General features: G+C 72.2%; 111 protein-coding genes and 1 tRNA gene (2 of these 112 running past the window's edge). 46 read left to right on the top strand and 66 right to left on the bottom strand.

What is annotated here, in order from left to right; genetic code table 11:
* Positions 1–624 carry the 5' portion of an aquaporin gene (locus ACVWWH_RS05645; RefSeq protein ID WP_066494621.1) on the bottom strand. The gene continues 78 nt to the left of window position 1, outside the view, so the window shows 624 of its 702 coding nt (coding positions 1–624); the start codon lies at positions 622–624; its stop codon lies off the left edge, out of view.
* Complete coding sequence (locus tag ACVWWH_RS05640; protein WP_457315938.1) at positions 621–974, bottom strand: ArsR/SmtB family transcription factor; 354 nt, start codon at positions 972–974, stop codon at positions 621–623. Before ACVWWH_RS05640 ends, ACVWWH_RS05645 begins: the two co-directional genes overlap by 4 nt.
* A 335-nt stretch (positions 975–1,309) precedes the next feature.
* On the opposite strand from ACVWWH_RS05640, the gene ACVWWH_RS05635 reads away from it, so the two are divergent.
* Positions 1,310–2,989: an MFS transporter gene (locus ACVWWH_RS05635; RefSeq protein ID WP_457315937.1), complete on the top strand. Its 1,680-nt coding sequence runs from the start codon at positions 1,310–1,312 to the stop codon at positions 2,987–2,989.
* A gap of 6 nt (positions 2,990–2,995) precedes the next feature.
* Here ACVWWH_RS05635 and ACVWWH_RS05630 read toward each other — a convergent pair whose 3' ends face one another.
* Entirely contained in the window at positions 2,996–3,700 is a 705-nt protein-coding gene (locus ACVWWH_RS05630) for a pentapeptide repeat-containing protein (protein WP_457315936.1), read from the bottom strand.
* Positions 3,701–3,786: 86 nt separating this feature from the next.
* Here ACVWWH_RS05630 and ACVWWH_RS05625 point away from each other — a divergent pair, with 86 nt between their 5' ends.
* Positions 3,787–4,794 (top strand): D-2-hydroxyacid dehydrogenase family protein, encoded by a 1,008-nt coding sequence (locus ACVWWH_RS05625; protein WP_457315935.1) that lies wholly within the window; start codon positions 3,787–3,789, stop codon positions 4,792–4,794.
* Here ACVWWH_RS05625 and ACVWWH_RS05620 read toward each other — a convergent pair.
* From ACVWWH_RS05620 to ACVWWH_RS05610, 3 genes are all read right to left on the bottom strand, one after another.
* Complete coding sequence (locus tag ACVWWH_RS05620) at positions 4,716–5,270, bottom strand: NUDIX domain-containing protein (protein WP_457315934.1); 555 nt, start codon at positions 5,268–5,270, stop codon at positions 4,716–4,718. The two genes, ACVWWH_RS05625 and ACVWWH_RS05620, sit on opposite strands and share 79 nt — an antisense overlap.
* 276 nt (positions 5,271–5,546) lie before the next feature.
* On the bottom strand, positions 5,547–6,983 hold the full coding sequence (locus tag ACVWWH_RS05615) for a purine-cytosine permease family protein (protein WP_457315933.1): 1,437 nt from the start codon (positions 6,981–6,983) through the stop codon (positions 5,547–5,549).
* Between the two features lie 106 nt (positions 6,984–7,089).
* Complete coding sequence (locus ACVWWH_RS05610) at positions 7,090–8,034, bottom strand: flavin reductase (RefSeq protein ID WP_457315932.1); 945 nt, start codon at positions 8,032–8,034, stop codon at positions 7,090–7,092.
* 140 nt (positions 8,035–8,174) lie between these two features.
* On the opposite strand from ACVWWH_RS05610, the gene ACVWWH_RS05605 reads away from it, so the two are divergent.
* The 7 genes from ACVWWH_RS05605 (at position 8,175) to ACVWWH_RS05575 (ending at position 13,801) form a co-directional block, all read left to right on the top strand.
* Complete coding sequence (locus ACVWWH_RS05605) at positions 8,175–8,864, top strand: GntR family transcriptional regulator (RefSeq protein WP_457315931.1); 690 nt, start codon at positions 8,175–8,177, stop codon at positions 8,862–8,864.
* 47 nt (positions 8,865–8,911) lie between these two features.
* Positions 8,912–9,532, top strand: coding sequence for an amino acid synthesis family protein (locus ACVWWH_RS05600; RefSeq protein ID WP_457315930.1), 621 nt, complete (start codon positions 8,912–8,914; stop codon positions 9,530–9,532).
* Positions 9,529–10,080, top strand: coding sequence for an amino acid synthesis family protein (locus tag ACVWWH_RS05595; protein ID WP_457315929.1), 552 nt, complete (start codon positions 9,529–9,531; stop codon positions 10,078–10,080). Before ACVWWH_RS05600 ends, ACVWWH_RS05595 begins: the two co-directional genes overlap by 4 nt.
* 1 nt (position 10,081) lies before the next feature.
* The gene (locus ACVWWH_RS05590; RefSeq protein ID WP_457315928.1) at positions 10,082–10,852 is read left to right on the top strand and encodes an alpha/beta fold hydrolase; all 771 of its coding nucleotides are present in this window, start codon (positions 10,082–10,084) and stop codon (positions 10,850–10,852) included.
* A complete protein-coding gene (locus ACVWWH_RS05585) occupies positions 10,836–12,317 on the top strand; it encodes an aldehyde dehydrogenase (protein WP_457315927.1) in 1,482 nt (493 codons plus the stop codon). Before ACVWWH_RS05590 ends, ACVWWH_RS05585 begins: the two co-directional genes overlap by 17 nt.
* Positions 12,318–12,446: 129 nt before the next feature.
* Entirely contained in the window at positions 12,447–13,541 is a 1,095-nt protein-coding gene (locus tag ACVWWH_RS05580) for an LLM class flavin-dependent oxidoreductase (RefSeq protein WP_457315926.1), read from the top strand.
* Positions 13,542–13,597: 56 nt separating this feature from the next.
* Entirely contained in the window at positions 13,598–13,801 is a 204-nt protein-coding gene (locus ACVWWH_RS05575) for a tautomerase family protein (RefSeq protein ID WP_457315925.1), read from the top strand.
* Positions 13,802–13,880: 79 nt separating this feature from the next.
* Here the strand turns inward: ACVWWH_RS05575 and ACVWWH_RS05570 are convergent, their stop codons facing one another.
* From ACVWWH_RS05570 to ACVWWH_RS05560, 3 genes are read right to left on the bottom strand one after another with little or no spacing between them, the layout of a single operon-like run.
* Positions 13,881–14,639 (bottom strand): SDR family NAD(P)-dependent oxidoreductase, encoded by a 759-nt coding sequence (locus tag ACVWWH_RS05570; RefSeq protein WP_457315924.1) that lies wholly within the window; start codon positions 14,637–14,639, stop codon positions 13,881–13,883.
* 34 nt (positions 14,640–14,673) lie between these two features.
* Positions 14,674–15,582, bottom strand: a complete 909-nt coding sequence (locus tag ACVWWH_RS05565; RefSeq protein WP_066494614.1) for an NAD(P)-dependent oxidoreductase — start codon at positions 15,580–15,582, stop codon at positions 14,674–14,676.
* 26 nt (positions 15,583–15,608) lie between these two features.
* Entirely contained in the window at positions 15,609–17,072 is a 1,464-nt protein-coding gene (locus ACVWWH_RS05560; RefSeq protein WP_457315923.1) for a four-carbon acid sugar kinase family protein, read from the bottom strand.
* Between the two features lie 138 nt (positions 17,073–17,210).
* On the opposite strand from ACVWWH_RS05560, the gene ACVWWH_RS05555 reads away from it, so the two are divergent.
* Positions 17,211–17,912: a FadR/GntR family transcriptional regulator gene (locus tag ACVWWH_RS05555; protein ID WP_457315922.1), complete on the top strand. Its 702-nt coding sequence runs from the start codon at positions 17,211–17,213 to the stop codon at positions 17,910–17,912.
* Here ACVWWH_RS05555 and ACVWWH_RS05550 read toward each other — a convergent pair.
* Entirely contained in the window at positions 17,902–18,735 is an 834-nt protein-coding gene (locus tag ACVWWH_RS05550) for a putative protein N(5)-glutamine methyltransferase (protein WP_457315921.1), read from the bottom strand. The two genes, ACVWWH_RS05555 and ACVWWH_RS05550, sit on opposite strands and share 11 nt — an antisense overlap.
* Positions 18,736–18,781: 46 nt before the next feature.
* On the opposite strand from ACVWWH_RS05550, the gene ACVWWH_RS05545 reads away from it, so the two are divergent.
* Entirely contained in the window at positions 18,782–18,991 is a 210-nt protein-coding gene (locus tag ACVWWH_RS05545; RefSeq protein ID WP_066494607.1) for a dodecin, read from the top strand.
* A gap of 6 nt (positions 18,992–18,997) precedes the next feature.
* Here the strand turns inward: ACVWWH_RS05545 and ACVWWH_RS05540 are convergent, their stop codons facing one another.
* The 6 genes from ACVWWH_RS05540 to ACVWWH_RS05515 form a co-directional block, all read right to left on the bottom strand.
* Positions 18,998–20,650, bottom strand: coding sequence for a substrate-binding domain-containing protein (locus ACVWWH_RS05540; protein WP_457315920.1), 1,653 nt, complete (start codon positions 20,648–20,650; stop codon positions 18,998–19,000).
* Between the two features lie 244 nt (positions 20,651–20,894).
* On the bottom strand, positions 20,895–21,638 hold the full coding sequence (gene nagB / locus ACVWWH_RS05535; protein WP_457315919.1) for a glucosamine-6-phosphate deaminase: 744 nt from the start codon (positions 21,636–21,638) through the stop codon (positions 20,895–20,897).
* Between the two features lie 8 nt (positions 21,639–21,646).
* Positions 21,647–22,675 (bottom strand): ROK family protein, encoded by a 1,029-nt coding sequence (locus ACVWWH_RS05530; RefSeq protein ID WP_066494599.1) that lies wholly within the window; start codon positions 22,673–22,675, stop codon positions 21,647–21,649.
* The gene (locus tag ACVWWH_RS05525; protein ID WP_457315918.1) at positions 22,672–24,120 is read right to left on the bottom strand and encodes an APC family permease; all 1,449 of its coding nucleotides are present in this window, start codon (positions 24,118–24,120) and stop codon (positions 22,672–22,674) included. The genes ACVWWH_RS05530 and ACVWWH_RS05525 overlap by 4 nt, the downstream gene beginning before the upstream one ends.
* 135 nt (positions 24,121–24,255) lie before the next feature.
* Positions 24,256–25,452, bottom strand: a complete 1,197-nt coding sequence (locus ACVWWH_RS05520) for an ROK family transcriptional regulator (protein ID WP_066494598.1) — start codon at positions 25,450–25,452, stop codon at positions 24,256–24,258.
* A 313-nt stretch (positions 25,453–25,765) separates the two neighbouring features.
* Positions 25,766–25,838: transfer RNA gene (locus ACVWWH_RS05515), tRNA-Lys, on the bottom strand.
* A gap of 140 nt (positions 25,839–25,978) precedes the next feature.
* On the opposite strand from ACVWWH_RS05515, the gene ACVWWH_RS05510 reads away from it, so the two are divergent.
* From ACVWWH_RS05510 to ACVWWH_RS05500, 3 genes are all read left to right on the top strand, one after another.
* The gene (locus tag ACVWWH_RS05510) at positions 25,979–26,635 is read left to right on the top strand and encodes a hypothetical protein (protein ID WP_066494576.1); all 657 of its coding nucleotides are present in this window, start codon (positions 25,979–25,981) and stop codon (positions 26,633–26,635) included.
* Between the two features lie 341 nt (positions 26,636–26,976).
* Positions 26,977–27,594, top strand: a complete 618-nt coding sequence (locus tag ACVWWH_RS05505; protein WP_066494572.1) for a nuclease PIN — start codon at positions 26,977–26,979, stop codon at positions 27,592–27,594.
* Between the two features lies 1 nt (position 27,595).
* On the top strand, positions 27,596–28,612 hold the full coding sequence (locus ACVWWH_RS05500) for an inorganic phosphate transporter (protein WP_066494571.1): 1,017 nt from the start codon (positions 27,596–27,598) through the stop codon (positions 28,610–28,612).
* Positions 28,613–28,685: 73 nt separating this feature from the next.
* Here the strand turns inward: ACVWWH_RS05500 and pstB are convergent, their stop codons facing one another.
* The 4 genes from pstB to pstS form a co-directional block, all read right to left on the bottom strand.
* The gene (gene pstB / locus ACVWWH_RS05495) at positions 28,686–29,465 is read right to left on the bottom strand and encodes a phosphate ABC transporter ATP-binding protein PstB (protein WP_066494568.1); all 780 of its coding nucleotides are present in this window, start codon (positions 29,463–29,465) and stop codon (positions 28,686–28,688) included.
* Between the two features lie 27 nt (positions 29,466–29,492).
* The gene (pstA, locus tag ACVWWH_RS05490) at positions 29,493–30,599 is read right to left on the bottom strand and encodes a phosphate ABC transporter permease PstA (RefSeq protein WP_457315917.1); all 1,107 of its coding nucleotides are present in this window, start codon (positions 30,597–30,599) and stop codon (positions 29,493–29,495) included.
* Position 30,600: 1 nt separating this feature from the next.
* Positions 30,601–31,566: a phosphate ABC transporter permease subunit PstC gene (gene pstC, locus ACVWWH_RS05485; RefSeq protein WP_457315916.1), complete on the bottom strand. Its 966-nt coding sequence runs from the start codon at positions 31,564–31,566 to the stop codon at positions 30,601–30,603.
* Between the two features lie 129 nt (positions 31,567–31,695).
* Entirely contained in the window at positions 31,696–32,811 is a 1,116-nt protein-coding gene (gene pstS, locus ACVWWH_RS05480; RefSeq protein WP_457315915.1) for a phosphate ABC transporter substrate-binding protein PstS, read from the bottom strand.
* Positions 32,812–33,035: 224 nt separating this feature from the next.
* Here pstS and ACVWWH_RS05475 point away from each other — a divergent pair, with 224 nt between their 5' ends.
* From ACVWWH_RS05475 to disA, 3 genes are all read left to right on the top strand, one after another.
* The gene (locus ACVWWH_RS05475; RefSeq protein ID WP_457315914.1) at positions 33,036–34,181 is read left to right on the top strand and encodes an FUSC family protein; all 1,146 of its coding nucleotides are present in this window, start codon (positions 33,036–33,038) and stop codon (positions 34,179–34,181) included.
* A 64-nt stretch (positions 34,182–34,245) separates the two neighbouring features.
* Positions 34,246–35,643, top strand: a complete 1,398-nt coding sequence (gene radA, locus ACVWWH_RS05470) for a DNA repair protein RadA (protein ID WP_066494560.1) — start codon at positions 34,246–34,248, stop codon at positions 35,641–35,643.
* A gap of 122 nt (positions 35,644–35,765) precedes the next feature.
* Positions 35,766–36,842: a DNA integrity scanning diadenylate cyclase DisA gene (gene disA / locus ACVWWH_RS05465; protein ID WP_066494559.1), complete on the top strand. Its 1,077-nt coding sequence runs from the start codon at positions 35,766–35,768 to the stop codon at positions 36,840–36,842.
* Positions 36,843–36,858: 16 nt separating this feature from the next.
* On the opposite strand, the gene ACVWWH_RS05460 is transcribed toward disA, so the two are convergent.
* Positions 36,859–37,578 carry a hypothetical protein gene (locus ACVWWH_RS05460; RefSeq protein ID WP_066494558.1) on the bottom strand — a complete coding sequence of 240 codons (720 nt, stop codon included), beginning with the start codon at positions 37,576–37,578 and terminating at the stop codon, positions 36,859–36,861.
* Positions 37,579–37,698: 120 nt separating this feature from the next.
* Here ACVWWH_RS05460 and ACVWWH_RS05455 point away from each other — a divergent pair, with 120 nt between their 5' ends.
* Positions 37,699–38,700, top strand: a complete 1,002-nt coding sequence (locus ACVWWH_RS05455) for an A/G-specific adenine glycosylase (protein ID WP_457315913.1) — start codon at positions 37,699–37,701, stop codon at positions 38,698–38,700.
* Between the two features lie 85 nt (positions 38,701–38,785).
* Here the strand turns inward: ACVWWH_RS05455 and ACVWWH_RS05450 are convergent, their stop codons facing one another.
* The 10 genes from ACVWWH_RS05450 to lysS all read right to left on the bottom strand — a co-directional run bounded on the left by ACVWWH_RS05450 (position 38,786) and on the right by lysS (position 49,593).
* Complete coding sequence (locus tag ACVWWH_RS05450; protein WP_066494557.1) at positions 38,786–39,334, bottom strand: amino-acid N-acetyltransferase; 549 nt, start codon at positions 39,332–39,334, stop codon at positions 38,786–38,788.
* Between the two features lie 78 nt (positions 39,335–39,412).
* Positions 39,413–41,515 carry a prolyl oligopeptidase family serine peptidase gene (locus ACVWWH_RS05445; protein ID WP_457316008.1) on the bottom strand — a complete coding sequence of 701 codons (2,103 nt, stop codon included), beginning with the start codon at positions 41,513–41,515 and terminating at the stop codon, positions 39,413–39,415.
* Positions 41,516–41,738: 223 nt separating this feature from the next.
* Positions 41,739–42,413 (bottom strand): dihydroxyacetone kinase phosphoryl donor subunit DhaM, encoded by a 675-nt coding sequence (gene dhaM / locus ACVWWH_RS05440; RefSeq protein WP_066494555.1) that lies wholly within the window; start codon positions 42,411–42,413, stop codon positions 41,739–41,741.
* Positions 42,410–43,045, bottom strand: a complete 636-nt coding sequence (gene dhaL, locus ACVWWH_RS05435; protein WP_066494552.1) for a dihydroxyacetone kinase subunit DhaL — start codon at positions 43,043–43,045, stop codon at positions 42,410–42,412. The genes dhaM and dhaL overlap by 4 nt, the downstream gene beginning before the upstream one ends.
* Entirely contained in the window at positions 43,045–44,046 is a 1,002-nt protein-coding gene (gene dhaK / locus ACVWWH_RS05430; RefSeq protein ID WP_066494550.1) for a dihydroxyacetone kinase subunit DhaK, read from the bottom strand. The genes dhaL and dhaK overlap by 1 nt, the downstream gene beginning before the upstream one ends.
* Before the next feature lie 148 nt (positions 44,047–44,194).
* Positions 44,195–44,482 (bottom strand): hypothetical protein, encoded by a 288-nt coding sequence (locus tag ACVWWH_RS05425; RefSeq protein WP_457315912.1) that lies wholly within the window; start codon positions 44,480–44,482, stop codon positions 44,195–44,197.
* A gap of 185 nt (positions 44,483–44,667) precedes the next feature.
* A complete protein-coding gene (locus ACVWWH_RS05420) occupies positions 44,668–47,187 on the bottom strand; it encodes an ATP-dependent Clp protease ATP-binding subunit (protein WP_066494542.1) in 2,520 nt (839 codons plus the stop codon).
* A gap of 317 nt (positions 47,188–47,504) precedes the next feature.
* Positions 47,505–47,843 (bottom strand): histone-like nucleoid-structuring protein Lsr2, encoded by a 339-nt coding sequence (locus ACVWWH_RS05415; protein WP_066494541.1) that lies wholly within the window; start codon positions 47,841–47,843, stop codon positions 47,505–47,507.
* A 149-nt stretch (positions 47,844–47,992) separates the two neighbouring features.
* Positions 47,993–48,139: a hypothetical protein gene (locus tag ACVWWH_RS05410; protein ID WP_169803031.1), complete on the bottom strand. Its 147-nt coding sequence runs from the start codon at positions 48,137–48,139 to the stop codon at positions 47,993–47,995.
* Positions 48,139–49,593 (bottom strand): lysine--tRNA ligase, encoded by a 1,455-nt coding sequence (gene lysS, locus ACVWWH_RS05405; protein WP_457316007.1) that lies wholly within the window; start codon positions 49,591–49,593, stop codon positions 48,139–48,141. Before lysS ends, ACVWWH_RS05410 begins: the two co-directional genes overlap by 1 nt.
* A 164-nt stretch (positions 49,594–49,757) precedes the next feature.
* Here lysS and ACVWWH_RS05400 point away from each other — a divergent pair, with 164 nt between their 5' ends.
* Entirely contained in the window at positions 49,758–50,606 is an 849-nt protein-coding gene (locus tag ACVWWH_RS05400) for an alpha/beta fold hydrolase (RefSeq protein ID WP_447420602.1), read from the top strand.
* Positions 50,607–50,625: 19 nt separating this feature from the next.
* Here ACVWWH_RS05400 and panC read toward each other — a convergent pair whose 3' ends face one another.
* The 12 genes from panC to dacB form a co-directional block, all read right to left on the bottom strand.
* On the bottom strand, positions 50,626–51,555 hold the full coding sequence (panC, locus tag ACVWWH_RS05395; RefSeq protein ID WP_457315911.1) for a pantoate--beta-alanine ligase: 930 nt from the start codon (positions 51,553–51,555) through the stop codon (positions 50,626–50,628).
* A complete protein-coding gene (locus ACVWWH_RS05390) occupies positions 51,555–52,463 on the bottom strand; it encodes a Rossmann-like and DUF2520 domain-containing protein (RefSeq protein WP_457315910.1) in 909 nt (302 codons plus the stop codon). Before ACVWWH_RS05390 ends, panC begins: the two co-directional genes overlap by 1 nt.
* A 40-nt stretch (positions 52,464–52,503) precedes the next feature.
* A complete protein-coding gene (locus ACVWWH_RS05385; protein ID WP_457315909.1) occupies positions 52,504–53,007 on the bottom strand; it encodes a DUF3180 domain-containing protein in 504 nt (167 codons plus the stop codon).
* Complete coding sequence (gene folK, locus ACVWWH_RS05380) at positions 53,004–53,549, bottom strand: 2-amino-4-hydroxy-6-hydroxymethyldihydropteridine diphosphokinase (protein WP_066494531.1); 546 nt, start codon at positions 53,547–53,549, stop codon at positions 53,004–53,006. Before folK ends, ACVWWH_RS05385 begins: the two co-directional genes overlap by 4 nt.
* Before the next feature lies 1 nt (position 53,550).
* The gene (gene folB, locus ACVWWH_RS05375) at positions 53,551–53,949 is read right to left on the bottom strand and encodes a dihydroneopterin aldolase (RefSeq protein WP_457315908.1); all 399 of its coding nucleotides are present in this window, start codon (positions 53,947–53,949) and stop codon (positions 53,551–53,553) included.
* Positions 53,950–53,955: 6 nt separating this feature from the next.
* Positions 53,956–54,861 carry a dihydropteroate synthase gene (folP, locus tag ACVWWH_RS05370; RefSeq protein ID WP_457315907.1) on the bottom strand — a complete coding sequence of 302 codons (906 nt, stop codon included), beginning with the start codon at positions 54,859–54,861 and terminating at the stop codon, positions 53,956–53,958.
* Between the two features lie 10 nt (positions 54,862–54,871).
* The gene (gene folE, locus ACVWWH_RS05365; RefSeq protein ID WP_066494527.1) at positions 54,872–55,486 is read right to left on the bottom strand and encodes a GTP cyclohydrolase I FolE; all 615 of its coding nucleotides are present in this window, start codon (positions 55,484–55,486) and stop codon (positions 54,872–54,874) included.
* Between the two features lie 47 nt (positions 55,487–55,533).
* Positions 55,534–57,564, bottom strand: coding sequence for an ATP-dependent zinc metalloprotease FtsH (ftsH, locus tag ACVWWH_RS05360; protein WP_066494526.1), 2,031 nt, complete (start codon positions 57,562–57,564; stop codon positions 55,534–55,536).
* Between the two features lie 165 nt (positions 57,565–57,729).
* Positions 57,730–58,281 (bottom strand): hypoxanthine phosphoribosyltransferase, encoded by a 552-nt coding sequence (gene hpt, locus ACVWWH_RS05355; RefSeq protein WP_066494525.1) that lies wholly within the window; start codon positions 58,279–58,281, stop codon positions 57,730–57,732.
* Positions 58,282–58,333: 52 nt separating this feature from the next.
* Positions 58,334–59,398 (bottom strand): tRNA lysidine(34) synthetase TilS, encoded by a 1,065-nt coding sequence (gene tilS, locus ACVWWH_RS05350; RefSeq protein ID WP_457316006.1) that lies wholly within the window; start codon positions 59,396–59,398, stop codon positions 58,334–58,336.
* A gap of 107 nt (positions 59,399–59,505) precedes the next feature.
* Positions 59,506–60,612 carry a zinc-dependent metalloprotease gene (locus ACVWWH_RS05345; RefSeq protein WP_457315906.1) on the bottom strand — a complete coding sequence of 369 codons (1,107 nt, stop codon included), beginning with the start codon at positions 60,610–60,612 and terminating at the stop codon, positions 59,506–59,508.
* Between the two features lie 63 nt (positions 60,613–60,675).
* Complete coding sequence (dacB, locus tag ACVWWH_RS05340) at positions 60,676–62,193, bottom strand: D-alanyl-D-alanine carboxypeptidase/D-alanyl-D-alanine endopeptidase (RefSeq protein ID WP_066494521.1); 1,518 nt, start codon at positions 62,191–62,193, stop codon at positions 60,676–60,678.
* Positions 62,194–62,362: 169 nt separating this feature from the next.
* On the opposite strand from dacB, the gene ACVWWH_RS05335 reads away from it, so the two are divergent.
* On the top strand, positions 62,363–62,851 hold the full coding sequence (locus ACVWWH_RS05335; protein WP_066494520.1) for an inorganic diphosphatase: 489 nt from the start codon (positions 62,363–62,365) through the stop codon (positions 62,849–62,851).
* 182 nt (positions 62,852–63,033) lie between these two features.
* Positions 63,034–63,648: a hypothetical protein gene (locus ACVWWH_RS05330; protein ID WP_447420595.1), complete on the top strand. Its 615-nt coding sequence runs from the start codon at positions 63,034–63,036 to the stop codon at positions 63,646–63,648.
* On the opposite strand, the gene ACVWWH_RS05325 is transcribed toward ACVWWH_RS05330, so the two are convergent.
* The 3 genes from ACVWWH_RS05325 to serS all read right to left on the bottom strand — a co-directional run bounded on the left by ACVWWH_RS05325 (position 63,645) and on the right by serS (position 67,235).
* Positions 63,645–64,481 carry an HAD family hydrolase gene (locus ACVWWH_RS05325; protein WP_457315905.1) on the bottom strand — a complete coding sequence of 279 codons (837 nt, stop codon included), beginning with the start codon at positions 64,479–64,481 and terminating at the stop codon, positions 63,645–63,647. The genes ACVWWH_RS05330 and ACVWWH_RS05325 overlap by 4 nt on opposite strands.
* 177 nt (positions 64,482–64,658) lie before the next feature.
* A complete protein-coding gene (locus ACVWWH_RS05320) occupies positions 64,659–65,717 on the bottom strand; it encodes a hypothetical protein (RefSeq protein WP_457315904.1) in 1,059 nt (352 codons plus the stop codon).
* Positions 65,718–65,948: 231 nt separating this feature from the next.
* The gene (gene serS / locus ACVWWH_RS05315; protein WP_457315903.1) at positions 65,949–67,235 is read right to left on the bottom strand and encodes a serine--tRNA ligase; all 1,287 of its coding nucleotides are present in this window, start codon (positions 67,233–67,235) and stop codon (positions 65,949–65,951) included.
* Between the two features lie 110 nt (positions 67,236–67,345).
* On the opposite strand from serS, the gene ACVWWH_RS05310 reads away from it, so the two are divergent.
* Positions 67,346–68,392: a diacylglycerol/lipid kinase family protein gene (locus ACVWWH_RS05310; RefSeq protein WP_066494511.1), complete on the top strand. Its 1,047-nt coding sequence runs from the start codon at positions 67,346–67,348 to the stop codon at positions 68,390–68,392.
* A 40-nt stretch (positions 68,393–68,432) separates the two neighbouring features.
* Here ACVWWH_RS05310 and ACVWWH_RS05305 read toward each other — a convergent pair whose 3' ends face one another.
* From ACVWWH_RS05305 to ACVWWH_RS05295, 3 genes are read right to left on the bottom strand one after another with little or no spacing between them, the layout of a single operon-like run.
* Complete coding sequence (locus ACVWWH_RS05305; RefSeq protein ID WP_457315902.1) at positions 68,433–69,335, bottom strand: arylamine N-acetyltransferase family protein; 903 nt, start codon at positions 69,333–69,335, stop codon at positions 68,433–68,435.
* Positions 69,332–70,264 (bottom strand): prephenate dehydratase, encoded by a 933-nt coding sequence (gene pheA / locus ACVWWH_RS05300; protein WP_457315901.1) that lies wholly within the window; start codon positions 70,262–70,264, stop codon positions 69,332–69,334. Before pheA ends, ACVWWH_RS05305 begins: the two co-directional genes overlap by 4 nt.
* Positions 70,265–70,267: 3 nt before the next feature.
* Positions 70,268–70,594, bottom strand: a complete 327-nt coding sequence (locus tag ACVWWH_RS05295) for a rhodanese-like domain-containing protein (protein WP_066494506.1) — start codon at positions 70,592–70,594, stop codon at positions 70,268–70,270.
* Between the two features lie 15 nt (positions 70,595–70,609).
* Here ACVWWH_RS05295 and ACVWWH_RS05290 point away from each other — a divergent pair, with 15 nt between their 5' ends.
* Positions 70,610–72,118: an amidase gene (locus tag ACVWWH_RS05290; RefSeq protein WP_457315900.1), complete on the top strand. Its 1,509-nt coding sequence runs from the start codon at positions 70,610–70,612 to the stop codon at positions 72,116–72,118.
* Here the strand turns inward: ACVWWH_RS05290 and ACVWWH_RS05285 are convergent.
* Positions 72,112–72,813 (bottom strand): DUF4190 domain-containing protein, encoded by a 702-nt coding sequence (locus ACVWWH_RS05285; RefSeq protein ID WP_457315899.1) that lies wholly within the window; start codon positions 72,811–72,813, stop codon positions 72,112–72,114. The genes ACVWWH_RS05290 and ACVWWH_RS05285 overlap by 7 nt on opposite strands.
* Positions 72,814–72,940: 127 nt before the next feature.
* On the opposite strand from ACVWWH_RS05285, the gene ACVWWH_RS05280 reads away from it, so the two are divergent.
* The 5 genes from ACVWWH_RS05280 (at position 72,941) to ACVWWH_RS05260 (ending at position 78,302) form a co-directional block, all read left to right on the top strand.
* Complete coding sequence (locus tag ACVWWH_RS05280; RefSeq protein WP_066501794.1) at positions 72,941–74,146, top strand: M4 family metallopeptidase; 1,206 nt, start codon at positions 72,941–72,943, stop codon at positions 74,144–74,146.
* Positions 74,143–74,442: a protealysin inhibitor emfourin gene (locus tag ACVWWH_RS05275; RefSeq protein WP_066494500.1), complete on the top strand. Its 300-nt coding sequence runs from the start codon at positions 74,143–74,145 to the stop codon at positions 74,440–74,442. The genes ACVWWH_RS05280 and ACVWWH_RS05275 overlap by 4 nt, the downstream gene beginning before the upstream one ends.
* A 77-nt stretch (positions 74,443–74,519) precedes the next feature.
* Positions 74,520–76,172: a phosphoglucomutase (alpha-D-glucose-1,6-bisphosphate-dependent) gene (pgm, locus tag ACVWWH_RS05270; RefSeq protein WP_066494497.1), complete on the top strand. Its 1,653-nt coding sequence runs from the start codon at positions 74,520–74,522 to the stop codon at positions 76,170–76,172.
* 175 nt (positions 76,173–76,347) lie between these two features.
* The gene (locus tag ACVWWH_RS05265) at positions 76,348–76,815 is read left to right on the top strand and encodes a MarR family winged helix-turn-helix transcriptional regulator (RefSeq protein WP_066494495.1); all 468 of its coding nucleotides are present in this window, start codon (positions 76,348–76,350) and stop codon (positions 76,813–76,815) included.
* Positions 76,812–78,302, top strand: coding sequence for an MFS transporter (locus ACVWWH_RS05260; RefSeq protein WP_457315898.1), 1,491 nt, complete (start codon positions 76,812–76,814; stop codon positions 78,300–78,302). The genes ACVWWH_RS05265 and ACVWWH_RS05260 overlap by 4 nt, the downstream gene beginning before the upstream one ends.
* Before the next feature lie 276 nt (positions 78,303–78,578).
* Here the strand turns inward: ACVWWH_RS05260 and ACVWWH_RS05255 are convergent, their stop codons facing one another.
* Positions 78,579–79,181, bottom strand: coding sequence for a malonic semialdehyde reductase (locus ACVWWH_RS05255; protein WP_066494494.1), 603 nt, complete (start codon positions 79,179–79,181; stop codon positions 78,579–78,581).
* Between the two features lie 264 nt (positions 79,182–79,445).
* On the opposite strand from ACVWWH_RS05255, the gene ACVWWH_RS05250 reads away from it, so the two are divergent.
* Both ACVWWH_RS05250 and idi read left to right on the top strand, forming a co-directional pair.
* Complete coding sequence (locus ACVWWH_RS05250; RefSeq protein WP_457315897.1) at positions 79,446–80,747, top strand: uracil-xanthine permease family protein; 1,302 nt, start codon at positions 79,446–79,448, stop codon at positions 80,745–80,747.
* 36 nt (positions 80,748–80,783) lie between these two features.
* The gene (idi, locus tag ACVWWH_RS05245; RefSeq protein ID WP_457315896.1) at positions 80,784–81,320 is read left to right on the top strand and encodes an isopentenyl-diphosphate Delta-isomerase; all 537 of its coding nucleotides are present in this window, start codon (positions 80,784–80,786) and stop codon (positions 81,318–81,320) included.
* Positions 81,321–81,420: 100 nt separating this feature from the next.
* On the opposite strand, the gene ACVWWH_RS05240 is transcribed toward idi, so the two are convergent.
* A complete protein-coding gene (locus ACVWWH_RS05240; protein WP_066494489.1) occupies positions 81,421–82,536 on the bottom strand; it encodes a glycerate kinase in 1,116 nt (371 codons plus the stop codon).
* 38 nt (positions 82,537–82,574) lie between these two features.
* On the opposite strand from ACVWWH_RS05240, the gene ACVWWH_RS05235 reads away from it, so the two are divergent.
* Positions 82,575–83,177, top strand: a complete 603-nt coding sequence (locus tag ACVWWH_RS05235; RefSeq protein ID WP_457315895.1) for a TMEM175 family protein — start codon at positions 82,575–82,577, stop codon at positions 83,175–83,177.
* An 80-nt stretch (positions 83,178–83,257) separates the two neighbouring features.
* On the opposite strand, the gene ACVWWH_RS05230 is transcribed toward ACVWWH_RS05235, so the two are convergent.
* Entirely contained in the window at positions 83,258–84,004 is a 747-nt protein-coding gene (locus ACVWWH_RS05230; protein ID WP_084249695.1) for a glycerophosphodiester phosphodiesterase family protein, read from the bottom strand.
* A 60-nt stretch (positions 84,005–84,064) separates the two neighbouring features.
* Between ACVWWH_RS05230 and ACVWWH_RS05225 the strand changes: the two genes are divergently transcribed.
* The gene (locus ACVWWH_RS05225; protein ID WP_066494483.1) at positions 84,065–84,547 is read left to right on the top strand and encodes an NUDIX domain-containing protein; all 483 of its coding nucleotides are present in this window, start codon (positions 84,065–84,067) and stop codon (positions 84,545–84,547) included.
* Positions 84,544–85,374, top strand: coding sequence for a PhzF family phenazine biosynthesis protein (locus tag ACVWWH_RS05220; RefSeq protein ID WP_457315894.1), 831 nt, complete (start codon positions 84,544–84,546; stop codon positions 85,372–85,374). The genes ACVWWH_RS05225 and ACVWWH_RS05220 overlap by 4 nt, the downstream gene beginning before the upstream one ends.
* Here ACVWWH_RS05220 and ACVWWH_RS05215 read toward each other — a convergent pair.
* Positions 85,371–86,315: a S1C family serine protease gene (locus ACVWWH_RS05215; protein WP_457315893.1), complete on the bottom strand. Its 945-nt coding sequence runs from the start codon at positions 86,313–86,315 to the stop codon at positions 85,371–85,373. The genes ACVWWH_RS05220 and ACVWWH_RS05215 overlap by 4 nt on opposite strands.
* Before the next feature lie 163 nt (positions 86,316–86,478).
* On the opposite strand from ACVWWH_RS05215, the gene ACVWWH_RS05210 reads away from it, so the two are divergent.
* Positions 86,479–86,628 (top strand): lmo0937 family membrane protein, encoded by a 150-nt coding sequence (locus ACVWWH_RS05210; RefSeq protein ID WP_141305408.1) that lies wholly within the window; start codon positions 86,479–86,481, stop codon positions 86,626–86,628.
* 85 nt (positions 86,629–86,713) lie between these two features.
* Entirely contained in the window at positions 86,714–86,863 is a 150-nt protein-coding gene (locus ACVWWH_RS05205; RefSeq protein WP_157089098.1) for a hypothetical protein, read from the top strand.
* 132 nt (positions 86,864–86,995) lie between these two features.
* On the opposite strand, the gene ACVWWH_RS05200 is transcribed toward ACVWWH_RS05205, so the two are convergent.
* Genes ACVWWH_RS05200 through ACVWWH_RS05185 form a run of 4 tightly spaced genes read right to left on the bottom strand, consistent with a single transcriptional unit; the run spans position 86,996 to position 90,429 of the window.
* On the bottom strand, positions 86,996–87,835 hold the full coding sequence (locus ACVWWH_RS05200) for an HAD family hydrolase (RefSeq protein WP_066501792.1): 840 nt from the start codon (positions 87,833–87,835) through the stop codon (positions 86,996–86,998).
* A 43-nt stretch (positions 87,836–87,878) separates the two neighbouring features.
* Positions 87,879–88,406 (bottom strand): YbhB/YbcL family Raf kinase inhibitor-like protein, encoded by a 528-nt coding sequence (locus ACVWWH_RS05195; RefSeq protein ID WP_066494480.1) that lies wholly within the window; start codon positions 88,404–88,406, stop codon positions 87,879–87,881.
* Complete coding sequence (locus ACVWWH_RS05190) at positions 88,403–89,341, bottom strand: carbohydrate kinase family protein (protein WP_457315892.1); 939 nt, start codon at positions 89,339–89,341, stop codon at positions 88,403–88,405. The genes ACVWWH_RS05195 and ACVWWH_RS05190 overlap by 4 nt, the downstream gene beginning before the upstream one ends.
* Positions 89,342–89,391: 50 nt before the next feature.
* The gene (locus ACVWWH_RS05185) at positions 89,392–90,429 is read right to left on the bottom strand and encodes a LacI family DNA-binding transcriptional regulator (RefSeq protein ID WP_066494476.1); all 1,038 of its coding nucleotides are present in this window, start codon (positions 90,427–90,429) and stop codon (positions 89,392–89,394) included.
* 139 nt (positions 90,430–90,568) lie between these two features.
* Between ACVWWH_RS05185 and ACVWWH_RS05180 the strand changes: the two genes are divergently transcribed.
* A complete protein-coding gene (locus ACVWWH_RS05180) occupies positions 90,569–92,020 on the top strand; it encodes a sugar porter family MFS transporter (protein WP_457315891.1) in 1,452 nt (483 codons plus the stop codon).
* A gap of 167 nt (positions 92,021–92,187) precedes the next feature.
* Positions 92,188–93,294 carry a GTP pyrophosphokinase gene (locus ACVWWH_RS05175; protein ID WP_066494474.1) on the top strand — a complete coding sequence of 369 codons (1,107 nt, stop codon included), beginning with the start codon at positions 92,188–92,190 and terminating at the stop codon, positions 93,292–93,294.
* Between the two features lie 19 nt (positions 93,295–93,313).
* On the opposite strand, the gene ACVWWH_RS05170 is transcribed toward ACVWWH_RS05175, so the two are convergent.
* Positions 93,314–94,912: a S53 family peptidase gene (locus tag ACVWWH_RS05170; RefSeq protein WP_457315890.1), complete on the bottom strand. Its 1,599-nt coding sequence runs from the start codon at positions 94,910–94,912 to the stop codon at positions 93,314–93,316.
* Positions 94,913–95,085: 173 nt separating this feature from the next.
* On the opposite strand from ACVWWH_RS05170, the gene ACVWWH_RS05165 reads away from it, so the two are divergent.
* Positions 95,086–96,084 (top strand): bile acid:sodium symporter family protein, encoded by a 999-nt coding sequence (locus ACVWWH_RS05165; RefSeq protein ID WP_457316005.1) that lies wholly within the window; start codon positions 95,086–95,088, stop codon positions 96,082–96,084.
* Positions 96,085–96,154: 70 nt separating this feature from the next.
* Positions 96,155–96,613: a Dps family protein gene (locus ACVWWH_RS05160; RefSeq protein ID WP_066494468.1), complete on the top strand. Its 459-nt coding sequence runs from the start codon at positions 96,155–96,157 to the stop codon at positions 96,611–96,613.
* Between the two features lie 9 nt (positions 96,614–96,622).
* Here the strand turns inward: ACVWWH_RS05160 and ACVWWH_RS05155 are convergent, their stop codons facing one another.
* Positions 96,623–97,534: a LysR family transcriptional regulator gene (locus ACVWWH_RS05155; RefSeq protein ID WP_457315889.1), complete on the bottom strand. Its 912-nt coding sequence runs from the start codon at positions 97,532–97,534 to the stop codon at positions 96,623–96,625.
* Positions 97,535–97,622: 88 nt separating this feature from the next.
* Here ACVWWH_RS05155 and ACVWWH_RS05150 point away from each other — a divergent pair, with 88 nt between their 5' ends.
* The 4 genes from ACVWWH_RS05150 (at position 97,623) to ACVWWH_RS05135 (ending at position 103,441) form a co-directional block, all read left to right on the top strand.
* The gene (locus tag ACVWWH_RS05150) at positions 97,623–101,318 is read left to right on the top strand and encodes a proline dehydrogenase family protein (protein WP_457315888.1); all 3,696 of its coding nucleotides are present in this window, start codon (positions 97,623–97,625) and stop codon (positions 101,316–101,318) included.
* A gap of 191 nt (positions 101,319–101,509) precedes the next feature.
* Entirely contained in the window at positions 101,510–102,088 is a 579-nt protein-coding gene (locus ACVWWH_RS05145; RefSeq protein ID WP_457315887.1) for a VanZ family protein, read from the top strand.
* A 221-nt stretch (positions 102,089–102,309) separates the two neighbouring features.
* Positions 102,310–102,864, top strand: a complete 555-nt coding sequence (locus ACVWWH_RS05140; protein WP_457315886.1) for a hypothetical protein — start codon at positions 102,310–102,312, stop codon at positions 102,862–102,864.
* Positions 102,865–102,970: 106 nt separating this feature from the next.
* Positions 102,971–103,441 carry an NUDIX domain-containing protein gene (locus tag ACVWWH_RS05135; RefSeq protein ID WP_066494462.1) on the top strand — a complete coding sequence of 157 codons (471 nt, stop codon included), beginning with the start codon at positions 102,971–102,973 and terminating at the stop codon, positions 103,439–103,441.
* A 36-nt stretch (positions 103,442–103,477) separates the two neighbouring features.
* Here the strand turns inward: ACVWWH_RS05135 and ACVWWH_RS05130 are convergent, their stop codons facing one another.
* Both ACVWWH_RS05130 and ACVWWH_RS05125 read right to left on the bottom strand, forming a co-directional pair.
* Positions 103,478–104,275, bottom strand: a complete 798-nt coding sequence (locus ACVWWH_RS05130; protein WP_066494460.1) for an alpha/beta fold hydrolase — start codon at positions 104,273–104,275, stop codon at positions 103,478–103,480.
* A gap of 155 nt (positions 104,276–104,430) precedes the next feature.
* Positions 104,431–105,189: a LysR family transcriptional regulator substrate-binding protein gene (locus tag ACVWWH_RS05125; protein ID WP_457315885.1), complete on the bottom strand. Its 759-nt coding sequence runs from the start codon at positions 105,187–105,189 to the stop codon at positions 104,431–104,433.
* A 22-nt stretch (positions 105,190–105,211) separates the two neighbouring features.
* Here ACVWWH_RS05125 and ACVWWH_RS05120 point away from each other — a divergent pair, with 22 nt between their 5' ends.
* Positions 105,212–105,667, top strand: a complete 456-nt coding sequence (locus ACVWWH_RS05120) for a DUF5997 family protein (RefSeq protein ID WP_457315884.1) — start codon at positions 105,212–105,214, stop codon at positions 105,665–105,667.
* 42 nt (positions 105,668–105,709) lie between these two features.
* On the opposite strand, the gene ACVWWH_RS05115 is transcribed toward ACVWWH_RS05120, so the two are convergent.
* The gene (locus ACVWWH_RS05115; protein ID WP_457315883.1) at positions 105,710–105,928 is read right to left on the bottom strand and encodes a hypothetical protein; all 219 of its coding nucleotides are present in this window, start codon (positions 105,926–105,928) and stop codon (positions 105,710–105,712) included.
* 85 nt (positions 105,929–106,013) lie between these two features.
* On the bottom strand, positions 106,014–106,388 hold the full coding sequence (locus ACVWWH_RS05110) for a VOC family protein (RefSeq protein ID WP_066494454.1): 375 nt from the start codon (positions 106,386–106,388) through the stop codon (positions 106,014–106,016).
* A 129-nt stretch (positions 106,389–106,517) separates the two neighbouring features.
* Between ACVWWH_RS05110 and ACVWWH_RS05105 the strand changes: the two genes are divergently transcribed.
* Positions 106,518–107,612, top strand: coding sequence for an alanine racemase (locus ACVWWH_RS05105; RefSeq protein ID WP_457315882.1), 1,095 nt, complete (start codon positions 106,518–106,520; stop codon positions 107,610–107,612).
* A gap of 132 nt (positions 107,613–107,744) precedes the next feature.
* Entirely contained in the window at positions 107,745–107,990 is a 246-nt protein-coding gene (locus ACVWWH_RS05100; RefSeq protein WP_066494451.1) for a hypothetical protein, read from the top strand.
* Positions 107,991–108,024: 34 nt separating this feature from the next.
* Here ACVWWH_RS05100 and ACVWWH_RS05095 read toward each other — a convergent pair whose 3' ends face one another.
* Entirely contained in the window at positions 108,025–108,939 is a 915-nt protein-coding gene (locus ACVWWH_RS05095; RefSeq protein ID WP_457315881.1) for a PaaX family transcriptional regulator, read from the bottom strand.
* A protein-coding gene (locus ACVWWH_RS05090; RefSeq protein ID WP_457315880.1) for a kynureninase crosses the window boundary here: on the bottom strand, positions 108,936–109,816 show its 3' portion. It continues 439 nt past the right edge of the window; only the last 881 of its 1,320 coding nucleotides appear in the window; the start codon falls outside the window, past its right edge; it ends in the stop codon at positions 108,936–108,938. Before ACVWWH_RS05090 ends, ACVWWH_RS05095 begins: the two co-directional genes overlap by 4 nt.

Here is a 109,816-nt window from a genome sequence, read left to right as displayed (position 1 = left end):
CCCGAGGGCGCCACCGGCGAGCTGGGCGAGGATGAATCCGGGTGCGGAGGCGGGGGCGATTCCGGCGAACGTGTCGGTGAGGGTCCGGGCAATCGTGACGGCGGGGTTGGCGAAGCTGGTCGAGCTCGTGAACCAGTAGGCCCCCGCAATGTAGCCGCCGACCGCGAAGGCGACGCGGTCGGCGCGGCCGGAGCGGACCGTGCCGAAGACGACCAGCAGGAGCCCGAGGGTTGCGATGACCTCGCCCAGCCACAGTCCGGGGCCGTTGCGTTCATGGCCAGAGGCCGAGACGGCATCCAGGCCGAACATCAGGTTCGCGAGCACTGTCCCGAGGAGCCCTCCGAGGATCTGAGCCGCGACCAAGGAGACTGCCGTCATCGTCCCGATGACGCCCAGGGCCCGTTCGACGAGCGTCACCACAGGGTTGAAGGAGGCCGAGATGGGCTGGAGCGCGACGATCAGCGCGACCAGGGCCGCGCCGGTGGCAAGGCTGTTCTCCAGCAGGGCCAGGCCCGGGTCTGCCGGAGAGAGGCGCGAGGCCATGATCCCGGAACCCACCACGGCCACGACCAGGAAGGCCGTGCCCACGAACTCCGCAACGGCGCGGCGCAGGGGCAGGCTCACTTCCCGGTGCCCGCCAGCAGGGCGGCGAGGCTTCCCAGCGCCTCATTCCGAGCCCGGTAGTACACCCAGACTCCGCGCTTCTCGCGCTCGAGCAGCCCCGCGTCGTAGAGGATCTTCAGATGCCGGCTGATGGTGGGCTGGGAGAGGTCGAAACTCTCATTGAGGTCGCACACGCAGGCCTCCCCTCCCTCGTGCGCGGCGATGAGGGACATGAGCCGGAGGCGCACCGAATCGCCCAGGGCCTTGAGCACCGGCGCAATCCTCTCGGCCTCGGCGTGGGAGAGCGGCTTGCCGGAGACGGGCGAACAGCAGGCGGCGGCAGGCGTGGGCACAGCATCCACGATCGACATATTGAGATATTTGCATGTTTACATATCCGAGCGCAAGGACACCGTTCACACATGCCCCTACCTCATCAAAGGTCACAACTCAATAACCATCTGCCAGTGACGTTCACCACACTGCGGCGCGGTGGAGGCGTGCGGCGGCAGGACGGCGTCGTCCGCGCGGAGAACCGCGGAATCATGCGGCTGCTGCAGACCCGGGGCACCCTGGCGCGGAGAGGGCTCCCGTGGGCGGCCCCACGCGCGCGCGTGAGCCAGGACACTCCGGAAATCAACCTTTCACTCTCAGATCGAAAGGCCCTGGACTAAACTTGAATGCCATGTCACGAGACCAGCGTCAGATGACCGAGCCACAGCGCCCCCGGCGCGTGGTGTTCCGCAAACGAAAGCTCAGGGTCGACGACGTCAACGTCGTCGACCAGCCGATGCTCAAGAGGGCCATCGGCGGGACCATCGTGGGCAACACGATGGAATGGTTCGACGTGGGCGTCTTCGGATACCTCATCACCACCATGGGACCTGTGTTCCTGCCCGAGGCCGACCGCACGGTCCAGACCCTCTTCCTCCTCGGGACGTTCGCAGCGACGTTCATCGCCCGTCCGGCCGGCGGCGTGTTCTTCGGCTGGCTCGGCGACAAGATCGGGCGCCAGCGCGTGCTCGCGATGACCCTGATCACCATGGCGTCCGCGACGTTCGCCCTCGGCCTCCTGCCCGGCTACGCGCAGATCGGCATCTGGGCGGCGATCCTCCTCGTCGCCATCAAGCTCATCCAGGGCTTCTCGACCGGCGGCGAGTACGCCGGCGCCACCACGTTCGTCAGCGAGTATGCGGCGGACAAGCGCCGCGGCTTCCTCGCGAGCTTCCTCGACATGGGCTCCTACATCGGATTCGCCCTCGGCGCCGCGATCGTCTCCGTCCTCCAGCTCAGCCTGGGCCAGGACGCCATGGTCGCGTACGGCTGGCGCATCCCGTTCCTCATCGCCGGCCCGCTCGGCGCCATCGCGATCTGGTTCCGCCTCCGCATCGAGGAGAGCCCCGCCTTCCAGGCGGCCCTCGACGCCCAGGAGAACATGACCCGCGAGCTCGCCACGCATGACGAGATCGCCACCAAGGGCCCGCTGCAGATCGTGCGCAGCTACTGGCGCCAGATCATCGTGGCCATGGTCCTCGTCGCCGCGGCGAACACGGTGGGCTACGCGCTCACCTCGTACATGCCGACCTACCTGACGGAGTCCAAGGGCTACGACGAGCTCCACGGCACGATCCTGACGATCCCCGTGCTCGTGGTCATGAGCCTGTGCATCCCGCTCACCGGCAAGCTCTCCGACAAGATCGGCCGCCGCCCGGTGCTCTGGATCGGCGCCGTGAGCACGATCGTGCTCTCGATCCCCGCGTTCCTGCTCATCGGCGTGGGCTCCATCCCGGCGACCCTCGCCGGCCTCGCACTGATCGCGTTCCCCGTGACGTTCTACGTGGCCAACCTCGCCTCGGCCCTGCCCGCGCAGTTCCCCACGGCGAGCCGCTACGGCGCCATGGGCATCGCGTACAACTTCGCCGTGGCCATCTTCGGCGGGACCACGCCGTTCATCATCGACGCCCTCATCCAGTCCACCGGCAACGACATGATGCCGGCGTACTACCTCATGGCGACCTCGGTGGTCGGCGCGGTGGCCATCTGGTTCCTGCGCGAGTCCTCGCAGCGCCCGCTGCCCGGCTCGCTGCCGAGCGTTGACACCGAGGCCGAGGCGCGCGAGGTGGTCGCGCACCAGGAGGAGAACCCGCACATCGACCTCGAGCACATGCCGCTCCCCGAGGTCCCCGTCGCGCTGGCGGACGACGGCGTGGCGCTGCAGCTCCCGCTCGACCACCCGGCTGCCGTCGAGGCCGCGCAGGAGGCCGGTGTGGACCTGGAGGCCACCGCGCTCGAGGCCCAGGTGTCCGGCGAGGCGCCGGTCGCGTCGGGCCCGATCTCCGGCCCGGTGCCCGAGGTCCCGATGGCTCCCGCCTCCGTCAAGTACTGAGGGCCCTCAGCCCTCGACGGCGATCCCGAGCCGCGCTGCCATGAGCTCCGCGAGCTCGGCGGCCTGGAGGCCGCTCACGGTCGCCCCGCGGAGCCCGTCGATCCCGGACACCCGGGAGAGGCGGGCTCCTCGCATGTCCACATGCTCGAAGGATGCCCCCCTGGCGTCGAGCGCATCGATCTGGGTGCCCTCGAAGGCCACGCGCATCGCCGACGCGTGGCCGAGATCGAGCTCCTCGATCGCGCAGTCCTCGAACTTCACGTCGCGCAGCCGGGCGCCGCGCAGGTTGACGTAGCCGAGCTTGCAGCCGCGCACGAGGACGCCGTTCAGCTCGGCGTCGTACAGCTCCGCGGAGCCGATCCTGGAGGCCTCGATCTCGACGCCCCGCCAGCGGCTCCGCGGTGCCGGCAGGCTCGGGGCGTTGAGCCGCTCGAAGCGGCAGTCGAGGAAGGAGACCGAGCGGAGGTCGGCGTCGTGCGCCGTGACGTCACGGAAGGCGCACTCCGAGAAGGTGGCGGCGCCGAGCTCGCGGCCCGTGAAGTCCGCGCCGTCGAAGGCGAGCCCCTCCGTGCGGTGCCCGGCCTCCGGGTCGCCCGCGAGACCGGGCTCGAGTCCCTCGAGGAGCAGCGGTTCGAGGCGTGGGGCGCCCTGGTCCCGGGCGCGCGGGGCAGCATTCCGGGCGGGGCGGGGGGAGCGGATCGAGTCTGCCATGCGTCGAGGGTAGCCGCGCCGCCGCGAACCCGGCAGGGCCATTCCGCACGCGCCTGAATCCGGCTGGACGGAACTAGGCTGGGCGCATGGCTTCCCCCACAGGCATCCAGGGACTGAAGATCGCGGTCCTCGACGACTACCAAGGCGTGGCCCGGGAGATGGGCGGGTTCGCCCGGCTCGAGGACGCGGGCGCCGAGGTCACCGTGTTCCGCGAGCACCTGGGGCACGACGACGACGCCGTGGCCGCCGCGCTCGCCCCCTTCGACGTGCTCGTGGCCATGCGCGAGCGCACGCCCCTGACGGCGGCGCGGCTCGAGCGGCTGCCGAACGTGAAGCTCATCGTCTCGACGGGCCGGCGCAACGCGTCGATCGACCTCAAGGCGACGGCCGCCCGCGGCATCCCAGTCTGCGGCACCGGCTATCTCCCCTCCCCCGCCGCCGAGCACACGTGGGCGCTCATCCACGCGGCCGTGCGCCGGCTCGACGCCGAACTCGGGTCGGGCGGATCGGGCTGGACGGGCGACGGCGGCTGGCAGACCACCGTGGGCCGGGGCCTCGAAGGTGCGCGGCTGGGCCTGCTGGGCCTGGGCAACCTCGGCAGCCGGGTGGCGCGCGTGGGCCTCGCATTCGGGATGGACGTCATCGCGTGGAGCCAGAACCTCACCGACGAGCACGCGGCGGAGGTCGGCGTGCGCCGGGTCGGGAAGGACGAGCTCTTCGCCGAGGCGGACATCCTCTCGATCCATCTGGTCCTGTCGAAGCGGACGCGGGGCCTCGTCGGTGCCGCGGAGCTCGCCCTCATGAAGCCGGATGCCCTGCTCGTGAACAGCTCGCGCGGGCCGATTGTGGACGAGGCTGCGCTCGTGGAGGCCCTCGAGGCGGGCCGGATCGGCGGCGCGGCCCTCGACGTGTACGACGTCGAGCCCCTGCCGGCCGATCACCCGCTGCGGACGGCGCCGCGGACCTTCCTCACCCCGCACATCGGCTATGTCACGCGCGAGCAGTACGAGGTCTTCTACCGTGATGCTGTGGAGGACATCGAGGCGTGGGCCGCGGGGTCGCCGGTGCGGGTCATGGAGCTTCCGCCCAAGTAGGCCTGGTCCTCCCGCACGCGGTGCAGTGCGGCACCGAGCACTGCATCCAGCCATTCGACACGGTTGCTGAAGCGGCGGACCTTGGCGGGCTTCGCCCATCGGTACGCGTCGTGCTCTTCGTTCATGCGGAGGCGACGCCGGGTGGTGGAGGCCTTGAAGGCGTGCACGAGCCAACGGTCTCCGCCTCGGTCCGGCAGGACGAGCGGACCGCAGGGCTCGAGCACGATCTCTGCCCCGGTGAGGCCGGTCTCCTCGTAGAGCTCCAGGAGGGCCTGCTGCCGTGGAGCGGTCCCGGGATCGAGGTAGCCGGTGACGCAGTGCCAGAGCCCGCGGTCGTGGTGGACCGCCCGGCTCCTCCTGAGAAGGGCGATGCGGCCGTGGTGTTCGAGGACGATGGCCACCACTTCGCGGGCAGTTCCCACTGTCCCGCGCGCCGCCTCGGTGGCAGGGGCGGCCGTCTCGTCGGTGATCGTCATGGGTCCTCCGGGGATACCGTGCGGTGGTGCTTGGGGCAGGCGGGGCCGGGGACGCTCCACGGCTGGAGCGCCCCCGGCCCTTCGCCTCACGCGAGCAGGTCCGCCACCGTTGTCGTCTCGCACATCGGGGAGAGCATCTGCATCAGGGCCAGGGCCTGCTCATGGGCCTCGAGGACCGTCGCCCCGTGCGGGAGCGGCACGGCGAGGGCCCACTCCTCTGGAAGGCGCGCTGCATGTCGATCACCACCAGACGACCGTCCCGGTCCAATCCCCATCTCAGAACTGCCGCGCCGCGACGGTGCGGTCGAGCATGTCGTGTCCGGAGAGGCGCCTGAGGCGGTAGGTGGCGAAGTAGACCAGGGCAGCGACGAGCGCGCCGACGTAGTAGGAGAGGTCCCCGATGCCGGGGAAGGCCTTGGCGATCGGGCCGGTGTAGATCGAGGACATCCAGAAGGGCGAGGAAGCGATGACGCCGACGGCCCAGGCGACGAAGCCCCATTCGAACTTCCGCTTCTTGTCGAAGAGCTCGCGGAGCCCGCGTTCGCTGCGGCGGCCACCGAAGAGGTAGTCGCACACGAGGACGGCGACGTAGGGGGCGATGCAGTAGGCGGTGAGGTTGAGGAAGGCGGTGAAGCCCTCATTGAAGCCGTCCTGGCCCCAGAGCGCGACGATGTAGGAGATCACGCAGATGAAGATGACGCCGGTGTGGCGCTTGACGGGGATTCCCATGGTCTGGATGGAGATCGCGCCGCCGTAGACGTTGAGGAAGTTCTGGGTGAAGGAGGAAAGGGCGACGATGGCCAGGCCGATCGGAGCCCAGGGGCCCATGATCTCCTTGAGGGCGCCGATGCTGTCGCTGGCGGTCGCCGTGGAGCCGAGGACAGTGCCGAGGACGCCCATCCAGACCATGGTGACGGCGTTGCCGAGCATCGTGGCCCATCCCGCGCCGCGGCGGTTGCCGGGGGTGTTGGGCAGGTAACGGGAGTAGTCCGAGGCGAAGGGCATCCAGGCGACGATGAAGGAGAAGAACCAGCCGAAGAAGACGATCCAGCCGCCGACGCCGTCGAAGCCCTTGGCGGCGGTGTTGACCTCGTTGACGATGTGCCCGTTGACGGCGCTGACGGCGGTGATGAAGACGAAGCCGACCACGAGGACGAACGAGAGCACCCGCTGGAGGAAGTGGATGAGGTTGTAGCCGATGACCGCGACGCCGAGCTGGATTGCCATGAGGACCAGGGATGAGATCCAGAACGGGATGCCGGTGAGGAGGGCGATCGCCTTGCCGCCGAGGATAACCGTCACGGCCGCCCAGCCGATCCCGGCGAAGACGTTGACGTAGGCGACCGGGAACAGGTTGCCGATGAAGCCGAGCGGGCCTCGGCCCTGCATCTGCTGCGGCACGCCCAATCGGACGCCCATGGCTGACAGGTACCCCATGCCGGCCGACGAGGTCACGCCGGCGAGCACGATGGCCAGCACCGCGGCCCAGAAGGGCAGGCCGAAGTAGGCGGCGCTGAAGCCGAGGACGACGATGGGGAAGTTCATCCCGGCCGCGAACCAGAGGAAGAACTGGGACCGAGGGCGCCCGTGCCGTTCGACGTCGGGAATGTGCTCGATGCCGTAGGGCTCGATCTTGGTGAGGCTGTCGCGGTATCCGCGGTCCTCGGCGATGCTGTCCTCGCTTGCTGCTGCGCGGACGGTGTCTGGGCTCATGGTTAGTCCTAAAGTGGAGGTGCACACCTGTGTGCACTGCTTGTCTGAGCAGATGGGCTCGGCGCGGCTGCTGTCCTGTGCGAGGTCTCAGCCGCGCCGCTGCCTTTCAGAGTTCGACGAGCTGGCCGCCGTCGAAGAAGTGCCCGGCCTTGTAGACCATGGGCGCGGCGCCGTCGACCTCGGCGTGGCGGACGCGGCAGATGAAGACCGTGTGGGTCTTCGCCTGGAAGCGCTCCTGGATCTCGGCCTCGATGGAGGCGGCCGAGCCGTCGATGAGCGGGCTGCCGTGCGGGCCGTCGTGCCAGTCGACCTCCGCGAACTTGTCGGGCGACTTCGACGCGAAGACCCCTACCGTGGAGCGCTGGTCCGCGCCGAGGATGTTGATGCCGAGGTGGCTGGAGGAGAAGAGTGCCGGATACGTGCTGGAGCTCTTCTGGACGCAGACCAGCACGAGCGGCGGTTCGAGTGAGATGGAGCAGTAGGCGTTGGCTGCGAGGCCTTTCGGCGTGTCTCCTTCCTTGGTGGTCACCACGGTGACCCCGGTGACGAACTGGCGGTTGAAGGCCTTCATGACGTCGAGGCTTGGGTCAGTGCCCTCCTCCTCCGGTTCCGGGGCAGGAGGGGCGGCGATGCCGCGCAGCGGGCGGATGCCGAGGCCGGCGAGGAGCTCGCTGCCGTCCCAGGTCACGGTCTCCCTCAGGACGCGGCCGTGGGCGTCGAGCACGAGGATGTTCGAGCCCCGGGTCTGGACGGTGAGGCCGGTGGCGGGGACGCCCAGGTATTCGCGGGTATGCGTCCCGGTCGAGGTCCAGAACACGGCGACGGTGCCCTCGCCCTCGACGACGTCGTCGACGGTGGTGCACAGGTCCGGGAACGCCTCCCGGACGGCGACGATCTCTGCCTTGAGGCCGGCGAGGTCGATGGTCGCCCCAGTGGCCTTGCTCGTCCGGGTGTAGCCCTCGGCCATGAGCGCGTCGAGCGCGCCCAGGTCGCCCTGGTCCCACGCGGCGAGCCAAGCGGACGTGATGAGCGGTTCAAGCGTCTGTTGCATACCAATGAAGGTAAGGCAGCTCACATGGAGTGGTCAACGGTTTCCCGGAAATTGGGGAGATATCCCGAAAATTGGCGGATTGCCGCGGGGTCCACCGAACCCCTTGACGCTCCTGATGCATGCAACCTACGCTGTGATGCATGCAAGACGCTCTGGGCCTCAGCGCCACCAACGGCGAGCAGGCCGGCCTCCTCGACCGCATCCGCCAGCTCGTCCTCGGCGGCGAGTTCCCTCCGGGCGCCCTCCTGCCCGAGGCCTACCTCGCCCAGGCCTTCGACGTCAGCCGCACCCCCGTCCGCGAGGCGCTCAAGCAGCTCCAACACGAGGGCCTGGTGGAGATCCGCCCGAAGGTCGGAACGTTCGTGCGGGAGCCCACGCGCAGGGAGATCGTGGAGCTGTTCCAGCTCAAGGAGTCCCTCGAGGGCCTCGCGGCCTCCCTGATGGCACGCAGGGGCGAGGTTCCCGAGCTTGCCGTGCTGCGCCGCAACCTCTCGGACTCGGAGGAGGCGGTCCTCGCCGGCGACGCGGACGGCTACGCTCGCCTCGTGCACGAGTTCCACTGGGCGATCGTGCACGGGTCGGACAACCACAAGCTCGTCGAACACTACGAGCGGCTCATGAACCAGCTGGCCTACCAGCGGCTCGTGCTGCGCACGGTCGAGCACCCGGGGCGCATTGCAGCCTCCACCCAGGAGCACCGCTCCGTGCTCGAGATGATCGAGCACAAGGATCCCTTCGGCGCGGAATCCGCCATGAGGAACCACGTCTATGCATCCTCCCGCGAGGCACTGATGCCGGACTCGTCCTTGAGCTCCGCGGCGCGGAACTGAACCACCACAGCCTCTCGCTGTCCTCACCAGAAAGTCATGGCCCCATAGTGCGCAACTTCCCAGACCAGCCAGAGGAGCTGATCCGCAAGATCGTCTTCTCCCGGGAGGAGGTCCTGATCGAGAACGGGACCGCTCCCCTCATCCCCGCGGCCCGAGCCGCCGCGGCCGCCGTCGTCGCCAATCCCTGGGCGGGCCTCGGCCCGGACGCCGACCTCTCCGAGGCGGCCGCCTGGCTCGCGCCGGCGATCGCCGCCAGGCTGATCGACCGGCTCCTCTCCGGGCTCGGCGGCGCGGACGCCGTCGAGGCGTTCGGCAAGGGCGCCATCGTCGGGACCGCCGGCGAGATCGAGCACGGGGGCGCCCTCATCCACACGCCCTACTTCGGGAACCTGCTGCGCGAGTCCCTCGAAGGCACCTCGATCATCTGCTTCGCCGACTCCCGCGGCGACGCCGGAGAGGCCCTTGTGGTGCCCATGTGGCACAAGACGGCGGCAGCCACCCGCACCCACTACCAGACCGTCGACATCCGCATCCCGGACGCGCCGCGCCCGGACGAGATCGTCGTCGTCGCGGCTGCGTCGACCGGCCCCCGCCCCCATGCCCGAATCGGAGACCGGACCACCGATGCCCAGGTCTCATGGAGCACACTCGTAGGAGCAACCAGATGAACATCAGGAAGATCGTCACCCTCATCGACGAGACGGCACGCGAAGGCGGCCGTGCCGTGGAACCCGCAGCCCGCGTCGCCGTGGTCGCCGCGGTGATCGAGAACCCGTGGGACGGCCAGCCCTTCGTCGAGGACCTGAGCGACGGCATCCGCGAGAACGCCTCCGATCTCGGCGCGCTGCTGGCGCCCCGGGTGATCGAGGCGCTCGGCGCGCCGGTCGAGGCGTACGGCAAGGCGGCCATCGTGGGCCTCGACGGCGAGATCGAGCACGGCTCCGCACTGATCCACACCCTCCAGTTCGGCGACCACTTCCGCAAGGCGGCGGAGGCCACCACCCTCCTGCCGGCCGTCGAGAAGCGCGGCCGCGCGGGCGTCACCTTCGACATCCCGCTCAAGCACAAGACCGACGCGACGGTCCGCTCCCACCACCAGAGCATCGAGGTGCGGATCGCGGACGCGCCGCACCCGGGGGAGATCGTTGTCGCCCTCGCTGCGGCGGCCCAGGGCCGCCCGCAGCAGCGCCTCGCCCCGCTGACGAGCGAGCAGTAGCGTGGAGGAGTCCCAGGCCCCGGTCGTCCTCCTCCATGGAGTGGGGCTGGACAGCTCGATGTGGGACGCCCTCGTCGCGGACGGCGCGCTCTGGCTGGCCGGGAGGGAGGTCATGGCCCTCGACCTTCCCGGCCACGGCGGCCAGCCTCCCCTGCGCACACCCACCACGCTGGCGAAGATGGCGGACGACGTCGCGCGGCGGCTCCCGCCGCGGGCGCACCTCGTCGGCTTCTCCCTCGGCGCCCTGATCGCCCAGGAGCTGGCAGCGCGGGCGCCGGAACGGATCCTCTCGCTCGTCTCCGTCAGCTCCGTCTGCGACCGCACGGAGGCCGAGGCCGACGCCGTTGCCCGCCGGCTCGAGACGGCCCGCGGCGACTTCGCCGCGAGCGCGGAGGCCGCCGTCGAACGCTGGTTCCCCCAACCCGCCCGGGTCGCTCCCCACCTCGTCGAGCAGGTGCGGGACGTCCTGCTGTCCAACGACCGCGAGTCCTACCTCCACGCCTACGAGGTCTTCGCCACCGGCGACCGCGACGCCGCCAGGGCCCTGCCGCTCGTCACGGCGCCGACCCTGGCCGTGACCGGCAGCGATGACCCGGGCTCCACTCCCGAGATGACCCTGCGCCTGGGTCGGCTCGTGCCCGGAGCCCGTACCCTCATCGTCGACGGCGCACGCCACATGCTGCCCCTCGAGCAGCCCGAGCAGCTCGCCCGCCTCATCGCCGAATTCGCGGACGAGGCCGAAAGGAAGATGCACCATGCCCTCACGGATTGACCACTTCATCGGTGGCCGCTGGACGCCGCCGGCCGAAGGACGGTACTTCGAGAGCACCAACCCCGCGACCCTCGAGGTGCTCTATGAGGCCGCCCGAGGCACTCAGGCCGACGTCGAGGCAGCCGTCGACGCTGCAGCCAAGGCCTTCGACGGCCCCGACTGGTCCAACCTCACCGCCACCCGGCGCGGCCACCTCCTCCGCCGCCTCGCCGACCTCGTCGGAGAGCACGGCGACGAGCTCGCCCGGCTCGAGACCGAGGACAACGGCAAGCTCCTGCGGGAGATGAGGGTGCAGCTGCGCACGCTGCCGGAGTACCTGTACTACTACGCCGGGCTCGCCGACAAGGTCCAGGGAAGCCAGATCCCCGGCATGGACCCGGCCATCCTGAACTACACCGTGCGCGAGCCCCTCGGCGTCGTCGGCGCCATCACCCCCTGGAACTCGCCGCTGACGCTGACCGTCTCCAAGCTCGCCCCCGCCCTGGCTGCCGGGAACACCCTGGTCATCAAGCCGTCCGAGTACACGTCCCGCACGGTCCTGCGCCTCGCCGAGCTCGCCTCGGAGGCCGGCTTCCCCGACGGCGTCGTCAACGTCGTCACGGGCCTCGGCCGCGAGGCCGGGGCAGCGCTCGTGGAGGACCGGCGGATCGCCAAGATCAGCTTCACCGGCTCCACCGCGACCGGGCGGGCGATCGCCTCCTCCGCGGCGTCCCGCTTCATCGGCTGCACCCTCGAGCTCGGCGGCAAGAGCCCGAACATCGTCTTCGAGGATGCCGACGTCGCCAGCGCCTCCCTCGGCGTCGTCGCCGGGATTTTCGCCGCGGCCGGCCAGACCTGCATCGCCGGCAGCCGCGTGTTCGCCCACCGGTCCGTCTACGACGAGCTCGTCGAGCGCGTCGCCGAGCGAGCCAAGCGGATTGTCATCGGCAACCCGCTCGAGGACGCCACCGAGCTCGGGCCGCTCGCCTTCGGCGACCAGCTGAGCAAGGTGGAGTCCTACGTGAACCTCGGTGTCGAGGAGGGCGCCACCGTCTCCTATGGCGGCCAGCGCCCGGACACCGGCCTCCCGGGCTACTTCTACTCCCCCACGGTCCTCACGGACGTGGACAACCGCATGCGGGTGGTCCGCGAGGAGATCTTCGGGCCCGTCGCCGCGATCATGCCGTTCGACACCGAGGAGGAGGTCCTCCGCCTCGCGAACGACACCGAGTACGGGCTCGCCGCCGGCGTCTGGACCAAGAGCCTCGCGCGGGCGCACCGCATGGCCAGGCGCCTCGAGGCCGGGACCGTGTGGGTCAACACCTACCGCGCCATGTCCCCCATGTCCCCCCGCGAGGGCTTCAAGTCCAGCGGTGTCGGCATCGAGCACGGCCTCGAGTCGATGCACGAGTACACGCGGCTCAAGAGCGTGTGGATCAACACCAGCGAGGAACCCGTCGCCGACCCCTTCATCATGCGGAGCTGACCCCACCCCCCAAAGAAGGCCTGCTGCACCCGCAGAGCAGGCACTCCTCCGCCCCCCACTGTGGGCCGGCGTCAGCCCCTCCCATACCAATCTCCGCCGCGAGCGGACCGAGCGCAGTCAGGAGCACTCATGCGATTTTCCCTGTTCGTCCACATGGAGCGCTGGGACGAGTCAGTCACCCACCGCGAGCTGTTCGAGAACCTCACCGAACTCACGCTGATGGCCGAGGCCGGCGGCTTCAGCACGGTCTGGATCGGCGAGCACCACGCCATGGAATACACCATCTCGCCCAGCCCGATCCCGCTGCTGTCCTATCTTGCCGGCCAGACGTCGACGATCCGCCTCGGGGCCGGCACGATCATCGCGCCGTTCTGGAACCCGATCCGTGTCGCCGGCGAGTGCGCCCTGCTCGACGTGATCAGCAATGGGCGCATGGAGGTCGGCCTCGCGCGCGGGGCGTACCAGATCGAGTTCGACCGGATCGCCGGCGGACTTCCCGCGACCGACGGCGGCAAGCACCTGCGCGAGCTCGTGCCAGCAGTGCGCGAGCTGTGGCGCGGCGACTATGCCCATGACGGCGACATCTGGCAGTTCCCCACGTCGACCAGCGTGCCAAAGCCGGTCCAGCAGCCGAACCCGCCGATGTGGATCGCGGCCCGTGACCCCGACTCGCACAACTTCGCGGTGTCCCAGGGCTGCAATGTCATGGTGACCCCGCTGATGAAGGGTGACGAGGAGGTCGCCGACCTCAAGCGGAAGTTCGACGATGCCTGCGCCAACAACCCCGAGGTTCCCCGCCCCGATCTCATGGTGCTGCGCCACACCCACGTCCACTCCCCCGAGGACCCGGAGGGCTGGCGTCCCGCCGCGGAGGCGATCAACCGCTTCTACCGCACCTTCGACGCGTGGTTCGGCAACAAGTCCACCCCGGTGAACGGCTTCCTCGAGCCCAGCCCCGAGTCGAAGTTCGAGGCACGTCCGGAGTTCCAGCCGGAGTCCCTGCACAAGACGGCCATGATCGGCACGCCGGAGGAGGTCGTCGCCCGCCTGCGCGGCTACGAGGCGCTCGGTGTCGACGAGTACAGCTTCTGGATCGACAACAGCATGAGCCACGAGGCCAAGCGCGAGTCGCTGCGGCTCTTCATCGAGCACGTCGTGCCCGCGTTCCAGCAGCAGGCCCCGCCGGCGGGGGCCCAGGAGCCCCTCGGCGCCTCGGCACACTGACCACGATTGTCCGCGCTGCCGGGTCTCCCCCCGGCCGTGACCCTGAGGAGCAAGCCATGCCCCTGATCGACGTCTCCATCGCTCGGGGCCGCACCCCCGAGCAGCTGCGCTCACTCATCTCCGCTCTGCACAGGGCGGCGGAGGAGAGCGTGGGCGCGCTGCCGGAGAACACCACCGTGATCATCCGGGAGGTGGGCACCGAGCACTGGTCCAAGGGCAACCAGACGATTGCCGAGCGCAACGCGGCGGCCGCTGGCTAAGCACTGGAATGACCGGGCACGGCGATGGGCCGGCAGATCCTGCCGGCCCATCGCCATGCCCCGGAGGAGCCGGCGCGGCCTAGCGCTTGGGGCGCCGCGCCGGGCCGCCCAGGACGCGGTCGGGCAGCACGGCCGCGGCCGCGCGGACGGCCTTGTACCGCAGCGACGGGACGGACACGGAGCGGCCGGCCAGGTTGTCGCGGAGCCCGTCTCGGACCACCCGCTCGGCGCGGAGCCATGCCCAGCCGGGGATCCACCGCGTCTCCATGCCCATGCGGGCATGGAACTCCGTGCGCACAAACCCCGGGCACAGCGCGGTGACGAGCACCCCGGAGCGCCGATAGTGCACGTTGGCCCACCGGCTGAAGGCGAGCAGCCACGCCTTGGCCGCCGAATAGGTCCCCCTCGGCAGGAAGGCCGCGACGCTCGCCACGTTGACGATGCGGCCCTCCCCCCGCGCGAGCATGCCCGGGAGCACGGCCCGGGTGGTCTTCAGCGCGGCCTCGACGTGGAGCCGGAGGTGGAGGACCTCCTCCTCGACCGGGGTGTGGTGGAAGTCGTGGAGGAGCCCCAGGCCGGCGTTGTTGACGAGGATCCCGATAGGCCTCGACGGGTCGGCGAGCCGCGTGGTCACCGTGCCGAGGTCCACGGGGTCGGTGAGGTCAGCGGCCAGAACCTCGGTCGCGACTCCGTGACGGCTGCCGAGCTCCTTCGCCAGGGCGTCCAGGCGGTCCTGGCCACGCGCCACGAGGACGAGATCGTGCCCCTGGGCCGCGAGCTGTCGCGCGAACTCGGCCCCGAGGCCGCTGCTCGCGCCGGTGATGAGCGCCGTCGTCATGCGCCCAGCCTACCGACCCGGCTCAGTCTGCTGCTCAGGCGGTCCGCGGGGCGGGCGCGACGACCTTGATGACGGCCGAGTCGTCCGCCGCCGCGAGGCCGTGGGCCGCGCCGAGCAGGTAGAGCTGCTCGGCGGCCGCGGCGACGGGAGCCGGGAGCCCCACGGAGCGGGCGGCCTTGCCGACGATCCCCATGTCCTTGACGAAGATGTCCAGGCGCGAGAGGACCTCGGCGCCCTCCTCGGTGTAGGCCTCGAGCATGCGGGGGCCGCGGTTGGAGAGCATGAACGATCCCGCGGCGCCGGCGCCGAGGGCCTCGAGCGTCTTCGCCGGGTCGAGGCCGAGTGCATCGGCGAGGGCGAGCGCCTCGGCCGCGGCGGCGATGTGCACGCCGCACAGGAGCTGGTTCACGGTCTTGAGAGCCTGGCCGTCGCCGGGCCGGTCGCCCACCACGGTCAGGGTGGAGGCGAGGAGCCCGAGGACGGGCCGGGCCTTCTCGAGGTCGGACGGCGCGGCTCCCACCACGATGAGGAGGTCGCCCTCGCCGGCGCGGACCGGGCCGCCGGAGAGCGGGGCGTCGACGAGGCCGACGCCGAGCTCGGCGAGGCGCGCGGCCGTACCGGGGATCGCGTCGGTCCCGACCGTGCTCGTGAGGATCACGACGGCGCCCGGGGCCAGCGCGGCGGCGACGCCGTCCTCGCCGAAGAGGACCGCGTCGAGCTGCTCGCCGTTGCGGACAGCGAGCAGGAGCGCGTCGGCGCCCTGGACCGCTTCCCGGGCGGAGCCGAAGGTGCGGATGCCGGCCGCGGCGGCGAGGTCGAGACGGGGCTGGGCGATGTCGAAGCCGTGGACCGTGAGGCCAGCGGCCAGACGGGTAGCCATGGGCAGGCCCATGGCGCCGAGGCCGAGGACGGCGACGGTCGTGGCCGCAGACGTGTCAGTCATGGGTGTTCTCCTGTGGACGGAAGCTGTCAGAAGGTGGCGCTGAGAGTCTTGGTGACCTGGGCGAGGGACTCGTCGTCGCCCACGTTGCCGGCGAAGACGATGTACGGGATGCCGCGGGCCGGGCCGTCGACCGGCTCCCACAGGGAGACGATGCCCGGGAGCATGGGTCCGCGCACCATGGCGCGGCGGATCTCGAGACCGTGCGCGGCCACGTCGGAGGAGGTGATGCCGCCCTTGGCGATGACGAACCGCGGGGGCGCCGCCCTGAGCACGCGGTTGACCACGCTGACGACGGCGGCACTCACCGTGCGGGCGATCTCGAGGCTCCGCGCGGGGTCGTCGGCCTTCACGAGCGCGCGGGAGGTGTGGAGGATGACGTCGCCGTCGGCGAGGGCACGGACGACGGCGTCGACGGTCGCCTCGAGGTGGCCTTCGGCCCTGCCGGGCGCGAGCAGCTCGCTGACGTCGAGCTCGACGGTCCGCGCGGAGGAGTGCTGCGCCGTGAGCCGGTCGAGCTGCCGGGTGGTGAGGCCCACGTGGGAGCCGACCACGATGAGGCCGCCAGCAGCGAGGTCCTCTCGCTGGCCGCCCGATGCCTGGTCCCCGTACACGTCCTGCGCGGTCAGGGGCGCGCGGACCTCCTGGCCGATCCGTCCGCGCACGAACGGGGGGCCCACGCGGTACAGGAGCGAAGCGCCCCGGCGCTCGGCCTCGTCGAGGCCCAGGGCGAGGGCGCGCAGGTCGTTCTCGCCGGTGATGTCGGCGACGATGGGGGTCCCGTGGTGGGCGCGGGCGATCGCGTCGGCGATGGCCCCTGCCCCCGCGCGGATGGTCCCCAGGTCGAGCACGATCACCTCGTCTGCGGGCACGCGGCCGCCGGTCTTCTCCTCGACGTAGGAGGGGAGGTAGGAGGTGGAGAAGCCGAACGTGGCGTCCCGCGCGAACTCGGTGTCGCTGACGGGGGTGAGCGCGCCCTCGCCGCTGCGGACGTAGTGCTCGCCGCCGATCGTGACGCGCCCGGCGTCGGGGAACGCGGGGACCATCACGACGCCGTCCACTGCAGCCCCACCCTGGGCGGCGATGGCCTCGGCGAGCACGTCCGTCTCGAGCGGGAAGTGCCCGCGGAGGGTCGAGTCGCTGCGGCTGACGAAGGCGAGCGGGATGCCCGCCTCGCCGGCCGCCTCGCTCGCGGCCGCGACGACCTGGCGGTTGCGCTCGGCAGCCTCGGCGGGACCGAGGCTGCGCGTGTTGGTGAGGACGTAGACCGCCGCGGGGCGGGCGCCTCGGACGCGCACCGCGAAGGCCCAGCGGAAGTCCTCGACGTCCCAGCGGGTCAGCACGGGCAGGTCCGCCACCGACTGCGTGCCCGTGGGGTCATCGTCGAGGACCACGAGGACGCGGCCCGAACGGGCCACGGCGTCGGCGACCTCGCTGGCGGCGATCTCCCGCTCGGCGGGGTAGGCGGCGAGGGCATCGGCTTCGAGGAGCATGGCGAACACTTCCTTGTGCGGGGGGGCCTGGGGAGTATCTGTAAGATGTCTGACATCTAATGTCGGGTGCTAGAGTGGCACAGACTCCGCGGCGGCGCAAGGCGCCCCGTGGGTCCGCAGACGCGAGAAAGGGACCACGTGGCGCGCAAATCCCTCGCGGGCGAGGTGGCCGACGGGCTGCTGGACCGGATCGTGGGCGGCGAGCTGCCCCCCGGCTCCGTGGTGCCCGGCGAGCTCGAGCTGAGCTCGCGGTACGACGTGAGCCGGATGACCGTGCGCGAGGCCATCCGCACGCTCACAGCCCAGAACATCCTGCGGATCGAGCGCGGGCGGGGCACGTTCGTCAACCCGCTCGAGAGGTGGAGCTCGCTGCACGCCGTCCTCCGCGCGACGAGCGAGGGCACGGACGCCTCCGATGCCGCCGTGCAGCTCGTCGAGCTGCGCCGGATGCTCGAGGCGGGTGCCTGCGGGCTCGCCGCCGAGCGGATCTCGGACCAGGACCTCGCAGCGCTGGACGCCCTCGTGGACCGGATGCGCGAGGCGCGCGGGGCACAGGACCTCGAGCGGTTCGTCGAGGCGGACCTCGCGTTCCACGACGTGATCCTGCACGCCTCCGGGAACCCGTTCGTCGCGGTGCTGTTCGAACCGCTCAGCCGGGTCCTCGCCGAGCGCCGCTCCGAGACCTCGGCCGTGCCCGAGATCCAGGAGCACGCCATCGCGATGCACGTGGCCGTGGGCGAGGCGCTGCGTCGCCGCGACCCCGAGGCCGCCCGCGCTGCCATGGACGCGCACATGCAGCAGACCCTCGATGACCTGAGGACCTACATCCTCAACCGCTGACGGCGACGATCGCCGTGGCGTCCAGGTCCCCGTCCTCCTCCAGGTGCGCGGCGAGGCCGGCCTCCGCCAGCAGACCGAGGGCGGGCGCCACCTGCCGTCGGCCCACCTCGATCACGAGGGTGCCCCCGGGCGCGAGCCACTCGCCGGCCCCGGCGGCGATCCGGCGGTGCAGTGCGAGGCCGTCGGCCCCGCCGTCGAGGGAGGCACGCGGCTCGTGGTCCCGGGCCTCGGGGGGCATGAGGGCGATCGCCTCGGTCGGGACGTACGGGGCGTTCGCGACGATGACGTCGACGCGGCCGCGCAGCGTGCCGGGGAGCGCCGCGAAGAGGTCGCCCGTGTGCACGCGCCCGCCCCACGGGGCCAGATTGCGGCGGGCGTAGGCCGTTGCGGCCGGGTCGAGGTCCGCGGCGTGCAGCTCGAGCCGCGCGGACGTCCAGCCACGCCTCTCGCAGACCGCGGCGACTGCTGCCCCGAGCGCCGCCGACCCGCAGCACAGGTCGACGACGACGGCGGGCCGGCCGCCGCCGTCGTGCGCCAGGGCCGCCACGGCGAGCCGGACGAGCAGCTCGGAGCGGCGCCGCGGGACGAAGACGCCGGGGCCGACGGCGATCCGGAGCCCCGCGAACTCGGCCCAGCCCACGAGGTGCTCGAGCGGCTCCCCCGCAGCGCGCAGGGCGACGAGCTCCTCCAGCCGGCCCGGGTCCTCGGCGGCATCGAGGAGGAGGGCGGCCTCGTCCTCGGCGAAGACGCAGCCGGCGGCGCGCAGCCGCCCCACGACGTCCGCACGGAGCGGCCCCGCCGACTCTGGCCAACCACTGGTCACAGGGTTAGTCTGCCAGCACTGATCCCACCCCAGCCGAGGAGGAGCCATGGCAGGCAACACCTACAGCATCTCGGAGATCGTCGGCACGAGCCCGGACGGGATCGATGCGGCCATCCGCAACGGCGTCGCCGCGGCATCGCAGACCGTGCGGAACCTGGACTGGTTCGAAGTCCAGTCGGTGCGCGGCCACCTCGAGGAGGGCGAGATCAAGGACTGGCAGGTCACGCTCAAGATCGGCTTCCGCCTCGAGCGCTGACCGCCCCTACTGCGTCCGGGCCAGGAGGGCCTCGCTGAACACCTTCGAGATGTCGGCGGGGTCCTTCGCCACGTAGCTGGATCCGCCGGTGGCGGCGGCGATCTGCTTGAGCACGGGCTCGTCGGCGTCGGCGGTGATGCCGATCGTCACGAAGATGACCGGCTTGGCCGGGTCCCTCTCCCTGGCGAAGGCGGCGAGGAGCTGGTCGAGGGTCATCGAGTTCGGCTTCTCGTTGGCCCCGTCGGTGAAGAGGATCACCGAGTTCACGGCGCGGGGATCATAGTTCGCCTTCACGGTGCGGAAGGCCGCGAGCGCGGTGTCGTAGAGGCCCGTGCCGCCGCCCACGAGGCCGCCCAGCGAGGCGATGTCGCCCTGGATCCGCTCCCGCTGGGTCTTGCCGTCGGTCACGGCGTCCATCCTGCGGATCGGGTCGAGCTCCTGGTAGTCCTGCCCGGGGCCGCCGAGGCCCACCGAGAACGCCCACATGCCCAGCTGCGCCGTGTCGGGGAACATCGCAGCGCCCTTCAGCGCGGCCTCCTGGGTGAGCTGCATGCGGGTCTTCCCACCCGCGTCCATGTTCATCGAGCCGGAGACGTCCATGACAACGAGCGAGCGGAAGGGCACCGCCTGGAGGGCCCACATCTTCGTGGCCCGGGTGAGGCCGTCCGCGGAGGGGGCCAGAGTCTTGACGGTGCCGACGAACCCGGCGGCCTGGTCCGGGATGGCGCTGCCCGGGCCCCGCAGCCCGCGGGCGGCGATGGCCGTGCGGCCGGCGCTGTCCGTCAGGGCCGCCGCGAGGGCCTTGGCGGCGTCCGCGGCTCCGGCCCTGCGCGCCGGGTCCGGCGTCGTGACGGCGATCGGATAGTCCGCGAGGGCCGACCCGCTGGCCGGCGTGGACGCGGCGAGCTTCGTGCCCGGCCGGGACGAGGCGTAGTCGATCCACGAGCTCTCGGTCACCACGGCCATCGAGTCCGAGCGCTCGGCGCTGTCCAGGAGCGCCGAGTCCGCCTGCGTCGCCGACGGCTTCTGCGCTGCGCTCTGCGCGAGTGCGCCCAGCGAGCCCGCGAGCGCCTTGGGATCGGACGCCCCGGTCTCGCCCTCGGCGACGGCGCCGGCGAGCGCGGCCCCTGCACTCGCGCTCGAGAGCGGGTCGCCCAGGAGCACTCCGGGAGCGGCCAGGACGGCCGACCAGGTCGCGGGCGCCTTCGCCCCCTTGGCCTGCACGACGACGGCCGGCGAGGAGGCGACGGAGGGCACCGCGATCTCCGGCTTGGGGGTGGCGCTGACCGCCGAGACGCGCGCGGAGGTGTCGGCGAGCCAGAGGTCGGGGGCCTGCGTGCCCGCGGCGACCTTGGCGGCGATGGCCGCCTGGTCGGCCACGTCGACCCTGAACTTCGCGCACGCCGACGGACTGACCCGGCTGAGGGCGTCGTTGACCGCGGGAAGCGTGGTGGAATCGGCGAGGAGGGTGTAGGTCTGGGTCGTGGCGCAGTTCGCTGCCGTGGCCTGGACCAGGCGGGGCACGAACGCCCAGGCTGCCAGCCCCAGGGCCACGAGCGCGGAGGCGACGATGATCACCACCCTCGCGAACCGGCTCCGCCGGCGTCTCGACCGCCAGCCCTTCGTCGTCCCGACCCGGCCTGCGACCCTGCGTCCCATGCCTGCTCTCTCCTCCCACCCCCCGGATTCGCGTTGTTCCTCGGGCGCGCGGCGGCCTGCGGGGTGCTGCCCCGCCCGTGCGCGCGCCGGATTGATCCCGTCCATCATAGACGGGCCAACCACCCTCCGAGTGAGCGCACTCACAGGAGATCCGCCGCTGGGCCGCGGCGCGTCCGAGTACCTCGGAACGTCCGTCGCGGTCGGCACCGGGCAGCCTGGTCGAAGCAGATGCAGCCTGTTCCGATCAGGGCATGGTGACGGCGGACGCGGGATGGAGCAGGGCCGCAGCAGCGCTGTCTGCGATGACCGTGACATTGGGATGGCGTTGGATGATGGACGCCGGGAAGTCTTCGGTGACAGGGCCGTTGAGGGCGGCGGCGAGGGGCGCTGCCTTGCCCGGCCCTGCAGCGACGAGCAGCAGGTGGCGCGCTTCCATGATGGTGCCGAGGCCTTGGGTCAGGGCGCATTGGGGGACGTGCTCGGGTGCGTCAAAGAAGCGAGCGTTCGCGCGCCGGGTATCTTCGGCGAGGCGCACCGGGCGAGTGCGGGAGGAGAAGGCCGAGCCAGGCTCGTTGAAGGCCAGATGGCCGTTGCGGCCGATGCCCAGAATCTGGAGGTCCACTCCCCCTGCGTCGGCGATGGCCTGCTCGTAGGCGGCGCATTCGGCGTCGAGGTCCTCGGCGTCCCCGGCTGGGACGTGGACGCGCCCCGGCACGATGCCGAGGGGGCCGGTGATGCGCTCAGCGACGAACCGGCGGTAGCTCTGGGTGTGCGCAGCGGTCAGGCCCACGTACTCGTCAAGGGCGAAGCAGGTCACCCCGGCGAAGTCCGTGCGGATAGTGCGGCCAAGGTGCTCGTAGGCCGGGAGCGGTGAGGATCCGGTCGCCAGCCCGAGCACGCTGTTTCGCTGGCGATGCACCTGTTCAGCGACGAGGGTGGCCGCGGCCTCTCCCAGCTGTGAGGTGGTGTCGGTGATGATCAGCTCCATCGGGCTCCTCAGGCGATCGTGGCTTCTAGGGTCTCGGCCACCGGTTCATGAACAGCATCGGCAGTCATGTCAACGGCGGGGACTGCGCAGCCCATGCTGCGGTAGGCGAGGAGGAGGGCGCCCAGCATCGAGAGCTCGTTCGCGGATGAGGAGACGAAGACCTCGGGCGGGCAGGGCACGTATTCCTCCAGCGCAGTGCGGAGCGGGGCCAGGAAGGCCTGGGACGCGGCACGGGTGGCCACTCCCCCTCCGATGGAAATCCTCTCCGGGTCGAGGACTACGGCGAGGTTCACCACCGCATGGACGAGCTCGGCGATTGCCCCCTCCGCGAGGCGTCTCATCTCCGGACGCACCGCGTCACCGGGCCCGGAACGACCCGCGAGAGCGAGGACCTCTGAGGCGTCGATGTGGCCGACGCCGAGGGCGGCCGCACGCCGCGTGAGCGCACGGCCGGAGATCAGATCCTCCAGCGGCGCTGATCCGCTGCGGTGCCCGGCAGGGCGGGCCGGCGCCGTGGGCAGCAGGTAGCCGATTTCGAGGGCTGCCCCGTGGGCTCCCATCAACGGCCTGCCCTCGATGACGGCGCCCGCGGAGAGGCCGGTGCCGAGGTTGATGTACAGGCCACACTGGGTTCCGCGCAGCTGCCCCCACTGGTGCTCGGCCATGGCCGCGGCCTTGACGTCGTTGGCCCACGCGACCTCCTGCACGCCGAGAGCGGTGGACAGGACGTCCGCAGGAACGGAGGATTCCATGCCCGGGTTGTTCGGGACGAGGCCAATGCCCTCCTCGGTCACGACGCCCGGAGTTGCCAGGCCTACCGCCGCTGCCCGCACGGGACCGCCCGCGTGCAGCGCTGCGGAGGCCGTGGCCTCGCGGTAGCACTCGAGGACCTCGGCGAGCGTCTCCTGGGCCGGACGGCCGGACCGGGAGCGATGCGTGGCCACGGCGAGGAGGCGTCCGTCAAGGTCCGCCGCGCAGACCTTGACCTTGGTCCCCCCGATGTCCACGCCGATCGCCAGGGGGATGGGAGCGCTCACGCGCGGACCTCGTCGAGGTGGATCTCGGCGTCGACCTCGTTCGGCTCGACGGGCAGCGGGCCGAACGGCCAGGTCTTCTCGCGCTTGGCCCAGACGAGGAAGAGCACCACGCCGAGGGCGACCCAGCCGAGGGAGAGCTCGATCGGGTGCAGCCCCGGAGCGTTGGCATCGGAGTAGAGGTAGACCGCGATCCATCCCGCCCCTGCGACGATCAGGGGCAGCGGGTAGAGCCACATGCGGTAGGGCCGCACCATGTCCCGCCGGCGGCGCAGGAGCACCACGGCCGCGATCTGGCCGAGAGCCTGGACGAGGACCATCACGGCGGTCAGCAGCTGGATCAGGGCGGAGATGTCGGTGAAGCGGCCGATGAGGAAGCCTGCCATCGTGCCGACGCCCATAGTGATCAAGCCGGCGATCGGGAACTCCTTGGTGGGGTGGAGCTTGGCGAAGGCCTTGAAGAACACCCCGTCCCGGGCCGCGTCGTAGGGGACGCGCGAGCCCGCGAGTAGGCCGACCAGGAGGGAGGCGAACGCGGTGACGAGGATGAAGACGGTCACCACCGCGGCGGCCCCGGGACCCCAGGTTCGCTCGAGGAGGAGTGAGACGACCGAGGTGTAGGCCTGGGAGCCGGTGTCGAGCATCTCCTGCCACTTCACCACGCCCAGGACACCGATCTGGGTGAAGAGGTAGATCACCATGATCCCGAACACCGAGAACACGACCGAGCGGGGGATCGTCCGGCCCGGGGACTTCATCTCGGCGCCCATGTAGGCGGCGGTGTTGTAGCCGAGGTAGTCGTAGATCCCAATCGTCAGGCCGGCCACGAAGGCGACCCAGAACCCGCCCGAGGAGATGTCGAACGCCCCTGCAGGGAAGTCGAAGACCTGGGCGGCGTTGAAGTGGGTGAAGCAGGCGAGGATGACGGTCAGCACTGTCGCGACCATGATCACCCACAGCACCACCGTGAGCCGGCCGAGAGATTCGATCCGCCGCCAGAGCACCACGGTGATCACCGCGATCAGCGCCAGCCCGACCACATTCCCGGTCATGTCATCCATGCCCGGGATGAGGTATCCGAGGTACTGGACGAAGCCGATGACGCCGGTGGACATGATCAGCGGGATGAACAGCACCGCGGACCAGACGAAGAGGAACGGCATCAGGCGGCCTGTCCGGCGCTTGAACGCCTCGCGCAGGTACACGTAGGTCCCGCCCGAGCCCGGCATGGCCGCGCCGAGCTCGGCCCAGACCAGCCCGTCCGCCAGCGCGAGGACCGCGCCTGCGATCCAGCCGACCACGGCCTGCGGGCCTCCGAAGGCCACGATCATGGCCGGGATGGTGATGAACGGGCCGATCCCGACCATCTGCGACATGTTCATCGCGGTGGCCTGGAAGGAGCCGATGCGGCGCCGCAGCTGCGGCGCGCGGTCAGGGAATGACGCCATCGTGGATTCCTTGCTGGAAGAGGGAGGCCGCAGCCCGAGAGGAAGACGGGCCTTGCGGCGAAGCCCCTTGATCGTAAAAGACTTTTCCGATCAGCGTCAAGGGAGTGCGCGGCCGCTCACGCGCACACCTCTTTCTCAGAGCGCTGAGGAGAGCTTCTCCCAGGCGAGCTGGAGGGCCTTCTCGGCGCCTCCTTCCAGGATGGCGTCCTCGCCTGCCCTGCTGACCTCGACCGGAGGGGCTTCGAAGGGGAGTGCTGACTGCAGCTCAGCGCGCACCGCGCGAGCGAAGTGGTCACCGCCATGCAGCCCCACGCTGCCGGCAAGGACGATCAGCGGCGGGTCGACCGCGACGGTGAAAGCACTCAGCGCGAAGGCTGCGAGCGTGCCCTCCTGCAGCACCACGGCCTCTGCCTCAGGGCTGCCCTCTCTGGCAGCCTCCATCAGCTCGGCGACGGTGCCGAAACGAGCCCCGGCGCGTGCCGCCTGCTCGAGCATCGCGTCAGCCGAAGCGGCCTCTTCGAAGGCGCCGCGGGCGGATGGGCCGTCGTTCTCCTGCCCAGCGGCCCGCGTGGCAGCAAGCGGCAGGAACGCGATCTCGCCTGCCATGCCATGGGTCCCCGAGAGAGGCTGCCCGTCCCGGACCACGGCCGCTCCTACGCCGCGGCCTATGGAGAACAGCACAAAGTCACCCTGGCCGGCGTCCCGACGCGCGCGAGCCTCGCCGAGCGCGGCGAGATAGACGTCCTTCATCACCAACAGGCCCGACCCGAAGCGGGCCCGAAGAGCGTCCAGAGTCCTCGCGTCGCCCCAGCCCGGCAGGTTCGATGCGTGCTCGAGTACGCCCGACTCGGGGCGGACGACTCCGGGACTCCCGACCACGGTGAAGGCGATCGTCCCGGGCCTGAGGCCTGCCTCCTCCACCACGTGCTCAAGCCCCGCATCGAGCGCCGCAAGAACACCGTCCGCGGAAGGAGATGCAGGGCGCTCGCGCCACGTGGCCGCCCGCGTCCCGTCGAGACCCGTCAGAGCGAGGCGCACCCACTGGGTTCCGACATCGACGCTGAGCACTGCACCCGCCGAGTTGTCAATCCCCCACACGACGGGCGCCTGCCCGGACTGGCCGGACCGCAGGCCCCGTTCCTCCACGAGCCCGGCATTCTGCAGCGCCCTGAGCGCAGAAGCGACCGTCGGCTTGGACAGAGCAGTCCGGCGCGCCAGTTCGGGGACCGTGGCCGCACCCGAGGAGATCAGGTTCTCCAACACGACGCGCCCGTTCGCGCGCCGCAGGTCACCGGCCCGAACACCTTGCAGCAACGAAGTCAATGCCGCCACCTTTCTGCTGCGCTACCGCCCTGCACTTCTCCCCTCAGGCTACGTCGCCGTCCCGGCCGCCAAGGCCACAGGCCATGGGATGGACCCTGTTCCCTGCCCTCACCCGATGGGCCGGCGGGGTTCACAGAATCCACAGCCTTCACTCTGGACACGGCGCGCTGATAGCCTCGACCCCGCGCGGCATGCCGCCACTGCTGGGGAGTGGTGCGGAAGTCGTTGTCGCGCCAGGGCGCCCGGGCTCCGTGATCAACGGGCCCGGGCGTCTCGGTCGTCGGGATTGCCGCAGCATGCGGCGGCTGCGCGGTGACGTGGGTGGGCCCCGTGGGTCTCGAACCCACGACCCGCGGATTAAAAGTCCGCTGCTCTACCAACTGAGCTAGAGGCCCGGCGCCCGGCACGCGCCGGACGGCACAACTCTAGCGCAGGGCGACCGCGCGCCGTCGTGCGCCCGGGGCCGGGCCGCGGACCCCGCATGGGCACTCCCCCGCGAGAGGAGTACCGTACTGGGCATGAACGAGGCAGCCGCATGAGCGAGAACCCAGCATCCAGCGGGTCGGGACCGGTCAGGCACCACAAGCCGAAGCCGTTCGCGCCGGTCGACTTCGAGCCCTTCGCGGGCGGCGCCGACCCCGCCCGCGTGTCCGAGGCAGCGCACCTCGCCGCGCAGGCGCTCGTGCGCCGCGGACGCGAGAGCGACGACCCCGAGGTGACCCGCAGGCTCGTCCGCCTGGCCGACGAGCAGGGCCTCGACGCCATCGCCGAGATGTGGTCCGAGAGCCCCGCGCGGTCCCTCCCGGGCGCCCTCTGGCGACTGTATGCGCTGCGGGCGGCGACGAAGCAGGACCCGGAGCGCATCTCGGTGTACTTCACGGCGGGCAAGGACACCGCCCAGGTCTCGCACGCCGTCGCCGGCGTCGCCGAGCCTCCCGGGGCCGAAGAGCTCACCGCAATGGCGGACGCGATCCTCTCCGGCGCGTTCGACGGCGAGTTCGACGTCGCGCTCGAGCGCTCGGCGGCGTTCTGCCGGGTCGTCGCTCTCGGCCAGGCCACGGTCGCGGACAGCGCCGAGTGGGCCAATTCGCAGCATGCGACCAAGCTCACGCGCAGCGCCCACCAGCTCGTGAAGACGGCCGAGGACCTCGAGGCCTCCGCCAAGGCGTGGCGGCGCGGGCAGCTGGACTGAGCCCCCAGGCTCGCACCCCCTGCCTATGCACACGGAGCTGTCAACCGGGTTGACTCTCCCCCAACGGCCGTAGAACACTGGTGGTGGCGTCGGACCGCGGCACCCCCGGGCTCCAACTCTCAGCCGCTTCGAGCGGCCTTCCGCCGAGAGGCGGTCCCGGTTCGGCGCCTTTGCTTCCCTCGCTGGGGGCCCGCGCTGGAGCGGGCCCGGCGAGGATCCAGCCCGCGCAGGGCGTTCATCCCGGTCACGTAAGATTCGATGGGCCGGCATCCCGCTGGCACGAGGCCATCGCGCCGGGGACTGCGGCGGCCGGAAGGCCGCATCGCCCCGCTCGGAGACCCATGAAGTTCAGGCTGTTCCCCCAGGAGACGGCAGGCCTCGAGCTGCTCGCCTCCATGGCGCAGCAGTCCATGCTCGGGGTGCAGACGCTCTCCGAGATGTTCGGCGCCGAACGCGCCGACTACGAGAAGCTCGTGGACACCCTCACCGCGAACGACGCCCGCACCACCGAGTTCCGCCGCACCCTCCTCACCCGGCTCCGCACGAGCTTCGTCAACCCGCTCCCCCGGGAGGACCTGCTGATCCTCTCCGAGTGGCTCTCGCAGGCCGTGGGGCACCTCGTGGCCGTCGGCGAGCTCATCCAGCTGCACCGGATCGACAGGCTCCCGTCCGAGGCCGCGGACATGCTGGACATCGTCAACCGACAGGCCGAGCTCACCACCGCGGCCATGCGCGGCCTCACGCGGCTCGAAGACCTCGAGGACTACTGGGCGGACATCGTCCGGCTCTCCAAGCGTGCCGAGCGCACGTACCGGGTGTGGAGCGCGAACGCCCTCCGCGAGCTCTCGATCACCCAGTTCGCCCGCACCGTCGAGGTCGCCCGGTCGCTGCTCGAGGCGGTCCACGCGTTCCAGTCCGTGGCCATCCAGGTGGGGCGCATCATCGTCAGGGAGTCCTGACGTGGCCGCTGCGCTCGTCGGCGCATCGATCGTGCTGGTGTGCGCGTTCGGCTTACTCAACGGCTTCCGCGACGCCTCCAACGCGGTGGCCCTCACGGTCCGCACCCGCGCGCTCACGCCGGGGATCGCCGTCGTCCTCACGGCGGGGTTCAACGTGCTCGGCACGCTTGCCGGGGCGTGGCTGCTCAGGGCCTTCGGGACCGTGTTCGTGACCGTCCCGGCCGGCAGCGGTGGGCTGACTGCGCTGGCGGCGGCGCTCGTCGCGGCGACCCTGTGGGGCGTCTACGGCTGGTGGAAGGGCTACCCGTCCTCGTCCACCCACGCGCTCGTGGGCGGCCTCATCGGGGCGACCGTCGCCTCGGCGATCCTCGGCGGCCACCTGCCGGGCGGCCTCGACCAGGTGTTCTGGCTCGCGATCGGGCTGCCGCTCATCCTCTCGCCCCTGCTCGCCTTCGGCGCCGCGTTCGTCCTCACCCCCGCGGTGACGTGGATGGTCCGCCATACCCAGCCGAGCCAGGCGCACGCCGGCCTGCGCGCCGCCCAGTCGGTGGGCGCGGCCATCGTGGCCTTCGGGCACGGGCTCCAGGACGGCCAGCGGCTCGTGGCGCTCCTCGTCCTCTCCACGCTCGGATCCGGCGCAAGCTTCGACCACGTCCCCGTATGGGCCGCCGTGCTGGGCGCGCTTGCGCTGGGCGCGGGCACCCTCGCCGGCGGCTGGCGCATCACCTACACGCTCAGCCACCGGCTCGTCCGCATGGACCCCCTGCGGGCCTTCGTGTCCCAGCTCGTCACGAGCGCGATGCTCGCCTTCGGCTCCCTCGGCCTCCACATGCCGCTCTCGACCACGCACACGGTGGTCGCCTCCGTGCTGGGGGCCGGGGTGAACCAGGACTATTCGTCTGTGAACGGTCCGCTCGTGGTGCGCCTCATCCGCTTCTGGCTCGTCGCCCCGCTCGCGACGGCGGCCCTCGGCCTGGTCTTCGCGCTCGCCTTCGCCCCGCTCGCCGGCCTCAGGTAGGCGCCGGACGAAGACGGCGGCCCGCCGCGCCCGAGGCGCGGCAGCCCGCCGTCGTCCGCTGCAGGTCCGACGATCAGCCGAAGCGGCCGGAGACGTAGTCCTCGGTGGACTTCTGGCCCGGGTTGTTGAAGATCGTGGTCGTGTCCGCGTACTCGATGAGCTTGCCAGGCTTCCCGCTGCCGGCGATGTTGAAGAACGCCGTCTTGTCCGAGACGCGGGCCGCCTGCTGCATGTTGTGCGTGACGATGACGACCGTGTAGTTCTCCTTGAGCTCCTCGATGAGGTCCTCGATCGCGAGGGTGGAGATCGGGTCGAGGGCCGAGCACGGCTCGTCCATGAGGATCACGTCCGGCTTCACGGCGATCGCACGGGCGATGCAGAGGCGCTGCTGCTGGCCGCCCGAGAGGCCGGAGCCGGGCTTGCCCAGACGGTCCTTGACCTCGTTCCACAGGTTCGCGCCCCGCAGCGACTGCTCGACAAGCGAGTCCGCGTCCCCCTTGGAGAGCTTGCGCCCGTTGAGCTTGACGCCGGCGAGCACGTTGTCGCGGATCGACATCGTGGGGAAGGGGTTGGGGCGCTGGAAGACCATGCCCACGTGGGTCCGCACGGCCACGGGGTCCACGCCGGGGCCGTAGAGGTCGTCGCCGTCCAGGAGGACCTCGCCCTCCACGCGGGCGCCGGGGATGACCTCGTGCATGCGGTTGAGCGTGCGCAGGAACGTCGACTTGCCGCAGCCGGACGGTCCGATGAAGGCGGTCACCGACTTGGGCTCGATGTTCATGGTGACGCCCTCGACGGCGCGGAAGTCGCCGTAGTAGACGTTCAGGTCCTTGACGTCGATTCGCTTGGACATGGTTTCCTTCGTAGTCGGTGCGTGCCGTCAGCGGCCGGTCTTCGGGGCGAAGACGCGGGCGATCAGCCGGGCGATGAGGTTCAGGAGCATCACGAAGATGATGAGCACGAGGGCCGCGCCCCAGGCGCGCTGCGTGCTGGGATCCGGGTTGGACGGCGAGGTCGGGTTGAGGATCTGCGTGTAGATGAAGGTCGGCAGCGAGGACATCCAGTCGGAGAACACGTTGAGGTTGATCTTCGTCGCGAACCCCGCGGTGACGAGGATCGGTGCCGTCTCGCCGATGACGCGGGCGATCGCGAGGGTGACGCCGGAGGCGATGCCGGAGATCGCCGTCGGGATCACCACCTTGAGGATGGTGCGCCACTTCCGCACGCCGAGCGCGTACGCGGCCTCGCGCAGCTCGTTGGGCACGATCCGCAGCATCTCCTCGCTCGAGCGGACCACCACGGGGATCATGAGCACCGACAGCGCGACGGCCGCCACGAAGCCGGTCTTGGTGCCGGGGCCGAGGAGCGTGGCGAAGAAGGCCGCGGCGAACAGGCCCGCGACGATCGAGGGGATGCCGGTCATGACGTCGACGAAGAACGTGATCGCCTTCGCGAGGGGGCGGCCGTTGCCGTACTCGACGAGGTAGATCGAGGTGAGCAGGCCGATCGGCACGGAGATGATCGTCGCCCAGAGGGTGATGAGCAGCGTGCCCATGAGGGCGTGGTAGATGCCGCCGAGCACATGGGTGCCGTTGTTGACGGACTCGTTGTCCTGGATGCCGCTCACGCCGTTCATGGACGTGCCGAGGAAGCCCGGCGTCGTGAGCCCCTTGAGGCCCTCGACCACCACGGTCCACAGGACGGAGACGAGCGGGAGGAGCGCGATGAGGAACGCGCCGACCACGAGGCACGTGGCGAGCTTGTCCTTGGCCTTTCGGGGGCCCTCGACCGCGGCGCTCCAGCCGGCGTAGACCACCGTGAAGGCGATCGCGGCGAAGATGCCCCACCCGAAGAGGCTGAAGCCGACGAGGGAGGCTGCGGCTGCGCCGACCACGAGGGCGACGGCGAGCGCGGCCCAGGGCGCGAAGCGGGGCAGGCGGTTGCGGGTCAGCGCGGAGCTGCGCCGCTGGAGGACGGTCGTGGCCATGTCAGTTGGCTCCCGAGAATTCCTTGTGGCGGCTGATGACCCAGCGTGCGATGACGTTGACCAGCAGGGTGATCACGAACAGCACGAGGCCCGCCGCGATGAGCGTGCTGAGGCTGAGACCCGAGGCCTCAGGGAAGTTCAGGGCGATCTCGGCGGCGATGGTCTGGTTGCCGGACCGGATGAGGCTCGCGATGAGCGGCCCCGAGGAAAGTACGAGCGCCACGGCCATGGTCTCTCCGAGCGCGCGGCCCAGGCCGAGCATGATCGCGCTGATGACGCCGGGCCGGGCGAACGGGAAGACGGCCATGCGGACCATCTCCCAGCGGGTCGCGCCGAGGGCGAGCGCGGCCTCCTCGTGGAGCTTGGGCGTCTGGAGGAAGATCTCGCGCGAGATCGAGGTGATGATCGGGATGACCATGACGGCGAGGACGATGGACGCGGTGAGGATCGTCTTGCCGGTCGCCGAGGGCGGTCCGGCGAAGATCGGGATCCACCCGAGCGACGAGGCGAGCCAGGTGTAGCCGGGCACGACGGCGGGGGCGAGGAACAGGATGCCCCAGGCGCCGAAGATGACCGACGGGATGGCCGCGAGGAGGTCGATGATGTAGCCGAGGACCTGCGCGAGCTTGCGCGGGGCGTAGTGCGAGATGAAGAGCGCCACACCGATCGAGATGGGCGTCGCGATGACGAGGGCGATCGCCGCGGCGATCACGGTGCCGATGACGAGCGGGACGATGTAGGCCCAGAAGCCCTGGCCCCCTGCCACCTGGTCCTGCGGGGCGACGAGCGCGGGCACGGCCTGGGCGACGAGGAACGCGGCGACAGCGAACAGGACGACGAGGATCACCACGCCGGCCGCGAGGGCAGCGCCGGAGAAGATCCTGTCGCCCGAGGCACCGCTGCTGGCTCCGAAGCGGCCGCGGCCCTCGGACTGCTCGGAGTTCGTATCGGTCTGGGTGGTTGTCACGTCCGGTCCCTCGAGTGCGGCATCGAGATGCCCGCCGTCAGTTCTCGTCATCTTGTCACGTCCTCTGGTACCCAGTGCAATGCCCGCCCCGGCCGGAATCGGCCGGGGCGGGCAGGCACGGCGCGGAAATTAGGACTTGACCTTGATCGAGTCGATCGCGGTCTTGGCCTTGGCGGCGAGGTCCGAGGAGAGCGGGGCGCTCTTCGCGGCCGAGGCGGCGGCCTTCTGGCCGGCGTCGGAGACCACGTAGGTCTCCCAGGCCTTCACGAGGTCGGCCGTGGCCTGGTCCTTGTAGGCCGTGCAGACGACGTGGTACGACACGAGCACGATCGGGTAGGCCGAGGAGTCCGTGGGCGTGCGGTCCAGGTTCAGTGCCAGGTCGTTCGCGGCGCGGCCGGCAGCCGGCTTGGACAGCGCCACGGCCTTCGCGGCACCCTCGGCGGAGAGTGCCACGAACGTGTTGCCGACCTTGACCTTGGCCTTGCCCAGGCTGCTGGTCACGGCGGAGTCATCGGCGTAGGCGAACGCACCGGGGGTGTCGGTGACGGTCTTGACGACGCCGGAGGTGCCCTTGGCGTTCTCGCCCGGGAGCGAGGACGGCCAGGTCTGGGCGCCCTTGTCGGTCCACACGGACGGGGCGGCGGCCGCCAGGTACTCCGTGAAGTTCTGGGTGGTGCCCGAGTCGTCGGAGCGGTGCACGGGGGTGATCTTCAGGTCCGGGAGGCTGACACCCGAGTTGTCCGCGGCGATCGCCGGGTCATTCCACTTGGTGACCGTGCCGCGGAAGATCTTGGCGATCGTGTCCGGGGTGAGGTTGAGCTCCTTGACGCCCGGGACGTTGAAGGTCACGGCGATCGGGGAGATGTACACCGGGATGTCCATTGCGCCGTCGGGGCCGCAGACCTGCTTGGCGGAGGTGAGCTCCTCCGGCTTCATCGCCGCGTCGGAGCCGGCGAACTGGCTCGCGCCGGAGATGAAGGTCTTGCGGCCGGCGCCGGAGCCGTCCGGCGAGTACTGGACGGTCACGCCGGGGTTGGCCTGGGTGAAGCCCTGCTTCCAGGCGTCGATGGCGGAAGCCTGGGCGCTCGAACCGGTGCCGGTGAGCGTGCCGGTGACCTTGGAGCCGGAAGCGGCGGCGGTGTTCTGGGTGCCGGTCGCGTTGTCGGAGCCGCAGGCGGAGAGCGCGAGCGCGCCGGCAGCGACGACAGCGACGGCCGAGAGGCGGCCGAAACGGAGTGCCTTCACGAAGATTGCCCCTTCTTGGGTGGTGTGGGTGCGTACGAGCCGTACTGTTGTCGAAGCTAGGGCCGACAGGTAACGAGTCTGCGCGCGCATGGTTAACGAAAGATGAACTGCACGCGGATTCGCCGTGACCCTTGGCCCTAAGACTTGCCATCTTCATCACACCGCACTAATGCACCATCCCCGCGGCCCCTGCGGGCCGGGGTCGCTCCCTAGACTTGGCGTCTATGGACACGAAGGGCGCCCCGGCCGCGGCGCGGGCGTGGTCGATCGCGCGCGACTACCTCAAGGACCTCCAGTCCTCGGGCACCGTGCGGGTGCGCCGGTCCCTCATGCCCGCGGTCGGCATGACGCTCGGCGCCGTGCTGGCGTACTTCATCGCCGAGTACGTGCTGGGGCACACCGCCCCGATCTTCGCGGCCACCTCCGCGCTCGTCTCGCTCGGATTCGGCCGGGACCTCACGGTGCGCAAGGTGCTCGAGGTGGCGGTCGGCTGCACGCTCGGCATCGCCGTGGGCGACCTGCTCATGCACCTGCTGGGGGCGGGGCTCTGGCAGGCCGGGGTCATCCTGTTCATCTCGATCCTGCTCGCGCGGTTCATCGACCGCGGGGTCATCCTGGCGACCCAGCTCGGGGTCCAGTCGCTGTTCGTGGTGCTGCTGCCCCCGGCAAGCGGCGGCCCCTTCACGCGCAGCCTCGACGCCATCGTGGGCGGCCTCATGGCCCTGGCCATCACGGCCCTCTTCCCCCGCGATCCCCGGGTCCAGCCCCGGCGGGACCTGCGCGAGCTCGTCGACACGTTCTCCACGATGCTGCGCGAGTGCGCCGGCGCCCTCGCCGAGGCCGACTCGACCCAGGCGTGGCACGCCCTCGTCCGGGGCCGGGGCTCGCAGGGCAAGGTCGACGCGATCCGGGCGAGCCTCGTGGCCTCCTCGGAGGTGGCGCGGCTCGCCCCGGCGTACCGGCGCCACCGGGCGGAGCTCGAGGAGATCGAGACGGCGGTCGAGTACCTCGACCTCGCCCTGCGCAACGGGCGGGTCGTGGCGCGGCGGCTCGCCTCGGTCATCAACAACGCGGCCCTGGCCGAGGGCGCCGCGGAGAGCATCGCCCAGCTGCTCGAGGACACTGCGGATGCCCTCGAGGACGTGGCCCGGGGCCTCATCGCCGAGCGCCAGGAGGAACGCAGCGCGCAGATGCGCTCGGCCCGGCTGGCCCTGTCCGAGATCGCGGCCCGCGTGCACCCCCGCAAGCTGCGGGTCGAGCGCCTCGAGGGCGAGGCCCTCGTGATCCTGCTGCGGCCCATGGTCATCGACCTGCTCGAGGCCACCGGCTACGACCGCCAGGAGGCGGTCGCGCTCTTGCCGCGCCTCTAGGCTCGCGGGCCGGCGCCGGGTCCGCCGTGCGAGAAGTGTCGGCACCCTGCAATAGCCTTGGCGCATGGCGACCAAGACCTCTACGCGCACGGCGGCACGCTCCGGGAAGGCACCGGGCTACCGCTGCGCCGAATGCGGCTGGACCACCGCCAAATGGGTGGGCCGCTGCGGGGAGTGCCAGGCGTGGGGCACCGTGGAAGAGGTCGGCGGAGTCGTGGCCCGGACGACGGCGGCGGCGACCGTCCTCGAGGCAGCGCGCCCGATCGCTGAGGTCGACGCGACGGACGCGGCGTTCCTGCCCACCGGGGTCGGCGAGCTGGACCGGGTGCTCGGCGGCGGCCTCGTCCCGGGGGCGGTGATCCTGCTCGCCGGCGAGCCCGGGGTCGGCAAGTCCACCCTCCTGCTCGATGTCGCGGCCAAGGTGGCCGGGGGCGGGAAGGACGTCCTCTACGTCACGGGCGAGGAGTCCGCCGCCCAGGTCAAGCTGCGCGCCGAGCGGATCGACGCCGTCGCTCCGCGGCTCTTCCTCGCCTCGGAGACCGACCTGTCGCAGGCCCTCGGGCACGTCGAGAAGGTCGCCCCCCAGCTGCTCGTCGTGGACTCGGTGCAGACGCTCTCGAGCCCGGAGGTGGACGGGAGCGCGGGCGGTGTCTCCCAGGTGCGCGAGGTCGCGGCCTCGATCATCGCCGCCGCGAAGCGCCGCAACATGACCACCCTCCTCGTCGGGCACGTGACGAAGGACGGCTCGATTGCTGGCCCGCGGCTGCTCGAGCACCTCGTCGACGTGGTCTGCCAGTTCGAGGGCGAGCGCCACTCGCGGCTCAGGCTCCTGCGCGCCGTCAAGAACCGGTACGGGCCCACGGACGAGGTGGGCTGCTTCGACCTCGCCGAGACCGGGATCATGAGCGTGGCAGACCCTTCCGGGCTGTTCGTCTCCCGCACCAAGGACCCGGTCTCGGGCACGTGCATCACCGTCACCCTCGAGGGCCGCCGGCCGCTGCTGGCGGAGGTGCAGTCGCTGCTCGCGGAGTCGGCCACGTCGCAGCCTCGGCGCGCCACGAGCGGCCTGGACTCCTCGCGCGTCTCGATGCTCCTCGCAGTGCTGCAGCAGCGCGCGGGCTGCCTCCTGCACAAGGACGACACCTACGTGGCGACGGTGGGCGGGGTGCGGCTGAGCGAGCCGGCCACCGACCTCGCCGTGGCGCTCGCCGTCGCGTCCGCCAAGACCCGCACGGCGCTCCCCCAGCGGCTCATCGCCTTCGGCGAGGTGGGCCTCGCCGGCGAGGTCCGCCCGGTCCCCGGGATCGGGCGGCGCATCCAGGAGGCGCACCGCCTCGGCTTCACCCATGCGGTGGTGCCCGCGAGCCCGAACGGACCGGGCGAAGTGCCTCCGGGCTTCCGGGTCAAGGAGGTCAGCCACGTCGCCGAGGCCCTCGAGCTCCTCATCCCCGGCGCCGAGTAGGGCCCGGGTCGTGCCCGAATCGTTGCCTTCCGCGCCCTGACAACCGTCTCCGCCCGCGACACGCGCGGATACCATGGGAACCGTGCTCCGCGCCACGCGCGGCGCAGGAAAGGGAAACACTCATGGCTCGGACCCCCGAGGACGTGCTCAAAGCCACCTTGGCCCGGGTCGCACCCGGAACAGGCCTCCGCGACGGCCTCGAGCGCATCCTGCGGGGCCGGACGGGTGCGCTGATCGTCCTCGGCTATGACCGGACGGTCGAGTCGCTGTGCTCGGGCGGCTTCGAGATCGGGATCGAGTTCTCCCCCACCCGGCTGCGCGAGCTGGCGAAGATGGACGGGGCGATCGTCTGCGACCGCGACGCCCGCACCATCGTCAAGGCCGCGGTGCACCTCGTCCCCGACTCCTCGATCGAGACCCACGAGTCGGGCACCCGCCACCGCACCGCGGAGCGCGTCGCGAAGCAGACGGGCCTGCCGGTCATCTCGGTGAGCCAGTCGATGCAGATCATCGCGCTGTACGTGCAGGGCATCCGGCACGTGATCGAGAACTCCGAGCGGGTCCTCGCGCGCGCCAACCAGGCCCTCGCGACCCTCGAGCGCTACCGCGCCCGCCTCGACCAGGTCACCCACTCCCTCTCCGCGCTGGAGATCGAGGCCATGGTCACGGTCCGGGACGTCGCCCAGACGCTCCAGCGCCAGGTCATGGTCCAGCGCATCTCGGAGGAGATCGCCCAGTACGTCCTGGAACTCGGCGACGACGGCCGCCTCCTCGCGCTCCAGCTCGAGGAGCTCACCACGGGGCTCGGGCCGGGCGCCGACGTCGTAATCCGCGACTACGCCGGGGACGGGGTGCCCCTCGAGACCATCGACGCCGCCGCAGCGGCACTGACCCAGCTCTCGAGCGTGGACCTGATCGACCTCAACAAGATCGCGGGCATCCTCGGCTACGCCGGCGGCACCGAGACCCTCGATGCTGTGGTCCAGCCTCGCGGCTACCGTCTCATCTCCGGCCTCAAGTCCGTGCCCCGGGCGGTCTCGGATCGGCTCGTGGACCACTTCGGTGGACTCCAGAACCTCATGGCCGCGACGATCGAGGACCTCATGACGGTGGACGGCATCGGCGAGCAGCGTGCCCGCACCGTCCGCGAGGGCCTCTCGCGCATGGCGGAGGCCAGCCTGCTCGACCGCTTCCTCTGAGACGTGGAGCCGGGCGCTACTTGAGCTCGAACACGGCCTTGGAGCTCGTGACAGGGCCGAGCGAGGCCGTCAGCACGTAGATGCCCGGTTTCGGTTCGCCCGTCACGGCCTTGCAGCCCTCCGTGCTGCGCACGCGCTGCCACGGGAAGTTGGCCGTCTCGGAGCCGCCGGCGGGGATCGTCTTGATCAGGTCCTGCGCGTCGGCCTGGCAGTCCTTGGAGGAGAAGATGCGGTCCGCGCCGCTGACCACGAGGAACTCCATCTGCGTGGTGCCCACGTTGACCGCGCACGGGACCGTGTTCCCGTTGGTCACCTTGAGGGTGAAGACCGGCTTGTCCGCGGGCGCGTAGCTCGCCTTGTCCGTCGCCGCCGAGACAGAGATGAGGTGCGGGTCGCAGGCCGGCGTGGCGCTCGGGCTCGGGCTCGGGGCCGCGGAACTCTGGGCTGCCGAGGCGGACGGGGCGGCCGAGGACGACGCCGGCTGGCTGGCCGCCGCCGAGTCCGTCGCGGACGCGCTCGGGGCCGCCGCAGCGTCCGAGGACTGCGCCGGCCCGGGTCCCCCTGCACTCGAGCTCACGGCAGCCACTGCCGCCCAGACGCCGCCACCGAGGACGATCAGGATGAGGGCCATGAGGACGCCCACGGCGATGCGCCGGCGCCGGTACACCTCGGGGCTCTGGCGCCGCGCCCCCTTCGGTGTGCGCGTGCGTGCCCTGTCGTTGCCCTGCCCTGCCATGCTCCTAGGCTACGGAGCAATGGGCGGCCAGCTCCGCCCGGCGCGCCGCGGGCCGCTACAGTGGGACGCACCCCTCACCGTCCCGACCGCCGCGAGGCGTCCGTGTCCCGAAAGGCCCCCGTGACCGCTCCAGCCGCGACCCGCCGTCGTGCGCCAGGATCCGACGAGACCGCGTCCGGCGGGACCGGCGCGCTCGCGCACCTCCACACCGAACTCGCCGACTGGTTCTCGCGCGAGGCCCGGGACCTGCCGTGGCGTGCCGGCGACCGCACGCCCTGGGGCGTGCTCGTGAGCGAGGTCATGCTCCAGCAGACCCCCGTGGTGCGGGTCCTGCCGGTGTGGCGCGAGTGGATGGAGCGGTGGCCGAACCCGGCGGACCTCGCGGCCGAGCCGTCCGGCGAGGCGGTCCGCGCCTGGGGGCGCCTGGGCTATCCGCGACGGGCGCTGCGGCTGCACGCGGCCGCTGCCGTGATCGTGGCCGAGCACGGCGGAGAGCTGCCGGACACCGAGGAGGCGCTGCGGGCGCTGCCCGGGGTGGGCTCGTACACCGCGGCGGCCGTGGCCGCGTTCGCCTTCGGACGCCGGGCCACAGTGGTGGACACGAACATCCGCCGGGTGCACGCCAGACTCCTCGGCGGCGAGGCCCTGCCGGCCCCGGCGCTCACGGCGGCGGAGCAGCGCCGGGCGGCCGCACTGCTGCCGGGGGACACGGCCCTCTCCGTCGCGTGGAACGCGGCGGCGATGGAGCTGGGCGCCGTGGTCTGCACGGCCCGCTCCCCCCGGTGCGCGGCGTGCCCCGTCGCCGCCGAGTGCGCGTGGCGCGCCGCGGGCGAGCCGCCGCCCACGTACACGCCGCGCGGGCAGGCATGGCACGGCACGGACCGGCAGGTCCGCGGCGCGGTCATGGCCGTGCTCCGGGCCGCCGAGCATCCCGTGGCCCGGGTCCTGTTCGAGGCGCCCGTGCCCGGTGCTGCGGGGCCGCCGGCAGGGGGTGCCGTGACGGCCGCGCTGGGCAGGCTGCATGCCTTGGGGACCGGCCCCGACCAGCTTGAGCGCGCCGTTGCCGGGCTGCTCGCCGACGGACTCGCAGTCGAGGAGGCCGGCCGGCTGCGGCTGCCCTGAACGTCCCGGGCATTTCGACACAGCTCACGCCCCCTTCGGCGCATTTCTGCCCTGTACCGGCCGTGAGTTGTGTCGATATGCCCTCCTACTCGCGGGCGCGCCCGTGCAGCCAGCGGATCATGCGCGTGTTCCCGAGGGTGTTGGGCTTGACCCGGGCGAGGTCGAGGAACTCGGCGACGCCCTCGTCGTGCGAGCGCAGCAGCTCGGAGTACACCTCGGGGTCCACGCCGGACTGGTCGGCCATGACCTCGAAGCCGTGCCGCTCGAAGAAGCCCACCTCGAACGTGAGGCAGAAGACCCGCTGTACCCCAACGTCGCGCGCCTCCCGCAGCAGCTGCTCCACGAGCGCGTGCCCCACGCCGCGCCCGCGCCACGAATCCGCCGCGGCGAGGGTGCGGATCTCGGCGAGGTCCTCCCACATGACGTGGAGGGCGCCGCAGCCCACCAGCTCGCCGTCCGGCGCCTCGGCGACGCGGAACTCCTGGATGGCCTCGTAGTAGGCCACCGACTCCTTCGAGATGAGGATCCGGCGCTCGGCGAGCGGGGCCACGAGGCGCTTGATCGCCGCCACGTCTCCCGTCCGCGCCCGCCGGAGGGTAAAGGGCGGGGCAGGTGCGGCGACGGTCTCGGTCATGCGCTCCATCCTAGTTCCGGCGCATCGAGGCGCCCGGACGGCGCGGGGCGGCCCCCCGCCGGCCGGGCGCCCCCAGCGCTAGAGGCCGAGCTCCTTCGGCAGTTCCCGGGACTCGCCCAGGACGTGCTCGGCGAGGAAGGCGGACACCACGCCGTACCAGACCTTGGCGTGCTGGGGCTGGAGGATCCAGTGGTTCTCGTCCGGGAAGTACAGGAACCGGTGCGGGGTCCTGCCTTCGTCGTCCGCGGCGAGCTGCGAGGCGGAGAGGAGCTCCCACCACAGGCGCAGGCCCTCGCCGATCGGCACGCGGTAGTCCTTGTCACCGTGGATCACGAGCATGGGCGTGCGGATCTCGCCGACCGAGTGGTGCGGGGAGTTGGCCTGCATCATGGCCTCGTCCATCTCCTTGGCCCAGTACAGCGCCATGTCGGTGGTCGGGCCGAAGGCGTCGAGGGCCCACAGGCTCGCGTGCGTCACGATCGCGCGGAAGCGGTCAGTGTGCCCGGCCACCCAGTTGGCCATGTAGCCGCCGAAGGAGCCGCCCATCGCCGCCGTGCGCTCGGGATCGAGGTCGCCGCGCCGGAGCGCCGCGTCGGTGACGGCCATGAGGTCCGTGTACGGCTCGGCGCCCCACCGGCCCCAGCCGCGGTCGATGAAGTGCTGGCCGTACCCCGTGGACAGGGCCGGGTCCGGGAGCAGGACCGCGTAGCCCTGCGCCGCGAGCAGCCAGGGGTTCCACCGCCACGTCCAGGCGTTCCAGGAGCTGATCGGGCCGCCGTGGATCCACAGGAGGAGGGGGTGCTTGCCGCCGTCGGGGGACTCCGCAGGGAGGGCGAGCCACGCGCGCAGCGGGGTCCCGTCCTCGGCGGTGGCCGTGACCTCCTCGAGGCGGCCGGGGATCTCCGGCCGTTCCACCGGGTTGCCCAGACGCGTGGTCTCGCCGGTCGCGAGGTCGATCCGCACGGCCTCGGGCGGGAAGAGGTAGGAGCTGCGCAGGGCGTACGCGGTGGCCCCCTCCGGCGCGACGAGGACGTCGGTGTAGGCCGCGTCGTCGTGCGTCACCGCGGTGGCCTCCCCGCTGGCGGGGTCGAGGCGGAACACGGGCGAGCGGCCGGCCTCGTCCGCGGTGACGAGCAGCGCGGAGCCGTCCGGGAGCCACGCGGCCGGGTGCGGCATCCGGTCCCACTCGGGCGCCAGGCGCCGCAGCTGCCCGGTCTCGACATCGAGGAGGTGGAGCTCGCTGCGGTAGGCGCTGGTCGGCGTCGTGTGCGGCTCGACGACCACGGCGACGGTCCGCCCATCCGGGCTCACCGGGCCGGCGGTGTAGTCCATCCGGTCCTCGGACAGCAGCGTGCGGCGCGTGCCGGAGGCGACGTCGATCGCTATGAGCTCGCTGCGGAGGTCGCCCTTCGCGAGCGGCTTGGCGACCGAGGCGTAGATGGTGCGGCCGTCGGGGCTCGCGTGCGCCTCGCCGAAGCGGAGGGCGGGGCCGACGTCTGCGGTGAGGCTGCGGAGCTCGAGCGCCGGGGCGGCGTCCACCGTGGCGGGCTTGCCGGGCTCGGGCGCGGCCGTCGAGCGCTCGACGGCGAACAGCCGCGGCTCGGCGGGCCCGAGGTCGGAGTCCCAGAAGCGCACCGGGTAGGAGGAGTGCAGGATCGCCGCGACCTTGGCCTCCTTGCGGCCCTTGCGGCGTGCCTCGTCGTCGGCCTCGTCGGCGCTGCCGGGGAGCACGGACGCCTGAACGAAGGTCGCGTCCGCCTTCTGGGCCGTGATGACGCGGTCGACGCCGCCCGCGCGGCTGAGCACGACCCTCGCCTCCCCGCCGGCGCGCGGCAGGAGCCAGAGCGCGTTGACGGGCTCCTCGTCGGGCTTGTCCGGGTCGGGCCGGGCCGAGGTGAAGTAGAGGTCCCCGTTCGCGGCGAAGGCGGCCCCCGCCTCGCCCTTGGCGCTGCGGGTGATGCGGCGCGCGGGGGCACGGCCGGCGGGGTCGATCTCCCACAGGGCGGTCCCGTACTCGGTGCCCTTGCCGTTCAGCGTCGCGACGGTGGTGACGAGCCGGGCGCCGTCGGGGCTCAGGGCCAGCCCGGAGAGGCGGGGCATGGCCACGTAGTGGTCGAGGTCGTGGAACGGCGTCTCCGGTCGGGCGGCTGGCTCTGCGGACGCGGGCGTGGTGCCGGCCATGGTGGCGGCGGCGGTCTCGGCAGTCATGCCTCCGATTCAACCCCGCGATGTGGCGTGAAGCACAGGGGCGTTCACTGTTGGTGAAACACTCCTTTCACAACCCCGGGCCCCTTCTGGGAGTCACCTCCTGTGGGGCACCTCCTGCGGGTACCCACAGGAGGTGACCTTCAGAAGGTGACTTTCAGGAGGTGACCTTCAGGACGTGACTTTCAGAAGGTGGGGCTCAGTGTTCGCCGAAGCCCGCCTCGACCTGCTCGCGCACGAACGCGAGGGCCTGGGCGGCGTCGGGGCCGGAAGCCTCGACGACGAGCTGCTCGCCCTGGCCGGCGCCGAGGGCCATCAGCGCCATGACGGACTGGCCGTCGACACCGTTGACGGTCACCGCCGTGTCGAACGCCGAGAGGCGCCCGGCCAGGATCGCGGCGGGCCGCGCGTGCAGGCCCAGGGGATTGGTCAGCGTCAGGACGGCGGACTCCGTGGGCTCCGTGAGCTCGGGGGCCTCCTCCGCCTCGGCCCCGTGCACGGCCTCCTCGGCGGCCCGGGCCACCCCCTCCAGCCCCGCGCCCGCCTTCGACGCGACGGCGGCCGCGACCGCGCCCTCCACGAGCGCGGCGTCGGCGATCCGGACCTTGGCGCGCTGCTCGTCGTCAAGGAACTCGAGCACGGACTCGGCCGTCATGACCGCGGAACCGAGGTCTGTCAGGACCACGACCCCCTCCCCCGTGTCGGCGGCCACGATGCCTTCCATGACCTTCTCGAACGAGGTGCCCACCCCGCCGTCGTCCGTCCCTCCTGCCGCGACGAGGGGGACCCCGGCGGCCATCTGGGCGGCGACCTCGACCACGCCTTCGGCGAGGCGCGCGCTGTGGGAGACGATGAGCAGCCCGACTGGAGTCACGCCATGTCCCCGCTCGTGGCCGCGGTGACCGCGGCCCGCAGGATGTACGCGCTCGAGACGGCCCCGGGGTCGAGGTGGCCCGCGCTGCGTTCCCCGAGGTAGCTGGCCCGGCCCTTGCGGGCCACGAGCGGCTTCGTGGCCTGGGCGCCGGCCTCGGCGGCGTCCGCGGCGGCGGACAGCGCGGCCACGCCGTCCCCTGCATCCTGTGCGGCCTCGGCGGCCGGGGTCCAGGCATCCACCATGGTCTTGTCCCCCGACTCCGCCTTGCCGCGGGCCACGATCCCGTCCCTGCCGGCGGTGAGCATGGCCGCGACGGCCGATCCGTCGAGGGCGTCCGCCCCGCTGACCGCCGTGGAGGCGCGCAGGTAGGCCGTGCCGTAGAGGGGCCCCGCGGCCCCGCCCACCTTGCTCATGAGCATCATGGCGGCCAGCTTGAGCGCCGCCGCGACCGAATCCGGCGTCTCCTCGTCCAGCTTGGCCACGATGGCCCTGAAGCCCCGGTCCATGTTCTCGCCGTGGTCGCCGTCCCCGATCGCGCGATCGAGGTCGATCAGCTCCTCACGGTGCTCGGCGATGACCCGCGCACTCTCGCGCAGCCACCGCTCGGCCCAGACCGCGTCCAGTTCCGGCATCAGGCCCCCCACCGCAGGGCGGGCGTGTGCACGGGCGCGTCCCACAGCTCGGTCAGCTCGTCGTCGAGCCGCAGGACGGTCACCGAGCAGCCCTGCATCTCGAGCGAGGTGATGTAGTTGCCCACGAGGCTGCGCTCCACCGTCACGCCGCGGTCGGCGAGCAGCTGGGCGGCCCTGCGGTACACGATGTACAGCTCGGATAGCGGGGTCCCGCCCATGCCGTTGACGAACAGCAGCGCCTTCTCCCCCGAGCCGATCCCGAGGTCCTCGACCACCGGGGTGAGCAGGTGCTCCGTGAGCGCGTCCGCGGGCTCGAGGCCTACGCGGTGGCGGCCGGGCTCGCCGTGGATGCCGATGCCGATCTCGATCTCGTCCTCGGCCAGCTCGAAGCTCGGCTTGCCCGCGTGCGGCACGGTGCACGGGGTGAGGGCGAGCCCCATCGATCGGACGTTGGCCACGACCCGGTTGCCCACGGCCTCGACGGCGTCGAGCGAGTCTCCGCGCTCGGCCGCGGCACCGGCGATCTTCTCCACGAGGACCGTGCCGGCCACACCGCGCCGCCCGGCGGTGTAGAGGGAGTCCTCGACCGCGACGTCGTCGTTGACGAGCACGGTGCGCACCTCGATGCCCTCGGCCGCGCACATCTCGCCGGCGGTCTCGAAGTTGAGGACGTCCCCGGTGTAGTTCTTCACGATGTGCACCACGCCGGCCCCGCCGTCCGCGGCCTGGGTCGCCGGGATGATCGCGTCAGGGGTCGGGGAGGTGAAGACGGCCCCGGGCACCGCGGCGTCGAGCATCCCGCGGCCCACGTAGCCGCCGTGGAGCGGCTCGTGGCCGCTGCCGCCGCCGGAGACCAGCCCGACCTTGCCCTGCACGGCGCCGCCGGCCCGGCTGATGAAGATGGGGTCGGTGTGGACGGCGACGAGGTCCGCGTGGGCCAGGCCGAAGCCCTCCACCGATTCGTCGACCACCTTCTGGGGATCGTTGATGAGCTTCTTCATGGCGCGCTCCTTCGCACGGTCTCGCACGGCATCCCGGGTGTGCTTCGGAGCGTACCGCCCGTCGGCGTGCTTTGGACAGGGCGCACGACGGCGCCCTGCGCACCTTCCGTGCGGGGGCGCCGGCCGCGTGCCGCTCGGGCCTGCGGGATCAGCCCGGGCTCTCGGCCTCGCCGGGACGGAGCGTCTCGCCGGTGACGGGGTCCTGCTGCTCTCCGGCCCTGTCCTCGGCGGCCTCCTGGCCCGCGTTGCCCTGCTGGTCCGCGTTGTCCTGCCGGCCCGCGTTGTCCTGCCGGCCCGCGTTGTCCTGCCGGCCCGCGTTGTCCTGCTGGCCGGGGCCGGCCTGCTGGCCTAGCTCCTGCTCGGGGGTCGGCTCGCCGTAGCCGCCGCCCTCGCCGGTCTCGGTGGTCTCCGGGTTCTCGGAGTTCTGGCTGCTCATCGGGTCCTCCTCTGGCCGTGCGTGTGGTCTTCGGGTCGCCCGGTCACTGCCCCCTGGCGGCCGCAGCGAAACATCCGGGCACAGGTCCTCCCTGGGGCCGGAGCGTGGCCGCGACACGGAGCGGCCCCCCACCTCGAGGAGGTGGGGGGCCGCTCTTGGGATTCGACTCCGCTCGGCCGGCGCCGTCAGGCGCCGAGCTCCTTGCCGCCGCCCTTGGTCAGCGAGACGACCTCGGGGACCTCCGGGCGCGGGGTCCCGGTGAAGGTGAACTTCGCCGCGTCGCCCTCGCCCTCGACGTCGATCACCACGATGTCTCCCGCGGAGAGGTCGCCGAAGAGGATCTTCTCGGAGAGCTGGTCCTCGATCTCGGACTGGATCGTGCGGCGCAGCGGGCGGGCACCCATGGCCGGGTCGTAGCCGCGCGTGGCGAGCAGGACCTTGGCGGCCTGGGTGAGCTCGATGCCCATGTCCTTGTCCTTGAGGCGCTTCTCGAGGCGGACGACCATGAGGTCCACGATCTCGATGATCTCTTCCTGCGTCAGCTGCGGGAACACGACGACGTCGTCGACGCGGTTGAGGAACTCGGGCCGGAAGTGCTGCTTGAGCTCCTCCGTCACGCGGGCCTTCATCCGCTCGTACCCGGTCTTCGTGTCCGTCCCAGACTGGAAGCCCGTCATGACACCCTTGGAGATGTCCCGCGAGCCGAGGTTCGTGGTCATGATGATCACGGTGTTCTTGAAGTCCACCACGCGTCCCTGGGAGTCCGTGAGGCGGCCGTCCTCGAGGATCTGCAGAAGCGAGTTGAACAGGTCCGCGTGGGCCTTCTCCACCTCGTCGAACAGCACCACGGAGAACGGGCGGCGGCGGACCTTCTCGGTGAGCTGGCCGCCCTCCTCGTAGCCCACGTACCCCGGAGGGGCACCGAAGAGCCGCGAGACGGTGTGCTTCTCGGAGAACTCGGACATGTCCAGCGTGATGAGCGCGTCCTCCTCGCCGAAGAGGAACTCGGCGAGGGCCTTGGCGAGCTCGGTCTTGCCCACGCCGGTGGGGCCGGCGAAGATGAACGACCCGCCGGGACGCTTCGGATCCTTCAGGCCCGCACGGGTGCGGCGGATCGAGCGGGAGAGCGCCTTGATGGCGTCGTCCTGGCCCACCACGCGGCGGTGCAGCTCCTCCTCCATGTGGAGCAGGCGGGTCGACTCCTCCTCGGTGAGCTTGAACACCGGGATGCCGGTCGAGTTCGCGAGCACCTCGGCGATCAGGTCCTCGTCCACCTCGGCCACGCCGTCCATGTCGCCGGACTTCCAAGCGCGCTCGCGCTCGGCCCGCTCGGCGATGAGCTTCTGCTCCTTGTCGCGCAGGGAGGCGGCGCCCTCGAAGTCCTGCGCGTCGATCGCGGACTCCTTCTCGAGCTTGAGTCCGGCGATGCGCTCGTCGAGGGCCTTCAGCTCCGGCGGCGCCGTCATCCGGCGGATGCGCAGGCGCGCCCCGGCCTCGTCGATCAGGTCGATCGCCTTGTCCGGCAGGAACCGGTCGGAGATGTAGCGCTCCGCGAGGTTGGCCGCCGCGGCGAGGGCGCCGTCGGTGATGGTCACCCGGTGGTGCGCCTCGTAGCGGTCGCGCAGGCCCTTGAGGATCTCGATCGCCAGGGCCACGGACGGCTCGGAGACCTGGATCGGCTGGAAGCGGCGCTCGAGCGCGGCGTCCTTCTCGATGTGCTTGCGGTACTCGTCGAGCGTCGTCGCGCCGATGGTCTGCAGCTCGCCGCGGGCGAGCATCGGCTTGAGGATGCTCGCCGCGTCGATCGCGCCCTCCGCGGCGCCGGCCCCGACGAGGGTGTGGATCTCGTCGATGAACAGGATGATGTCGCCGCGGGTGCGGATCTCCTTGAGGACCTTCTTCAGGCGCTCCTCGAAGTCGCCGCGGTAGCGGGAGCCGGCCACGAGGGAGCCGAGGTCGAGGGTGTAGAGCTGCTTGTCCTTGATCGTCTCCGGCACGTCGCCGCGGACGATCGCCTGGGCGAGGCCCTCGACGACGGCGGTCTTGCCGACGCCGGGCTCGCCGATGAGGACGGGGTTGTTCTTGGTGCGGCGCGAGAGGACCTGCATGACGCGTTCCATCTCGTGCTCGCGCCCGATCACGGGATCGAGCTTGTTCTCGCGCGCAGCCTGGGTCAGGTTGCGGCCGAACTGGTCCAGGACCACCGAGCCCGCGGGCGTGCCCTCGGGCTGGCCCGAGCCGGAGCCGGTCGCGGCGGTCTCCTTGCCCTGGTAGCCGGACAGGAGCTGGATGACCTGCTGGCGCACGCGGTTGAGGTCAGCGCCGAGCTTGACCAGCACCTGGGCGGCGACCCCCTCGCCCTCACGGATGAGGCCGAGGAGGATGTGCTCGGTGCCGATGTAGTTGTGGCCGAGCTGGAGCGCCTCGCGCAGCGACAGCTCGAGGACCTTCTTGGCGCGCGGCGTGAACGGGATGTGCCCGCTCGGCGCCTGCTGGCCTTGGCCGATGATCTCCTGCACCTGCTCGCGGACGCCGTCGAGCGAGATGCTGAGGGACTCGAGAGCCTTGGCCGCGACCCCTTCGCCCTCGTGGATCAGCCCCAGGAGGATGTGCTCGGTCCCGATGTAGTTGTGGTTGAGCATGCGGGCCTCTTCTTGGGCCAGCACCACCACGCGGCGGGCGCGGTCTGTGAATCTCTCGAACATTGCTCGGACTCCCCGGTTTAGCTTGGGTGCACTGCGTAGTTCGATGCTACGTGCCGGGGCCGCGGCCGGTAGGGCTGTTCGCCACAGGGTGAACCGCCGCGACCGGGTCCGGCCGCCGGGCCCGACCCGGGTTGGATGCGGACGACGCCGCGCGGACGCCAGGGGCGGAAGGTGGGCCCGCGCCGTCGTCCGGAGGAAAATCAGCATTCGCCGGGCTGCGATTGTTCCGCCAGCGAAAGCACGAATTCCCGGTGCAATGCACCGGGAATTCGTGGTGGCACCCTCTGGGTGCCTTATCTGAATATTCGCAAGGAGTATCAGCCGTTGGCCTGGCGGTAGGCCTCCTGGATCTCCTGCTGAATCCGCCCGCGGGCATTCACGTTGTAGCCGTTGTCGCGGGCCCACTGCCGGATCTTCGCGGAGTCGGAATTGCGGGACCCGGAGGAGGCTGCACGGGCCTTCGGGGCGGCGCCAGTGCGTGCTGCGGCCTTGCGGCCGGCGGAAATGTACTGGGCCAGCGCGCCGCGCAGCTTCTCGGCGTTGGCCGAGGAAAGGTCGATTTCGTAATTCGACCCATCGAGGCTGAAGCGGACGGTCTCGTCAGCCTTGCCACCGTCGATGTCATCCTCGAGGATGATTTGGACCTTCTGTGCCATATCTGGGCTCTCTTCTCTGTCATCGCCGGGGGGACTCAGCAAATGTGAGTTCAAGCAATCAGCGTCCGGGGGCCCTGGGGCGCCGAACCGGCTGAGCAATTACAGTATGAAGGCACAAAAGGCTGCGAGTCAAAAGCGACTCGCGTGCATCAATTCTCGGCGCGATCCTGGGATTCGCGTTCGGCCCGGGCGAGCGCCTCCCGTTCGGACTTGTCCGCATTGAAGATTGCGCGCATGGCGAACCAGAAAATGAGCCCCACGACCACCGGCGGGAGCAGGGCAAGGACGTAATCCATCAGTTGGCCTCGGGCTTCAGAAGGGGGAAGAGGATGGTTTCGCGAATTCCGGCCTGCGTGAACAGCATGACCAGGCGGTCGATCCCGAGCCCGATCCCGCCCATGGGCGGGGCGCCGTACTCGAGGGCGCGGAGGAAGTCCTCGTCGAGGGCCATGGCCTCGTCGTCGCCCTCGGCGGCCAGGCGGGACTGCTCCGTGAGCCGCTCCCGCTGGACCACGGGGTCGATCAGCTCGGAGAACGCCGTGCCGCGCTCCATGCCGCCGATGATGAGGTCCCAGGCCTCGATGAGGCGCGGATCCTCGCGGTGGGGCCGTGCGAGCGGCTGGGCGGAGGGCGGGTAGTCGTAGACGAACGTCGGGTTGAGCAGGGTGGGCTCGACGATCTCGCCGAAGAGCTCGATGACGGCCTTCTCCTGGGTCCACAGCGGGTCCGTCTTGACGCCGTGGGCGTCGCCGATCGCCAGGAGGCGCTCGAGCGGGGTGTCAGGGGTGACCTCCTCGCCGACGGCCTCCGACAGGCCCGGGTAGACGCCGATCCACTTCCATTCGCCGTCGAGGTCGATCGTGCCCTCGGGCGTCTCGATCTGGCGCGCGCCCATGACGTCGGCAACGTTGAGGATGATCTCCTTCATCCGCTCCGCCATCGTGAACTGGTCGGCGTACGCCTCGTAGCACTCGAGCGTGGTGAACTCGGGGCTGTGGGTGGAGTCGACGCCCTCGTTGCGGAACACCCGCCCGATCTCGTAGACCCGCTCGATCCCGCCGACGACGGCCCGCTTGAGGTAGAGCTCGGTGGCGATGCGCAGGGTCATGTCCTGGTCGAACGCGTTCAGGTGGGTCGCGAACGGCCGGGCCGTCGCTCCGCCGTGGACGAGGTTGAGCATGGGCGTCTCGACCTCGACGTAGCCGTGGGAATCGAGGGTGTCGCGCACGCTCTTGGTGATCTTGGAGCGCGTGTAGACCATCTGGCGGGCCTCCTCGCGCACCAGGAGGTCCACGTAGCGCTGGCGGACGCGCGTCTCCTCATTCAGGCCCGCGTGCAGCGTGGGCAGGGGGCGCAGGGCCTTCGAGGCCATCTGCCAGGACTCGACCATGACGGAGAGCTCGCCCCGCCGGGAGGAGATGACCTCGCCGCGGACGAAGACGTGGTCGCCGAGGTCGACGAGGGCCTTCCAGTCCGCGAGGCGCTGCTCGCCCACGTTCGCCAGGCTCAGCATGGCCTGCAGGCGCGTGCCGTCGCCCTCCTGCAGGGTCGCGAAGCACAGCTTGCCGGTGTTGCGGATGAACACGACGCGACCGGCGACGCCGACCGTCTCCCCCGTAGCCGTGTCCGGCTCGAGCTCGGGGTACGTCGCCCGGACCTCGGCGAGGGAATGCGTGCGCGGCAGCTTGACCGGGTACGGCGCCTCACCGTTGGCGAGGAGCTTCTCCCGCTTGTCCCGGCGGATGTGCATCTGCTCGCTGGTGTCGGCGGGCCGGGCCTCGGGTGCGGGGTTCTGTGCAGTCACAGCATTCAATTCTAGGCCAGCTGCCTGTGAGCTCCGGAGGGGCCCTCGTGCGGGTGCGCACGCGCTGTGGTCGGTGGGGCTGCTGCGGCGATTGCGGCTAGGCTCTGTCCATGGGTGCACTGCAGCTGACCTCCTCCACCGTGGCCACCACGGACGGCGCGTCCCTCGAGCTCTTCACCGCCCCCGAAGGCGGGATGACCGCGCGGGGAGGCATCGTCGTCGTCCACGGGTCGATGGTGACCGCCGAGCTGTACAAGGACCTCGCGGTCCGGCTCGCCGAAGCCCTGCACGTTCCCGTGCACGTGTACAACAGGCGCGGGCGCGGGGCCTCCTCGCCGCAACCGGCCGACTACTCGCTCGCCACCGAGATCTCGGACCTGGCCGCCGTCCTCGCCCACACCGGCAGCGACGCGGTGTTCGGCCACAACTACGGCGGCTGCATCGCGCTGCACGCCGGCCGCGAGCTGCGGATCGGGCAGATCGCTGTCTACGACCCCATCATCTCCTTCGAGGGCAGCATCAAGGCCGCGTGGATGCCCGAGTTCGAGGAGGCCCTGCGGGCCAAGGACGAGGAGAAGGCCCTCGCCGTGCTGCTGCGCGGGCTGCAGACGGCGGGCCCGATCTCCAAGCTCCCGCTGCCCGTGCTGACCGTGCTCAACCGGATCGGCAGCCGGACGCCGCTGGGCAAGGAGCTCTCGCGCCTGCTCCCGACCGGTCCCGCCGAGATCCGGGCGGTCGTCGCCGCCGACGCCGAGGCCAAGGGCTTCGACGAGCTGCCCCTCGAGACGCTCTTCCTCGTGGGCGGCGCGAGCCCCGAGTACTTCGCCGAGGCGGCCCAGAAGCTCGACGGCGTGCTCCCGGCCTCCGACATCGCGATCCTGCCCAAGCTCGCACACGATGCCCCGACCCGGGCCGCGAAGCCGCTGGTCGACCGCCTCGCGGAGTTCTTCGCGAGCTGAGCCGGCGCGGACGGAAGACTCAGCGGGCCCGCAGCGGCATGTTGTCGATGAGGCGCACGGGGCCGACGGCGGCGGCGACGATCGCGAGCGCCTCCCCCGTGAACGGCGTCTCCCGGCAGGCGAACGCGAGCGGCTCGAGCGTGTCCGTGTCCACGACGTCCAGGTAGTCCAGCTCCACGAGCGGCTGGGACCGGATGAGCGCCTCGGCGTCGTCGGGATTGAGGGGCTCGTGCGCGCGGGCCCGGTCCTCGAGGAGCCCCAGGGCCCGCGAGAGGACGAGCGCGGCATCGCGCTCCTGCCCGGACAGGAAGCGGTTGCGGCTCGAGAGGGCCAGCCCGTCCGGGTCGCGCACGATCGGCACCGCGACGATCTCGACGGGGAAGTCCAGGTCCTGGACCATCCGCCGCACGACGGCGACCTGCTGGGCGTCCTTCTGCCCGAAGTAGGCGCGGTAGACCGCCCGTGCGCCGTCGAACCCGCCCGGCATCGCCAGGTGCAGCAGCTTCGACACCACGGTGCACACGCCGTCGAAGTGTCCCGGGCGGGAGGCGCCCTCCCACTTCTGGGCCAGGGGCCCCGCGGCCACGCGCACCTCGGGCTCGCCGCCGGGGTACATCTCCTCGACGTCCGGGGCGAAGACGAGGTCCACCCCGGCCTCGGCCAGGAGGGCTGCGTCCGCGTCGAGCGTGCGGGGGTAGCGCTCGAGGTCGGTGGCGTCGCCGAACTGGAGCGGATTGACGAACACGCTCGCCACCACGACGTCATTCTGGGCCACCGCGGCCTCCGCGAGGGCGCGGTGGCCCGCGTGCAGGGCGCCCATGGTCGGCACGAGCCCGAGGGACGGGGCCCCGGGGCCCCGGCGCTTCGCGGCGAGGTGGCGGGCAATGGCCGGCTGGAGCTCGGCGCGGGTGCGGACGATCTCGATCGCGGGAACCGACTCAGCGGGCATCAGAGGTCCTCTCGTGTCTCGTCGCCGGGCTCCGTGCTCTCGAGCGCCTTCTCGATGGCCTCGCGGGCCGAGGCGGTGAGCCGACCCCTGCGCTCGGCGCGGACGGCCGTCGCGTGGGCCATGGCCCGGTACGCCTCAAGGATATCCGCGGCGCCGCCGGCGCCATCCGGATCGGCGGCGAGCTCGGCCAGGGCACCGATGTGGGCGGCGACGGTGCCGACGTCGCCGCGGGCCACGGGCCCGGTCAGCGCGGACTCGCCGGCCGAGAGCGCGTTGTCGAGCGAAGCGCGCAGGAGGGGGCCGAGGACGGCGCCGGGGTCCGGGACGCCGATCCGGCCGAGGATCTCTGCGGCCTGGGACGCGAGGGTGACGAGGTGGTTCGATCCGTGCGCGAGGGCAGCGTGGTAGGCGGCACGGTCCCCTTCCGCGACCACCACGGGCTCGGCACCCATCTCGACCACGAGCGCCTGCGCGATCGGCAGCATTGCCGGGTCCGCGGTGACGCCGAAGCAGCAGTCGGTCAGGCGCGCGAGGTCCAGGGACATCCCGGTGAACGTCATGGCGGGGTGGATGGCGAGCGGGATCGCGCCCGCCGCCCGCACGGGGGCGAGGATGCCCACGCCGTGGCGCCCGGAGGTGTGCGCCACGAGCTGGCCTGGCTGCCAGGCGCCGAGCTTGGCGAGGCCCTCGACGAGCGGCCCCAGTGCGTCGTCGGGCACGGCCAGCAGGACGAGCTCGGAGCGTTCGACGATGTCGGGGACCTCGAGGACGGGCACGCCGGGCAGGAGCAGCTCGGCGCGCTCCCGGCTCTCCTCGGACACCGCCGAGACCCCGACGAGGGCGTGCTGGGCCGCACGCAGCGCCGCCCCGAGGACGGCGCCCACCTTGCCGGCGCCAATGACGCCCACGCCGAGCCTGCCGGGGCGGGAGGGCTGCCGGGAGGCGGAGCTAGGCAAGGCCGCCCTCGGTGTCCGGGGTCCGGCCTCCCTCGGAGAGGCCCTCGTCGTCGCCCTCCTCGGGCGGGATGCGACAGAAGCGCTCGACGATGAAGCCGATGGCGACCATGACCACGCTGCCGGCGATCAGCAGGAGGGCGGTCTGGACGGCGGGGGTGCCAGCGCGGGAGGCGAGCAGCGGGACCTGGTCCGCGATGACGCCCCCGTGCCAGCCGAGGAGGACGGCGCCCGCATAGGCGCAGGCGTGCGCGAGGACGAGGGTCCGGGCGGCGAAGATCGGGTCGAGCATGTGGGAACGGTGTCCGGTGCGCCAGCGGAGCACCCTGATCCCGAGGCCCAGCGTCACGACCGCGATCACCGCCATCGAGCCGATGGCGCTGATCGGGAGCACGGGCGTGGGCGCGGAACTGCGCATCGCGAACGCGTTCGCGGCGACGCCCAGGAGCCCCACGACGATGGCCACGAGCACGAGGACCCACGGCTTGAGCGGCTTCACTGGCTTCCCCCTCCGGTCTGGGTGCCTCCATCGGTGAGCATGTCATAGCCCTCGACACCGTCGGCATCGGCGCAGAACTCCAGCAGCTCCACGATCGGATGGCCCTCGAGCACAGCGAGCGGCTCGATCACGAGCCACGGGAACAGGACGAACGCTCGCTCGGCCGCCCGGGGGTGCGGGATCGTCAAATCCGGGTCGTCGAGCTGCAGGTCGCCGTAGGTGATGATGTCGACGTCGAGCGTGCGCGGGCCCCACCGGACCTCGCGGGTGCGGTGGTGCTTGGCCTCCACGGCGTGGCAGTGCTCGAGCAGCTCGTGGGGGCCCAGCGTGGTCTCGACGATCACGACCATGTTCAGGAAGTCCGGCTGCCCCTCGGGGCCGCCCACGGGCTTGGTCTGCACGACGGGCGAGACGTCGACGAGGCGCACCTCGGGGCGGTCGACGAGGTCGGCGACGGCCTCGGCCAAAGTCTCCGCCCGGGCCCCGAGGTTGCTGCCGAGCGCCAGGACCGACCTGACCCAGCCGTGGTGCCCCGTCTCCATCTCAGCGCTCCCTGAACACGGTCACCGACACGTCGCCGAACGGCACGGTGATCGGGGCTTGCGGCTTGTGGACGGTCAGCTCCACGGCATCGACCGGGAACTCGGCCAGGAGCGTGTCGGCGAGGCGCACGGCGAGGGTCTCGATCAGGTCGACCGGGTCGCCCTCGACGAGTCCGACGATACGCTCGGCGACCTCGGCGTAGCTGACAGTCCGGGACAGGTCGTCCGACGACGCCGCGGCGCCGAAGTCCGTGTGCAGGACGGCGTCCACCACGAAGGGCTGCCCGTCCCGCCGTTCGAAGTCCAGCACGCCGTGGTGCCCGACCGCCCTGACCCCGGTGAGAGTGATCAGGTCGGGCCTGCGGGTCCTTGCGCCACCGGCGCCCGGGTGGCTGCCCACCGCGCCCTAGGCCTTCGCCCGGGCTGCGACCTTGACGGCGTCGAGGTTCGCCACGACGTCGTGCACGCGCACGCCCCACGCGCCCGCGGCCGCCGCGAGGGCGGTGATCGCGGCGGTGGCCGCGTCCCTGTCCTTCGGCTCGGCGGCCTTGCCCGCGCTCGTGAGCAGCTCACCGAGGAACCGCTTGCGGGAGGCCGCGACCAGCACGGGGTAGCCGAGGGCCGTGAAGCGGCCGACGTGCTTGACCAGCTCCCAGTTCTGCTCGCCCTGCTTGGCGAACCCGAGGCCCGGATCGAGGATGATGCGGGCGTCGCTCACGCCGCCGGCGCGCAGCCGGTCGCGGACCTTGAGGGTCTCCGCGATCACGTCCTCCACCACGTCGCCGTAGGAGGCCAGCCCGTCCATGGACTTCGAGTCGCCGCGGTTGTGCATGAGGACGTAGTAGGCGTCGCGCTCGGCCACGAGGCGGATCATCTCGTCGCTGACCGCGAGCCCGGAGACGTCGTTGACGATCGTGGCGCCGGCATCGAGGGCCTTCGCGGCGGTGCTCGCCCTGCGGGTGTCCACGGACACGAGGGCCCCGGCCTTGGCGAGCGCCTCGATGACCGGGAGCACGCGCTCCTGCTCGACGTCCTCGGGCACCTCCTCGGCTCCGGGCCGCGTCGACTCGCCCCCGACGTCGATGATGTCTGCGCCGGCGTAGAACATGCGCAGGCCGGCGGCGATCGCGCTGTCTGCCTGGGCGTGGTCGCCGCCGTCGGAGAACGAGTCCGGGGTGACGTTGAGGATGCCCATGACCACGGCGCGGTCCCGGGGCAGGCCCTCGAAGGTGGCCTTGGGACGCGGCTTGCGGAGGACGGGGAGGGGGGAGGTGTTCGGCCCGGTTCCGGGCGCTGCTGCGAGAGAGTCCACTATCGTGTGCTCACTTTCCGAGAATGAGGCTCATGGCTTCGGCACGGGTGGCTGGGTCGTGCAGCTGACCGCGGACGGCGCTCGTGACCGTGTGGGCGCCCGGCTTGCGGACACCCCGCATGGACATGCACATGTGCTCGCAGTCGACGACCACGATCACTCCGCGGGGCTTGAGGTGGCTGACGATGGCGTCCGCCACCTGGGACGTGAGGCGCTCCTGCACCTGGGGTCGGCGCGCGTAGACGTCCACGAGGCGGGCGAGCTTGCTCAGCCCGGTGACCCGGCCGTCGTGCGAGGGGATGTACCCGACGTGCGCGACGCCGTGGAACGGCACGAGATGGTGCTCGCACGTCGAGTAGAACGGGATGTCCTTCACGAGCACGAGCTCTTCGTGGTCCATGTCGAAGGTCACCCCGAGGATCTCCTCGGCGTCGTGGTGGAGGCCGGCGAACGTCTCGGCGTAGGCCCTCGCGACGCGCTGGGGGGTGTCCTTCAGTCCGCTCCGGTCCGGGTCCTCGCCGACCGCGAGAAGGATCTCGCGCACGGCCGCCTCGATACGCGGCAGATCCATCTTCTCGGCCTCGGCGGGCAGCGCGGACACGTCGTCGTCATCGAAGTGGGTCACGTCAATGATCCTATCGGTGCGTGGCGTCCAGGTCCCTTTCGGGGCCGTCACACCCCGTCGTGACGGTCCTTGACGAACTCCTGCTCCCCGTGCGGATGGTGGGCCTGGCCGACGTCGAGGGGCTCCTCGTGGCGGGCCTTGGAGGCCTCCTCGCGGGCCCTGCGCTCGGACTCGGTCTCGACCGGCGGGATGTCCTGCACCGGCCGGGTGCCCTTCGAGAGCCAGACCTCGCGGAAGTCGCGCTTGCGCACGTCCGTGAAGATCTCGGCGATCTCGCGCTGGTTCAGGGTCTCGTGCTCGAGCAGCGCCGCGGCGAGGCGGTCGAGGACGTGCCGGTTGTCCGTGAGGATCTCGTACGCCTCGTCGTGGGCCTGGTCCATCAGGCGGCGCACCTCCTCGTCCACCACGTAGGCGACCTGGTCGGAGTAGTTACGCTCGTGGGCGGCGTCGCGGCCCAGGAAGGGCTCGCCGCCCCCCTGGCCGAGCTTCACCGCGCCGACGCGCTCGCTCATGCCGTACTGGGTGACCATCTTGCGCGCGGTGCCCGTGGCCTTCTCGATGTCGTTCGAGGCGCCGGTGGACGGGTCGTGGAAGACGATCTCCTCGGCGACGCGGCCGCCCATGGCGTATGCGAGCTGGTCGAGGAGCTCGTTGCGCGTCACCGAGTACTTGTCCTCCTCCGGCACCACCATCGTGTAGCCGAGGGCGCGGCCGCGCGGGAGGATCGTGATCTTGGTGACGGGCGCGGAGTTGCGCAGGGCGGCGGCCACGAGGGCGTGCCCGCCCTCGTGGTAGGCCGTGATCTTGCGCTCGAGGTCCTTCATGACGCGGGAGCGCTTCTGCGGGCCGGCCATGACGCGGTCGATGGCCTCGTCGAGGGCACGGTCGTCGATCAGCTGGGCGTTGGAGCGCGCCGTGAGGAGTGCGGCCTCGTTCAGGACGTTCGCGAGGTCCGCGCCCGTGTAGCCGGGGGTCTTCTTCGCGACGGCCTTGAGGTCCACGTTCTGCGCGAGCGGCTTGCCCTTGGCGTGGACGGAGAGGATGTGCTCGCGGCCCAGGAGGTCCGGAGCCTCGACGGGGATCTGCCGGTCGAAGCGGCCCGGGCGCAGAAGGGCGGGGTCGAGGACGTCGGGCCGGTTGGTGGCCGCGATGATGATGACGTTGGCCTTCGGGTCGAAGCCGTCCATCTCGACGAGGAGCTGGTTGAGGGTCTGCTCGCGCTCGTCGTTGCCGCCGCCGATTCCGGCGCCGCGGTGGCGGCCCACCGCGTCGATCTCGTCGACGAAGACGATTGCGGGGGCGTTGGCCTTGGCCTGCTCGAAGAGGTCGCGGACGCGGGAGGCGCCGACGCCGACGAACATCTCGACGAACTCCGAGCCGGAGATCGAGAAGAACGGCACCCCGGCCTCGCCGGCCACCGCGCGGGCCAGGAGGGTCTTGCCGGTTCCCGGAGGGCCGTAGAGGAGCACGCCCTTGGGGATCTTGGCGCCGACGGCCTGGAACTTGCCCGGGTCCTGGAGGAACTCCTTGATCTCGTGGAGCTCCTCGACGGCCTCGTCCGCGCCCGCGACGTCGGAGAAGGTCACCTGGGGCATGTCCTTGGTGATCATCTTGGCCCTGGACTTGCCGAACTTCATGACCTGGCTGCCGCCGCCCTGCATGCGCGAGAGGAGGAACCAGAAGAGCGCCCCGAGGAGCACGACGGGGATGAGCAGGGACAGCATGGAGCTGAACCAGTTGTTCTCGACCGGCTGGTCCGAGAAGCCCTGCGGGAGGTTGGCGGCATCGATCGCGTTGATGACGTCGTTGCCGCGCGGGGTCACGTAGTAGAACTGGACGTTCTTGCCCTTGTCCTGCCCGTCGACGACGTAGTCGTCCTTGAGGACCATGTCGACGCGCTCGTCACCGTTGAAGATCTTCGCCTGCGAGACCTTCCCGTCCTTGATGAGCTGGAGCCCCACCGAGGTGTCCACGCGCGTGCTGCCGCCCGGTGCGAGGGTCCCGAAGGCCAGCAGCAGCAGGACGATCACAACGATGATCCAGATTCCCGGACCCTTGACGAAGCTCTTGACGTTCATGAAATCGGGGCTGGGCCCCGTCCCTTCTTCTCATGCACCGGTACCGTCATGCACCAGAGTGTGGCCACCAGCATGACACCGTTCGGAAGCGTTCACGCATGGAGACGGGCAAAAGTTCCCCCCGAGCGGCGGAAGTTCCCCGCCCGTGCGCTCAGGGCGAAACGATCACTCGTACACGTGCGGCGCGAGCGTGCCCACGAAGTCGAGGTTGCGGTACTTCTCGGCGTAGTCGAGGCCGTAGCCCACCACGAACTCGTTGGGGATGTCGAACCCCACGTACTTGACATTGATCGCGACCTTCGCGGCATCCGGCTTGCGGAAGGCCGTGCAGATCTCGACCGACGCCGTCCCGCGGGACTCGAGGTTGGTCTTGAGCCACGAGAGCGTCAGGCCCGAGTCGATGATGTCCTCGACGATGAGGACGTGCTTGCCCATGAGGTCCGAGTCGAGGTCCTTGAGGATGCGGACCACTCCGGAGGACTGGGTGCCCGAGCCGTAGGAGGAGACCGCCATCCAGTCCATGGTCACGTGCGAGTGCAGCGCCCGCGCCAGGTCGGCCATGACCATGACGGCGCCCTTCAGCACGCCGACGATCAGCAGGTCGCGCCCCTCGTAGTCGCGGTCGATCTCCGCGGCAAGCTCGGCAATGCGGTTCTGGATCTCGTCTTTCGACTTGAGGACGTGCTTGAGATCTGCCTGGACGTCGGTCGATTCCACCTGCGGCTCCTGAGATTGCGAGCGTGACTGCTGGGGCGCGAGGCCGCTGGGTTCAGCGGTGCGATACCAAGACTAGCGCCCCGGGTGCGCCGGGACTGATTCCTCTGGTGCCCGGTGCAGCGCCGGACGCGCTCCGGCGGTAGGCGCTCACGTGTCCGGGCACCTCGACGGGGCCGGCCGAGCCCCGCCGGTCGAGGAGCCGCTCGACGGCGCGGAGCCGCTCGTAGGTCGCCTCCCCGCCCAGCTCGGCCACGGCGAGGGCGATGACGCGCCCCCGGATCGCCGGCGGCAGGTCACGGAGTGCGTCCCCGGGGAGCACGACGGCGCGTGGCCCGGCTCCGGCGCGTGCCGCCACTTCGGCGGTCAGCGGCTCGGCGGCCACGACCTCGGCGAGGGACTCGTAGGCCCGCTGGGCGTGGGCGTCGAGGAAGTCGGCGTCGGCGCCCAGGAGCGAGGCCGTGCGGGCGAGCGCCTCGGCCACGCCGGGCCCGAGCTCGGTCTCGAGGAAGGGCATGATCGACGCCCGCACGCGGGAACGCATGAACCTCTGGTCCTCGTTGGTGGGGTCGAACCAGGGCTCGAGGCCCTCCGCCGCGCAGATGTCGAGGGTCTCGGCACGGCGGAGTCCGAGGAACGGCCGCACGAACAGGCCCCGGACTCTCCGCATGGCGCCGAGGGCGCGCGCCCCGGAGCCGCGGGCCAGGCCCAGCAGCACCTGCTCGGCCTGGTCGTCGAGGGTGTGGCCGAGCAGCACGGCCCCGGCCACGAGCGCCCGGGCCTCCTCCTCGAGGGCGGCGTGCCGTGCGGTCCTCGCGGCCGCCTCCGGCCCCTCCCCCTCGGCCCGCACCTCGACGGGGACCACCCGCACCGGTGCGAGGCCCAGGCCGGCCAGCACGGCCGCCGTCGTGCGCGCGACCTCGCCCGAGCCCTCCTGCAGCTGATGGTCGACGACGACGGCCCCGGCCCGCAGCGGGTGGCTGCCGCCGCCGGGTGCCCGGACGCTCCCCCTGCGTGCGAAGTGCGCCACCGCAGCGGCGAGCGCGAGCGAGTCGGGGCCTCCGGAGCAGGCGACGAGGACGACGGGCGGCCAGCCGGCCTCCTCGAGGGCGGACCTCACCGCGTTGCGGGCGGCTCCCACCGCGGGGTGCAGCCGCCGCCGCGCCGGGGAGGCCGCGTCGCGGGCGGGGTCCCAGGCAGTGCCGTCTCCGCCGGGGGCCTCCGGGTTCACAGCCCCATCCGGGCGACCCACGCGGCGGGGTCGTGGATCTCCTCCTCGGTCGGAAGGTGCTCGGCGGACTCCCAGACCCGGTTGAAGCCGGCCATCCCGACGGTGTCCACCACGTGGCGGACGAACTCCTGGCCGTCCGTGTACTGGCGCATCTTCGCCTCGAGCCCCAGGAACCGGCGCACGAAGGTCTCGATCGGCCCGCGGTTCTCGTTGCGGGCCTGGAAGCGCTGGCGGATCGTGCGCACGCTGGGCACCACCGACGCGTCGACGGCGTCCATCACGACGTTGGCATGCCCCTCGAGCAGGCTCATGACCGCGGTGAGGTGGGAGATCGCCGCGCGCTCCTCGGGGTCCCGGAGGAGGTCGAGGATCGCCCCCTTGCTCGGCAGGTTCGCCGAGGTGCCGGTGCGGTCGCGCAGGGACTTCGCCGCCGCCGTCGCCCGCTCCATGATGCTGTCCACGTTGCCCACGAGGCTCTCGCTGAGCTTGCCGATCTGCTCGGTCATGTGCCCGCGCAGCCACGGCGCCGCAGCGAACTGGACACGGTGGGTCTGCTCGTGGAGGCACACCCACATCCGGAAGTCCTCCGGGTCGACCGCGAGCTCGCGCTCGACGTGGACGATGTTGGGCGCCACGAGCAGCAGCCGGCCGGCGGGCGGCACGGTGGAGCCGGGGGCGAGGGCGGCGAAGGGCTCGTACTGGCCCAGGACCCGGCTCGCGAGGTAGGCGAGGATGGCCCCCAGCTGGGCGCCGGTGATCGCGCCGCCCACCCGGGCCGCGGCCGGCGTGAGCTCGCTGGCCTTCTTCTCGACGAGGTGCGCGAGGACCGGGGCCATCATGACCTCGAAGCCCTGCGCGTTCGCCTTGGCCCACGAGGCGCGGTCCACGATCAGCAGCTGGGAGTCGCGGAGGTCCTCGGCCACGGCGAGGCCCGTGATGCGGTGGACATGGGGCACGGACGCGTCGGCCAGGCGGCGCAGGCTCTCCACCGCCTCCCTGGCCTCAGCCGCGCTCAGCGCCGGGCCCGGCGGCGTGAGCCGGGCCGCCGTCGCGGCGGCGAGGTCCCAGTTGATCAGTTGGCCGGCCATCTGCGGGGCATCCATGGCACCATTCGACCACACGCAGCTGACATTCGGCCCGGGGCGGGCGAGGTTCGCGGCGGGTGATCAGCCCCTGCAGCCGCAGCCGGCGAGCGCCGCGACCCCGTCGTCGATGGCCGCCAGGACGGACTCGCGCTTGGCAGGGTCGAGCCCGTTGGCCAGCACCGAGAACACGAGCAGGCGCCCGTCGGCGTCCACGGCGTAGCCGCTCAGCGCGGCCACGGTGTTCAGCGTCCCGGTCTTGGCCCGCACCACGCCGGCGCCGCCCGCCGCCGCCCCGCCGAACCGCCCCGCCAGGGTGCCGTCGAGCCCGGCGACGGGGAGGCCGTCGAGGGCCGCGCGCAGGCGGGGGTCGGACCCGAGCGCCATGGCGCGGACCAGGCCAGCGAGGGCGGTCGGCGCCGCCCGGTCGGCGATGGCGAGCCCGCACGCGTCGGAGAGCTGGAAGCCGTCCGCGCTGCCCAGGACCCGGGAGGCCGCGGCCTTGAGCGCGGCCACCGCGCCGTCGTTGCTGGCCGGGCCGCCCGCGGCGTGGGAGGCGAGGCGGCCGAGGGCCTCGGCGGCGTAGTTGTCCGACTCGCGCAGCGTGTAGCCCAGCTGGTCCGCGACCGTGGCGCTCTGCACGGCGGCGAGCTGGGGCGCCCCGGCGGGGGCGGCGGCGCGCTCGATCCCGTCCGCGACCTTCACGCCGGCAGCGGCGAGGTCCTTGGCGAGCTCGGTCCGGAAGGCCGCGGCGGCGTCCATCGCGGAGTCCTGGGGGCGGGGGCCGGCGGCGCCGGGGGCGCTGCGGCCGGCGTTGAGGGCGAGGGCATACAGGGGGGCGATCTCGCCGGCAGCGACGTCCTCGGGGTCCCACGCCGGATTGAGGGAGGGGCCCGTGAAGAGGGTGTCGTCGAGGCGCACCGTGACCGTGGCGGGGAGCGGCGCCGGCGGCGAGGCGGACGCGCGGGGCGCCCCCGCGGCGTCGTGCGTGGACGGCGCGGCGGCCTGGAGGAGGGCGGCGGCGGTCTGGTCCGCGAGCGTCGCCATGCCGGCCCGGCCCATCACCGCGTCCGGCTGGGAGGCCCCGGCGCCGAGCATGACGTCGCCGCCGCCCACGAGCACCACCGTGCCGGGGTCCTGTCCGCGCACGGCCTTGGTGCTGAGCGTCGTGTCCGGGCCGAGGGTGGTCAGGGCTGCGGCGGCCGTGAGGAGCTTGAGGTTGGAGGCCGGCACGTGCCCCTCGGTGCCGCCCTGCGAGTAGAGCGTCTGGCCGGTGAGGCCGTCGAGCACGGTGGCGCTGATCGTGCCCCCGGCGGGCTTGAACGCGTCCCCCAGTTCCTTGGCGAGGGCGGCGGGCGCGGGCTCCGCCGCGGCGGGCGAGAGGGTCGCGGCCCCCTCGAGCGTGGGGGCGGACGACGGCGGCGCGAGCCACGCCGGGGTCGTCGCGGCGGGCCTCGGGGCCGGGAACAGTGCCGCCCGCGCGCGGGTCGCCGCGCCCGTGGCCAGCAGGGCGGCGGCCACCGCGACCGCGAGGACGACGGCGCAGGCCACGAGCGCCCACGCACTGCCCAGGGGCGTGCGGCGGCCGCGCTCGGAAGTCATGGAGGGCTCCGTCCTCGGGTGCAGGTGTGGCCTCGATACGGGGAGCGAGGGCCCCAAGGCAGATATCCTTCATCGTAGTCGCCGCCGTGGCCGGGCCCTCACGCGCCGGGCCACGGCGGCCGCCGTGAACGATGCCGTCCGGCCCAGCAGGGCCATGCAAGGAGCACCTATGAAGCACGATGTCACGATCGAGATCCCGCGCGGCTCGCGCGTGAAGTACGAGGTGGACCACGAGACCGGCCGCGTCCGCCTGGACCGCGTCCTCTTCACCTCGATGCAGTACCCGACGCACTACGGCTACTTCGAGGACACCCTCGGCGAGGACGGCGACCCGCTCGACGCGCTCGTCTGGTACCCGGACGTCGACCTGTTCCCGGGGATCGTCATGGAGGCGCGCCCGATCGCGATCTTCAACATGGAGGACGAGTCGGGCGGCGACGCCAAGCTCGTGTGCGTCCCGGCGGACAAGCGCTTCGACCACATCCAGGAGGCGTCCGACCTGGACGAGTTCCTCATCAAGGAGATCGAGCACTTCTTCACCCGCTACAAGGACCTCGAGCCGGGCAAGTGGGTCAAGCCGGCCGGCTGGGCCGACCGCGCGGCCGCCGAGGCCGAGCTCGAGGCCTCGATCAAGCGCTTCGAGGCGCAGGGACACTAGTCCCCGGTCGCGGACGCGGCTCCTCGAGGGGCGCGGACGTGACCCCTCGAGCCTGCGGAGGTGGCTCCTCACCCACGGTGGGGAGCCACCTCCGCGTCGTTGAGGAGCCACTTCCGCATCGTTGGGGAGCCACCTCCGCCGGCTTCCGTGGCTCGCCGGGGCTCCGCCGCTACGCTCTGTGCATGTACACGGTCACGATCAACCAGCGCGAGCGCGGCCCGGGCGACCGTGTCCCGGAGCTGCTCAGGGCCCTGGCCCGGCTGCAGCCGGACGTGCCCTTCGACCGGACCGTGGGCGACGAGGCCCAGGCCGTCTTCGCAGCGCCCGGGCCGGTGGTCGACGCCGCCCTCACCGCCCTCCGGCCCGACGCGTGCGGCGGCGTGCGCTGGAACGTGGGGATCGGCGTCGGGCATCTCGACGAGCCGCTCCCGCTGGGGGTCGCGGACGTCCGCGGCGAGGCGCTCGTGCACTCGCGGCGCGCCGTCGAACGCGCGCAGGCGAGCGGCGACGCGCCCGCGATCGCGGTGGACGCGCCGGATCCGGACCTCGCACGGGACGCCGAGGGGGTCCTGCGCCTGATCGGCCTCGCCGTCGCGAAGCGCACCGCGGCGGAGTGGCGGGTCCTCGACCTGCTGACCCCCGGCGTCCGGGGGCAGCAGAAGGCCGTGGCCGAGGCACTCGGCATCACCGCGCAGGCCGTGTCCAAGGCGATCGCCCGGGCGCACTGGCCCGAGGAATGGGCTGCGCGGCCCGCGGCCGCCCGGCTCCTGGGGCTCGCGGACGCCCCGCCGCGTTAGAGGAGCGAGCGGAGGACGGCGGCGGCACCGTCCTCCTCGACGGTCGCGGTGACCTCGTTGGCGGCGGCCTTGACCTCGGCCGGCGCCTGGCCCATGGCCACGCCGCGGCCGGCCCACTGGAGCATCTCGATGTCGTTGCGGCCGTCGCCGATCGCGACCGTGTGGGCGCGGTCGACGCCGAGCAGCTCGCGCACGTTCTCGAGGCCGCTGGCCTTGGTCACGCCCTGGGCCGCGATGTCCAGCCAGGCGGTCCAGCCCACAGAGTAGGTCACGCCGTGCAGGCCGATCGACTGCACCGCGGTGCCGAACTCCTCGGCGGTCGAGTCGGTGGAGAACACGACGAGCCTGACGGCCTTGGCCTCGAGGAGCTCCTCGAAGGTCACGCCGGTGGCCTCGACGCCGAAGCTCGCGTCCTGGAAGCGCTCGGTGGAGAGGAAGTTGCCCTGGATGTCCTCAAGAGCATACTTGGCGTTCGGGAGGCGGTGGCGCAGCGCCTTGAGCGCCGGGGCGGGGTCGAAGGAGCGCCGGTCGACCACCGTGTACCCACCGTCGGCGCCCGCGTGGATCTGCACCGTCACGCCGCCGTTGCTGCAGACGGCGTACCCGTGGTCCACGCCGAGCAGCTCGACGACCGGGAGCGTTGCCCCGAGGGAGCGACCGGTGGCGATCACGACCTCGTGGCCCGCCTGGACGACCGCGGCGCCGAGCTCGCGGATGGCCGGGGACATGTGGCCGTAGTGGTCGACGAGGGTCCCGTCCACGTCGAGGCCGATGAGCTTGCGGTTGAAGGCAGTTCGCTGGTCATCGATGCCAGCATTCAGCGTTGTTGTCATGCGTACTAGTGAAGCACCCCGGCCTGTGCAGGCCGTAGGACTCATGACACACACGGCATGAAATCGGCGTGAACACACGACGGCGCGTGCCCATCCGCCGGCCCTGAATGCCCCTCCCTTTCGGTCAACGCCTCGGGAAGGGGACCGGGGCTCTGACCGAAACGCAGGGCGCGGCGTTCAACGCCAGGCCGTCCGCGCCGTCGTGCGCCGCGGCACGCCGGCGCGATGCAGGATCGCAGCGAACCGTGCCGGCTCCAGAAGGTCGGCCCACACCCAGCGCACCACGCGCTCCCCCGTCGAGCGGATCTCGTCCTCGCGCAGCTTCTCCTCGACGACCACCTGCGAGGCCGACTTCCCGCTGAGCTTCTGGGACCGGAGGTACTTCTGCAGGCCGTCGAACTCTCCCACGAGCCGGATCTGGGCCCAGCGGTAGTCGACACGGGCGATGCGCCGCCCGTCCTTGACGATCCAGACCTGGAGCTCCGGCATCTCGAATCCCAGGTCCCACATGAGAGCGCGGCTGAGGGATTCGCCCACGGACTCCGACGCACCCGACGCGAGGTCCAGAACCTGGTTCAGGCGCGCCTGCGCAGCGCGGTTGTCCATCGCGGCGCACAGCCGCCGGAGATCCTCGAGCGTCCGGGTGACCTTCAGCCCGGGACGGCGGGCGAGCACGGCATCCGCGAAGACCAGGCCCTCGGCGAAGCTGAGCCTCGGCACCGTGTCCACGAAGGCCTCGTCGAAGGGCTCGAGGGGCAACGTGAGATCGAGGTGGGGCAGATAGAGGGGAACCGCGGCTGCCGTGGGGAAGCCCAGGTGCTTCGCATCGGGAAACCCCAGCGGGACGGGCCCCGGCTGCTCACGCGTCCGCTCCTGCCACAGGCGCTCCGCCGACTCAGGGTTCCCGTAGAGCATAGGCGGAGGACCCCCGCCCACGGCTGCGCGGCGGTCTGTGCGGTAGCGGACGTGGCTGGGCATGCTCGGGAGCTCGAGCCCCCAGGCGAGCAGCGCGGTCTCGCGGCACAGCACCGGTGCGTTGCCGCCGACGGCGAGCGACGCCGTCGTCATCGCGTAGCGGCCTGCCGCCGTCGCGGCGAACCACTCGTCGATGCCGACGTAGACGCCTCGGCGCAACCGGACGAGGGCCCCCGCGGCGTACGCGCGTGCGAGTCGACGTGGGGTGCGGCCCGTGAGGGCTGAAAGAGAGCTGGCGAAGGCGGTCTGGGGAAATCTCACGGCACCAGCACAGCGTCTCCAGCCGCGCCCCTGGAGGGTCTTGGGGGTGTATGTGGACAACCCCAGCCCCCGCGTCGGCTGCAGAAGGCCCTGCGCTTCGGTCCAGGCCCGGGGAGAGAGACCGTGGCGTTGACCGAAACGCAGGGCGCTGGTGCTGGGGGCGCGCGGACCACGCCGCACGACGACGGGCGCGCACCCGCCGTCGTCCGCTGAGGGCAGCGGCGGGGGCGGCTACAGGACGGGGAGGACCTCAAGGCCGCCGAGGTACGGGCGCAGGGCCGCGGGCACGTTCACGGAGCCATCGGCATTCTGGTGGTGCTCGAGGATGGCCACGATCCAGCGCGTCGTGGCGAGGGTGCCGTTGAGCGTCGCGACGGCGCGCGTCCCCTTGGACGCGCCCTCGGCGTCGAGCACGCGCTCGCGGATGTTGAGCCGGCGGGCCTGGAAGCCGGTGCAGTTCGAGGTCGAGGTCAGCTCGCGGTAGCGGCCCTGGGTGGGGACCCAGGCCTCGCAGTCGAACTTGCGGGCCGCGCTCATGCCGAGGTCCCCGGCGGCGGTGTCGATGACCCGGTAGGGCAGCTCGACCTTGGCGAGCATCTCCTCTTCCCACGCGAGCAGGCGGGCGTGCTCCGCCTCGGCCTCCTCCTGCGGGCAGTAGATGAACATCTCGACCTTGTTGAACTGGTGCACGCGGATGATCCCGCGGGTGTCCTTGCCGTGCGAGCCCGCCTCGCGCCGGTAGCACGAGGACCAGCCGGCGTAGCGGATCGGGCCGCCGGCGAGGTCGAGGATCTCGTCGGCGTGGTAGCCGGCCAGGGCCACCTCCGAGGTGCCCACGAGGTAGAGGTCGTCCTCGGCCAGGCGGTAGATCTCGGCGTCGTGCGCGACGTCAAACCCGGTGCCCTGCATCGTCTCCGGACGCACGAGCGTGGGGGTGATCATCGGGATGAAGCCGTTCTGGACGGCCTGGTCCATGGCCATCTGCAGGAGGGCCAGCTCGAGCCGGGCCCCGACTCCGCGCAGGAAGTAGAACCGCGAGCCGGAGACCTTGGCACCGCGCTCCATGTCGATCGCGCCGAGAAGCTCGCCGAGCTCGAGGTGGTCGCGCGGCTCGAAGCCCTCGGCCGCGAAGTCGCGGGGCGTGCCGACGGTCTTGACGACCGCGTAGTCATCCTCGCCGCCGGCCGGGATGCCCTCGACGATGAGGTTCGGCACGACGCGCATGAGCTCGTCCATCTCGCCCTGCGCCTCGTCGGCAGTGGCCTGCGCGGCCTTGACCTTCTGTGCGAGGTCCTTCACCTCGGCCAGGAGCGCCTGCTTCTCCTCGCCCTTGGCGGCGGCGACCTTCTTGCCGTACACGTTCTGCTGGGCGCGCAGCGACTCGTACTCGGTCAGCGATGCGCGGCGCCGCGTGTCGGCAGCGATGATCGAGTCGACGAGCGCCTCGTCCGCCCCGCGGGCGCGCTGGCTCGCACGGTACTTGTCCGGATTCTCAGTAAGGTCCTTGACGTCGATCACGAGTCCAAGACTAACCGGAGGCGGCAGCACCGCGGGACCGAGGGGCCCGGGCCCGGCGGCCCTGGGGGGCGGATCGGTGCCCGAGCGTGGCGGGATAGAGTGAGAGCATCATGCGCGGGTGGATCATTGCGGGTGCCGTAGCCGCCGCTGGCGGCGTCGCGGTCGCCAGCTGGTGGGGCGTGCGCCGGCTCAAGGAGCAGCACGCCCGCAGCGCCATGGCGGAGCCCGCCGGGCCGCCGCCGGCGGGGCCCCAGCAGGTCGCCGTGGTGCTCAACCCCATCAAGGAGCGCGCCGACGAGGCGCGGATGCTCATCGAGGCCGCCTGCCGCGGGGCCGGCTGGCCGGAGCCGCTCGTCTTCCACACCACCAAGGCCGATCCGGGCTACACCGCCGCGCGCCGGGCGCTCGAGGCGGGGGCCGACGTCGTGATCCCCTGCGGCGGGGACGGGACGGTGCGGGTGGTCGCCGAGGTGCTGGCCGGCACGGACGCCGCCCTCGGGCTCGTTCCCCTCGGGACCGGCAACCTCCTGGCCCGCAACCTCGACCTGGACGTCACGCGGCTCGCGCAGTGCGTCCACACGGCGGTCTTCGGCCGGCAGCGGCGGATCGACACGGCCGCCCTCGTCCTCACCGCCCCGGACGGCACGCGGTCCACCCACACGTTCCTGGTGATCGCGGGCGTGGGCATGGACGCCGAGATCCTCAACGACACGAGCGAGGACCTCAAGCGGGTGGTCGGCTGGATGGCGTACACCGAGGCCGGCATCCGGCACATGCCGGGCCAGCGCCGCCGCCGCGTGGAGATCTCGCTCGACGGCGGCGACTTCCAGACCCGCCGGGTCCGCAGCGTCCTCTTCGCGAACTGCTCGAAGCTGCCCGGCGGGGTGGACTTCATCCCCGACGCGTTCATCGACGACGGCGTGCTCGACGTCGCCGTCATGAGTCCCCGCAGCCTCATCGGCTGGATCGCGATGTACGTGAAGATCATGGTCCAGCACAAGCGGCAGCTGCCCGTCATGCAGTTCTACGGCGCGCAACGGGTCGCCATCCGCGTCCCCGAGCCGATCCAGGCGCAGGTGGACGGCGACGTGGTCGGGTCCGCGACGAGGGTCGACGTCGAGGTGCGCCCCGCGAGCCTGCTCGTGCGGGTAGCCTGACGCACGACGCCGCCCTGCCGCCCGGCGCTGTCCGGCCCGCCTAGGCCTGTGCCGCCACCCGGTAGGCCCGGTCCCAGTCGAGGGTCGCGTCCTCGATGCGGAACAGCTCCCGGGCGGCCTCGCGGAGCTCGTCGGCGCTGCCGAGCGTGCTCCGCTGGACGGTGGATGCCCCGTCCGGCCTGTACGTGCGCACCGCGAGCTCGAGGTTGGCGAGGGTGATCCGCTCGGTCTCGGTGCGGATCGAGGCCATGAGCGAGCGCGTGAACGGCGGAATGTCCGAGGTCGAGACGTACCAGTTGGCGACCTCGAAGTCCGCCCGGGCGTGGGCGCCGAGGTCCACCCCGTACAGCGTGGCCCAGCCCTCCCCGAGCCGCGCCTGGACCACGAGGTCGATCCCGGGGGTGTCGCCGGCGGGCAGGCCGGCGACGGCGACGTCCACGGCGCGGAACGTCCCGAGCGGCGTGGAGACCGCGGAGTCCTCGGGGGCGAGCCCGAGCGGGAGGATGCCCGAGGGGTTAAACCCGCCGAAGCCGGCGTCAACGAGGTAGCGGCGCCCCTCGGCCTCGACGACGGTGGCCTGGTGCGTGCGGGCTGGCGCGCCGGCGCCCGGCCCGCGGCCCCAGTAGACGCGGCACAGGTGGTTCTCGACCCCGTCCACGCCCATCGCCGCGAGGGCGCGGGAGAGCAGCCCTGCACGCTGGAAGCAGTAGCCCCCGCGCCGGCGGTCCACGAGGGCGGCCTCGATGCCCTCGTCCGTGATGTCGACCGCGGACCCGGTGGCCGGGGCCAGGTTCTCGAAGGGGATGGCGCGGGTGTGGTGGGCGTGGACCGCGGCGATGGCCGCGAGCGTGGGGGCGGCGTCGCCGGTGTAGCCGATGCGGCGGAAGTAGGCGGACAGGAAGCGCGCCTCGCCCCCGCTCGTCCTCCCGGCGCCCCCAGTCATCGCGCGGGGGCGCCGAGGATCGCGTCCACCCAGCCGCGCGCGGACGCGAAGGCGTGGTCGGTCACATGGTCCCTGACGAGAGGGCGCGCGCCGTCCGCCCGCGGGTAGGAGCCGAGGAAGCGGATCTGCGGGCTGATGCGGTGCAGGCCTGCGAGCGCGTCGGCGATGCGGGCGTCCTGGATGTGCCCGTCCACGTCGATCGAGAAGAAGTAGTGCCCGAGGTACCGGCCCGTGGGCCGCGACTCGATGCGGGAGAGGTTGACACCGCGGGCGGCGAACTGCTCGAGGATCTCCATGAGCGCCCCGGCCCGGTCCTCCGGAAGGGGCACCGCCACGGACGTCTTGTCCGCCCCGGTGCGCGCCGGCAGCGTCCCCGGCCGGGACACGAGCACGAACCGGGTGACGGCTCCGGGATTGTCGCCGATGTCGGAGGCAAGGACCTCGAGCTCGGGGTGCTCCTCGGCAACGATGGGTGCGCAGATCGCGGCGTCTCCAGGCCGGGAGGCCGGGTCGAGGAGGGCCAGCGCCCCCGCCGCGGTCGAGCTCGCGGCGAGGTGGACGGCGTCGGGCGCGTTCGCCGCCGCCCAGCCGCGGCACTGCGCCCACGCATGGCCGTGCGTGGAGATGCGCCGCAGGTCCGCGGCCCGCGTACCGGGCCGGGCCACGAGCACGAAGGTGATGGGCACGACCTCCTCGCGCACGATCCGCAGCTCGGGGCCCGTGGCGATCGCGTCGAGGGTCGCGGTGACGCCGCCCTCGACCGAGTTCTCGATGGGGACCATCGCCGCGTCCGCCGTGCCGTCCCGGACGGCGTCGAGGGCAGCGTTGACGGTGGTGGCGGGCGTGCGGGCCGCGTCCCGGGCACCGGGGACCTTGAGCAGGGCGGCCTCGGTGAAGGTCCCCTCGGGACCCAGGAAGGTGTACTGCACGGCTCAGAGCACCGTGGGAGGCTGGCCGTTCTCGGCCACGAGCGGCCGGCCCGCGGTGAGCCACGCGTCCATGCCGCCGGCCACGTTGACCGCCGAGTAGCCGTTCGCGACGAGCCACTGGGTGGCCCGGGCCGAGCGGCCGCCGGTGCGGCAGATGACGAGCAGGTCGTCGTCGGGGTCGAGCTCGTCAAGGCGCGCCGGCAGCTGCTCGAGCGGGATGTGCACGGCGCCCTCGGCGTGGCCGGCCTCCCACTCGTAGTCCTCGCGCACATCGAGCAGGGTGCCGTCCGCCGGCAGCGCCTCGACACGGACAGTCTCGAAATCAGACATTCTTCGCCTCCGGAGATGCTTGTCCCTCCAGCCTATAGTGGCCCGGTGACAGTCGACGCCGGGATCGCCGCCCTGGGGGCCGTGGCCCTCCGCGGCGCCCTCCGCTCGGGCGAGCTCTCGGCCCGGGAGGTCGCGGAGCACTTCCTGTCGCGCATCGAGGCGGAGAACCGCCTCCTCGGCGCCTTCCTCACCGTCACCGCGGAGCAGGCGCACGACGCCGCTGCTGCCGCCGACGCGCTGCACGCGCGCCTCGCCCGCTCGGGCCGGCTCGGCGAGCTGCCGCCGCTGCACGGGATGCCCACCGCGTTCAAGGACCTGACCGACGTGGCCGGGGTGCCGACGACGCACGGCTCGGCGGCCCTCGAGGCCCGTCCCGCGCTCGAGGATTCCCCCGTGGTGGCCCTCCTGCGCTCCGCCGGCGCCATCTCCCTGGGCAAGACCCAGGTGCCCGAGTTCGGGCTCACGGCGTACTCGGAGAACCGGATCGCGCCGCCCTCGCGCAACCCGCACGGGCCTGCGCTCAGCTCGGGCGGGTCCTCGGGCGGCTCGGCCGCCGCCGTCGCCGCCGGCCTCGTGCCCTTCGCCCCCGGCTCCGACGGCGGCGGGTCCGTGCGCATCCCCGCCGCCGCGTGCGGGATTGTGGGGCTCAAGGCCGGCCGCGGGCTCGTTCCCGCCGGGCAGAGCGCGGGGGACGCCGCGCGCCTCGTCGTCGCCGGGCCGCTCGCGCGCTCGGCCGAGGATGCCGCGCTGCTCCTCGACGCGCTCATCGCCGGGGCCCCCGCCGCAGGGCCCGAGCGAGGCGACCACGCGCACACCGGACGGCACGCCGGAACGTTCGCGGACGCCGTCGTGCAGGAACCGGGGCGGCTGAGGGTCGCCGTGGGGCTGTCGAGTCCGTGGGACGCGCGCTACCGCATCGAGCCGGAGCCTGAGGCTCTCGAGGCGCTGCGGGCGGGCGCACAGGCGCTGGCCGCGGCCGGGCACCTCGTGGTCGAGGCCGACCCGCGGTTCGACAACCGCTACCCGGACGCGTTCACCGCCGCATGGACGGCGGGGGTCGGGACCGCGAGGATCCGCCCCGAACGCGAGCCGCTCCTAACCCCGCTCACGCGGTCGTTCCGCCGCCGGGCACAGCAGCGCTCCCCCGCGAAGCTCGAGGAGGCGCTGGCCTTCCTGCGCCAGTTCGAGCGCGACATGCTCGCCCAGCTCGCCGACTGGGACGTGCTCCTCTCACCGGCGCTGGCCCAGACCCCGCGGCCGGTGGGCTGGTTCGCAGGCCCCGAATGGCGCGGGACCGCCGACGACGACTACCGCCGCCAGTGCGAGTTCGCGCCCTGGTCCTCCTGGGTGAACGTGTGCGGGCTGCCGGCCGTGGTGGCGACGACGCACTGGACCGCGGCCGGGCTGCCGATGGGCGTCCAGGCGGTGGGGAAACCCGGCTCGGAGAGGCTGCTGCTGCAGGTGGCGCGGATGCTCCACATGCCCTCGCCGGCCCCTGGTCAGCAGCCGGAGCGGCGTCAGTAGCCGGAGCGGCTCGGGGCCATGCTGAGGACGAGGATGAAGACCGCGAGGAACGCGACGGTCAGCGCGATGCCGACGTAGCCCAGGACGAGGCCGGCGAGCGCCATGCCGCGGCCCGCGGGCTCGCGGGCGAGGCCGAGGTGCCCGAGGACCACGGCGGCGATCTGCGGGAGCACGAGGAACCCGAAGCCCACGAACACCGAGATACCGCACACCATCGCGGCGATGCTCAGGCCGCGCGGCGCCGGGGCCGCGTAGTACGGCGTCCGGCCCGGCAGGCCCGGGTAGGGCTGCTGGGCGGGATAGGGCTGCTGGCCCGGGTAGGGCTGCTGGGCGGCCCCGCCCGCGTAGGGCTGCTGGCCGGGGTACCCCTGCATCGGGTAGGCGGGGCCGCCCGGCTGCTGGCCGAACCAGGGAGGCTGCTGCCCGACGGCGGGCTGCCCGGCGGCCGGTTGTCCGCCGGCGGGCTGCTGGAACGTTCCGGGCCGAGGCGGGGCGCCCGGCGGGAGCGGCTGCGTGGGGTTGGAGGGAATCGGCTCGGTGGGGTTGCCGCGGTCCTTGTCCAAGGTGACCGGCGGGACATACGGGGGCGGGGTGTAGCGGGGCCGCTCGGTGCTCCCCGGCTCCGGGGCCTCGGTCCCCTCCGGCTGGCCCTCCTGCGGCGCGCCCTGGTCCCGGCGCTCCGACTGCTCCGACATCAGATGCCCCCTCCGCTCCATGCCTTCGACGTGCTCCCAGCCTACCCGCCGGCGCCGCCGGAAGGCTTGCGAGAACTGTCGGTACCGGGTGCCATGCTCGGCCCATCTCAGCGGAGGGGGAATGACGATGTCCAGCACGTACCCAGCAGCACCTTCCACCCGGCCGCGCCGCCACCAGGGCGCGGTGCCGCCGTACCTGCTCGAGCGCCTCGCGGGCTTGCGTGAACGGCGGGCGCGGGCGCTCTCGGGCGAGGGACCCGCCAACGGATTCGCGGCGGACACGCGCGGGATCGAGTCCGTCGCCGAGCTCGCGCGCCGGACGCTGCTCGAGGACGCCCGGCTCCGCGAGCGGCGCCGGGGGCGCCCGCTCGGGGACCAGCGCGGCCTCCGCGCGGCACCGGGAGCCCTCCACCGTGAGATCAGCGATGCGGAGACCACGGAGGAGCTGCCCGGCCGGCTCGTGCGCAAGGAGGGACAGGATCCTGTGGCGGACGCCGACGTCAACCGGGCCTACGACGGGCTCGGCGAGACCTACCGGTTCCTCGAGCAGGTCCTCCACCGCTCGAGCGTCGACGGCGCGGGGCTCGCGCTCGAGGGGACCGTGCACTACGGCGTTGGCTACGACAACGCGTTCTGGGACGGATCCCGCATGGTCTTCGGCGACGGCGACGGCACGGTGTTCTCGTCCTTCACGGGCTCGCTGAGCATCGTCGCCCATGAGCTCGGCCACGGGCTCCTGCAGCACACCACCGACCTCGCGTACGAGGGCCAGTCCGGGGCCCTCAACGAATCCTTCGCGGACGTGTTCGGCGTGCTCGTGGACCAGTTCTCACGCGGCGACACGGTGGAGACGGCGACGTGGATCGTGGGGCACGGGATCTTCCTGCCCGGCATCAAGGGGGTGGGGGTGCGGTCCCTGAAGGCGCCCGGCACCGCCTACGACGACCCTGCCCTGGGCAGGGACCCGCAGCCGGCCCACATGGACGGGTACGTGCGCACCCGCGAGGACAACGGCGGTGTGCACCTGAACTCCGGCATCCCCAACCGGGCCTTCTACCTCGCCGCCGAGGCCCTCGGGGGCCACGCGTGGGAGCGCGCCGGCCGCGTCTGGTTCGAGGCCATTGCCACGGGCAGGCTCCCCGTCGACGTCGACTTCCGCGGATTCGCGCGGGAGACTGTGCGTGTGGCCCGGGCGCTGTTCGGGCGGGAGTCGGCCGAGGAGAAGGCCGTGCGCGCCGGATGGCGCGGCGTCGGGATCACGGTGCGGCTCTCGGAGAACGGTGCCCGATCGCCGAGGAAGGGGGCCGCGCCAAGACGCCAGGAGGGGCGATGAAGGTCGAGGTCATCCGCTCCGGCGGCGTCGCCGGCATCCCGCGGCGCGGCCGGGTCGAGTTCCGGGTGCGCGGGCCACGGGAGCCCGCCGACACCGAGTGGGCCTCCCTCTACAGGGCTGCACGCAGCGAGCGGCGGCGGCTGCCCGACACCCCGGCTGCGCAGCCCGCCCCCCGCGTCCGGGACGCCTTCTGTTGGACGCTGAGGTTCGGACGCGAGCGGTTCGAGGTCCCCGACGCCACGCTGCAGGGCGCCCTCCGCGAGCTGGCGGAGAAGGTCCTCGCGGAGGGCCGGTAGCGCCCGTCGGCCGGGAGGCAGGCGAAATCTTCACCGAGTGGCCACCCTTTGTTGGCCTTCTCTGCAAAGCTAGGCACATGGCGAACCGAGCAGGCACCGTAGCCCTCCCCAGCGACCTCGTGGACATCACCGCGCTCCTCGACGCGTACTACGACGTGTCCCCGGACCTGAGCGACCCCGGCCAGCGCGTGGCCTTCGGGACCTCCGGCCACCGCGGCTCGAGCCTCAAGGCCTCCTTCAACGAGAAGCACATCGCCGCCATCACCCAGGCGATCGTGGAGTACCGTGCGGGCCAGGGCATCCGGGGCCCCCTCTTCCTCGCGAAGGACACGCACGCCCTCTCCGAGCCGGCCACCAACACCGCGCTCGAGGTCCTCGCCGCGAACGGCGTGCAGGTCCTGGTCGATGCCCGCCACGGCTACACGCCCACGCCGTCCGCGAGCCACGCGATCCTCAAGTACAACGCCGGACGCGGCGAGGACGACCCGGGCCGGGCGGACGGGATCGTGGTCACTCCGAGCCACAACCCGCCCTCGGACGGCGGCTTCAAGTACAACCCGCCGCACGGCGGCCCCGCGGACACGGATGCGACCGGGTGGATCGCCGACCGGGCCAACGAGCTCCTCGAGGCGGACCTCGCGGGCGTGCGGCGCATCCAGCTCGCCGACGCGCTCGCCGCGGACTCCACCGGCCAGTTCGACTTCCTCTCCTCCTACGTCGACGATCTGCCCCTCGTGCTCGACATCGAGGCGATCCGCAACGCCGGGGTCCGCATCGGCGCCGACCCGATGGGCGGGGCGTCGGTGGACTACTGGGGCGAGATCGGCGAGCGCCACCACCTCGACCTCACGGTCGTGAACCCGACCGTGGACCCGCAGTGGGCGTTCATGACCCTGGACTGGGACGAGAAGATCCGCATGGACTGCTCGTCGCCGTTCGCCATGGCCTCGCTCATCCAGAAGGTCTCGCAGGGCGCCGGCTACGACATCGCGACCGGCAACGACGCGGACGCCGACCGGCACGGCATCGTCACTCCCGACGCCGGCCTCATGAACCCGAACCACTACCTCTCGGTGGCGATCGACTACCTCTACCGCCACCGCACCGGCTGGCGCCCGGACACCGTGGTGGGCAAGACGCTCGTGAGCTCGTCGATGATTGACCGCGTGGCCGAGGGCCTCGGCAAGAAGCTGGTCGAGGTGCCCGTCGGCTTCAAGTGGTTCGTGCCCGGGCTGCTGTCGGGCCAGGGTGCGTTCGGCGGTGAGGAGTCCGCGGGGGCGAGCTTCGTCAAGCGGGACGGCGGCGTCTGGACCACCGACAAGGACGGCATCCTCCTGAACCTCCTGGCCTCGGAGATCAGGGCCGTGACGGGGAAGTCGCCGAGCGAGCTCTACGGCGAGCTGACCGCGAAGTACGGGTCGCCGTCGTACGCAAGGATCGACGCCGCGGCGACCCGGGAGCAGAAGGCGAAGCTCGGCAGGCTGTCCGCGAGCGACGTCACGGCGACCGAGCTCGCCGGCGAGCCCATCACCGCCAAGCTCACGGAGGCCCCCGGCAACGGCGCCAAGATCGGCGGCCTGAAGGTCACGACCGAGAACGCCTGGTTCGCCGCACGCCCGTCCGGGACCGAGGACGTGTACAAGATCTACGCCGAGTCCTTCAAGGGCGACGACCACCTCAAGCAGGTCCAGGCCGAGGCGAAGGCACTCGTCGACTCCGTCATCGCCTGACCTTCTGAAAGCCACCACCTGAAGGTCAGCTTCTGAAGGTCACCTTCTGAAGGTCACCTTCTGGGGGCCATCTCCTGCGGGTCATCGCTTGACGCGACCCACAGGAGGTGGCCCCCAGATCGTGGGTGACCGCGGTCATATCCTTAGCATGGGTAATGAGTTATGCTAAGTACCGATGACTCCCCCGAACCTCACTGACGCCGCCCCCGACACCTCTGCCTCCCCCGACATCCTCGAGCTCGCCGCGGAACTGCGCGTCGCGATCATGCGCACGTCCCGGATCCTGCGCACGCAGGCGACGAGCGACGTGGTGAGCCCCGGCCAGAACTCGGTGCTGTCCGTCCTGGGGAAGCGCGGCCCGCTCACGATGCGCCAGCTTGCTGACATCGAGCACGTGCAGGCACCCAGCATGACGCGCACGGTGAACCACCTGTGCGAGGGCGGGTTCGTGGCCCGGACGGAGCACCCGACCGACGGGCGGCTCGTGGTGGTCGGGCTCACCGACGCCGGCCGCGCAGTCCTCGAGGAATCCCGGCGGCTGCGGGCCGCATGGCTCGCGAGCCGCCTCGATGCGCTCCCGCCCGGTGACCAGGCCGCCCTGCACCGCGCCGCCGAGCTGCTGCTGGAGATGACCGCCCGATGACCAGCATGTTCCGCGCACTCCAGCACCCGAACTACCGCCTCTGGGCTGCCGGCGCCCTCGTCTCCAACGTGGGGACCTGGATGCAGCGGGTGGCCCAGGACTGGCTCGTCCTGACCCAGCTCACGAACCACGACGGCGCGGCAGTGGGCATCACCACCGGTCTGCAGTTCCTGCCGATCCTGCTCCTCGGCCCCTACGCCGGCCTTCTCGGCGACCGTCTCGACAAGCGCAAGCTCCTCTTCGCCACGCAGACCGCGATGGGGCTGCTCGCGCTCGTGCAGGGCGTCCTCGTTCTGAGCGGCGCGGCCCAGCTGTGGCACATCTACGCGATCGCGCTGCTGCTCGGGGTGGCGAGCGCATTCGATGCCCCGCCGCGCCAGGCCTTCGTCTCGGAGCTCGTGGGCCGCGCCGACGTGCCCAACGCCGTGGCGCTCAACTCGGCCTCCTTCAACCTTGCGCGGCTTGCCGGTCCCGGCGTCGCCGGTGTGCTGATCGGCCTCATCGGCACGGGCTGGGTGTTCATGCTCAACGCCGCAACCTTCCTCGGCGTCCTCTTCTCGCTCACGCGGCTGCGGGTGGACCTCCTGCACCGCACCCCGCCGCTTCCACGGGGCAAGGGCCAGATCATGGCGGGCGTCCGGTACGTCCGCACCGAGCCGAGGATCCTGCTCATCCTGGTGATGGCCGGGCTCGTCGGCACGTTCACGCTCAACTTCCAGGTCACCAATGCGCTCATGGCAGCCGACGTGTTCCACACCGGCGCCGACGCCTACGGCTTCCTCGGTTCCATCCAGGCGATCGGAACGCTCGGGGGCGCGCTCCTGGCGGCGCGGCGGAAGCAGCCGCGGCTTACGCTGCTCGTGGGGGCCGCGGTGGGGCTCGGCGTCGCCACGATCGTCGCGGCCGCCATGCCCAGCTACCTCTCGTACGCCGTGGTGCTCGTGTTCGTCGGCGTCTCGGCGCTGACGTTCCTCAACAGCGCCAACACCATCGTCCAGCTCACCACCGAGCCCCAGTACCGCGGCCGGGTCCTCGCCCTGTACATGGCGGTGATCCAGGGCGGCACGCCGATCGGGGCACCGCTCGTGGGCTGGCTTGCGAACGCGGTCGGCACGCGCTGGGCCGTGCTGGCCGGTGGGCTCGCCGCGCTCGTGGCCGGTGCCGTGGGCGTCTGGGCGCTGGCGCGCTGGGGAGAGGGCACGTTCCGCGAGCAACTCCGCGCCGTCTGGGCCGAACGGCGCGCAGCCCGCGCCGCTTCCGCCCTCGCCTCCCCGGGCACCCCGGACGCGGGGTCACCTTCCGCCGTCCCGGGGTCACCTTCCGCGCACGACGCCGAGCCCGCGCCGCAGCCGCCGACGGCACCGGCCCGCGACACGGCCGCCGAAGCCCTGTCGCCGGCGCCCCAGTGCGGCCCGTCGCTGCGGCTCCCGCGACGGCCGCCGGCGACGACGACTGGCTCACAGCCCGCGGTCGCCCCGAGGAACTAGCGGCTCCCAGCAGGGAGGGGCCAAGGCACGCGGATGTGACCCCGGGTGCGCCGAGAGGTGACCCCGCGTCCAACCAGACGTGACCCCGCGTCCAACGAGACGTGACCCCGCGTGCGCCGAGACGTGACCCCGGGTGCGCCGAGAGGTGACCCCGCGTCCAACCAGACGTGACCCCGCGTTGGGTCGGAGGCGTGGGCACGGCCCGGGGGGACACAGAAGGACCTGGCCGCCGGCCCCTCACGGGGCAGGCGGCCAGGTCCTCGGGGGAGTCGGGGGTCAGACGGTCTCGACGACGTCCTCGTAGGCGAACTTGGTCTTCGCGGGGCCCCACGCGTCCTCGCCCGGACGGCCGATGTTGACCACGAGGAAGCTCTTGCGCCCGCCCTCGGGGAAGAAGTCGGCGTCGATCGCGGAGAAGTCCGCGCCGGTCATCGGGCCGGCGGCGAGGCCCAGCGAGCGCACGGCGAGGATGAAGTACCCAGCCTGGAGGTGCGCGTTGTCGCGGCCGGTGCCGTAGCGGACCACGTCGTCGTCGAACATCGACTTCAGCCCGGCGGCCTGCGGGAGGAACGTCTCGAAGCGCTCGTGCCACTCGGTGTCGAAGGACAGGACGGCCACGAGCGGCGCGGCGAGGGTCTTGGCCTGGTTGCCGCGGCTCAGGTGGGACACGAGGCGCTCGCGCGCCTCGGGCGAGCGCACGTAGGTGACCCGCATCGGCTGGTTGTTGAACGCGGTCGGGCCGAACTTCGCGAGCTCGTAGATCGCCTGCGCCTGCTCGTCGGTCACCTCACCGGTGAACGTGTTGGCGGTGCGGGCCTCGACGAAGAGGGCGTTGACGGCGTCGGCGTCGAGCGCAGCTTCCTGATGGGCGATGCTCATGCATGTCTCCTCACGGCGGCCCGGCGGCCGCCCTCATCAACCTCACAACCGGGGCCGGCGCCCGGAGCATCCCGTCCGGCGGGGTGATGTTGCTTACATTCCGGTCCAGCCACTCGGCTGGTGGCGCGGACGACGCCGCCCGCTCGCCTCGCGCGCGGAGCCGCCGCCCGCCGTCGTGCGCGCCGCAGCGCCCGCGATGGCGGCCCCGACCAGCGAGTAGGATGTCCCCCGATATTCCCGCTCCCCCCGCTCGGAAGGCGCCGCATGAGCATGCTCGGAACCAGATGGAAGCTCCACGGCGACGGCCGCTCCGTCCGTCCCGGCGAGGTGGTGGCGCCGGGCGAGCGGCTCGCGTGGCCGATCACCATCGGCGTGGGCCTCCAGCATGTCGTGGCGATGTTCGGCGCGACGTTCCTCGTGCCGATCCTGACGCACATGCCGCCGGCGACGACCCTGTTCTTCTCGGGCATCGGCACGCTCCTGTTCCTCGTCCTCACGCGGGGGCGGGTGCCGAGCTACCTGGGGTCCTCGTTCGCGTTCATCGCCCCGATCCTGGCCTCGCAGCAGCAGTTCGGCGTCGCGGGGGCGCTCGGCGGCGTGGTCGTGGCCGGCGCGGTGCTCGCCGCCGTGGGCGCCGTGGTGCAGGCGTTCGGGGCGCACTGGATCAACGTGGTCATGCCCCCGGTGGTCACCGGCACGATCGTGGCGCTGATCGGGCTCAACCTCGCTCCCGCGGCGAAGCAGAACTTCGACGCCGCGCCCGTCACGGCACTCGCCACGCTGCTGGCGATCATCCTCGTCTCCGTGCTCTTCCGAGGGATCCTGGGCAGGCTGAGCATCCTGATCGGCGTGGTGGTCGGGTACCTCGTGGCCGTGTGGCGCGGCGAGGTGGACTTCACGAAGATCGACGCCGCCGCGTGGATCGGGCTGCCGCACTTCCAGACCCCTGCCTTCCACCTCGGCGTGCTCGGCCTGTTCGTGCCGGTGGTCCTCGTGCTCGTCGCCGAGAACGTGGGGCACGTGAAGAGCGTCGCCGCGATGACGGGGGCGAACCTGGACGACATGGCCGGCCGGGCGCTCATGGCGGACGGCGCCGCGACCGTCCTCGCGGGCCTCGGCGGCGGCTCGGGTACCACCACGTACGCGGAGAACATCGGCGTCATGGCGGCGACCAAGGTCTACTCGACTGCGGCGTACTGGGTCGCGGGCATCACCGCGCTGCTGCTGAGCTTCTCCCCCAAGTTCGGCGCGCTCATCGCCACCGTCCCCGCCGGCGTGCTCGGCGGCGCGGCCACCATGCTCTACGGCATGATCGGCGTGCTCGGGGTCAAGATCTGGGTGCAGAACAGGGTCAACTTCTCCAACCCGGTGAACATCACCACGGCGGCGGTGGCGCTCATCGTCGGCATCGCGGACTACACGTGGAAGGTGGGCGACCTGGCCTTCGCGGGCATCGCGCTCGGCTCCGCGGCCGCCCTCGTCGTCTTCCACGGCATGAGCGCGCTCGCCCGCTGGCGGGGCACCGCGACCGACGACGCCACCGAGCCCGCCGTCCGCAGCCACTGAGCCGCGGCGTGGCCGGCTGCTGGAAGAATGGGCCCCATGGCTGACACCCCCGCGGAAGAGCTCGTCCAACTCGTCGACGAGGACGGCACCCTCCTGGGCACCGCCCCGAAGGCGACCGTGCACACCGAGAGCACGCCGCTGCACCTCGCGTTCTCGTGCCACGTGTTCGGTTCCGACGGCCGCGTGCTCGTGACCCGCCGGGCCCTGGCCAAGAAGACCTGGCCCGGGGTCTGGACCAACGCGTTCTGCGGGCACCCGGCCCCGGGCGAGCCGTTCGAGGAGGCCATCCGGCGGCGCGCCGAACAGGAGCTCGGCCTCGAGGTCGGCTCGATCGAGCCGGTCCTGCCCGACTTCCGCTACCGGGCCGTGGACGCGTCCGGGATCGTCGAGTACGAGGTCTGCCCGGTCTTCCGCGCCGTGGCCGCCTCCGATCCCCGGGCGAACCCGGACGAGGTCGCCGAGTGGGCCTGGTCCGACCCGGCCGACTTCCGCGCCGCCGTCGCGGCCGCGCCCTATGCGTTCAGCCCGTGGCTCGTCATGCAGCTCGACGCCCTGGCCGCGCAGGGCGAGTAGGAGTCCCCCGGCGGGGGGGACCCCAGGTTTCGGTCAGAGCCCCGCGCTTCAGCACGGGGCTCTGACCGAAAGCCCGGGCAGAATCTGCCGAGGAGCCGCGTCAGGCGCCGGCGAGGAGCTCCGCCACGGCGCGGCGGACGTACTGGGCGGCATGGGCGATGGCCTCGGCAGGGGTCGGGGCGAGGTCCACGAGCGCGCCGGCGGCCTCGATGCCGTGCTCGGCGAGCTGCTCCGGCTCGGCGAGGATGCGCCCGGCCACCGCGATGACGGGGATGCCCCGGTCCCGCGCCCGGTCTGCAAGCGCGATCGGCGCCTTGCCCGTGAGCGACTGCCCGTCGAGCGAGCCCTCCCCCGTGATCACGAGGTCTGCCTCGGCCAGGCGCGCGTCGATCCCCACGAGCTCGGCCACGAGGTCGAAACCGCTTTCGAGCCGCGCCGCCGTGAAGGCGAGGAACGCCGCGGGGAAGCCGCCGGCCGCGCCGGCACCGGGGACGTCGACGTCCCGTCCCGTCGCCTCGGCGAGCAGCTTCGCCCAGGTGCGCAGGCCGGCGTCGAGCGCCGCCACCGTGTCAGGGTCCGCGCCCTTCTGCGGCCCGAAGACGTGCGCCGCGCCGTCCGGCCCGACGAGCGGGTTGCGGACGTCGACGGCGATGCGCAGGGTGGCGGCCGCGAGCCTGGGGTCGAGGGCGGACGCGTCGAGTGACGCGACCTCGGCGAGCGCAGCCCCGCCGAGCGGCACGACGTTCCCGGCCGCGTCGAGCGGCCGGAGCCCCAGGGCGCGCAGGGCGCCGGAGCCGCCGTCGGTCATCGCCGAGCCGCCGAGCCCGAGCACGATCTCCGTGGCCCCGGCGTCCAGGGCCGCCGCGATGAGCTGCCCGGCACCGTAGGAGTGGGCGCGGCCGGCGGTCTCCGGGTCCGGCTCGGAACCGAGCGCGGCGAGCCCGGAGGCCTGCGCGGTCTCGATGACGGCAGTGGTGCCGCGCAGCGCCCACGCGGCCCCGACGGGCTTGATCAGCGGACCGGTCACGGCGCGGATGCGCTCCTCGAAGCCCGCGGCGACGGCCGCCTCGAGGGTGCCCTCGCCGCCGTCGGCCACGGGGACGCGGACGATCTCGGCGTCGGGGTACACGCTCAGGGCGCCCTCCGCCATGGCGTCGGCGGCCTCGGCGGCGGTGAGGGAGCCTTTGAACTTGTCCGGGGCGATGAGGATGCGCACGCCCCTATCCTGCCAGTACCCGCTGACACAATGTCCCCATGGAGACCAATCGCGTCGAGGCCTTCAGCGACGGCGTGCTCGCCATCGCCATCACCATCATGGTGCTCGAGCTCAAGACCCCCGAGACCCCGGACCTCCACGGCCTCGCCGCGGTGCTGCCCACGCTGCTCACCTATGTGCTCAGCTTCGTGTACATCGGCATCTACTGGACCAACCACCACCACCTGATGCACCTCACCCGCAGGGTCGACGGGGGCGCGCTGTGGGCCAACCTGAACCTGCTGTTCTGGCTGTCGGTGGTCCCGTTCACCACGCGCTGGATGGACGAGAGCAGCCTCGCGGAGCTGCCCGTGCTCGTGTACGGGATCAACCTGCTGGCCGCCGCGGTCTCCTACACGATCCTGCAGACCCGGCTCATCCGCCTCCAGGGCGCCGGGAGCCGGCTCGCGCGGGCCATCCGGAACGATGTGAAGGGCAAGTGGTCCATGGCCCTCTACGTCCTCGGGTGCGCCGGGGCGTTCGTGTCCACGTGGATCAGCGTGGCCGCCTACGTGGCGGTGGCGGCGCTGTGGATCGTGCCCGACCGGCGGATCGAGCGGGCCGTCGCCGAGGGCGCCGCGACGGGCGACGACGGCAGCTGAGGGCGGCGCGGCCCTCGCCGCCGCGCCGGGGACCCCGCAACGGGGCGCCAAGGACCGCACAAGTGAGCGCCAGGGACCCCTCAGCGGGCGGGCGGGGGCCAGGCGCCGCGCCCCAGGAGCACCTCGCGCAGCACGTCGGCGCGGTCCGTGACGAGCCCATCCACGCCGGCGTCCAGGAGCCGGTGCATGTCCGGGGCCTCGTTGACGGTCCACACGTGCACCTGCAGGCCGAGCCGGTGGGCGCGCGCAACGAACCCGGGCGTCACCACCTGCAGGCCCCAGAAGTGCTCGGGCACCTGGAGCGCGCCGATGCCCCCGAGCGCGCGGCGCAGCAGCGCCTCAGGAAGGGGCGCTCCGAGGAGCCGCATCAGCCCGGCGGACTCGATGCCGGACGAGGACGCCACCGGACGCGAGAGCCGGGACAGCACCGCCCGCCGGCGGGCGTCGGAGAACGAGGTGACGAGCACCCGGTCGTGCAGGCGCATCCGCTCGATGAGCCCGGCGAGCGGCACCACGGCGCCGGCGGACTTCACGTCCACGTTGAAGGACGCCTCGGGGAGCTCCTCGACGAGCTCGGCGAAGAGCGGCACGCGCTCGGAGGCACCGATCCGGGCGGCCGCCACGGCCGCGAGGTCCAGCTCGGCCACGGCTCCGGTCCGGTCCGTGACGCGGTCGAGCCGCTCGTCGTGGAAGGCGACCAGCGCGCCGTCGCGCGTCGCCCGCACATCTGTCTCGAGGTGGGTGAATCCGAGGTCCCACGCCGCGCGGAACGCGGTGAGCGTGTTCTCGAGCCCTTCGGGGGAGAACCCGCGGTGCGCGAAGGCCATGGGGGCCGGGTGGAAGAACGGCACGGCCCCACGCTACCGCCACCCGAGTAGGCTGGCGCCATGGAGCTGAGCGCCGCGAGCCGCGAGTACTTCCGCACGCTGCCACGACGGCGGGTCGCCGCCGGCCTGGTGATCCGCGACGGGGAGGGCTGCGTCCTCGCCGTCAAGCCCAACTACCGGGACGGCTGGCTGCTGCCCGGCGGGACGGTGGACCCGGGCGAGGCCCCGCGCAAGGCCGCCCGCCGCGAGGGCCGCGAGGAGCTCGGGCTCGACATCGAGCCCGGGGCCCTGCTGCTGATCGCCCATTCGGCCTTCCCGGCCCCCGTCGGGGACGGGCTGAGCTTCCTGTACGACGGCGGATCGCTGCCCCCCGGCGCCTCCGTCTCGCTCCAGGAGGAGGAGCTCACCGAGTGGCGGTTCGTGCGGGCCGATGAGTTCGAGGAGTACTTCGGCGACCACGGGGCGCGGCACATCGAGGCCGCGCTCACGGGGCTCGCGGAGGCCCGCACGCTCGAGCTCGAGGACGGCGTCGAGGTCCTGTGAGGCAGTTCAGCCAGGTCGACGTCTTCACCTCCGAGTTCCTGCGCGGCAACCCCGTGGCCGTGGTGCACGGCGCCGACGGCATCCCCGACGAGGAGATGGCCGCGTTCGCGCGCTGGACCAACCTCTCGGAGACGACCTTCCTCCTCGCCCCCACGCAGCCGGGCGCCGACTACCGCCTCCGCATCTTCACCCCGGGCGGCGAGCTGCCCTTCGCGGGCCACCCGACGCTCGGCTCGGCCCGTGCGTGGCTCGAGGCAGGCGGGGTGCCGGCGGCCGAGGGGCGGATCGTCCAGGAGTGCGGCGTGGGCCTCGTGACGGTCAGGGACGACGGCGGGCGCCTCGCCTTCGCTGCCCCGGAGCTCCTGCGCTCGGGGCCCGTGGACCCGGCCGAGCTGGCCGTTATCGCGGCCTCGCTGGGGCTCGCCCCCGAGGAGGTCGTGGACGCCGCGTGGGTGGACAACGGGCCGGGGTGGGTCGGGCTCCTCCTGCGCGACGCGGACACGGTGCTCGGCCTCCGCCCGGACTTCGCCGCCATGGGCGCCTACCAGGTGGGCGTGATCGGCCCGCGCCCGGATGGGGATCCGGCCGCGTTCGAGGTGCGGGCGTTCTGCCCCGACCTCGCCGTCCCGGAGGATCCCGTCACCGGCAGCCTCAATGCCGGGCTCGCGCAGTGGCTCATCGCGGGCGGCCGCGCCCCGCGCTCCTACGTGGCGCAGCAGGGGACGGTCCTCGGCCGGCGCGGGCTGGTCAGGATCACCGCGGACGGTGCGGACGTCTGGGTCGGCGGGGACACGGTGATGGGTGTCCGCGGTCAGGTCGCGCTCTAGTCGAGAAGCTCCTCGGGCTCGGTGACGACGTCCACCATCGCCTCGCCCCGGAGCACGGTGATCTCCGTGCGCCGGCCGATCGCCTCGGCGAACATGTGGCGCTGGAGCGACTGGGCGTCCTTGAGGGGCTCGCCGTTGATGGCGAGCAGGAGGTCGCCGCGCCGGATGCCGCTGGACTCGGCCGGGCTTCCGCCCACAACCTCGGCGACGCGCAGCGCCCGTCGCGTCCCCGTCCGCGCTGCCCATCGCGCCTCGAGCGGGGTCGGCACGCTCACGAGTCCCAGATAGGCGCGGCGCACCCGCCCGTCGAGGCGGAGGGAGTCGAGGATCCGCCGCGTCGTGGCGTTCACCGGCACGGCGAGGCCGAGGCCGAATCCGGCCACGGCGGTGTTGATCCCGACCACGCGGCCCCGCGAGTCGGCGAGGGCCCCGCCGGAGTTGCCCGGGTTGAGCGCGGCATCAGTCTGGATGACGTCCTCGATGAGCCGTGAGGCCGTGCGGCCGCGGGCCGGGATGGACCGCCCGAGGGCGCTGACCACGCCGGCGGTGACGCTGCCCTCGAGGCCGAGCGGGCTGCCCACCGCGACCACCAGGGAGCCGACCAGCAGCGTGTCCGCGTCGCCGAACTCCGGCGGTTCTGGCACGTCGATGCTGCTGCGCAGGACGGCGAGATCGGAGAGGGGGTCGCGGCCCACCACCGCGAAGGGCCCCGCCGTGCCGTCGGCGAACGCCACCTGACCGCGGCCGAGCCGCCCGACCACGTGGGCGTTCGTCACGAGGTGCCGCTCGGCGCTGAGCACGACGGCGCTGCCGGCCCCCCGCTCGGTGCGCACCGAGGCGACGCGGGGGGTCAGGTGCCGGGCCACGCCGGTGACGACCCGGGAGTACGCGTCCATGGCCGGCTCCTCGGCTGGACGGCCGGCGTCACGGTCTTCGCTCATGCTCCTGCAACGCTTCAGGGACCGGGCCCCATGCCCGGTATCGCGCGGGGCGAACGGTGCCGCAGCAGATCCTCCGCGAAAGCTTGTTTGGATCACGCGTGTGCAGGGAAAGAGTGGACCGCTGTACAACTCACCGTTGTACATCCGACCTTAGGAGATCACCGTGCTGCTCTGGATTGCACTCATTCTGTTCGTCCTCTGGCTCCTCGGATTCATCGCGCTTCCGAGCCTCGGAGGCATCGTCCACATTCTCATCGTGCTTGCTGTCATCGCCCTGATCGTCCACTTCGTCACACGGCGCAGGGCGGTCTGACCGGCCGAGCCGGAGCCACGGGCCCCGCTCCCGCCATAATGGAGGCATTCGAATCTGAATGCTGGGCGATCAAAGGGAGTTGTCGATGAAGCTGTTCATCTGGGGCATCGTGATGCTGGCCATCTTCGTTCTGGGTCTGCTGGTGGACATCGGCGGCGGCGTCTACATGTTTCTGTGGGCCGCGCTCATGCTGATGATCATCGGCTCGATGAAGCTGTCGCACCGGCGCGCGTGACGCGGTAGCGGCCCCGGCCGGGCAGCGGACCGGCTTCACGGATCCAGGACGAGGCTGGCGGAGAGGGCCATGGGCGGGGAGACCCGCCCATGGCCCTCTCTGCTGTCAGCGCGCCTGCTGTCAGCGCACCTGCTACCGGGCCAGGCTGCCGGGCCGCGGCGCCCGGCCGACGCCCCCCGCGGCGAGCTTTCGCTCGAGGACCTGGGCGACGCCGTCGTCCTCGATGCCGGGGGCGTGCAGTTCCGTCGCGGCGAGCGCCTCGGGGTGCCCCGACGACATCGCATACCCCTCGCCGGCCCAGGCGAGCATCTCGACGTCGTTCGGCATGTCCCCGAAGGCGACCACCTCGGCGGGGACGATCCCGAGCGCGTGCGCGTACTCGGCCAGGGTCACGGCCTTGTTGACCCCGAGCGGGGCCATCTCGAGCATGGTCAGGTCCACGGCCGAGTGCGTGATCGAGACGAGGTGCGAGACGTGCGGCGCCACCACCCGCAGGTACTCCTCGGCGGTGATGCCCTCGATCTTCGCCATGAACTTCACCACCTCGTCCCCCGGGACCAGCTCGGCGAGGTCGCCGTGGCGGACCTGGTCCAGCAGGGCCCGGTGCCGGGGCTCGGCGAACGCGGTCTCCATGACGAACTCGGCCGGGGTCTCCGCCGCGAACGCGGTCTCGGGGAACAGCCCCTGGATGATTCCGCGCACCTCGAGCATCGTCTCGCGGTGGATCGCCTCCGAGGAGACCACGGACATCGTCTCGAGGTCGTAGACGAGGGCGCCGTTCGAGCAGATCACCCGCCCGGCGTGGCCGAGCTGCTCGCTCAGAGGGGTGAGCCACCGCGCCGGGCGCCCGGTGACGAAGACGAGCTCGACGCCGGCCTGCTCGCACGCGTGCAGGGCCTGCACCGTGCGCTCGGTGATCCGCCCGTCCCGGCGCAGGATCGTGCCGTCGATGTCGCTGGCCACGAGCCGCATGAGCCGCTCCACGGGGTTCCCGCCCCCGTCCGCGCCGGGCATGTCAGCGCACCTCGTACGTGCAGGTGATGGTCGCGGTCGCGAGCTCGTGGGCGGCGACGTCCCGCAGGACCCGCGATCCCTTGCTGCGCGGGGTCCCCGGCACGCTGCCGACGTCGAGGGCGTGCACGGTGAACACGTACCGGTGGGGTCCCGAGCCGCGCGGCGGCGCGGCCCCGACGAAGCCGGTGAAGCCGGCGTCGTTGAGGAGCTCGAGGCAGCCGTTGGGGAGCCCGGCCTCGGAATCGGCCGGCCCCATGCCGTCCGGGGCGCCGCCGGCGCCCTCGGGCAGCTCGTCGACCTCGGCCGGGATGTTCACCACGGCCCAGTGGCAGAAGCTGCCCGCCCGCGGGGCGTCCGGGTCCATGACGGTCACGGCGAAGCTGCGCGTCCCCTCGGGCGCGCCGCTCCAGGCCAGCTGGGGCGAGAGGTCCTGCCCGTCGAGGCCGAAGTACGCGCTCGTCTGCGGGCGCGGCAGCTCCGCGCCGTCCACGAGGTCCTGGCTCCTGAGCGAGAACGGTTCCGGGCTCATGACGCTCCTCCCGTGCGGATCTCGGCGCGCGACGGCGGGTTGGCACCGGGGCGCGAGACGGTCACCGCGGCGGCGCGCGCGGCGAAGTCGAGCATGCGGCCGAGCTCTGCGGCGTCGAGGCGGCGCAGCTCGGGGCGGCGCTGGGCGCCGTCGAGCTCGCGGTCCACGATGGCCGAGAGCAGCGCGGCCATGAAGGAGTCGCCCGCCCCGACCGTGTCCGCGACGCGCACCCTTGGGGCCTGCGCCGAGGCCTCGCCGTCCCGGCACACCGCCCATGGCCCCTCGGCGCCTCGGGTCACGACCACGAGCGCGGGCCCCTCGGGGGCGCCCAGGCCCAGCCAGCGGCGGGCGGAGTCGAGGGGGTCAGCGCCCGGGTAGAGCCAGGCGAGGTCCTCGTCCGAGGCCTTGACCACGTCGGCGAGGGCCACGAGCCGCTCGACCCGGCCGCGGACCACATCGGCGTCCGTGGTGATGGTCGGGCGGCAGTTCGGGTCGAAGGAGATGGTGGCGCGGGGCCGGGCGCGCTCCACGGCCCGCAGCACCTGGTCCGCGCCGGGCTCGAGGACCGCGGCGATCGAGCCGGTGTGCAGGAGGGTCGTGGGGCCCAGGAGCCCCTCGAGCCGGTCCCGGAGGCTGGGCAGGTGCCAGTCGAGCTCGAAGTGGTAGCTCGCCGCGCCATGGTGGTCGAGCTCGGCCAGGGCCACCGACGTGGGGCTCTCGTCCGCAGGCAGGGCCACGAGCACGTTGGCGCCCCGGAGGTGGTCGGTGAGCATCCGGCCGTTGGCATCGTCGCCGTACCGGCCGATGAACTGGACGGAGTGGTCGAGGCGCGCGAGGCCGACGGCCACGTTCAGCGGGCTCCCGCCAGGGTGGGACTCGGTGCCGGAGGGGCGGCGGACCACGTCGATGAGTCCCTCGCCGATGACTGTCAGCATGCCCTTCACGGTAGCAGCCGGGGGTGCGGGACGGACCCGCCGGAGAGGACCTAGCGCCTGGGTTGCGGCGGGGGCGCGGTCGAGGTGCGCACCACGAGCCGCGGGGCGCTGCACCGGTCCACGGCGGGGCCGGACGGATCGGCCAGCCGCGCGAGCGCCGCGGCCCCCGCCGCGGACCCGAGGGCATGCGCGTCGAGGTCCACGCTCGTGAGCCGGATGCCCGCGAGCCGGGCGATGCGGGAGTCGTCGTAGCCCACGACCGAGAGGTCCTCGGGCACCCTGAGCCCGAGCGCCTCGGCGGCCTCGCGGACGCCGAGGGCCATCTGGTCGTTGTGCGCGAACACGGCGGTGGGCCGGTCGGGGCCCTCGAGGATCCGGGCCGCGGCGGCCTGGGCTGCCTCGAAGGTGAACTCCGGTGCGGCGACGACGCGCGGCGGCAGGCCGGCGTCGTGCATCGCCTCGCGGTAGGCGCGCTGCCGCTCGGTGTGCCCTTCCCAGCGCGGGCCGGTGAGGTGCACGATCCTCGTGTGGCCGAGGTCCAGCAGGTGCCCGGTGGCGGCGCGGGCCCCGGCGGCGTCGTCGGAGTAGATGCTGTCCACGCCCTCGATCCGGCGGGCCACGCTCACGAGCGGCACGGCCGCGGCGGCCTCCCGCAGGCTCGCATCCGGGCCGGTCAGGGTCGCGGCGATGATGACGCCGACGCGCGCCTCGAGCAGGGACTCCACCTCGTCGCCGGGCTCGGCGCCGCCGCGGCGCCGCACGTCCCCGACGCTGAGGATGACCCGGACGCCCGAGCCCTCGAGCGCCTCGCGGACCCCGGCGAAGATGTCGGCGTAGACCTCGTTGTGCAGGTCGAGGAGGTAGAGGCCCACTGTGGCGGCCCGCTTGCGGGCCAGGTCCGCCGCGATGCGGTTGGGCCGGTACCCGAGCCGGCGGGCGGCCTCCAGAATGGCGTGCCGGGTCTCCTCGCTCACGCCCGGGGCGTTGCGGAACGCGAACGAGACGAGGGTCCGGGAGACGCCGACCTCCCGCGCCACGTCGGCCTGGGTGGCAGGACGCGGGGGACGGGGAGAGGACGGGGCGGCCACGTGCCCTATCGTTCCACTCTGGATCTACCCGAGATTTTTTGAAATGTTGTCCATATGACCTTACAAACTTCCCTTTCGCGCGTTAGGCTGAAGTGAGACGGGTCACAGACCCGGCAGTCTTCAGACAAAGGAGTCCCCGATGTCCGCTACGGCAGCACCGCACAATAACCCGCCGGCGACGAAGCTCCCCGCGCTCGTCCCCGGCCCCCACTCGAAGCGCCTCGGCCTCATCGCGCTCGTCGCGACGTTCGGCGGCCTGCTCTTCGGCTACGACACCGGCGTCATCAACGGCGCCCTGAACCCGATGTCCGCAGAGCTCGGCCTGACCCCCATCACGGAGGGCGTCGTCACCGCCTCGCTCGTGTTCGCGGCCGCGATCGGCGCGATCTTCGGCGGCCGCCTCTCGGACGCCTGGGGCCGCAGGACCACCATCATCCTCCTCGCCGTCCTCTTCTTCGCCGGCACCGTCGCCGTCGTGGCGACCCCCAACTTCGAGGTCCTCGTCCTGGGCCGCATCCTCCTCGGCCTCGCGGTGGGCGGCGCCTCGACGGTGGTGCCGGTGTTCCTCGCCGAGCTGGCCCCCTACGAGATCCGCGGCTCCGTGGCGGGCCGCAACGAGCTCGCGATCGTCATCGGCCAGCTCGCGGCGTTCGTCATCAACGCCGTGATCGGCAACGTCTTCGGCACCATCCCGGGTGTCTGGCGCATCATGTTCACCATCTGCGCGCTGCCCGCCGTCGCCCTGTTCTTCGGCATGCTGCGGATGCCCGAGTCGCCGCGCTGGCTCGTCGAGAAGGGCCGCCACGAGGAGGCCCTCGCCGTGCTCAAGACCGTCCGGGCCGGCGACCGCGCGGTGGCCGAGCTCGCCGACGTCGAGCTCGTGGCCAAGGAGGAGCGCGAGAGCCACCAGATCGGCTGGCGCGCCATCTTCTCCAACAAGAACCTGCTCCGCATCCTCCTGGTCGCGATCGGCCTCGGCGTGGCCCAGCAGCTCACGGGCATCAACTCGATCATGTACTACGGCCAGACCGTGCTCACCGAGTCCGGCTTCAGCAAGGACGGCGCGCTGATCGCCAACATCGCCCCCGGCGTCATCGCCGTGGTCGGCGGCATCATCGCCCTGAAGATGATGGACCGCCTCGACCGCCGGACCACCTTCATCACGGGCCTCTCGCTCACCACCGCCTGCCACGTGCTCATCGGCATCGCCTCGATGGCCCTGCCGGTCGGCAACCCGGCCCGCCCCTTCGTGATCCTGTTCCTCGTCGTGGCGTTCGTCGGCTCGATGCAGACCTTCCTCAATATCGCCGTCTGGGTCTACCTCTCGGAGATCTTCCCGCTGCACATGCGCGGCTTCGGGATCGGCGTCGCGGTGTTCGCCCTGTGGGTGGTCAACGGGTTCCTCTCGCTCTACTTCCCCTCGATGGTCGCCGCGATGGGGATCACGGGAACGTTCTTCCTCTTCGCCGTGGTCGGCGCCCTCGCCCTGGTCTTCGTCATCACCCAGGTGCCCGAGAGCCGCGGGCGCACCCTCGAGGCCCTCGAGGAGGACGTCACCACCGGCGCGATCTACCTCGTGCACAAGAAGTAGCCGCTCCCGGCGGGCGGGACGTGCGGTCCTGCCCACATTGGGCCACGATCACCGGCGTGCCTCGCGAGGCACGCCGGTGATCGGCGTGTGCGGCGGCCCAAGCTGGACAGGAACGGACGGCACCGGTCCGCGGCCCGGGTGTCGGCGCCGGTTGCTACGGTTCTTGCATGGCCTCCACCTATGACCACCTCGACGCCGGGCAGCGCGCCATCGTGGACGCGTCCGTCGCGACGTACGAGCGCGTCCGGCCGATGCTCAAGAGCGTCACGAGGGACATGATCCAGACGCTCATCTCGATGTTCAAGGACGCCGAGGTGACGCCGCTGTTCGTCACGGGCCGCACCAAGACGGTCGAGTCCTTCCGGGAGAAGATCTCCCGGCTCGACCCGCCGGCCGTGCCGGGAGGCGAGCCCACGCTCAAGTTCCCCGACCCGTTCCGGACGCTCAACGACATGGTCGGGGTCCGCGTCATCACCAAGCTGCCCGCCGAGAACGCCGTGGTGGCGAACCTCATCAAGCGGCAGCGGCAGATCTTCGACTGCCGCGGAGACCGCGAGAAGGCCATCGGCTCGATCGAGTCGGGCACGTACGGGTACTCGAGTCGGCACCTGATCCTGCGCACGCTCCAGAACGACACCGTGCGCGCCTACCAGGCCGTGTTCAACCCCGAGCTGCCGGCCAACGGCTCCTACTTCTTCGAATGCCAGATCCGGACCGTCTTCGCGCACGCCTGGAGCGAGATCGAGCACGACATCCGGTTCAAGGGCGAGGACCCGAGGGCCTGGAGCCCCCAGTTCGACCGGCAGTTCACCGCCACGGCGGCCATGCTCGAGGTCGTGGAGAAGGAGTTCGCCGAGCTCCACGAGCGCTACGAGACCGTGGTGAGCTTCTGGGACGAGGCCGGCGAGGGCGCCGCCCCGCTCACCCCCGAGCGCATCCGCGAGGTCTGGCAGACCCTCTTGCCGCACGTGGACCGGAAGATCGACGACGACTGGGGCTGGGCCGCCGAGCTCGTGGCCGCCCACGGGCTCACCGAGACGCGCCAGCTGGTCGAGCTGCTCGACGCCGAGCGGATCACCGACGTCCGCAAGGCCCTGGACCACCGGTACTCCCCCGGCCCCGACCGCCTCCTCGACGACCTCCTGCTGTGGCGCTACGGCCGGGAGCACATCGAGCTCACGGCCGAGCCGGCCGACGCCGGGCCCCACCCCCGGCGGGACTCCCTCCAGCGGCGGCTGAAGCAGATCGAGCGCTACCGCCTGACCGGCCGGTAGGCGGCAGCGCCCGGCCCGCTCAGCCGCCCTGGCCGCCCAGGGCCGCCAGGAGCGCAGTGCCGTTCGGGGACCCCAGGCCCGTGCACGGGTCCCAGCCGGGGCCCGCGTGGTAGGTGCCGTTGCTGCCCGAGGTGATGTCCCGGAAGGCCCCCGCCTGCGCGTAGAGCGCGGGCTGGAGCAGCCCGAAGCGCCGGCCCGTGGCCTGGGCCAGCCGGGCGACGAGGGCCGCCCACAGCGGGGCCACCGCGCTCGTCCCGCCGATCACCATGTCGGTCCCGTCCACGCGGACCCGGTAGCCGGTCTGCGGGTCGGCGACCGCGCTCACGTCGGGGACGCCGCGGCCGTGCTTCGCCGGGTGCGGCCCGGGCTTGGGCCTGTGCCGGGCGGCCGCAGCCGACGAGTTCTGCCAGGCCGGGGCGGGGAAGACGTCGCTGTACCCGCCTCCGGTCGCGGACGTGGTCGGCGAATCGTTCCAGACCGTCTCCGAGGTGATGGTCCCGGACGCAGCGTCGGCGACCAGACGGGTGCCCCCGCACGCGAGCGCGTGGGGGCTCGAGGCGGGGAAGTCGGCGTGGTCCTTGCCGTCGCCGACGCCATCCGTGCTGCCGCGGTCCCCCGCCGCCGCGGTGACGGTGACGCCGAGGGCCGCCGCGTCGGCGAGTGCCTGGTCCATCGCGTTGCGCGCCTGGGCGGTCCAGGCGTCCTCGCTCTGGCCCCAGCTGATGCTCAGGGAACAGGGGGCCGGCGTGGCGTGCGAGGCCTGCACGAGCGCGTCGAGGAAGCCGGCGTCGGTGTTCGGGCCGAAATAGACGCTGATCGCGGCCTTGGGGGCCAGGGCGCCCACCACTTCGATGTCGAGCAGCACCTCCCCGTCCGCGCCCTGCGGGTCCTGGCCGGGCTGGTTCGCGGCGCCGTCCACCCCCACGGCGGTGACCGAGGGGGTGGCGAGGCCCAGGCCGCCGAAGTAGGCGTCGAGGTCCGCCTGCCCGAACCCGCCACCGAGCTCGAGGATGGCGACCGCCTGGCCCGTGCCGTCCATCCCGGCGGGGAATCCGTAGATCCGGCCGAGGTCCGGCGGGCTGTAGCTCGTGCCGGCGGCGGCGCGCGGGATCGCCCGGAACTGCGCGCGTGCCTGGGGACGGTCGTCGAGGCCGAGGACCGCCGTGACCACGCCGTCCAGCGAGGCGGGAATCCGGAGGCTTCCGGTGCGGTGCCGGTGCGCGACGGACTGCCCGTGCGGCCCGGAGCTCGTGACGCTCTCGAGGCTCGTGCCGAAGATCCGGCAGAGCTGCTCGACGGTGCCGGCCAGGCGGATCCTGCGGGAGGCGGCGTCGGCCTCCACCACCTCGGCCCCGAGCCGGGTGAACGTCTCGGTGGCGAGCCTGAGGTCCTCGTCCGAGGCGCCGTGGCGCGCGGCGAGCTCCTCCGGCGAGAGCGGCGCCTCGGAGGGCTCCGACGGAAGGGGGGCCCTGCGGCGCAGCACCACGGTGATCTGGATGCGTTCGGCCGGGTCGGCCGCCTGGCGCGCCGCGAGGCCGGGGGCGGGGGCGCGCTCCGAGCCCTCGAGGATGACGCTGGGCTCCTCGGCGGAGGATCCGGGGGCTGGCTGGTCGGTCATGGCGTTCTCCGTTCGTGGGCCCCGCGGGCCCGTGGCTGCAGGAGGGTGCGGTCCGGTACCGGCGACGATACGACCCGGGCGGCGCGCAGACCATGCCCGCGGTCGGCGATTCGCCGTCCGGATGACGGGCGCGAGTCGCTTGATTAGGTGCCCGATGCAACCATAGGACCGTGATCCCCGCGCCATCCCAGCAGACAGCCCCTGCCCCCGCGCCCTCGAGCGCCGACCGCGACGCGAAGCTCGCCGTCACCGTCTTCCCGGTCCTCGTGCTCCTCGCAGGCCTCGTCGGCTTCCTCATCCCCGGCCCGATCAAGGCCGGAGCGCCGGCGGTGCCGTACCTCCTCGGCGTCATCATGTTCTGCATGGGGCTCACGCTCACCCCGCCCGACTTCGCCTCCGTGGCCAGGAGGCCGTGGGCGGTGGCCCTCGGCCTCGTGGCGCACTACGTGATCATGCCGGGGGCCGGCTGGGCCATCGCCACGGCGCTGCAGCTGCCGCCGGAGCTGGCCGTCGGCGTGATCCTCGTGGGCTGCGCGCCCTCGGGCACGGCGTCGAACGTCATGGCCTACCTCGCCAAGGGCGACGTCGCGCTCTCCGTGGCCGTCGCGACCGTCTCCACCCTCGTGGCGCCGCTCGTGACCCCGGCGCTGACGCTCCTGCTCGCGGGCTCGTTCCTGCACGTCGACGCCGGGAGCATGATCCTGGACATCGTCAAGACCGTGCTGATCCCGGTGGTCCTCGGGCTCGTGGTCCGCGTGTTCCTCAGGAAGGCCGTGGCGAAGGTCCTGCCCGCGCTGCCCTGGATCTCGGCGGCCGTCATCGCCGCGATCGTGGCGATCGTCGTAGCCGGCTCGGCCAGCATGCTCGTGGCCGCGGGCGGGATCGTGCTGCTCGCCGTAGTGCTCCACAACGGCTTCGGACTGGGCCTCGGCTACCTCGCCGGGAAGGCCGGCCGCCTCGACCGCAGGGCCCGCCGCGCGCTCGCCTTCGAGGTGGGGATGCAGAACTCCGGCCTCGCCGCGACGTTGGCCGCCGCGCACTTCACGCCGCTCGCGGCGCTGCCCTCGGCGGTGTTCTCCGTGTGGCACAACGTCTCCGGAGCAGTCGTGGCAGCGTGGCTCGCCCGCCGTCCGGTGCCCGACGCCGGGCAGGCGCGGCGCGCCGGGCGCTAGGGTTTTTCCCCGGCGGCGGCTGGGGTAAGAGGCCGGTATCCCGATTCGTCCCGATGGAAAGGACCCGGCCATGAAGGCTTCCGACCAGCTTGCCCACGGACTGCAGGCGATCCTCGTGGATCTCATCGAGCTCTCGCTCCAGGGCAAGCAGGCGCACTGGAACATCGTGGGACCGAACTTCCGCGACCTGCACCTGCAGCTCGACGAGGTGGTGGCGGCGGCCCGGCTCCACGCCGACGAAGTCGCCGAGCGCCTGCGCGCCCTCCACGCGGTTCCGGACGGCCGGACCGCCACGGTCGCCAAGACCACCTCGCTGTCCGAGCCCAATGACGGCCTCGTGAGCACCTCCAGCACGGTCGACGCCGTCGTGGCCGCCATCGACTCCGTCTGCGCCACCGTGCGCGGGGTGTACGACGCCGTGGAGAAGGACGACGCCGCCACGACCGACATCCTCAACCAGATCCTGCTCCAGCTGGAGAAGCTCTCGTGGATGGTCGGCGCGGAGAAGGCCAAGACGACCGCCCCCTAGGGCACCGGCCTAGGCCGGCAGCACAGCCTGCGCGGCCTCCTCGAGCGCCCGCCGCACGGCCAGCATCACGGGATTCTGCGCCGCCGCCGAGCGCATGGAGGTGAAGACGGTCCGGTGCGGGGCGCCGTCGAGCGCCACGAGCCGCGCCACGGGAGTCCTTCCCACCCAGACGAGGTCCGGCAGGAAGGCCACGGCGTTGCCCGATTCGACGAGGCGGACGTGCGCCTGCAGGTCCGCGGTCTCGTAGCGCACGTCCGGCTCGAAGCCGGCGGCGCGGCAGCTCTGCTCGGCCCAGTGCCGCGAGGCTGCGCCGTGCGGCTCCATGACCCACGGCAGTGCCGCTGCCCCGGACAGGCCGTCCGCGGCGTCGAAGGCCTGACCGGTGCCCGCCGGCGGAAGGGCGAGCCGGATCGCGTCCTGGATGAGGCGCTGCCGGTCCAGGCCGGGGTAGTGGGGGGCAGCGTGGTGGGGGTACTGCTCTGCCACGACGATGTCGAAGCTGCGCGCCCAGGTCTCGCGCAGCGCGGTCTCCGGCTCGTGCTGGACCATCTCGACCCGCAGGAGCGGATGCCGCTCCCCCAGGGCGCGCAGGGCGGCAGGCAGGAGCGCGAGCGCTGCGGTCTGGAAGACCGCGAGCCGGACGGTTCCCTGGACCTCGCTCGCGCTCGCGGCGAGCGCCGCCTCGGTACGCTCGAGTTCGGCGAGCAGGTTCTCCGTGTGCGCCACGAGCACCTCGGCTTCGGGGGTGAGCACGACGCCGCGGCCGGACTTCCGCGTCAGCGGCACCCCTGCCTCGCCCTCGAGCAGGGCCAGCTGCTGCGACACCGACGAGGGGCTGTAGGCGAGGGCCTCCGCCACCCCGGCGAGCGTCCCCCGGATGCTCAGTTCGCGCAGCAGTCTGAGCCGGCGGATCTCGAGCATGATGCCTCCCAATTCATCGGATTTCCTCACGGGTATCGATCGGAAATCATCGCTTCTCCTTTCGTATTGTGCGTCACATACTGGCTCCATGACCACGCACATCCAGGCCCGGCGCTCTGCGGGCCGCATTGACGAATCCCCGGCCCAGGCACCCGCTTCGGCGGCCCCGGCCGCGCCGCATCCGATCCGCCCGCAGGACCTCGCGGACGCCGCCGTCGCGCAGGTCCGCTCCTGGCTCGACGCCGCCGCCGCGCTTCCGGTCGATCCCGCCGCCGCCCAGCTCGCGGGCGTGCTCCAGGACCCGGACGGCCTGCCCTTCACCGTGGGCTTCGTGGACGGTGTGGTGCGCCCGGAGGACCTCGGCGTCGCGGCCCGCAACCTCAAGGCCCTCTCGGCCAAGGCGCCCGGCTTCCTTCCGTGGCCCCTGCGGGCAGCGCTCGCAGCGGGCGGGGCGCTGGCCCCGGCGGCGCCCGGCGTGGTGGTTCCCGTGGCCCGACGCGTGCTGCGCGAGATGGTGGGCCACCTCATCGTGGACGCCTCGGATGCCCGGCTCGGCCCCGCCATCGCCAAGATCCGCAAGCCCGGGATCCGGCTGAACATGAACCTGCTCGGAGAGGCGATCCTCGGCCGGGGCGAGGCGGCCCGGCGGCTCGAGGGGACCCGGCGCCTGCTCGCCCGCGACGACGTGGACTACGTCTCGATCAAGGTTTCCGCGACGGTGGCCCCGCACAACCACTGGGCCTTCGAGGAGGCGGTGGAGCACATCGTCGAGTCGCTCACGCCGCTGTACCGCCTGGCGGCCTCGGCCCCCACGCGCAAGTTCATCAACCTCGACATGGAGGAGTACAAGGACCTCGACCTGACCATCGCCGTCTTCACGCAGCTGCTCGAGCGCGAGGAGTTCCGGGGGCTCGAGGCCGGGATCGTCCTCCAGGCGTACCTTCCCGACGCCCTCGGGGCGATGGTCCACCTCCAGGAGTGGGCCGCGCGGCGCGTCGCCGGCGGCGGCGCGCCGATCAAGGTGCGCGTGGTCAAGGGCGCCAACCTGCCCATGGAGCACGTGGATGCCGAGATCCACGGCTGGCCGGCGGCCACCTGGGGCTCCAAGCGCGAGACCGACACGTCCTACAAGGCGATCCTCGACTACTCGCTCACGCCCGAGCACCTGGCCAACGTGCGCGTGGGGGTGGCCGGGCACAACCTGTTCGACGTCGCCCTCGCGTGGCTGCTCGCGAAGGCCCGCGGGGTGGACACCGGGGTGAGCGCCGGCTCGGGCCTGATCGAGTTCGAGATGCTCCTCGGCATGGCCTCCGCCCAGGCGCAGGCGGTCCTGGCCGATGTGGGCCACCTGCTGCTCTACACCCCCGTGGTCCACCCGGACGAGTTCGACGTCGCCATCGCCTATCTCATCCGCCGCCTCGAGGAGGGTGCGAGCCAGGAGAACTTCATGTCCGCGGTCTTCGAGCTGGGCTCGGACGACCCCCGCGGCGCTGCCCTCTTCGAGCGCGAGAAGGAGCGCTTCCTCGCCTCGCTCGAGGCGCTCGGCTCCGCGCCGTTCACGGGCCCCGACGGCCGGCCGGCCATTCCTGGCCCGAACCGGACGCAGGACCGCAACCGGGACGTCCCCGCCCCGTCCGGGGAGCGCCTCCTCCAGGCCGTCTCGGGCGACTCCCAGCATCTGACGTCGAGGGGGAAGGCCGGGGCCGGGTTCGCCAACACCCCGGATACCGACCCGGACCTCCCCGCGAACCGCGCCTGGGGTCGCGCGATCATCGCCCGATCGGAAGACAGCCGCATCGGCATGGACACGATCGAGCAGGCGACGATCGGCACCGAGGGCGAGCTCGACGGCGTCGTCCGCGCGGCTGCCGCCGCCGGCGAGGCGTGGGGCGCGCTCACCGGCGCCCAGCGCGCCGCCGTGCTGGACGAGATGGGCCGCTCGCTCGAGCGGCACCGCGCGGGCCTGCTCGAGGCCATGGCCTCCGAGGCCGGCAAGACCCTCGACCAGGGCGATCCCGAGGTCTCCGAGGCGGTCGACTTCGCCCACTACTACGCGACGCTGGCCCGCGAGCTCGACGCCGTGGAGGGCGCCCGCTTCGTTCCCAGCCGCCTCACCGTCGTGACGCCGCCGTGGAACTTCCCGGTGGCGATCCCGGCCGGGTCCACGCTCGCGGCGCTCGCCGCGGGCTCCGGCGTCGTCATCAAGCCCGCCCAGCAGGCGCGCCGCTGCGGCGCAGTCATGGTCGCCGCCCTGTGGGAGGCGCTCGAGGCGACGCGCGCGCAGACCGGGGTGGGGCCCGAGGTGCTCGAGCTCGTCCAGCTGCCCGAGCGGGGGCTCGGCCGGCAGCTCATCGCTCATCCCGAGGTCGACCGTGTGATCCTGACGGGCGGCTACGAGACCGCGCAGCTGTTCCGCTCCTTCCGGCCGGACCTGCCGCTGCTCGCCGAGACGAGCGGGAAGAACGCCATCATCGTCACGCCGAGCGCGGACCTGGACCTCGCGGCGAAGGACGTGGCCTACTCGGCCTTCGGGCACGCTGGGCAGAAGTGCTCGGCCGCCTCGCTCGTGGTCCTCGTAGGCTCCGTCGCCCGGTCCCAGCGGTTCCGCAACCAGCTCGTCGACGCGGTCGAATCGCTCCACGTCGGCTACCCGTGGGACCCTCGCAGCCAAATGGGCCCCGTGATCGAGTCTCCGGGTGAGAAGCTGCGCCGCGGCCTCACCGAGCTCGGGCCGGGCGAGCACTGGGTGCTCGAGCCGCGCCAGCTGGACGACTCGGGCAAGCTCTGGAGCCCCGGGGTGCGCGCAGGCGTGCGCCCGGGCAGCGAGTACCACCTGACCGAGTACTTCGGCCCCGTCCTCGGCGTCATGACCGCCAGGACGCTCGAGGAGGCCGTGCAGCTCGTCAACCGGGTCGACTACGGCCTCACCTCCGGCCTCCACTCCCTCGATGCCGCCGAGATCGACTACTGGGCAGGGCACATCGAGGCCGGCAACCTCTACGTCAACCGCGGCATCACGGGCGCCATCGTCCAGCGGCAGCCCTTCGGCGGCTGGAAGAAGTCCGCGGTCGGCGCCGGGGCGAAGGCCGGCGGCCCCAACTACCTCGTGGGCCTCGGCTCGTGGACGGACGCCCCGGACGGGACCGCGCCGGCGGCAGAGCGGAACCTCGGCCGCGCCGCCGCGGAACTCCTCGCTGCCGCCCGCACCGCACTCCCCGCCGACGACGCCGCGTGGCTGGCGGCCGCCCTCGGCTCGGACGCCGCAGCCTGGGCCGAAGAGTTCGGGGTCTCGAAGGACGTCTCGGCACTGGCCTGCGAGCGCAACGTGTTCCGCTACCGCCCCGTCCCGGTGACCGTCCGGTTCGACGCGGCGACCTCGGGACACGGGGCTGCCGAACTGCTGCGGGTGGCAGCAGCCGGGCTGGTGGCGGGATCCACCGTGACGGTGAGCACCGCCGTCGGCCTTCCGGGGCAGGCCCAGGACGTGCTGCGCCGCCACGGCGTGACCGTGGTGGTCGAGGACTCCGCCGCGTGGCTGCGGCGCGCGGCGGGCCTGGGGTCGGGACGGGTCCGGCTCATCGCCGGGACGGACGACGACGCGGCCTCCTCCGCGCGGGTCCTCGCCGACGCCGTGGGCGGCACCCCGGACGTGGCCGTCTACGCGCACCCTGTCGTGTCCGCCGGCCGCGTGGAACTGCTCCCCTTCCTCCACGAGCAGGCCGTCTCCGTCACGGCGCACCGCTTCGGGAACCCGAACCCGACGGCAATGACTGTCAAGCTCTGACTCGACGACGGTGCATCAGGCGGGACCGCACGCTCCGGGAGCGACGCCACACCGGGCGGGACCGCATGCTGGACGGGGCGCGCAGGGGGCCTGCGCGCCCCGGAGGCCTTCGTGACCTCGTGGCGCTTCGGCGGTTGTCGAACCTACATCTCACAGGAGCACGACAGGTTCCCTGGGTAATGTCCCGCCGCATGGACGTGCGACCCCAACCCGCCTCAGCTGGGGTGGATGACCCGAGGTGGCGATCCGCCACGAAACGGGCGAAAGCGGAGACCGGGATCATCCTCGCCGTCTTCGCTCTCTACACGGCCTTCCTCTTGAGGCTGCTTCTCTTTTCTCGCGCACCGGGTTCGGAGAGATCGCTCAATCTGATTCCGTTCGCGAGTATCGCGGAATTTTTGTCCAGCCACTCGTCCGGAACCGTAAGAGTGGCGTTCGCCAACATCGCCGGGAACATCCTGATCTTTATCCCGCTCGGGTTCTACGTATCGTGGCTCCGACAGCGGGCGGCCGCATGGACGACGATGCTCACGGTCGCCTTGGTCAGCGCCGCTGTGGAGGTCATCCAGGGTGTTTTTGCGGTCGGAGCATCGGACGTCGACGACGTGATCCTGAACTGCGTCGGAGGAATGATCGGAGTCTTCACGTTCAGGCTGCTTTCCGCGCTCCTGCGGGAGCACTCCCTGGAACGGACCGCGATGGCCGTCGTGTCGGTGGTGACGCTGCCGGTCTGGTGCTACTTCCTCTTCGTCATCCGACTGCACCTGTGAGCGCCAACTACGGTCCTCGCCCTGGCAGCTCGAGGCGCGGCGTTGGAGAGGCCAGGGTGGGTGCTGGGTGCGCCTCTCAGGGAGCCCGCAGCCATCTCTCGACATGAACTTTTCTGAAATAGTCGCGTGCAGTAGTGACATGTACAGCTTCTGTCACGAATCATAGACTTGCCATCTCAGATGCCCCCGGGGAAGACGTCCCCCGAAACAGGAGAGATCTCATGTCCAGATTCAGCGCACTTGCCTCGCACAAGCTGGTGGTCGCTGCGGTAGCCGCCGGGGCGATCAGCCTCGGCGGAGCCGCGGCCGCCGCCATCGCCGCCCCGGGCGTCCAGCCCGCGGCAGACCAGCCCACCGCCACGTCGACGGCCCAGCCGACCGAGACGGACTCGCCCGAGCCGAGCGAGACCGCAGAGCCCAGCGAGACGGCCCAGCCGACCGAGTCCGAGTCGCCGGAGCCGAGCGAGACCGCAGAGCCCACCGAGTCCGCCCAGCCGACCGAGTCCGAGTCGCCGGAGCCGAGCGAGACCGCAGAGCCCACCGAGACGGCCGATCCGACGCAGAGCGCCGCCTCGGACGGGAGCGGCCCTGCCGAGCAGGCCTCGGAGGTCGGCAAGCAGGCCTACATCGCCGCCCACTCCCGGCCCTCGACCCCGGCTCCGCGCTGGGTGTCGCAGTGGGTGCACCAGTACGTGCCTGGCGCGGCCCAGCAGCACGCGTCCCAGGACGGCCAGCAGGAGTCCGGCGACCACAGCGGATCGCACCACGGCCACTGAGCCCTGACGCCAGCAGAGCCGCCCGCCGCCGGGGGCCGAGGACTTCCTCGGCCCCCGGCGGCGTCTCGTAGGGCGGCGTCTCGTAGGCTGGGGCCATGGAGGTTCCATGCCGATGAGGAGCGCGGGCATCCTGCTGTACCGCCGCCCGGCCGGGTCCCCGGACGGGCTGGAGGTCTGGATCGCCCACATGGGCGGCCCGTTCTGGGCCCGCAAGGACGAGCACGGCTGGTCCGTGCCCAAGGGGCTGTGCGAGGGGGACGAGGATCCCCTCGCCGCGGCCCAGCGTGAGTTCGCCGAGGAGATCGGCAGCCCGCCGCCCGAGGCCGACTACGTGCATCTCGGCGAGTTCCGGCAGCCCTCCGGCAAGGTGATCACGGCGTTCGCGGCGGAGGCGGAGTTCGAGCCGGCCGACGTCGTGAGCAACACGTTCGCCCTCGAGTGGCCCAAGGGCTCGGGACGCGTCCAGGAGTACCCCGAAGTGGACCGCGCCGAGTGGGTCAGCGAGCCCGTGGCCCGGGTGAAGCTCGTCAAGGGCCAGATCCCCATCCTCGACGCGCTCCTCACCCGCCTCGGCTGATTCCCGCAGCCGGCCCGGTCCCGCAGTTGCGGCGCGTCAGGGCACGTCGAGGAACGCGAGGACGTCACTGGCGAAGCTGGGGGCGAGCGGGATGCCGACGTGGCCGCGGCCGTAGTAGATGATCAGGCGCCCCCGCGGCAGCCCGCGGGCTGTCTCGCGGAACACCGTGGCGCCGTAGGGAGCATCCTCGTCGCCGCCCACCACGAGGGTCGGCACCTCGATGCCGGCGAGGCGCGCGGTGAGGTCGAAGCGGTCCTCGGCGCGGAGGACCGCCATGACGTCCGTCGTGGAGCCGCGGTACATGAGCGGGCCCATGACCCACCCGGCCCAGCTCTCGAGGCTGCGCGCTGCCGGACGCAGCCCGCCGAGCCGGACCATCTCGATCCCCGCACCGCGGAGGTCTCCGGCCTCGAGCCGGCGCAGGAGCGCCCGCTGGCCCGCCTTTCCCACCGGCCCGAGCCGGCAGCCGCCCGCCACGAGGACGAGCCTGCGGACGAGTTCGGGACGATCGTGCGCCAGCTGGAGGGCCACGGCCGCCCCGGTGGAGATCCCGAGGACGTCCACGGGCGCCCCGAACCGCGGCAGCCGCTCGGCGTAGTCCGCTGCGATGTCCGCCATGGTGGTCTCCGGGGGCAGCCCCGAGCGCCGGTTCACCCACCAGACCTCGCGCTGCCGCGCGAGGGGGCCCAGCGGCTGGGACTCGGCGAGGAAGGCGGGCCCGCGCGGGACCTCGTGCCGAGGGGTCAGCCCCGGGATCACCACGAGCGGCGGCCCGGACCCGAGCCTGAAGGAGGGCATGCCCTCGAAGGGGTTGGCGCGGTCGGTCTGCTCCATGGCGCCCTACCGCCTGCCGCCGACGCGGAGGAACCGGCGGCGGGCACCCGCGGTGCCCGCCGCGCAGGCCGGGCCGTGGCCGTTCGCCGCCGCAGAGCGTTCCATCCTGCTCAGGCTAACCGCGTACACGTCGCGCCGGGAGGGCCGTCGCCCGATCAGCGGCCCCGGCGCTTCCCCGCGCCCGGACGCCCACCGGCCGAGGGCCCGCGCCTGCCTGAGGCACGCCCGCGCCCGCCGCCCGTGCGCGTGGCCTTGGCCGCCCGGCTCGCCTCGTTGCGGGCCTTGGCTTCCTTGGACTGCGACGCGGCCCGGTCCTCGCGGCGCTTCTTGGCGGCCTCGGCCTGGTCCCGCTGCACGGAAGCCTGCCGCGAGCTGTTCGCACCGCGCCCCCGGACCACGCCGATGAACTCCTGGACGTGCTCGGACTCGTCCTCCCGCCGCCACGCCACCCCGACCCCGTACGGGTCCATGCCCGTCACCGGCCGATAGCGCAGATCCTTGCGGTTGAAGTGCCGCACCACCGACATGGGCATGATCGCGAGCCCCGCACCGCCCTCGACGAGGTCCAGGCGTTCGGAGGGCCCGCCGTCGTACTCGAAGAGCTCGTCCTCGACCTCGGCGAGGGGAATCTCCTCGAAGGCCTGGATCTCGTGGCCCTTCGGGGCCACCACCACAGGGAGCTCCTCGTAGAGCGGGATGACGTGCAGCTGTTCGCGCTCCCTGTCCACCGGGAGCCGGACGAAGGCCACGTCCGCCCGTCCGTCGCGGAGCACGGAGAGCTGGTCGGCGTCGTCGACCATCAGGGAGGCCAGCGGCACGTCCGGGAAGCGCTCCTCCCACCGGTGGAACCACTTGCCCGGCGCGACCCCCGCGACGAAGGCAACCTTCAGGGCCTGGGCACTCTCGGACTGCATGCGTCAACGGTAGCCTTGATCCATGAGCTCGAACCCCAAGGGCAGCGCGTCCCAGTCCATGAAGCCGGCCACCGCCGCCAAGAAGCTCGGGATCTTCCTGCCCGCCGCCCCCGCGGAGTTCCAGGAGGGCACGGTCTCCCGCGAGGACTTCGACCAGCTGCGCGAGAACCCGCCCGCGTGGCTCACCGAGCTGCGCGAGCACGGGCCGCACCCTCGTCCGGTCGTGGCGCAGAAGCTCAACGTGACGATCTCGGGCCTCGCCCGCGGAGGCATCACGGAGCCGCTCACCACGGAGCAGATCACCGAGCTGCTCAACAACCGGCCGCAGTGGCTCCAGGAGGAACGGGCCAACATGGCCGCGGTGCGCGAGGAGGCGCGGCGCGTCAAGGCCGCGGCAGAGGAGAAGGCGGCGCGTGCGGCGTCCGGGGCGCACGGCGCCGCGGCGGAGCGGTCGATGCGGGGCGGCCGCCACGGCTGAGGCGCCCCCGGCCCGAGCCGCGCGGCTGGACACCCCGGCGCCCTAGGCCTGCTGCCCGTCCCGGCGCGACGCCGCGGGCGGCTGCGCGGCCGCTGCCGCACCCTCCACCGCGGAGACGTGCCGGACGCCGGCCACGATGCCGGCGGCCTGTGCCTCCTGGGCCGGCAGCGCCGCCAGGCCGAACACGGCGACGCCCAGGGCGGCGAGGATCGCGGACCGGAGGCGGGCGCGCCGAGGGCGGCGGCTGTTCGAGGATTCCATGCCCTCCAGCCTCGCGCGCCGCGCTGTGAGGCTGCCCGCGCCAAGCTGTGACGCGGATGTGCGGGCGGGCCCTGCGCCGGAGGCTTCAGTCCTGATGGAGCTGGATCCAGTTGCCGTGCCGGTCGTCGAACACGGCGGACATGCCCGAGGGATCCTCAACGGGCTCGCCCCGGAACTCGAGCCCGGCGTCGCGGAGGCGCTCGTAGTCCCCCACCACGTCCGGCGAGCCCAGGACGATGGCCGGCAGCCCGGCGTCGTACACGCCCCGGCGGTACGCCTCGGCGACGGGGTTGTCGCTCGGCTCGAGCAGCAGGCCCACGCCGCCGGAGTCCGGGGTGGTGACGATGAACAGGTTCGCCTCGGGCATCGCGAGCAGGGAGTCGAAGCCGAGGACCGAGGTGTAGAAATCGAAGGCCGAGGCGGGGTCGGTCACGTGGATGGAGCACATCTTGATCCTCATCCGCACAGCCTAGGCACGCTCCTGCAGGCCGGCCTAGGCCTCAGGCAGCGCGCCCGACGCCGCGCCTGCGCCGCGCCTGCCCGCCCGGCCTAAGCTGGGTTCCGCCCGACCCCGAGCCCAGGAGCAACCGTGAGCGCTGTCCCCCCGCAGATCGACACCCCCGAGATCATGGTGGACGCCGACGCGCTGCGGCGGAACATCGAGCGCATGGCCGCGGGCGTGGCGGCCAAGGGCCTCGCCCTCCGACCGCACGCGAAGACGCACAAGATCCCCGAGATCGCCGCGCTGCAGCTGGCCGCCGGCGCCGTGGGCCTCACCGTCGCCACGATCGGCGAGGCCGAGGTGTTCGCCGAGCACGGCGCCGCGGACCTGTTCATCGCCTACCCCCTCTCGGTCACCGAGCGGAGCGGGGAACGGCTCCGCCGGCTCGCGCATCGGGCGAGGATCGCGGTGGGCACCGACTCGGCCGAGGCCGCCCGCGCGATGGGCGCCCATCTGGCCGGGGCCAAGGTCGAGGTCCTCGTCGAGATCGACAGCGGCCACCACCGCAGCGGGGTGACGCCCGAGCAGGCGGTCGGGGTGGCGCGCGCGGCGGCGGACGCCGGACTGCGCGTGGCCGGCGTCTTCACCTTCCCCGGCCACTCCTACGCCCCGGGCATGCCGGCCGAGGCGGCCGAGGCGGAGCGGCGGGCCCTCGCCGAATCGGCGCGGCTGCTCGCCGAGGCGGGGTTCGACGTCACCCGGGTCAGCGGCGGGTCCACCCCGAGCGCCCTCCTCACTGAGGCCGGGCCTACCAACGAGGTCCGCCCCGGTGTCTACGTGTTCGGCGATGCCCAACAGCTCGAGCTGGGCCGCTGCGCGCCCGAGGACGTGGCCCTCACCGTCGCCGCGACCGTGGTGAGCCGCCATGAGGGCTCCTCCGACGTGCCGCGGCGCGTGGTGCTCGATGCCGGCAGCAAGGTCCTGGGCGGGGACCGGCCGGGCTGGGCCACCGGGTTCGGCCGGCTCGCCGACGTCCCCGAGGCATGGATCACCGGCCTCTCGGAGCACCACGCCACCGTGGTCTTCCCGGACGGCGCCGCCCTCCCCGCGCTCGGCGAGCGCCTGCGCGTGGTCCCGAACCACGTCTGCGTGGCCGTGAACCTCGTCGACGAGGTCACCGTGGTCAGCGGTGGGGAGATCGTGGACCGCTGGCAGGTGGCCGCCCGGGGGCGGAACCGGTAACCGCTCGCCGCGGGTGCCCAAGGACCTCTTGCCCGGCATGTGACAGAAGAGTAAAATCCTGTCAATTTCGATGCCTTGCACCAGCCAGACGACTCCGCCTCGGCCCGGCGCGGCGGACGGGCAGGGGGAAACATGCGTCACAACCCATCGGGAGCCCCGCAGCGGGAGACCCTGACCATCGCGGCCCTGCACTGCCCGGCCTGCGACACGCTCGCGGACCACGCCATCGCACCAGTGGGCGGGAGCGCGCGGGCCTTCGGCGCCGCCCTGCGGCACCGGCCGTTCACCCTCTTCTGCCTGGCCTGCGGCCGCATCGAGGAGCTCACGCGCGAGCAGGCGAGGGCGGCGCGCTCCTACGCCGCGGGCCGCAGCGCCTGAGGGACGCCAGCGCGCCAGGACGCGAGCGGGCGGCTCAGCCCCCGGCGGTGGCGAGGGCCTGCCGGACGAACTCGGCAGCGGCCTCCGCATGCGCCTCGCGGATGCGGCAGAAGAGGGCGATGCACTCGGGGCCGGGCCAGTCGGCGGGAAGCAGCTCGGGCGGCAGGCCCGGGTCGAGATAGGGGATGACGCGCCAGGCGTCGATGCACCTGACGTACACGGCGAAGCTCTCCGCGGGCCCCCGGCTCTGCGAGGGGGCCCCCGTCTGGCCGTCGATGAACGCCTGATGCAGCCGCGCGATCCCGGCCAGGTCCCACCACTGCCCCACCTGCCCGGCCGCGGCGGTCCCCGCGGGCAGGCCGCGCGCCGTGAAAAGCACCACGTGGCCTGCGAGCCCGAGCCCGGCGACGACGTCCTCGACCTCGCCGCGCAGGAACTCCGGGCAGATCCACACCCCCGCCTCGACGGTTCCGCAGCCGATCCACATCAGCTGCTTGCGCAGCTGGTGCCGGGCGTCGCGCATCGTCTCCGGGATGGAGAAGACGATGAGGCACCACTCGCCGTCGGCCGCCATGCTGCGCGGCTCGTGGATGCGCCGGTCGCCGCGGGCGAGCATCGCCGCGGCCCCGGGGGCGAGTGCGAAGCCGGCCACGCCGTCGCGCGCCTCCGCCGCCAGCAGGCCCCGCCCCTTGACCCGGCTCAGCGCGGTCCGCGCCTGCGGGACCGGCACGCCGAGGGTGCCGAGCAGGGCGAGGAACGCCTCCGCCGGCATCCAGCCGCCCGCCTCGCGCAGGTACAGGCCCACGACCGTGCGCAGGAGCGAGACCGCGCTGCCGGGCCGCGAGACCATGTCGTCCGCGACCCGCGGCTCCTCGAGCGGGGCAGGGGCCTCGAGGTGGGCTGGCTCCTCGAGGTGGGCGGGGGCACCGGCGTGCCCGGCGGCGCTCATGCGAGCTCGGCCAGGACGTCCCGGATCGCCTCGATCCCCGCCTGGACCTCGGCGAAGGAGGTGCTCAGCGGCGAGAGCCCGATGCGCAGCCCGTGCGGGGGCCGGAAGTCCGGGATGACGCCCCGCTCCCACAGCGCGGCCGTGACCTCGCGGAAGCGCGGGTGGTTGAGGGTGATGTGGGAGCCGCGCACCGCGGGGTCGCTCGGGCTCGCGAGCTCGACGCCGTAGGGTGCCAGGAGCCGCCCCGCCAGGGCCGCCGCGAACTCGGTGAGCAGCACGGACTTGGCCCGGATGGCGTCCATGCCGGCCTCGGCGATGACCTCGACCATGGCGGCCAGCGGCTGCAGGGCGAGGATCGGCGGGGTGCCGGTGATGAAGCGGCGGATCCCGGAGGCCGGCGCGTAGGACTCGGTCATGCCGAACGGGTCCGCGGCGCCCATCCAGCCCCAGATCGGCTGGAGGAGCTGGTCCTGGAGGCCGGCGCGCACGTAGCCGAAGGCGGGCGAGCCGGGGCCCCCGTTGAGGTACTTGTACGTGCAGCCCACCGCCAGGTCCACGCCCCACGCGTCCAGCTCGAGGGGAACCGACCCGGCCGAGTGGCACAGGTCCCACACCACGAGCGCGCCCGCGCGGTGCACGGCGTCGGTGATCGCCGCCGCGTCCGCGATGAACCCGGAGCGGTAGGCCACGTGGCTCAGGAGCACGACGGCGGTGCGCGGGGAGAGCGCGGCCTCGACGTTCGCGGGGGTCACCCCGGTGGCGGGGTCGGGCTCGATCCACCGGATCGTGGCGCCGCGCTCGGCCGCGATGCCCTCCACGAGGAAGCGGTCGGTGGGGAAGTTCCCCCGGTCGATGACGATCTCGTCCCGGCGTGCGT

It is taken from the genome of Sinomonas sp. RB5 (assembly GCF_054063535.1).
The sequence above is the reverse complement of the archived record's forward strand: the minus strand, read 5'-3'. Positions and strand labels throughout refer to the sequence as shown.

Bases quoted from the DNA above. Each gene is read 5' to 3' on its own strand.
- ACVWWH_RS05615 (WP_457315933.1), bottom strand. From the start codon at position 6,983: ATGAGCCCAGACACCGTCCGCGCAGCAGCAAGCGAGGACAGCATCGCC.
- ACVWWH_RS05200 (WP_066501792.1), bottom strand. From the start codon at position 87,835: ATGCGGCTCGTGGCCAGCGACATCGACGGCACGATCCTGCGCCGGGAC.
- ACVWWH_RS05585 (WP_457315927.1), top strand. From the start codon at position 10,836: ATGCCCTCACGGATTGACCACTTCATCGGTGGCCGCTGGACGCCGCCG.
- ACVWWH_RS05595 (WP_457315929.1), top strand. From the start codon at position 9,529: ATGAACATCAGGAAGATCGTCACCCTCATCGACGAGACGGCACGCGAA.
- ACVWWH_RS05580 (WP_457315926.1), top strand. From the start codon at position 12,447: ATGCGATTTTCCCTGTTCGTCCACATGGAGCGCTGGGACGAGTCAGTC.
- ACVWWH_RS05625 (WP_457315935.1), top strand. From the start codon at position 3,787: ATGGCTTCCCCCACAGGCATCCAGGGACTGAAGATCGCGGTCCTCGAC.
- ACVWWH_RS05140 (WP_457315886.1), top strand. From the start codon at position 102,310: ATGTCCAGATTCAGCGCACTTGCCTCGCACAAGCTGGTGGTCGCTGCG.
- ACVWWH_RS05635 (WP_457315937.1), top strand. From the start codon at position 1,310: ATGACCGAGCCACAGCGCCCCCGGCGCGTGGTGTTCCGCAAACGAAAG.
- ACVWWH_RS05120 (WP_457315884.1), top strand. From the start codon at position 105,212: ATGAGCTCGAACCCCAAGGGCAGCGCGTCCCAGTCCATGAAGCCGGCC.
- panC (WP_457315911.1), bottom strand. From the start codon at position 51,555: ATGCCCGCTGAGTCGGTTCCCGCGATCGAGATCGTCCGCACCCGCGCC.
- ACVWWH_RS05575 (WP_457315925.1), top strand. From the start codon at position 13,598: ATGCCCCTGATCGACGTCTCCATCGCTCGGGGCCGCACCCCCGAGCAG.
- ACVWWH_RS05255 (WP_066494494.1), bottom strand. From the start codon at position 79,181: ATGAGCATCGCCCATCAGGAAGCTGCGCTCGACGCCGACGCCGTCAAC.
- ACVWWH_RS05510 (WP_066494576.1), top strand. From the start codon at position 25,979: ATGAGCGAGAACCCAGCATCCAGCGGGTCGGGACCGGTCAGGCACCAC.
- ACVWWH_RS05125 (WP_457315885.1), bottom strand. From the start codon at position 105,189: ATGCAGTCCGAGAGTGCCCAGGCCCTGAAGGTTGCCTTCGTCGCGGGG.
- ACVWWH_RS05400 (WP_447420602.1), top strand. From the start codon at position 49,758: ATGGGTGCACTGCAGCTGACCTCCTCCACCGTGGCCACCACGGACGGC.
- dacB (WP_066494521.1), bottom strand. From the start codon at position 62,193: ATGACTTCCGAGCGCGGCCGCCGCACGCCCCTGGGCAGTGCGTGGGCG.
- ACVWWH_RS05540 (WP_457315920.1), bottom strand. From the start codon at position 20,650: ATGGGACGCAGGGTCGCAGGCCGGGTCGGGACGACGAAGGGCTGGCGG.
- ftsH (WP_066494526.1), bottom strand. From the start codon at position 57,564: ATGAACGTCAAGAGCTTCGTCAAGGGTCCGGGAATCTGGATCATCGTT.
- ACVWWH_RS05475 (WP_457315914.1), top strand. From the start codon at position 33,036: ATGGACACGAAGGGCGCCCCGGCCGCGGCGCGGGCGTGGTCGATCGCG.
- ACVWWH_RS05155 (WP_457315889.1), bottom strand. From the start codon at position 97,534: ATGCTCGAGATCCGCCGGCTCAGACTGCTGCGCGAACTGAGCATCCGG.
- ACVWWH_RS05620 (WP_457315934.1), bottom strand. From the start codon at position 5,270: ATGACGATCACCGACGAGACGGCCGCCCCTGCCACCGAGGCGGCGCGC.
- ACVWWH_RS05450 (WP_066494557.1), bottom strand. From the start codon at position 39,334: ATGACCGAGACCGTCGCCGCACCTGCCCCGCCCTTTACCCTCCGGCGG.
- ACVWWH_RS05225 (WP_066494483.1), top strand. From the start codon at position 84,065: ATGGAGCTGAGCGCCGCGAGCCGCGAGTACTTCCGCACGCTGCCACGA.
- ACVWWH_RS05130 (WP_066494460.1), bottom strand. From the start codon at position 104,275: ATGGAGCAGACCGACCGCGCCAACCCCTTCGAGGGCATGCCCTCCTTC.
- ACVWWH_RS05305 (WP_457315902.1), bottom strand. From the start codon at position 69,335: ATGACTGGGGGCGCCGGGAGGACGAGCGGGGGCGAGGCGCGCTTCCTG.
- ACVWWH_RS05205 (WP_157089098.1), top strand. From the start codon at position 86,714: ATGAAGCTGTTCATCTGGGGCATCGTGATGCTGGCCATCTTCGTTCTG.
- ACVWWH_RS05460 (WP_066494558.1), bottom strand. From the start codon at position 37,578: ATGGCAGGGCAGGGCAACGACAGGGCACGCACGCGCACACCGAAGGGG.
- ACVWWH_RS05190 (WP_457315892.1), bottom strand. From the start codon at position 89,341: ATGCTGACAGTCATCGGCGAGGGACTCATCGACGTGGTCCGCCGCCCC.
- ACVWWH_RS05180 (WP_457315891.1), top strand. From the start codon at position 90,569: ATGTCCGCTACGGCAGCACCGCACAATAACCCGCCGGCGACGAAGCTC.
- folK (WP_066494531.1), bottom strand. From the start codon at position 53,549: ATGGAGACGGGGCACCACGGCTGGGTCAGGTCGGTCCTGGCGCTCGGC.
- ACVWWH_RS05135 (WP_066494462.1), top strand. From the start codon at position 102,971: ATGCCGATGAGGAGCGCGGGCATCCTGCTGTACCGCCGCCCGGCCGGG.
- ACVWWH_RS05115 (WP_457315883.1), bottom strand. From the start codon at position 105,928: ATGGAATCCTCGAACAGCCGCCGCCCTCGGCGCGCCCGCCTCCGGTCC.
- ACVWWH_RS05235 (WP_457315895.1), top strand. From the start codon at position 82,575: ATGGAGACCAATCGCGTCGAGGCCTTCAGCGACGGCGTGCTCGCCATC.
- ACVWWH_RS05195 (WP_066494480.1), bottom strand. From the start codon at position 88,406: ATGAGCCCGGAACCGTTCTCGCTCAGGAGCCAGGACCTCGTGGACGGC.
- ACVWWH_RS05175 (WP_066494474.1), top strand. From the start codon at position 92,188: ATGGCCTCCACCTATGACCACCTCGACGCCGGGCAGCGCGCCATCGTG.
- pstA (WP_457315917.1), bottom strand. From the start codon at position 30,599: ATGGCCACGACCGTCCTCCAGCGGCGCAGCTCCGCGCTGACCCGCAAC.
- nagB (WP_457315919.1), bottom strand. From the start codon at position 21,638: ATGGAGCTGATCATCACCGACACCACCTCACAGCTGGGAGAGGCCGCG.
- ACVWWH_RS05420 (WP_066494542.1), bottom strand. From the start codon at position 47,187: ATGTTCGAGAGATTCACAGACCGCGCCCGCCGCGTGGTGGTGCTGGCC.
- ACVWWH_RS05280 (WP_066501794.1), top strand. From the start codon at position 72,941: ATGTCCAGCACGTACCCAGCAGCACCTTCCACCCGGCCGCGCCGCCAC.
- ACVWWH_RS05275 (WP_066494500.1), top strand. From the start codon at position 74,143: ATGAAGGTCGAGGTCATCCGCTCCGGCGGCGTCGCCGGCATCCCGCGG.
- ACVWWH_RS05335 (WP_066494520.1), top strand. From the start codon at position 62,363: ATGAAGCACGATGTCACGATCGAGATCCCGCGCGGCTCGCGCGTGAAG.
- ACVWWH_RS05640 (WP_457315938.1), bottom strand. From the start codon at position 974: ATGTCGATCGTGGATGCTGTGCCCACGCCTGCCGCCGCCTGCTGTTCG.
- ACVWWH_RS05410 (WP_169803031.1), bottom strand. From the start codon at position 48,139: ATGGATTACGTCCTTGCCCTGCTCCCGCCGGTGGTCGTGGGGCTCATT.
- ACVWWH_RS05560 (WP_457315923.1), bottom strand. From the start codon at position 17,072: ATGCTCCTCGAAGCCGATGCCCTCGCCGCCTACCCCGCCGAGCGGGAG.
- ACVWWH_RS05100 (WP_066494451.1), top strand. From the start codon at position 107,745: ATGCGTCACAACCCATCGGGAGCCCCGCAGCGGGAGACCCTGACCATC.
- ACVWWH_RS05290 (WP_457315900.1), top strand. From the start codon at position 70,610: ATGCTTGTCCCTCCAGCCTATAGTGGCCCGGTGACAGTCGACGCCGGG.
- ACVWWH_RS05170 (WP_457315890.1), bottom strand. From the start codon at position 94,912: ATGACCGACCAGCCAGCCCCCGGATCCTCCGCCGAGGAGCCCAGCGTC.
- ACVWWH_RS05325 (WP_457315905.1), bottom strand. From the start codon at position 64,481: ATGACAACAACGCTGAATGCTGGCATCGATGACCAGCGAACTGCCTTC.
- ACVWWH_RS05145 (WP_457315887.1), top strand. From the start codon at position 101,510: ATGGACGTGCGACCCCAACCCGCCTCAGCTGGGGTGGATGACCCGAGG.
- radA (WP_066494560.1), top strand. From the start codon at position 34,246: ATGGCGACCAAGACCTCTACGCGCACGGCGGCACGCTCCGGGAAGGCA.
- ACVWWH_RS05445 (WP_457316008.1), bottom strand. From the start codon at position 41,515: ATGGCCGGCACCACGCCCGCGTCCGCAGAGCCAGCCGCCCGACCGGAG.
- ACVWWH_RS05160 (WP_066494468.1), top strand. From the start codon at position 96,155: ATGAAGGCTTCCGACCAGCTTGCCCACGGACTGCAGGCGATCCTCGTG.
- idi (WP_457315896.1), top strand. From the start codon at position 80,784: ATGGCTGACACCCCCGCGGAAGAGCTCGTCCAACTCGTCGACGAGGAC.
- ACVWWH_RS05230 (WP_084249695.1), bottom strand. From the start codon at position 84,004: ATGGCCTTCGCGCACCGCGGGTTCTCCCCCGAAGGGCTCGAGAACACG.
- ACVWWH_RS05545 (WP_066494607.1), top strand. From the start codon at position 18,782: ATGGCAGGCAACACCTACAGCATCTCGGAGATCGTCGGCACGAGCCCG.
- ACVWWH_RS05110 (WP_066494454.1), bottom strand. From the start codon at position 106,388: ATGAGGATCAAGATGTGCTCCATCCACGTGACCGACCCCGCCTCGGCC.
- ACVWWH_RS05630 (WP_457315936.1), bottom strand. From the start codon at position 3,700: ATGGCAGACTCGATCCGCTCCCCCCGCCCCGCCCGGAATGCTGCCCCG.
- ACVWWH_RS05565 (WP_066494614.1), bottom strand. From the start codon at position 15,582: ATGACTGACACGTCTGCGGCCACGACCGTCGCCGTCCTCGGCCTCGGC.
- ACVWWH_RS05330 (WP_447420595.1), top strand. From the start codon at position 63,034: ATGTACACGGTCACGATCAACCAGCGCGAGCGCGGCCCGGGCGACCGT.
- lysS (WP_457316007.1), bottom strand. From the start codon at position 49,593: ATGCACATCCGCCGGGACAAGCGGGAGAAGCTCCTCGCCAACGGTGAG.
- ACVWWH_RS05150 (WP_457315888.1), top strand. From the start codon at position 97,623: ATGACCACGCACATCCAGGCCCGGCGCTCTGCGGGCCGCATTGACGAA.
- ACVWWH_RS05415 (WP_066494541.1), bottom strand. From the start codon at position 47,843: ATGGCACAGAAGGTCCAAATCATCCTCGAGGATGACATCGACGGTGGC.
- pgm (WP_066494497.1), top strand. From the start codon at position 74,520: ATGGCGAACCGAGCAGGCACCGTAGCCCTCCCCAGCGACCTCGTGGAC.
- ACVWWH_RS05425 (WP_457315912.1), bottom strand. From the start codon at position 44,482: ATGAGCAGCCAGAACTCCGAGAACCCGGAGACCACCGAGACCGGCGAG.
- ACVWWH_RS05505 (WP_066494572.1), top strand. From the start codon at position 26,977: ATGAAGTTCAGGCTGTTCCCCCAGGAGACGGCAGGCCTCGAGCTGCTC.
- pstB (WP_066494568.1), bottom strand. From the start codon at position 29,465: ATGTCCAAGCGAATCGACGTCAAGGACCTGAACGTCTACTACGGCGAC.
- ACVWWH_RS05250 (WP_457315897.1), top strand. From the start codon at position 79,446: ATGAGCATGCTCGGAACCAGATGGAAGCTCCACGGCGACGGCCGCTCC.
- ACVWWH_RS05265 (WP_066494495.1), top strand. From the start codon at position 76,348: ATGACTCCCCCGAACCTCACTGACGCCGCCCCCGACACCTCTGCCTCC.
- ACVWWH_RS05525 (WP_457315918.1), bottom strand. From the start codon at position 24,120: ATGGCGTCATTCCCTGACCGCGCGCCGCAGCTGCGGCGCCGCATCGGC.
- ACVWWH_RS05345 (WP_457315906.1), bottom strand. From the start codon at position 60,612: ATGGATGCCCCGCAGATGGCCGGCCAACTGATCAACTGGGACCTCGCC.
- disA (WP_066494559.1), top strand. From the start codon at position 35,766: ATGGCTCGGACCCCCGAGGACGTGCTCAAAGCCACCTTGGCCCGGGTC.
- ACVWWH_RS05285 (WP_457315899.1), bottom strand. From the start codon at position 72,813: ATGTCGGAGCAGTCGGAGCGCCGGGACCAGGGCGCGCCGCAGGAGGGC.
- ACVWWH_RS05310 (WP_066494511.1), top strand. From the start codon at position 67,346: ATGCGCGGGTGGATCATTGCGGGTGCCGTAGCCGCCGCTGGCGGCGTC.
- dhaL (WP_066494552.1), bottom strand. From the start codon at position 43,045: ATGCCGGAACTGGACGCGGTCTGGGCCGAGCGGTGGCTGCGCGAGAGT.
- ACVWWH_RS05215 (WP_457315893.1), bottom strand. From the start codon at position 86,315: ATGAGCGAAGACCGTGACGCCGGCCGTCCAGCCGAGGAGCCGGCCATG.
- ACVWWH_RS05295 (WP_066494506.1), bottom strand. From the start codon at position 70,594: ATGTCTGATTTCGAGACTGTCCGTGTCGAGGCGCTGCCGGCGGACGGC.
- ACVWWH_RS05610 (WP_457315932.1), bottom strand. From the start codon at position 8,034: ATGCAACAGACGCTTGAACCGCTCATCACGTCCGCTTGGCTCGCCGCG.
- ACVWWH_RS05260 (WP_457315898.1), top strand. From the start codon at position 76,812: ATGACCAGCATGTTCCGCGCACTCCAGCACCCGAACTACCGCCTCTGG.
- dhaK (WP_066494550.1), bottom strand. From the start codon at position 44,046: ATGAAGAAGCTCATCAACGATCCCCAGAAGGTGGTCGACGAATCGGTG.
- ACVWWH_RS05605 (WP_457315931.1), top strand. From the start codon at position 8,175: ATGCAAGACGCTCTGGGCCTCAGCGCCACCAACGGCGAGCAGGCCGGC.
- ACVWWH_RS05095 (WP_457315881.1), bottom strand. From the start codon at position 108,939: ATGAGCGCCGCCGGGCACGCCGGTGCCCCCGCCCACCTCGAGGAGCCA.
- ACVWWH_RS05570 (WP_457315924.1), bottom strand. From the start codon at position 14,639: ATGACGACGGCGCTCATCACCGGCGCGAGCAGCGGCCTCGGGGCCGAG.